Raw genomic sequence first — 115,343 nt, forward strand, 5'->3', positions numbered from 1 at the left:
AGATAATCGCGGCAATCTCGTCGAACGCGTCAAGGCGACACTCGCCGAGGTGATCGTGCGCGCCGAAACCATCGGCTGCGAGATCGTCATCGAGAACATCGAGGACAAGGATCCGCGCGATCGCGTGCGTCTCGCCAAGGCGCTCGAAAGCAGCAAGGTGCGCGTCTCCCTCGACACCGGCCACGCCAACTACGCGCACATCTCCACCGGCGCGCCGCCGGTCGACTACTATGTCGAGACCGCCGGCGACATGCTGGCGCATGTGCATCTCCAGGATACCGACGGCTTTGCTGACCGGCATTGGGCGCCGGGCGAGGGCAACATCCCGTGGATCGCCGTGTTCCGCGCGCTGGGCCGGCTGACCTCAAACCCCCGACTGATCCTCGAACTTCGCAACCACGACGACGTCCGCGCTGGCGCAGCCCATCTGGCCGCGCTCGGTCTCGCCGAATAGCCGACAAAAAAACCGGCAGGGGTTATCATCATGAGCAAGCTCACGCGCCGTACCATCCTGAAGTCCGGCAGCATTGCCGCAGGCACGCTGCTGCTGCCGCGCTTTGCGATCGGGCAGGCCGACAACCGTCCCTCGGTCACCATCGCGGTGCAGAAGGTGACGAATTCGAACGTGCTCGACGTGCTGCGCGAGCAGTCCAATGTCGGCGAGCGGGTGTTCTTCTCCTCGATCTGGGAAGGACTGATCTCCAAGAACTGGCGCGGCAGCCTTGAGGCCGTGCCGGGGCTTGCCACCGAGTGGCGCCGTATCGACGACCAGACTGTCGAGGTGAAGCTGCGCCAGGGCGTCAAATTCCACAATGGCGACGAGCTGACGGCGGAGGACGTCGTCTTCACGTTCAGCCGCGAGCGCATGTTCGGTGAGACCGAGGCCAAGAGCCGCAGCACCATCCAGGCCTTTGAGAAAATTCCGACGCCGCGGCCGGGCAAGGAACTGCCGCCGGACGTTCCGGCGGTTGCACGCCGGATCTGGCCGGATCTCGTCCGTGTCGATGCCGTCGATAAATACACCGTGCGCTTCTACAACGCGACGCCCGACGTCACGATCGAGGGTCGGCTGTCGCGCTACGGCTCAGATATCGCGAACCGCCGCGCCTGGGCTGAATCCGCGAGCTATCTCGACTGGGCGCGCAAGCCTGTTACCACCGGGCCCTACAAGGTTGTCGAACTCAAGCCCGACGTGTCGCTGACGCTGGAAGCCCACGACGAATATTGGGGCGGCCGTCCACCGCTCAAGCGCATTCGCTTCCTCGAGGTCCCGGAGGTCGCGAGCCGCATCAACGGGCTGCTGTCGGGCGAGTACCAGTTCGCCTGCGACATCCCGCCGGACCAGATCGCGGGCATCGAGAAGAACGCGACCTTCGAAGTGCAGGGCGGCACCATCCTCAATCATCGTCTGACCGTATTCGACAAGAACCACGCCCAGCTCGCCAATCCGCTTGTAAGGCGCGCCTTCACCCATGCGATCGACCGCCAGGCGATCGTCGACAGCCTGTGGGCCGGTCGCACCCGCGTCCCGAAGGGCCTGCAGTGGGAGTTCTACGGCGACATGTTCAATGCCGATTGGAACGTGCCGGCCTACGATCCCAAGCTGGCGCAGGAGCTGCTGAAGCAGGCCAACTACAAGGGCGACCCTATTCCGTATCGCCTGCTCAACAATTACTACACCAACCAGGTCGCGACCGCGCAAGTGCTGGTCGAGATGTGGAAGTCGGTCGGTCTCAACGTCCAGATCGAAACCAAGGAGAACTGGTCGCAGATCATGGAACGTGCGCCGACGCGCGCGGTCCGCGACTGGTCGAACTCGGCCGCCTTCAACGATCCCGTATCGTCGCTGGTTGCCCAGCACGGCCCCAACGGCCAGCAGCAGCAGATCGGCGAGTGGACAAATGCCGAGCTGAACACGCTCTCGGAGTTCCTGGAAACCTCGATCGATCGTGCCGCCCGCAAGAAGGCGTTCCGCCGCATGCTGGAGATCGCCGAGCGCGAAGACCCGGCCTATACGGTGCTGCACCAGAACGCGACCTTCACGGCCAAGCCGAAGTCGATCAAGTGGAAGGCGTCGCCCGCCTTCGCGATGGATTTCCGCGCCGGCAATTTCGAGGCCTGATCGGTGGCGCCGCTGATCAGCATCAAGGACCTCAGCGTCGCCTTCCACGGCGTGCCAGTCCTGCGCGGTGTCGATCTCGCCTTGCACAAGGGCGAGGCGCTTGGCCTCGTCGGCGAGTCCGGATCGGGCAAGTCGGTGACGTGGCTTGCGGCCCTCGGCCTGTTGCCGCGGAATGCCCGCGTCTCGGGCTCCGTTCGTCTCGACAGTCGCGAGATCCTCGGTGCGCCCCCCGCCGAGCTCGACCGTATCAGGGGCGGGCGCGTCGCCATGATCTTCCAGGATCCCGCGAGCGCACTCAATCCCGTGCTGACCATCCGCAAGCAGCTCTGCGAGTCCTTGGCGCTGCATCGCGATATCTCGGGTGGCGCGGTGAAAGCGGAAGCGCGGCGGCTGCTCGATCTGGTCGGCATTCCCGACGCGACGCGCAGGCTCGAAGCCTATCCGCACGAATTTTCCGGCGGCCAGGTCCAGCGCATCATGATCGCGATGGCGCTCGCCGGAAATCCAGACCTGCTGATCGCGGATGAGCCGACTACGGCGCTCGACGCCACGATTCAGGCGCAGATTTTAGAACTGCTCTCGACTATCCGCCGCGAGATGGGCATGGCGATGGTCCTGATCAGCCACGATCTCGGCGTGGTCGCGGAAAACTGCGACCGCGTGGCCGTGATGTATGCGGGCCGCATTGTCGAGGAGGCGCCGGCGAACCAGCTCTTCGCCGATCCCGTCCATCCCTATGCGCAGGGCCTGATCGGTGCGCTGCCGCCGCTCGACGGACCGAGGCGCCGCCTGACCGCCATTCCCGGAACGGTGCCCGATCCCGCGAGCATGCCTGATGGCTGTGCCTTCGCGCCGCGTTGTGCGCTGGCAGAAGCGCCGTGCGGCATTGTGGCTCCAAGCCTCGCGCCGATCGCGGAGGATCGCGCCGTGGCCTGCATCCGCGCCGAGGCTTCGCGTCGCGCACTGCTCGGGATCGCCGCCGAATGAGCCGTCCGCTCGTCGAAGTGTCCTCGATTTCGCGCAGTTATAGCATGCGCTCCGGGATGTTCGGCCGAAGTGCCGCCATTCATGCAGTCGATGGCGTGTCGCTGACGATTCCCAGGGGCGAGACGCTGGGCCTCGTCGGCGAGTCCGGCTCGGGAAAGTCGACCACCGGCCGCATCGTGCTCGGCCTCGAGCCGCCGGATCACGGCGAGGTGCGGTTCGACGACAAGCCGATGGCAACGCCCGGAACGACCGCATGGCGTGCGCAACGCGCGCACATGCAGATGATCTTCCAGGATCCGCTGGGGGCGCTGGACCGGCGGTTGCCGGTCGCCGCCCAAATCCGTGAGCCTCTGGACATTCACGGTCTCGGGACGCCCCTCGAGCGCGAGGAGCGGGTCCGCGAATTGCTGCGCGCGGTCGAACTGACACCCGCACATGGTGCGCGCTATCCGGGTGCGCTCTCCGGCGGACAGCGCCAGCGCATCGTGCTGGCGCGGGCGCTGGCGACAAAGCCGGATTTCCTGGTCTGTGACGAGCCGGTCAGCGCGCTCGACGTCTCGATCCAGGCGCAGGTGGTGAATCTGCTCGCCGATCTCCAGGCGCAGCTTGCGCTGACCTTGCTCTTCATCAGCCACGATTTGCGGGTCGTCCGGCAGATCAGCAATGTGGTGGCCGTGATGTATCTCGGCCGCATCGTCGAGATCGGCAGCGCCGATGATCTATTCGCGCGGCCGGAGCACCCGTACACGCAAGCACTGGTCTCGGCATCGCCCGCGCCGGGCCGCCGCAGCGCAGGCCGCATTGTGCTGGCAGGCGATCCGCCGAACCCGGCGGCCCGTCCTCAAGGCTGCGCCTTCCATCCGCGCTGCCCGCGCACGATCACGCGTTGTGCAAGCGAGGTACCAGCGCTGTCCAACGTCGGCGGCAACAGGCAGGTCGCCTGTCATCTCGTGACCGGGCCGCAAGTCGAGACGCGGGACGCGGCCTGATGGGACGCTATTTCGCCATTCGGATCGGACGCGCAGCGTTGACGATCGTGCTCGTCGTCACCTTCGCCTTCGTGGTGCTGCGTCTCTCGGGCGATCCCGCTTTGATGATTTTGGGACCGGAAGCGCCGCCGGAAGTCCTCGCCGCCTTCCGCAAGGCGTGGGGGCTCGATGATCCCATCTGGTTTCAGTATCTCGACTATTTTGGCGCGATCGCCAAAGGCGAGCTCGGCCGTTCCATGCGTGACGGCCGGCCTGCGATCGAGCTTGTGCTGGAGCGGATTCCGGCAACCCTGGCGCTGACGCTGCCGGCCTTCGCATTCAAGGTCGCGCTCGGCATTCCCGCCGGAATCTACGCGGCGCTGCACCGTGGCTCGGGAATCGACCGCGCGGTGATGATGACGGCGGTCGCCGGCTTCACCGTGCCGAGCTTCGTGCTGGCGCTGCTGCTCGTGCTGGTTTTTGCCGTGCAGCTCGGCTGGCTGCCCTCGGGCGGGCAGGACAGCTGGCGTCACGCCGTCCTGCCGATCGTGACACTCAACCTTGGCGGCGCCGCGGTGCTGGCGCGATTCACCCGCAGCGCCATGCTGGAGGTGCTGGGCCAGCCCTATATCCGCACCGCCTCGGCGAAGGGCGTGCCGTGGCGAAAAGTCGTGACGTCGCATGCGCTGCCGAACGCGGCGATCCCGACCGTCACCATACTGGGCTTCATGGTGGGCACGCTGATCGCGGGCGCGGTCGTGGTCGAGAGCGTGTTTTCGTGGCCGGGAGTAGGGCGCCTGCTCGTCGTCGCCGTCGCCAACCGCGACCTCGCCGTCGTGCAGTGCATCCTGTTGCTGGTGGCGATGACCATGGTCACCTCGAACCTGATCGTCGACTTCCTCTACGGCTTCCTCGACCCGCGGCTGCGCGCCAAGGGGGCGCACGCATGAAGGGAGCGCATGCATGACCGACGCCACGCTGAAGGACACGTCGGCCCGCCGCCGCATCAGCCTCCCGGCGATCCCGGTCTCGGTCGCCATCGCGATCGGCTGGATCGTCGCGATGCTGGTGATCGCGGCCTACGCCGAGAAGATCGCCCCCTACGGCTATACCCAGCTCGACCTGCGCAATCGTCTCGCTAGCCCCGGCAATGTCGCGCACTGGCTCGGTACCGACGAGCTCGGCCGCGACGTGCTGTCGCGGCTGCTCGTCTCGATCCGCATCTCGCTCCTGATCGCGTTTGGCGCCACGGCGATCTCGGCCATCGTCGGCACCACGCTCGGTTTCCTCGCCGCGCATTTCCGCGGGCCCGTCGAGCAGCTGGTGCTGATGTTGTCCGACTTCCAGGCCAGCATGCCCTTCCTGATCATGGCGCTCGCGGTGCTGGCCTTCTTCGGCAATTCGCTGCCGCTCCTGATCGGCTTGATGGGATTTTTCGGCTGGGAGCGCTACGCCCGGATCGCGCGCGGCCTTGCCATTTCCGCCAATGCCCAAGGCTATGCGGCGGCGGTCCGGCAGCTCGGCGCGACGCCGGCGCGGATTTACCTCCGGCATATCCTGCCCAACATCGCCTCGACCCTGATCGTGTCGACCACGCTGGTCTTTCCCGAGGTGATCCTGATGGAGTCGGGCCTGTCGTTTCTCGGCCTCGGCGTGCAGCCGCCGATGACCAGCCTCGGCAACATGGTCGGCTACGGCCGCGAGTACCTGACCCGGGCACCCTGGATCATGCTGGCGCCGGCCACCACCATCGTGGTGACCACGCTGGCGGTCTCGGTGATCGGCGATTGGCTGCGAGACCGGCTCGATCCCGAGCTGCAATAGGACTTCAGCTCTCGTGTCCCGGACGCGCGAGGCGCGAGCCGGGACCCAGGAAGCCATAGCACGCGCTGCCAGATGGGCCCCGGCTCTGCAGCGCACCGTCGAAGAGACGCTGCGCTGCGTCCGGGGCAGGTGAGAGAGCCCGCGCCGGGAGCAGGGGAGCCCTGTCCGGCCCAAGTTCCCGTTGCGCGCGTTCCCCCCGTGCGCTATCCGGCCGGAAAGGCCTGAGGCGGCTTCGAAAATTTGCCCCGCCCGGCCAGCCAAACCCGAGGACGGAAACCGCCGTGCCAGCCTATCGCTCCCGCACCACCACCCACGGCCGCAACATGGCGGGCGCCCGCGGCCTCTGGCGCGCGACCGGCATGAAGGACGGCGATTTCGGCAAGCCGATCATCGCGGTGGTCAATTCCTTCACCCAGTTCGTGCCCGGCCACGTCCATCTCAAGGACCTCGGCCAGCTCGTCGCCCGCGAGATCGAGCAGGCCGGCGGCGTGGCGAAAGAGTTCAACACCATCGCGGTCGACGACGGCATCGCGATGGGCCATGACGGCATGCTCTACAGCCTGCCGTCGCGCGAACTGATCGCCGACAGCGTCGAGTACATGGTCAACGCCCATTGCGCCGACGGCATGGTCTGCATCTCCAATTGCGACAAGATCACGCCCGGCATGCTGATGGCGGCGCTGCGGCTCAACATCCCCGCGGTGTTCGTCTCGGGCGGACCGATGGAGGCCGGCAAGGTGACGCTGCAGGGCAAGACCAAGGCGGTCGACCTGATCGATGCCATGGTCGCAGCCGCCGACTCCAAGGTCAGCGACGAGGACGTCAAGGTGATCGAGCGCTCGGCATGCCCGACCTGCGGCTCGTGCTCGGGCATGTTCACCGCCAATTCGATGAACTGCCTCACGGAAGCCCTCGGCCTTGCGCTCCCCGGCAACGGCACGGTGGTCGCGACCCATGCCGATCGCAAGCGCCTGTTCGTCGAGGCCGGCCACACCATCGTCGACATCGTGCGCCGCCACTACGAGCAGGACGACGCCTCGGTGCTGCCGCGCAATGTCGCGAACTTCAAGGCGTTCGAGAACGCGATGACGCTCGACATCGCGATGGGCGGCTCGACCAACACGGTGCTGCATCTGCTCGCCGCGGCCCATGAAGGCGAGGTCGCGTTCACCATGCAGGACATCGACCGTCTCTCGCGGCGCGTGCCCGTGCTGTGCAAGGTCGCACCGTCGGTCGCCGACGTGCATGTCGAGGACGTGCATCGTGCCGGCGGCATCATGGGCATCCTGGGCGAGCTCGACCGCGCCGGTCTGATCGACACCTCGGTCTCGACCGTGCACGCGCCGACCATGAGCGATGCGCTGGAGCGCTGGGACATCAAGCGCTCGAAGAGCGAGTCCGTCCGCACCTTCTTCCGGGCTTCGCCAGGCGGCATCCCGACCCAAATCGCCTTCAGCCAGGAGCGTCGCTACGACGAGCTCGATACCGACCGCGAGAAGGGCGTCGTCCGCAACCTCGAGCACGCCTTCAGCAAGGACGGCGGTCTTGCGGTGCTCTACGGCAACCTCGCGCAGGACGGCTGCATCGTGAAGACCGCCGGCGTCGACGCCTCGATCCTGAAATTCTCCGGCCCCGCCCGCGTGTTCGAGAGCCAGGATGCGGCGGTGGAAGGCATTCTGGGCGGCAAGGTCGTTGCCGGCGAAGTCGTGGTCATCATCTATGAAGGCCCGCGCGGCGGCCCCGGCATGCAGGAGATGCTGTATCCGACCAGCTATCTGAAATCGATGGGGCTCGGCAAAGCCTGCGCGCTCGTCACCGACGGACGCTTCTCGGGCGGCTCGTCGGGCCTGTCGATCGGCCATCTGTCGCCGGAAGCGGCCGAAGGCGGCAACATCGGTCTGGTCAGGACCGGCGATCGCATCGCCATCGACATCCCGAACCGCAGCATCACGCTGGAGGTCTCCGACGAGGAGCTCGCCAGCCGCCGCGCCGCGGAAGAGGCGAAGGGCGATGCCGCCTGGCAGGCGATCGGCCGCAAGCGCAACGTCTCGACCGCGCTTCAGGCCTACGCCGCGCTCACCACCAGCGCCGCGCGCGGCGCGGTGCGCGAGGTGAAGCGTCGTCCGAAGTAGGAGCGTCTCGTGCGAGCGTGACCGCAAGCAGCACGCATGGTCAACAAGTTCTGAACGGCCGGCGAAAGCCGGCCGTTTGCATTAAGGATGCCCCGACGAACTTCGGCAACGCAAGGTTTTGCCGCGTATACTGATGCGACCTTCGCAAATCCATTTCGGGCAATTGGGGCACCACACTAATGTCTCGCACTCTCGCTGTCGTTTTCTCGACCGTCGTCGCTGCGATTTCCATGACCGGCGCGGCTTCCGCCGGCTGTTACAATTGCTACACACCCCCGCCGTGCACGACCTGTTACCAGCAGCAATACGTGCAGCCGCAATACCGCACCGTCGACGAGACCGTGATGGTGTCGCCCGGCGCCGTCGTGGCGCACCGCGCGCCGGCGCAGTACCGCACCGTGATGGTGCCGCAGACTGTGATGGTGGCGCCGCCGAGCGTCCAGTACGAGCGCATCCCGCCCCAATACGCCACGCGCCAGCGCGTCGAGATGGTCCAGCCGGGTTATTCTTATTACGCGCCAGTGCAGATGGGCTGCGCGTCCTGCGGGTACTGAGCCAACGCGGAGACGAAGAATTCAACGGCGCTCCTCAGAGGGCGCCGTTTTTCTTTGCAGCCGGCAAACCAGGTCCGGAAAGGGAGGCGACTCCAAACCGGACCTCAACCAGAGACGTCTTGGGAGATGCCGCCAGTGTCCGGGATTGCTGAGAAGCGCATACTAAGGGAACAGACTGACGCCGCCTGACAGGTTGGGTGTTTGGGGCAGGGCACCAACTTCGCGTTGCCACGCCCCGCCGACTACGTTAAGCGACAGCAATTCCGGGTTTGGAAGGGTGGCCGAGTGGTTTAAGGCACCGGTCTTGAAAACCGGCGTGCCCGCAAGGGTACCGTGGGTTCGAATCCCACCCCTTCCGCCAGTCAAGCCAAAAACTCAAATAAAATCAGACTTTGGCGGTTTTGGCTCACCAAAAGCTACTAACCAATACCGTAGCTTGCGCTTGGGGGAGCCAAGGGCTAATTACCTGGACGGAACAAATAGAGAACAATATGGTGCGTGTCGAATCTGCGGAGTAACGTGCATGCTGGCAACGAATCCACCCGAGGTTGTGCAAGGAACGACTCCATTGGCAGGTGCAAAATTTTTTGACGAAAGATCGGATCAATCGGAAACTAAAGCGAGGATTATTCAGAAATACTTTTACGCCTGGGCCAACGTGATCATACCGAGTGCAAAACTGCATGGAGGCAAGATTGCCTACATCGATCTTTATGCTGGACCCGGACGCTATAAGGACGGCGCTGCGTCAACGCCGCTCCTCGTGTTGGAGCACGCTATCGAAGATAAGAACATGTGCGACATGTTGGTGACTATCTTCAACGACGCGGATGGAAACCATACAGCGACGTTGCAAGGAGAAATCGACGCGCTGCCCGGCATAGAGAAGCTCAAATACAAGCCGACCGTGAATTGTGGCGAGATTGGTGCCGACGCCGAAAAGGAACTTTCCGAAACTCGATTGGTACCTTCCTTCACGTTCGTTGATCCGTTTGGCTATAAGGGGCTGTCGCTCAAAATCGTAAATGGCGTCATTAAAGATTGGGGATGCGATTGCGTCTTTTTCTTCAACTATGGACGCATCAATGCTGGTCTTTCGAACGACTTGGTCAAGAAACACATGGACGCTCTGTTCGGTGTCGAACGTGCAGATGATCTGCGCAAGAAGATCGAAGGAAAATCGCCTGACGAGCGTGAGACGCTAATCCTTGAAGAGCTATCACAGGCTATCAAAGGCATGGGTGGAAAATTCGTGCTGCCGTTTCGTTTCAAGCGTGGTGCGCGAACCTCGCATAGTTTGATCTTCGTATCGAAGCACTTTAAAGGCTACGAGATCATGAAAGGGATCATGGCAAGCGAAAGCTCGACTGATGATCAGGGCGTTGCTTCATTCACATACTCCCCGGCAGACGCTTCCACTCCTCTGTTGTTCTCGCTATTGCAACCGTTCGACAAGCTACTAGCGGATTTGCCCAAGGTGTTTGCAGGCGAGACGCTAACGATGCGCCAGATTTACGAAGATCATTCCGTTGATACCCCGTACACGGACAAGAACTACAAAGAGGCTCTTAGACAACTTGAAGCGTCAGGAGTGATCACGGCTGATCCACCAGCAGCGCAGCGACCCAAACGGGCGGGCTCCGTCACCTTCGCGGACCGCGTAAAGGTTACGTTCAACTAGGGATGTCGCAATGGCCACCAACTCACCAATCGAATGGACAGAAGCAACGTGGAATCCGGTGGCAGGGTGCACAATCCTGTCGCCGGGTTGCACCAATTGCTATGCGATGCGACTTGCTAGGCGATTGGAGGCCATGGGGCAACCAAAGTACGCGGGCACAACGCGCGTATCAGGTGGACGCGCCAAATGGAACGGCAAGATCGTTCTAGACGAAGCTGCCTTGAACATACCGCTGAAGTGGAAGACAACCAAAGTTATCTTCGTCAATTCAATGTCGGACTTGTTCCACGAGAACGTGCCGCTGGAATTCATCGGCAAGGTTTTTGATGTGATGCAACGTGCTCGACACCACACATTTCAAATTTTGACCAAACGAGCAGGACGGCTCGCTAGCATTGCGAACCAGCTGCCCTGGCCGAATAACGTCTGGATGGGCGTAAGCGTCGAAAACGACGAATATACCGATCGAATTGACCATCTGCGTTCGACACCGGCATTCATCAAGTTCTTGAGCCTCGAACCGTTGCTTGGCCCACTTGAGAACTTGGATCTTGAGGGCATCGACTGGGCTATTGCGGGCGGCGAAAGCGGTCCTGCCGCGCGCCCGATGGACCCTGATTGGGTACGATCGATTCGGGATCAATGCGTAGATGCGGGCGTTGCCTTTCACTTTAAGCAGTGGGGTGGAGTGCAAAAGAAGCAAACCGGCCGGGTGTTGGACGGGCGAACGTGGGATCAACTTCCAACTACGAAGGCATCCGTGATTTTGGCTTAAAGCTAAGTTTTCACGCCAAATGGTCAGTAGTGCTGGTGAGCGGTGAAAAATGTCGAACGGCTTCAGCGCAGATTACGGATGATGTTTCCGCCAGTCTACCCGGCGGCCGTCCATGGGTCGGACTTTCCCAATCAGGTAATCAGTGAACCAGACCTCCACTCCGCCCGCGCTCGACAAGCTGAAGCTCCGCATTCAGGCGTTGCGTTCCAAGACCATTGCCAATGGCTGCACTGAGGACGAGGCGCTGTCTGCGGCCGCCAAGGTCGCCGAGCTGCTCGATCGCCATGATCTGTCGCTCTCCGATGTCGAACTGCGCGCGTCGCCGTGCGAGCGGAGGGTCTACGAGACCCATCGCAAGAAGCGAATTCCGCTGGACGACTGCATCGGCGCGATCGCTCTTTTCTGCGATTGTCGGGTCTGGCGCGAGAAGAACGCGGCCGGCGAGAACAGTTATGTGTTCTTTGGCCTCGGCGCCGATATCGAGGTCGCGCATTATCTGGCTGAATTGATCGACGGCGCTGTGCGCGCCGAACTTGGACGCTTCAAGACTTCGCTCGACTACAGCAGGTTCCGGCACCAGCAGCGGCATCTCGCCAATGCCTCCTTCGCGCTCGGGATGGTGGCCTCAATCGCGGACAAGCTGGTAGCGATCAAGGCCGGTCGCGATCAGGTCAACGAAAGCACCGGCCGCGGGCTGGTGGTTCTCAAGACCTCGGTGGTCGATGCGGAGTTCGACAAGCTCGACCTGAAGATGCGGACCCAGCGCAGCACCAGCCGGATGGTATCGATGACAGCCTATGAAGCCGGCGGCGCCGCCGGTGCGTCGCTCGCCATCAATCCCGGGCTTGGCAAGTCCCTTGGCGGGTCGCAGTCAAGGACCGCTCCTAAAGGGAGCTGAACGCGTCGGGGGAGGGCGTGCAGCCTCACCATCATTGCAGTTCAGTCGATGGACTTCTCGAGCTTCTGGGCTGCGCGGAAGTCGTCCATATGCTGCAGGTTCGGCCCGTAGGCAGCCTCTTTGGTCAGCAGGTGGTAGATCCGGGCCACGACGGTTTGGAGATGTTTCATTCGTCCGCGCGGCATCGCCCGGGCCTTGCAAAGGGCTCGGACCGCATGCGCTCGGAAATAATCAAAAGCGTCTGACATCGCGGACTCAACGTCCCGCGCAATGATTGGTTCTTGGATTGGTTCTTGGATTGGTTCTTGTTCGCGCGTCCCAAAACGCCGCCAGGGACGCCCGCGCGTTCAGGAACCTGGCCCTCGCTGGCCTGTTGTTCGCACTCTGGTCCAGCCACGGAGGGCGCCCTTGGAAAGTACGATCATCGGAGAATTCGACACGCGCCGCGGCGCCGAGCTTGCGGTTGAGCATGTCGTGCAGGAATGCGGCGTGCCGCGAAGCGACGTCTTCGTCCAGGCCGCCGGTGGCGCGAACACGTCGGGGACACGCACCGCCGGTCCTGACGCCAAGGCCGCGCCTGCGCCGGAGGGGCACCAGAAGCTGGAAGGTCCAATCGAGGTCTCCGTGGACTTTCACGGCGATGCGCCCGAGAAGATTGCGGACGCCTTGAAAGGCGCAGGTGCAAAGACTGTCCGAACCAAGTAGCGGCGAGGGGAGACTGTGGCGCCGGAATCCGCACACGCCGAACGGTCAGCCTGGTTCTGGTTGGGGAACCCCTTCCGCGTTCAGCGCGTTTCAACGCGAACGCAAATTGCGAGGCCTCCCTGCTTCAGAGCTCATCGACCCTGATCCCCGGCGACACCGTCTGGCGGCGGTGCGAGGCGCGGCGTGTGGCGGTTCTCAACGATGCTGCCGCTTATTTCGCGGCCCTGCGGGAGGCCCTGCTGCAGGCGCAGGACCTCGTTTATATCGTCGGTTGGGATATCCATAGTGAGACCATGCTGGTCGGCGAGTCCGGGCGAGCGGACGACGGCTTGCCGGAACAGCTCGGCCCGTTCCTGCGCGCGCTGGTCCAGCGACGTCCCACCTTGCGCATCAACATTCTCATCTGGGACTTTGTCTCGTTCTACGCTTCCGAGAGGGAATGGAATTCCGCGGCGAAATTCACCGCCGAGACCGATGGCCGCGTCCGGTTTTATCTTGATTCCACACTTCCATTTGGGTCGGCCCAACACCAGAAGATCGTCTGTGTCGACGGTTCGCTGGCGTTCGTCGGCGGGCTCGATCTGACGATCAGGCGCTGGGACACGAGTGACCATCGCGCCGATCACGCGTCGCGCTGTGATCCCCAGGGCAAGCCATACCTGCCGTTTCATGATGTTCAATGCCTGGTCGACGGGGATGCGGCGGCGTGGCTGTTCGACCTCGCGGAGGAACGCTGGCGCGCGGCAGGCCAACAGATTGACGACCGGCGCCCGCTGAAAAGCTTGCGCTGGCCGGCGAATGTTCCGGTCGAGGCTGAGCATATGCCGGTGGGCATTGCCAGGACCGAGGTGGTTTGTCCGACAGGTTCGACGCTCCGGGAGGTCGAACGCTCGTTGATCGCAGCGATCCGGTCCGCGACGAACTTCGTGTACATCGAGAACCAGTTCACCAGCGCCACCAAGATCGCGCGCGAATTGGTGGAGCAGATGCAGCGCGTGCCTTCGCTTCGGATTCTGGTCGTCACTCCGAAACTGCATTCCTCGTGGCTGGAATCCCAGGCCATGCAGAACGGCCGCGGCGCCTTCATCGACTGCTTCAGTTCGGCCGGCGTCGCCGATCGCATCCGCTTCGTCTACCCGGTGTCGGGGAACGGGGATACGGAAGCGGCCGTGATGGTGCACAGCAAGCTCATGATCGTCGACGATCGGATCTTGAGGATCGGTTCGGCCAATCTAAACAATCGATCGATGGGCGCCGACAGCGAATGTGACCTGATCTTTGAAGCCGCCTCAGACGAGCATCGGAATTTCATCGGCTCGGTCCGCCGTCGCCTGATCGCCCATTTCTGCGGTCTCGATGAACAGACCGTCGCGCAAAACGACGATCGTCTTTTTGCGCTCCTGGACGACGTCTCAAGAGAAAGTGCGACGAAGGCGCTGCGGGACGTGGAATCTTCGGTGCTGACCAGCGCTCTGGCGACGATGGTTCAGCCCGTGGCGGACCCCGAGCGGCCTCTACATCTGGAGCGCGCGGCATCGCGCATGTGGAGCACGAAGACAATCATCGGGATCGTCTCGATAGCCGTGGCGCTTTTTGGACTGGCGATGGCCTGGTCGTACACGTCGTTGAGCGATTTCGCCGACGCGGGTCGGATGTCGACGCTTCTGTCTGCCTATTCGCAGTCCGTCTGGGGGCCGCCATTCGCGATAGCGGCTTTCGTCGTCGGCGGGTTGGTCGTGTTTCCGGTTCTCGTGCTCATCGCGGCAACTGCAGCCGCACTCGGACCATGGCTCGGCTTCGTCACCGCCATGACGGGCGTCGTGCTCAGCGCCTTTGTCCTGTTTGCGATCGGGCGGGCACTCGGCCGCGAGCGCCTCCAGCGTTTGCTCGGACGACGTACCGCGCGCATCCAGGAGCGTGTTGTCGGCAAGGGCATTCTGGCCGTCGTCGTCATCCGGATGATTCCGATCGCACCGTTCTCGGTGGTGAATGTCGTGGCTGGCGCCAGCACGCTGCCTCTGCGTGACTTCCTGGTCGGAACGCTGCTCGGAATGACGCCCGGCATTCTCGCCATGGCAGTTTTGGGGGCTCAGATCGCTGATCTCGCCAGGAATGCGTCCTGGACCAACATATTGCTGCTCGCACTGGCGTTCCTGGGCTGGCTCGCGATCTGCGCAGGCGCGCAATTCGTCGCGACGTGGCTCGCCGGGAGGCGCTGATGCGCTTCATGACGTGGAATGTGCATGGCACCTTCAATCTCAATCCGAAATTCGATCTCGAGGGGATCTGTTCCATCATTCGCAAATGGGCTCCCGATGTCGTCGCGCTTCAGGAGGTGGATTCGCGATCGCGATCTGACGATCCGTTTGCGAAGCTGGCGAGTGTCGTCGGCGATCACCGTGTTCACGCCAAGTCGATCGTCACGGCGGATGGCGAATACGGCCAGACGCTCCTGAGCCGCTTCCCATTCTCCGGCCCGCCCGAGATCGTCGACGTGTCGTATCGTGAGCGCGAGCCGCGCCGGGCGATCGCGGCGGGACTGCTGACGCCGGTCGGCGATGTCCGCGTGGTGGCCACGCATCTCGGCTTGAGCATCCACGAGCGCCATGCGCAGGCTCACGCGCTGGTGAGCCTGATGAAGCCCGGAAGGACCGTCGTCCTCGGGGATTTCAACGATTGGTTCTGGATCAAATCGGTGCGGCGCGTGCTCGCGCAGGCCTGCCCGAACCGTACGCGGCTGCGAACTTTCCCGTCGCATTTGCCCCTGCTGCGGCTTGACCGGATCTATGCGACCTCCGACAGCCCGATCGGGAAGGTTTGGACCGACCAAGGGGCGCGGGCTTACTCAGACCATTTGCCCGTTATTGCAGACATCGAGATCGCCGGCGGGTCAAACGCGTCTTAAGCGCGATAAAAAAGTTCTTTCTGCAGAAGGACTTGGCTACTGTGCATGGGGTTGTTTTCGCACATTTATGCAGTCGGCCCACGCTGCCGCCCGGCGGGACCAAGGGGAACCCTTTCCCGACCCCTGCGTTATCTGGCCATGACGGAAGACATTTCCTACCGGCGCAAGCCCTTGACCCCCGAACAGCGGCAGGCGCGCGATGCGACACGCCGTATCGAAGCCGAAAAAGCCATGCGCGATCATGAAGCGGCGCAGAAGGCGTTTTATGCCAACAAGGAGCGGCTGAGGGCCGAACGGTTGGCACGTGAACAGACGGAAGCCAAGGGCTGAGCGCACGCGGTCGCCCCGTCGAAAATGTCTTTGCCCGCGAGCGCCGGCCTCAGTGCCGGTGAGGGACGCGCGTCACGCTCAACGCCTGCTTGAGCGCCTGAACGGCGGTTGCGAAAGATCTGCGAGGCGATTGCGCCTCGATCGCTTCGGCTGCGACGCGACAATCGTCGGCGACCTTGAGCAACCCGCTTCGCGCCAGGTCCATGGTGGAGAGGGCTGCCTGCTCAAGGCAGACCCGTTCAAGCCGTCGAAACTCCCGCAGTTCTTTGTTCATGCGTCAGCTCTCGATGTCTCCGGGCCATGGGGCGCTGAGTCTGCTTAATCAATGGTAAACATCTCTGCCTAGCCGGGTTGGCTGGCGTAGAGCTGGTGGGTGACCTGCACACCCCCGGTCTGGGCACGCCCAGCGGGCTTGACGGCGTTTGGCTTCCGCCGGAAGCTTCCAACGATCCAGATTTGAACCACGGAGACGTTCGCTTCCAGCCAGTCCGACCCCGATCAGCGAAAACCGAAATGGAGCTGACCATGACCACGTTCGACAAGCGCGAGCAGGGCTTCGAGGCCCAATTCGTCCACGACGAGGAACTCATGTTCAAGGCCACGGCCCGGTCCAACAAGCTGCTCGGGCTCTGGGCCGCCACTCAGCTCGGCCTCAGCGGCGATGCCGCGGCCAGCTACGCGACGGCGTTGGTGACGGACCATCTGGAGAACCAGTCGATGGACGACGTCGTGGGCAAAGTCTCGGCCGATCTTGCCGCCAGGGGCGTATCGCGCGAACAGGTCGCAGCCAAGCTTCAGGAATGCTTGCACCAGGCGTTGCAGCAACTCGAAGCGGACAAGTAAAAGCAAGGCGGCCGTCGACGGCCAGGATCGGGAGGCGGGTGGTGGCTTGCGGACTATCTTGCGGAGTATCTAGCAGCAGCTTCGGCAAATGGCCCGGCGCGATCGCGCTCGCTGCTGCAATCCTGGTCGGCTGCGGCGGCGCTGAGGTATCGGCCACACCGCTGACGCCATTTCGCTACGAGGCGCAGGCGCAGCGTCATTGCCCGCACGACCGGGTCGTCTGGCTCGATTTCAGCAAAGGTGTCTACTACGGCAAAAGCCAGAAGCGGTACGGCCAGGGTTTTACCGGCAGCTTCGTCTGCTTGAGCGAAGCCCGCGACAGCCTCTATCGGCGTTCGCTGCTTGGACTGCGGTAAGCGTATTTTTCGTGCTGGGTGCTCAGGCGAAGGCCAATGCCACGAGGCTGGAGCACAGCAAGACCAAACCGCCGGCGGTCAATGCCAGGAAGCCATCGGATACGAGGTCATGGTTGCGCATGGGACACCTGCCGCTCTCGTCTGCGATGCTCGATCGGATCGACTAAAAATGTCCGAACGCGCCGTCTTGAAAGGGTGATGCTTGCCGTCCGCGCGAGTGCCTCAGGCCCTCGTGCGGTAACCTTCAAACGCATGGGCCAGGAAGATCCCCGCGCTTACCAAACCCATCAGTGCCGAAACCGTCTCGATCATCGTCTCATTCCATTCCGCCCTGCACGCGAGAAAACGCGGGCGGCCTTGCACAGTCAAAAGAATTCCAGTGAGCGGCGCGACAATGGGGGTGGAGTGAGGATTTGGCGCAACAGAATGTCCATGCCGGGCACAGAGCAGGGCGCCCGCGCCCCGTAGTTCAACGGGGCGAAAGCAAACGCCCCGTTTACCATCCCGGCGGGATCGCTGTGGGCTCCCCATTTCCGCCGTGTTCGGGTTGCGTTATCGTTACCACTTCCGACGCGGTGGTGGGCCGCCTCGGAGCAAAGGACCGGACAGCGCTGCCCGTAGTCAAAGCGGGTTAGGTACGCCTCCGGCAAAGTGGTATTTGGGGCGAATGGGGATCCGACGGTCAGATTCGGTTTTGCGGGCCGCGCGCGCTGTTGCGGCGGTCGCGACCTGCCTTGCGCTCGCCAATTGCGCATCCTCCAACAAATTCGCCAGCCGGGTCGATCCGAAATACGGCGTGTCCTCGAGCCCCCGGGTCGTGGCTTTGGGTGATCCTGTCCCGAAGGGCGGCGGCGCCTACCGCGTCGGCAAGCCCTATGTGGTGGGTGGCCGGACCTATGTGCCCGAAGAGGACGTCAACTACCGCGCCGAGGGAATGGCGTCCTGGTACGGCGACGATTTCCACGGCCGCCTGACCGCCAATGGCGAAGTGTTCGACATGGGGTCGCTGACCGCGGCGCATCCGACCCTGCCGATGCCGTCCTATGCGCGGGTGACCAACGTCTCGAACGGCAAGTCGCTGATCGTCCGCGTCAATGACCGCGGGCCCTATCACGGCAACCGGCTCATCGACGTCTCGAACAAGGCCGCCGAACTGCTTGAATTCAAAGGCAATGGCATCGCCAAGGTCCGCGTCGAATATGTCGGCCGGGCGCCGCTGGAAGGCTCCGACGACCGCCAGCTGATGGCGACCTTGCGCACCGGAACCCCGGCGCCGTCGCCCTCGATGATCCGTGTCGCCTCGGCGAGGCCGTTCGTGCCGGAGCTGCCATCGTCGAACCGCGGTGCCATGCGCGGCGAAGTTCCGACGCCGGAGGGACGGCCCTACAATCTCGGCAACACCTCCGCCGACATGGCTTCACTCAATGCGACCTCGGAAATGTCGGCCTCGAGCCGCAACCGGGGCCGGGCGCTCCAGAACGCGCGCGCCGTGTCCTATGACGGGGACGGCCGCTACGCGACCGAGAGCGCTCCGTCCGGCGCCTACGCCTCCGACGGCGCTGCCGAGGCCCGCGGCATCCTGAGCGGCCGCGGCCTCTACTAGGCCGCGCTTTCCTTCAAGAACCCCACCAGCGCCGCATTCACCTCGTCGGGCCGCTCCTGCTGGACCCAATGGCCGGCGCCCTCGATGATCAGCTTTCGCTTCAGATTGGGCAGCACGCGCTCGAGCTCGTTGACGCGCTTGGCTCCGATCAGGCCGGTGATGACGGCGTCTTTCGAACCGGCGATGAAGAGCGAGGGCTGGTGGATCTGCGCATCCTGCCAGGGCGCCGTCAGCTCCCAATTGCGGTCGAGGTTGCGATACCAGTTCAACCCGCCACGAAAACCGGACTTGCGGAAGGTTTCGGTGAAATAGGCAAGGTCAGTCTCGCTGAGCCACGCCGGCAGAGGCTCCTCCGGGTTGCCGTGGCCGAGGAATCCCTTGCCCTCCTGCACGAACATGGCTGCGGAGGGATCGGCAAGGCCGCGCCCGCCGAGCACGATGCGCATGGTGCGCGCGACGTCACGCTCGAACTCGGCTTCGGCAACGCCGGGCGCCTCGAAATACTGCCAATAGAAATTGGTGATGCCGCCCTGGCGCAGGAGGTCAAGCGGCTTGCCGCGGCCGCGGAACGGCGGCGGCACGCTCAGGCCGGCGACCGCCGTGAAGATGTCGGGCCGGAACAGCGCCGCGTGCCAGGCCACCGGTGCCCCCCAGTCGTGGCCGACCACCATGGCCTTGGTCTCGCCAAGCGCCTGCACGAGGCCGACGATATCGCCGACCGTGTCGAAGATCGAATAGGCCGTCGCGTCCGGCGGCGCTGAGCTCTGGCCATAGCCGCGCATGTCGGGAGCGACGACGCGAAATCCGGCCTGCGCCAGCGCCGGGATCTGGTGGCGCCAGGAATAGGAGAGTTCCGGCCAGCCGTGGCACAGCACCACCAGCGGACCCTGACCGGCTTCACGGATGAACAGATCGATGCCGTTGGCCTTGATCACGCGGGTGGAGGACATCGCTTTTCCGCCTTGTTTCAGGGGTTTGGTCAGAAAATCTGAGGTGCCACGATAGGGGCGGGACGAGAATCGTGCAATCTCGGGACAAGCGGCCACCCCGTGTTGTTCGCACCGGTCCCAACTGTTAGAACGCCGCTCTCAGGGCTTGGCCATGGAATTTCGTCTTTCCTCGTTTGGGCGCACCCGGTTCACCGCCGGAGCGCTGGCGCGTGGGTTGATCGCGACGGCGGTGGTCGCGACCATCGGCTGGGGCGGGGCGCTCTACGCGGCCAACCAGAGCGTCCAGGGCGCCAAGAAAACAGATGATTCCGGCTTCGACGGCGACGCCCCGACTGCGATCCTGATCGAGGCCTCCAGCGGCAGCGTGCTGTTCGAGAAGAACGCCGACGAACTGCGCGCGCCCTCCAGCATGATGAAGCTGATGACCGCGGAGGTCGTCTTCAACGCCATCAAGAAGGGCGACATCAAGCTGACCGACGAATACCGGATTAGCGAGAACGCCTGGCGCAGGGGCGGCGCACCCTCCGGCGGCTCGACCATGTTCGCCGCGATCAATAGCAAGGTCACGGTCGACGATCTCCTGCACGGGGCGATCATCCAGAGCGGCAACGACGCCTGCATTGCGCTGGCCGAAGCCATGGCGGGCAACGAACGGATTTTCGCCGCCGACTTCATGACCAAGCGCGCCCGTGAGCTTGGCCTGACGAAATCGACCTTCGGCAATTCCAACGGCCTGCCGGACCCCGCCAACAAGATGACGGTGCGCGAGCTCGGCGTCCTCGCCCGGCACATCATTCTCGACTTCCCCGAATTCTACAAACTGTTCGGCGAGAAGGAATACACCTGGAACAAGATCCGCCAGCCCAACCGCAATCCGCTGCTCAATTCCATGGAAGGCGCCGACGGTCTGAAGACCGGTTACACCAAGGAAGGTGGCTACGGCATGGTCGGCTCGGCGGTGCAGAACGGCACGCGGCTGATCGTCGTCGTCAACGGGCTGGAAGACCCCGAAGATCGCGCCACCGAAGCCAAGAAGATGCTGGAATGGGGTTTTCGCAATTTCGAGACCCGCACCCTGATCGCGGCCGATCAGCCCGTCGGCTACGCCAAGGTGTTCGGCGGCGAGAGCCGCTCGGTGAAACTGGTCGCCAAGACGCCCGTGAAGGTGATGGTGCACAAGAACGGCACCGACAAGCTGATTGCGCGCGTCGTCTATAGCGGTCCCGTGCGCGCGCCGGTCGAGGCGGGGCAGAAGGTCGGGCTGGTCAGGGTCTGGCGCAGCGGCAACATCGCGGTGGAGACGCCGGTCTATGCCGCTGACGCGATCGGCACCGGCTCGACCGTACGGCGTGCAATCGACGGCGCCAGCGAGCTCGTGATCGGCATGTTCCGTGCGGGCGCCGAGAAGCTCTGATCATGACTGAAAGCGCGGTCAAGTGGCCGTCCGGACGCGGGCGTTTCGTCACCTTTGAAGGCGGCGAGGGCACGGGCAAGTCGACCCAGATCAAGAAGCTCGCCGACCGTCTCAAGGCGGCCAGGATGCGCATCCTTGTCACGCGCGAGCCGGGCGGCTCGCCGGGCGCCGAGATCATGCGGCATCTGGTGCTGTCAGGCATGGGCAAGCTGCTCGGACCCGAGGCCGAGACGCTGCTGTTCGCGGCGGCCCGCGACGACCATGTCCGCACCGTGATCCAGCCTGCGCTCAACCAGGGCACCTGGGTGCTCTGCGACCGCTTCGCCGATTCGACGCGGGCCTATCAGGGCAGCCTCGGCCAGGTGCCGGCGGCGCTGATCAACGCGATGCAGCGGGTCACGATCGGCGATCTCAAACCGGACCTCACCATCATTCTGGACCTGCCGGTCGAGATCGGCTTGCAGCGCGCGGCCGCTCGCCGCGGCAGCGGCACGCCAGACAGGTTCGAGGCCGAGAAGCTCGGTTTCCATCAGGGCCTGCGCGAGGCCTATCGCAAGATCGCAGCGGACGATCCTGCGCGCTGCGTGCTGATCGACGCCAATTCTGACCCCGACACGGTTGCCGGGCGCGTCTGGACCGCGCTGCGCGATCGCCTGCTTCCGACGCCGGCATCGGTGGTGTCCATATGAGCCCGCGTCAGACCGAGCGCGAAACTGCCATGTCTCATCCGCGCGAGACGAGCGTTCTGTTCGGCCATCGCGAGGCCGAGGCCGCGCTGCTCGCCGCCTATCGCAGCGGGCGCATCCCGCATGCCTGGCTGATTGGCGGGCCGCAAGGCATCGGCAAGGCGACGCTGGCATATCGGATGGCGCGCTTCGTGCTCGCTCACGGCCAGCCGCTGGCGCCCTCCGTGCAACGCGCCGAAGACATCGCCATCAATCCTGACGACGCCGTGGCGCGGCAGGTTGCGGCAAGCTCGCATGGTGGCCTGCTGACGCTGGAGCGCACCGCCAATGATCGCGGCGTGATGCGCACCGTGATCACCGTGGACGAGACGCGCGAGACGATCGGATTCTTCGGCTCGACCGCAGCGGCCGAAGGCTGGCGTGTCTGCATCGTCGACACCGTCGACGAGCTCAATCCGAATGCCGCCAACGCGCTGCTGAAAATTCTCGAGGAGCCGCCGCAGCAATCGCTGTTCCTGCTGGTGAGCCACGCGCCGGCGCGTGTGCTCGCCACAATCCAGTCGCGCTGCCGCAAGCTGCGCCTGCGCGCGCTCGCAACCGACGACGTGATTGCTGCAGCCGCAACAGCTGCCGATCTCGACCCGAATGATCCGGCGTTGCGCGAGGCGGCGGAGGCGTCCGAGGGCAGCGTCGCGCGGGCGCTGACGCTGCTCGGCGGTGACGCCCTGAAGCTCCAGCAGCGCACGGCCGCGCTGCTGGCGCGACTGCCGCAGGTCGATCCGCGCGAATTGCACACGCTCGGCGAATCGCTCGGCACCAGTGACCGCGTTGCGCTTGCCGCCTTCATCGATGGCATCGATCGCTGGATCGCGGAACGCCTGCACGCCGACGAGGCCAATGCCAACCAGAATCTGCCGCGCCTTGCGCGCCTAGCTGAGGTATGGGAAAAGATCGTCCGCGCCGCGCGTGACACCGAAACCTACAATCTGGAGCGAAAGCCCTTGGTTTTCTCGGTGTTCGGCTGGCTGGCGGACGCAACGCGCTAGAGCATGATCCGGGAAAGTGTGCAGCGGTTTTCCGATGGGATCATGCTCAAGACAATAAACTAACGCAGGTTGGTTTCCAGATTTCGAGAAGCCGGTAAAGGAATTCGTCGTGGCAGCGCGAGCTAAGAAAACCGCTAAGGGCAAGAGCAGCAAGAGGAAGGCTGCGAAGAAGGCCGACAAGAGAGCCGCGAAGAAGGCTGTGAAGGCGCGCGCGCGCAAAGCTGCCAAGAAGGTCAAGAAAGCTACGAAAACCAAAAAGACGGCCGCCAAGAAAACCGGGAAGAAGAGCGCCGCGAAGACGGCAAAGAAGGCAGCGAAGAAGCAGGTCGTTGCCAAGAAGACGGTGAAGACAGCGACCAAAAAGCCAGCCAAGGCTTCGGCGAAGAAAGCGGTCAAGAACGCAAGGGTGGCTGCGCCCGCCGTGACATCCACACCAGCTCCTGTCGCCATGCCGGCGAAGGCTGTGAAGGCCGATGTATCGAAGGCCAAAGCCCCGCGCGCACCGAAGTCCGTCGCAGCCCCGCAGGCCACCACGCCCGTGGCCGTCCCCGCGCGCGACAACGTCTTCTACATCACGACCGCGATCGCCTATCCCAATGGCAGCCCGCATATCGGCCACGCCTACGAGGCGATCGCGACCGATACGTTGGCGCGGTTCGCGCGACTCGACGGCAAGGATGTGTTCTTCCTCACCGGCACCGACGAGCACGGCCAGAAGATGGTTCAGACCGCGGCCAGCGAAAAAATGTCCGTCTCGGAGCTCGCGGCCCGCAATGCCGGCCGTTTCAAGCAAATGGACGAGCGCCTGAACGTCTCGTTCGACCGCTTCATCCGCACCACCGAGGAGCAGCATCACCGCTCCAGTCAGGAGATATGGCGGCGCATGGAAGCGAACGGGGATATCTATGCCGACATCTATGCCGGCTGGTATTCCGTGCGCGATGAAGCCTATTACGCGGAGGACGAGACGCGCCTGAACGACGACGGCGTGCGGCTCGGGCCGCAGGGCACGCCGGTCGAATGGGTCGAGGAGAAGAGCTACTTCTTCCGCCTGTCGGCCTATCAGGACAGGCTGCTCAAGCTGTACGAGACGCAGCCCAATTTCATCGGCCCCGACTCCCGCAAGAACGAGGTGGTGAGCTTCGTCAAGGGCGGCCTGCGCGATCTGTCGATCTCGCGCACGACGTTCGACTGGGGCGTCAAGGTGCCCGGCGACGAAGAGCACGTGATGTATGTCTGGGTCGACGCGCTCACCAACTACATCACTGGCGTCGGTTTCCCCGACGAGAGCGACAAGAACTGGCGTTATTGGCCTGCCGACGTGCACATCATCGGCAAGGACATCATCCGCTTCCATGCGGTGTACTGGCCGGCTTTCCTGCTGTCGGCCGGGATCCCGCTTCCGAAGCGGGTCTATGCCCACGGCTTCCTGTTCAGCAGGGGCGAGAAGATGTCGAAGTCCGTCGGCAACGTGGTCGATCCCTTCAACCTCGCCGACCAGTACGGCGTCGACCAGATGCGCTATTTCTTTCTGCGTGAGGTGCCGTTCGGCCAGGACGGCAACTACAATCACGAGGCCATCGTCGCGCGCATCAATGCGGATCTCGCCAACGATCTCGGCAACCTCGCGCAGCGCTCGCTGTCGATGATCGCCAAGCAGCTCGGCGGCGTGCTGCCGGAGCCCGGCGAACTCAGCGACAACGACAAGGCGATCCTGTCACAAGCTGACGGCATGCTCGCGGCGTCTCGCGAAGCGATGGCGACGCAGCAAATCCATCACTGGCTCAATGCTGTGTGGGCCGTGGTCGCCGAAGCCAACCGCTATTTCGCGGGCGAAGCGCCGTGGGCGCTCGCCAAGACCGATCCTGTCAGGCAGAGGACGGTGCTCTATGTCACCGCCGAAGTCGTGCGCCAGATCGCAATCCTGGCCCAGCCGGCGATGCCGACGGCCTCGGGATTGCTGCTGAACAGCCTTGGTATCCCCGAAGGGGAGCGCAACTTCGCCGCGCTCGGCGGTGCAACGCGCATCGCGCCCGGTACGACGCTGCCCGCGCCGACGCCGGCCTTCCCGCGCTACATCGAGCCCGCGGCGTAAGGCGCTCACACCATGCTGGTCGACAGCCACTGCCACCTGGATTTTCCGGACTTTGCGGAAGATCTCGACGGGATCGTGTCGCGCGCGCGAGCGGCCGGCATCGGCCGCATGGTTACGATCTCGACGCGGGTGAAAAAATTGAACCAGCTTTTGGCCATCGCCGAGCGCTATGACGACGTCTATTGCTCGGTCGGCACCCATCCGCATAACGCGGATGAGGAAGACGGCATCGCGCCGGACGAGCTGATCGCACTGACGCAGCACCCCAAGGTCGTCGCGCTCGGCGAAGCCGGGCTCGATTATTTCTACGACAACGGCTCGCCGGAGGCGCAGGCGAGGGGCTTTCGTGCCCACATCGCCGCCGCCCGCGCCACCGGCCTGCCGTTGGTGATCCACACCCGCGAGGCGGACCAGGATTGCGGCCGGATCCTGGAAGAGGAGACGGCAAAGGGATCGTTTCGCGCCGTGTTGCATTGTTACACCGGCGGGCGCGAACTGGCGCTGAAGGCGGTCTCGCTCGGGCTCTATATCGGCTTCACGGGCATCCTGACCTTCAAGAAGTCCGAAGCCTTGCGCGCGCTTGCGGCCGAACTGCCGTCCGACCGTATTCTGGTTGAAACGGACTCGCCCTACCTTGCGCCGGGCAAGTTCCGGGGCAAGCGCAACGAACCGGCCTATGTGGTCGAAGTCGCAAAAGTGCTGGCCGAAACACGTGGCGTGTCGTTTGACGAGATCTCGCGCCAGACAAGCGATAACTTCTTTCGCCTGTTCTCCAGGGTGAAAGTTTAGAACTGGGGGCCGCATGACGCTGACGCTGACGATCCTGGGCTGCGGCTCTTCCGCCGGTGTACCGCGCCCGGCACTCGGCTGGGGTGCCTGCGATCCCAACAACACCAAGAACCGCCGCCGCCGCTGTTCGCTGCTGGTCGAGCAGACGTCGGGCGAGGGCACCACGCGTATCGTGATCGACACCTCGCCGGACCTGCGCGAGCAATTGCTCTCGACCAATGTCGACCACATCGATGCAGTGTTCCTGACCCACGAGCACGCCGATCAGACCCATGGCATGGACGATCTGCGTTCGGTGGTGATGCACATGCGCCGGCGGATTCCGACGTATCTCAACCAGACGACTGCGAACGACATCATGTCGCGGTTCTCCTATTGCTTCGTCTCGCCGGCGGGCAGCGATTACCCGCCGATCCTGACGGCGCAGTCGATCGAGGCTGGTGAAAGCCAGACCATCCAGGGGAAGGGCGGCCCGGTGACGATGACCGCCTTCCTGGTGCAGCATGGCAACATTCCTGCGCTGGGCTATCGCATCGGCGATGCCGCCTACACACCCGACCTCAACGACATCCCGCGCGAGAGCTGGGGCGCCCTGGAAAATCTGGATCTCTGGATCGTCGATGGCCTGCGCTACACCAGCCATGTCAGCCATTTCAGCATCAACGACGCGTTGTCCTGGATCGAGCGCTTCAAGCCGAAGCGCGCCGTCATCACCAACATGACGGCCGACGTCGATTATGAGGTGATCCGGCAGTCGCTGCCGGCGGGAGTGGTGCCCGCGTATGACGGGCTGCGGCTCGAGACCCGCTGAACCTGCGGTGGAAATTCCGGCGAGAGCCGGCATACTCCTTGCTTGCGCTGGCCCCATCATGTTGATCTAACGTCTGAAAGACAGGGCGCTGGGCAGGGGCGATATTCATGCAGGACCGGCGCGCGACGTGCGATCGCCGGGACCGTCTGAATCGCCTCGTGTGAGGATGGGGATCGCGTTGGCAGGGGACGATGTCACGAGCCGGGGACCGGTGCGACGCGCGCTGGATCTCCTTTATCTCGGTGCGGGCTACGCCGCCGGCGCCTTCATGGTTGCGATCTTTGCAATCATGATGATCATGTCGATCGGGCGCCAGTTTGCGGTCAACATTCCCGCCGGCGATGATTTCGCCTCCTGGTGCATGGCCGCGATGGCATTCCTCGGCCTCGCTCACACCTTCAAGCGCGGCGAGATGATCCGGGTCGGCCTGCTGCTGGAGCGTTTGCATGGGCGCTCCAAACAGGTTGCGGAGGTCGTGGCCCTCGGCATTGCCGCTGCTTTCATCCTCTATTTCACCCGGCATGCCGTGCAGATGACCTACGATTCCTGGCGCTTCAACGACGTGGCGCAGGGCGTCGTCGCGCTTCCGCTCTGGATTCCGCAGCTCGGGTTTTCCGGCGGACTCGTGATCCTGTCGATCGCGCTCATTGATGAAATGGTCAGTGTCGTCAGCGGCAACCGGCCGAGCTACGAGAAGGGCTCGCCGGACGAGACCCCGGACGAATTCATCGAACGGATCTCGCAGGGCGGCGGAGGTTGACGATGGCCAATCTCGGCATGATCGAACTGTCGTTTATTCTGCTCGGCGTCATGATCGTGCTGCTGGGAAGCGGGATCTGGATCGCGGTCTCGCTCGGGCTCGTAGGCTTCGTAGCGATGGCGCTGACCACGAGCCTGCCGCTCGGCTCGGTGCTTGCGACCACGACATGGAGCGCAAGCTCGTCATGGACGCTCGCCGCGCTGCCGCTGTTCATCTGGATGGGCGAGATCCTCTTCCGCACTAAATTATCCGAGGAGATGTTTCGAGGCCTGTCGCCCTGGGTGCAGTGGCTGCCGGGGCGTCTGACCCATGTCAACGTGATCGGCTGCGGCATCTTCGCGGCGGTGTCGGGCTCATCGGCGGCGACCTGTGCAACCATCGGCAAGATCGCGCTGCCCGAACTGGACAAGCGCGGTTACGACAAGGGCCTCAGTCTCGGCTCGCTCGCTGGCTCCGGCACGCTCGGCCTGCTGATCCCGCCGTCGATCCCGATGGTGGTCTATGCGGTCACGGCGAATGTCTCCGTGCTTCAGGTCTTCCTCGGCGGCTTTCTGCCCGGCGTGCTCGTGATGGTGCTCTATTCCGGCTACATCATCATCTGGTCGCTGCTGAATCCGAAGAAGATTCCGCCGCGCGATCCCCCGATGCCGTTCCGCCAGAAGCTGCAAGAATCCGCCAAGCTCGCCCCATGTCTGCTTCTGATCCTGGCGGTCTTCCTCTCGCTCGTGCTCGGCTTTGCGACGGCGACCGAATGCGCCGCCTGGGGCGTTTCGGGCGCGCTGCTGCTGGCGTGGTGGAGCCGCACGCTCACGCGCAAGAACTTCCTCGAGAGCATCATGAGCGCGACGCGCCTGACCTGCATGATCATGCTGATCCTTGCGGGCGCTGCCTACACGACCGCAGCGATGGCCTATACGGGCATTCCCGCAGCGCTCGCCACCTGGGTCCAGGGCCAGCAGCTCACGCCGGGCATGCTCGCGCTGTATCTGAGCATCATGTACATCATCCTGGGATGCCTGATCGACGGCATCTCGATGATCGTTCTGACCGCCGTGATCGTGTTGCCGATGGTCAAGCAGGCCGGTCTCGACCTGGTCTGGTTCGGCGTCTATCTCATCATCCACGTCGAGATGGCGCAGATCACGCCGCCGGTCGGTTTCAATCTGTTCGTGCTCCAGAACATGAGCGGGCGTGATACCTTGACCGTCGCGCGGGCGGCGTTCCCGTTCTTCGTGCTGCTGCTCGCGGCCGTGTTCATCATCACGGAATATCCGCAGATCGTGATGTTCTTGCCCAAGCTCGCTTTCCCAGACTGAGCGTACCGTTTGAATTGACTGTGAGGAGAAGCCCGATGATGTCTCGTTTATTCCGCGCATCCCTGATCGCCGGCGCCGTGCTGGCCGCGACACCCGCTTTGGCTCAGACCAAATGGAATCTGCCGGCGGCATATCCGGCCGACAATCCGCACTCCGAGAATCTCGTTGCTTTCGCCAAGGACGTCGAAGCCGCCACGTCCGGCAAGCTCCAGATCACGGTTCATCCGGGCGCCTCACTGTTCAAGGCGCCCGACATCAAGCGCGCGGTGATGACCGGGCAGGCGCAGATGGGCGAAGTCTTGCTGTCGATCCACGAGAACGAGGATCCGGTATTCGGGGTCGACGTCGTGCCGTTTCTGGCGACCAGCTTCCCGGATGCCATGAAGCTGTACCAGGCGTCGAAGCCCCTGATTACCAAGAAGCTGGAGGCGCAGGGGCTCAAGCTCCTGTTTGTCGTGCCGTGGGCGCCGCAGGGCGTCTATGTCAACAAGCCGCTTGCGACCATCGAAGACATGAAGGGCCTGAAATGGCGGGCTTATAACGTTGGAACTGCGCGCATCGGCGAGCTGGTCGGCGCGCAGTCCGTCACCATCCAGGCCGCCGAGCTGCCGCAGGCACTTGCGACCGGCGTCGTGAACTCCTTCATGTCGTCAGGCGGCACGGGCTACGATGCGAAGGCATGGGAGTCGCTGAAGTACTTCTATGACGTGCAAGCCTGGATCCCGAAGGACTACACCTTCGTCAACAAGGCTGCGTTCGAGGCGCTCGACAAACCCACCCAGGAGGCCATCCTCAAGGCCGCCGCGACCGCGGAAACCCGCGGCTGGAAGGCTTGGCAGGACAAGAGCACCTGGTACATCGATCAGCTCAAGGCCAAGGGCATGACGGTCGAGCCGCCGAGCCCGGCCCTGAAGGCCGGCTTCCAGAAGATCGGCGAACAGCTCACCGCCGACTGGCTCAAGAAGGCGGGAGCCGACGGCCAGGCCTTGGTTGACGCCTACAAGAAGATGTGAGGGCAGGAATATCTTCCGTTCGCTTTCGTGACGCGAGCGGAAGGCCTCTCCCGTATCAGCGGCCATTGACCACCAGGCAAGATCACCAGCCGTAACGCAGCACGGCCTTGCTGGTGGGAGCGCACCGGGGAGCCGAGCCGAAAACCTCGCACCGGCGACACGGCCGCTGCGTTCCTGGATATGGTCATCCGGGATTAAGCTTTGCGGACCAGTCGCCAGCGTCCTGGCGTGGCACCCGTTGCTGCTGAGAACGCTCTGGTAAAATGGCTCTGATCCGCGAAGCCGCATTTGATGGCGATTTCCGTGAGCGATAGCGGCGAGCTTGCCAGCAGGCTCTTGCTTTGCTCGATACGCTGATTCATCAACCATCGATGCGGCGGTGTTCCCGTGCTGACTCTGAATGCTCGGGCGAAGTGGGCGGCTGACACGCCACACTCAGCGGCAATTCGGGCCAACGCGATCTCGCCATCGAGATTTGCGCGAAGGAGTGCCTTCGCCGTCCGAAGTTGCCATGGCGCCAATCCGCTGCGGTGAGAGCGATTGCGAGGTTGGCCGACGGCATAGGTCTTGAGAAAATGCGTGTTGAGCGCCATCGCGACGTGGCCCACGAAAAGCTCGTTGGCCTCATGCGGTCTTTCGAGCGCCGGCAGAAGGCAAGCACCCAGATGAGCCATGACTGGATCCAGAAAGTTCGCGCCCGCGACAACGTCATATTCGACGCGACCAAGATCAAGCTGGCTCGCCAATTCATTTAGCGTGCCGTGCGGTAGATACAGGTAGAGAAAGTCAAAGGGATCGCGGAAGTGAACGACCGTTTCACATCGCAGATCGTAGATGCTCGTCTCGTCTTTCAAGGCGCCCTTGAGCGCATATCGGCCATCCAGCCACGACTCCGCTCTCTGATGCTGCAGCCGAAGGCAAAGTGCGAAGGCCTCGTCCGGAGGCGAGGGCAGCGTCGGATCGCCGACCGGTCCGGAATACGCCATCCGCACCGCGGCGAACGTTCCTTTTTGTAGCGACTTGACGAGGCCCGAGCTCGGCTCGCTGATCATTGGAAATAGCTTCGCAAGCCGGTCGCCGTAGAGGCCATCATCGGTCATGATGTGTCTCCACTGCGCGGCCGAACACGACCGACCCACTCTGCGTTCGGTTTTGAGGCCCTTGCCTGATTTCCTTCCAGGCCGGTTTCGATCAATCGTGGCTCAGGACGTTCAAGCACCTCGGGTCGGATGACCTTAGATCTAGGCAACACTTCAACTTTCACGTTGGTTGCCTCCGGGAGCATTGATGTATTTTAAAACGATCAAACCGCACGTCGTGTCGGGGTCGGCGCAGACCAATCTGTCTTTCCTGGAAGATATCGTCCGCGCGGCCCGTTCTCGGTTCGCCGCGCTTGTGGACAAACTCGCCGGATTGCAGGCCAGGCCATTATCGAGGGCCTCGATCGAGCGGAGTTCACATGACGACAATCCGGGCAGCCGCGCGCTCGGTCTGGCGACCGTGACCGATGATCTGCTCGCGATCGTCACAGTGATGGATCGGATGGCAGGCGAGCTCCTGCTGGAATCCGAGCAATTATGGGCCTCGGTCGGATATGTTTCCGGGAACGTCCACAAGATCGCCTTTGGACGATGGCGATTGCTCGGTAGCCGGAAGCGGAACGATCTGTTCGCCGCCGCGATCGACGACAGGCTGAGGCGCACGCCGCGCTTGGTGATCTCGCTGCTGGAGGTTGCTACCATCCTGGAGGAAGCGGTTGCAGACCTGCATCCAGTCCAGACTGGCGAAGGGGCTCGCAGCAGGTAGCGATATCGCCACCGATCATCGCGACGTCGTATCTGGGTAGCATGCGCGTTCGACCGAACGCGCATGCCAAGAGTATTGCGGGGCCGCCGCCCACATGGCGATGGATCCGCAACTTCGAACGTCATTCGCCCGCCCCGACAATGACGGAAACCGGCCTTTGCTCCTTCGAGAGGGCTCGGTAGATCAGTCCGCCGGCAGTGGCTCCGATGAGCCAACCCCAGTCGCCGACGTTGAAAATCAGTCCATAGGCGCCTGCCAGCGAGAGTCCGATCGACAGAGTGCCGGACACCGCAAGTGCAATCAGCGCCTTGTAGTTCCAGCCGCCGTCGTAATGGAATTCACCGGCTGGTGACATTGTATAGAGGTCCTCCAGCACGACGATTTCCTTTTTCACGAGATAGTAGTCGGCGATCATGATGCCGAACATGGGCCCGAGCGCAGAGCCGAAGATGCTGACGAACAGCGTGATGGCCGACGGGCTGGCCACGAACAGCCAGGGGCAGACGAGTACCGACAGGATCGACGTGATGAGGCCTCCCAGCCTGAAATTGATGCGCTGGGGATTCAGGTTGGAGATGTCGTAAGCCGGCGAAACGAAGTTCGCGACGATGTTGATGCCCATCGTCGCGACGATGAACGTGATCGATCCGATAACGACGACGAACGGATTGCCGATCTTCTCCACGATCAGCACTGGATCCATGATCGCCTCGCCAAACACCTTCAGCGTACCGGCCGTCACGATCACTGTGATGATCGAGAAGACCAGGAAATTGACGGGAAGCCCGAGCAGATTGCCGGTTTTCATGGCTCGCTCATCCTTGCCGAACCGGGCGAAGTCGCCGAAATTGAGCAGGAGCGCCGAGAAGTAGGCCACGATCAGCATCGCGGCATTCGCCATCACGCCAATCGTCGCCGCGGTTGTGGCGGCCGGCGGGCTGAGTTGAAGAGACAGGCTTGAGAAACCGGCCTGCCATAACATCCAGATCGCCAACGCGAACATGACGACGTAGACCACGGGTCCGCAGAAATCGATGAAGCGGCGGATGCGCTCCATCCCGCTGAGGAAGATGAGAAGTTGGAACAGCCACATGAAAAGGAAGCTGAACCATGCGAGCGTCGACAGGCCGGCGATGCTGTTGTGCGTGAGATCGGCGGCCGACGGCATCAGAGTGACGATCAGGACTTGCACCGCCTTCGAGGCGAAGTAGGTCTGCACGCCGTACCAGACAATGCCGACGACGCCCCGCACCATGGCGGCGAGATTGGCGCCCATCACCCCGAACGAGTGCGGGCCACGACCGGGAACGGAATGCCGTAGCGCAGCGAGGGCCGTCCGATCAGGTTCATCAGGAAGTAGACCGCCGTGATACCCACCAGCATCGAGATCAGCACCTGCCAGCCTGTCAGGCCGAGAAAGAACAGGCTCGCCGCGAATGTGTAGCCGCCCACGGAATGGACGTCCGACATCCACATCGCAAACAGGCTGAAGACACCCCAGGTTCGGCCCTCAGGTGCGGTTGGAGCAAGGTCGTGATTGTAAAGCTTTGGATGGGCGCCGGTGATGATCAGCGTGGGAACGTCGCCGCTGTTGGATGACATGTCCTCTACCTCGGATTTGCTGGCGCAGGGCAACGGCGTTGGAAGCCGCAGTCCCTGCTATGGGTGCTCGCACTTTGCGGAAGATCGGGTCGAAGCAAGCGACATGCCATTTTATAACGATCGATAAAATCATTTTACGATCGATAAAATATTTTTACAAACACGAATTTCGGATCTGGCGCCGGCTACCGGCGCAAAACGCCTCGCTGCAACCGGAAATCCAGTGCGGTTCTGGCTAGGATGTCCCGCACGTGAGCGTAATGGCGGAGAGGGGGAAACAGGGCCGCTGGCGAAAAACGAACGGCCGAACAAAGGGCTAGGCGCCAGCCTCGGCAGGGCCCGAAAGACCAAGTCCGCCGAGAACGAGCTGGACGATCGTCGCCTTGGCCGCGGTGTAGTCGGCCTCTTCGAGCTGTCGCTTACCTTTCATGATGATCATCTGGCTGGAATAATCGGCATAGGCCTGGGTCATCGCCCAGATGCAGAAGAAAAGGTCGACGGCGCTGATCGGCCGAATCGCCCCGCTGGCGGTCCATTGGTCGAGCGTCTTGACCTTGTCGAGCAGCAACGGGGTCGAGACTTTTTCAATGAAGCTGCCGATGAATTGAGCGCCGCTGATGATTTCGTTGGCATAGATGCGCGACAGATGCGGGTGATCTCGCGAGAAATCGATCTTCCTGCTGATGTAGCGCACGAGGATGGTCTCGACATCGGACGTCATGTCGAGACTGTCCATGTCTCGTGCCCACATGTTCATCGCACGTTCCAGCACCGCGCGATACAGATCCTCCTTGTCTTCGAAATAATAGTAAATGTGGGGTTTCGCGATCGATGCTTTTTTAGCGATCAGTGCCGTCGTCGCTCCGCGAAAGCCGAAATGCCCAAAGACGAACTCTGCCGCATCGAGGATTTTTCCCTCGATGTCCGGGCCCGGCGCTGCCTTGCGGCCACCTTTTGGCGCGCGGCGGATGCGAAAGAGCTTCAACTTGTCGGCGGGGATGGCTGCCATAAAGCCTCGATAGGGAGCTTTGCCTTCACCGGCGAAGGCTGAGCGGGATCGGTCGCCGAATTGATGTCGGCGATTCCGGCTGGACGTTGCCTTGCCTGTCCAGCTTTATCAAGCAATTAGGACGGCAGGGACCTCTCAATGCGTTGGCAGACTCATGGAATCGGCTCAGGCCGAGATCGCCTTCGCCGATCCCGCTTCGTTGCGCAGCAGGAATTTCTGGATCTTTCCCGTCGACGTTTTCGGGATCGGCCCGAACACCACGGCCTTCGGCGTCTTGAAGCCGCTCATATGCGAGCGGCAGAAGGCGATGATGTCGGCTTCGCTCGCGCTCGCGCCGTCCTTCAACTCGACGAAGGCGCAAGGCACTTCGCCCCATTTCGGATCGGGCTTTGCGACCACGGCGGCGAACAGCACGGCGGGATGCTTGTAGAGGATGTCCTCGACCTCGACGGAGGAAATGTTCTCGCCGCCGGAGATGATGATGTCCTTGGAGCGATCCTTGATGATGACGTAACCATGCGCATCGAGCACGCCGAGATCGCCGGTGTGAAACCAGCCGCCCTCGAAGGCTTCCTTGGTCGCCTTGTCGTTCTTGAGATAGCCTTTCATCACGATGTTGCCGCGGAACATGACCTCGCCGATGGTCTCGCCGTCGCGCGGCACTTGCCTCATGGTCTGGGGATCGATGACGGTGACGGCTTCCTCGAGCGGGTAGGGCACGCCCTGCCGTCGCTTCAGGCTGGCGCGCTCGGCGGCGGGCAGATCATCCCAGCCAGGCTGCTCGGCGCAGACGGAGGCGGGGCCGTAGACCTCGGTCAGGCCATAGACGTGCGTCAGCTTGATGCCGATGCTCTCGGCGCCCTCGAGCACCGCGACCGGCGGCGCCGCACCGGCGATCAGGCCGACGACGTGGCGGGCGGCGCCGCCCTTCGGGGCATCGGGCGCGTTGATCAGGGTGTTGTAGACGATCGGCGCGCCGCACATGTGGGTGACGCCGTGCTGCTTGATCAGCTCGAAGATCTTCGTCGGCTCGACCTTGCGCAGGCAGACATTGATGCCGGCAGCCGCCGCAATGGTCCAGGGGAAACACCAGCCGTTGCAGTGGAACATCGGCAGTGTCCAGAGATAGACCGGATGCTGGCCAAGTTGGCCTGCGAGGATGTTGCTGACGGCATTCAGATAGGCGCCGCGATGATGGGTGACGACGCCCTTGGGATTTCCCGTGGTGCCCGAGGTGTAGCTCAGTGCGATCGCGTCCCATTCATCGCCCGGCAGGATCGCTGCGAAGTCAGGATCGCCCTGCACGAGCGCGGCCTCATACTCGATCTCGCCGATGCGCCCGCCGCCCTTGAAGGCAGCATCGTCGACGTCGATCACGAACGGTTTTGGGCCACTCATCTGTGACAGCGCATCGGTGATGACGCCGGAAAACTCGGGGTCGACCAGAATGATCTTTGCGCCGCCATGGTCGAGCTGAAATGCAATCGAAGGCGCATCGAGCCGAATGTTCAGCGCGTTGAGCACGGCACCCGTCATGGGGACGGCGAAATGCACCTCGTTCATCGCCGGAATGTTCGGCAGCATCGCCGCGACGGTGTCGCCGACGCCGATGCCCTGGCCGGCAAGGTACGAAGCAAAGCGCTTGCAGCGCTCATGCGTCTCGCGCCAGGTGAAGCTGCGCCCCTCGTAGACCGTGCTGACATGATCGGGATAGACCGCGGCGCTGCGTGCGAGGAAGCTCAACGGGCTCAGCGGCACGTAGTTGGCGGGCGTCTTGTCGAGGCCGATATTGTACTGGTTCTGCCGCTCGCTCATCGACACCTCCCTCATGCGCCGGCCTACAGGAATCCGATGGAGATCCACGGAAAGACGGCGACGACGATCAATCCTACCAGCAGCGCCAGCAGATAGCCCCAGATCGGCCTGATGCCTTCGGCCGGATCGACGCGTCCAATGGCGCAGGCGGCATAATAGCCGACACCGAAGGGCGGGGCGAATAGCCCGATACCCATGGCGAGAATGATCACCATGGCATAGTGCACCTCGTGCACGCCGACCGCACGCGCAATCGGAAACAACAGCGGCCCGAACAGCACGATCGCGGGGATGCCCTCCAGCACACTGCCGAGGATGGTGAAGGCCAGGATCGAGACGGCGATGAAGGTCGCCGCGCCGCCCGGCAATCCGGTCATGGCGGACGCCAGCGAGCGCGAGAAGCCTGATTGCGTCAGGCCCCAGGCCATGCCGGTGGCCGTGCCGATGATCAGCAGGATCGCGCCCGACAGCGCAGCGGTCTCGACCAGCATCGGAAACAGCCGCCGCCAGTCGAAGCGGCGGTAGACGAGCAGGCCGACCAGGGCGCCATAGACGATGCCGATGGTGGAGACTTCGGTGGCGGTCGCGATGCCTTCGACCACGGCGTAGCGGATCACGAAGGGCAGCGCGAGCGCGGGCAGGGCGATGACGAAGGTCTTGCCGATCTCGCCGCCTGTGGCGCGGCGGACATGGCTCATGTCCTCGTGGCGGTAGCGCCACCACACCAGCATGCACAGCGTGATCGCGAGCACCACGCCGGGCAAGAGGCCGCCGGTGAACAAAGCGGCGATCGAGACGCCGGTGACCGAACCGATCGTGATCAGCACGAGGCTCGGCGGAATGGTCTCGGTCTGCGCGCCGGTCGCCGCCAGAAGCGCGACGAGATCGCCGGGCTTGGCGCCGCGCTGTTTCATCTCCGGGAACAGCACGGGCGCGACCGCGGCCATGTCGGCCGCCTTGGCGCCGGAGATGCCGGAGACCAGGTACATCGCGCCGACCAGGACGTAATGCAGTCCGCCGCGGACATGGCCGAGCAGGCTGGCTAGGAACGCCACCATGGCCCGTGCCATGCCGGTCATTTCAATCAGGAGCCCCAGGAATACGAACAGCGGCACCGAGAGCAAAATGAGGTGGCTCATGCCCTCGTCCATCCGTCCGACCAGCACCATGACCGGCGTGCGCGTGGTCAGTGCCAGATAGCCGAAGATGGCGAGCCCGAAGCCGAACGCGATGGGAACGCCGGCAAAGACGCAGAAGCCGGCGACGCCCACGAAGAAGATGACGAGGTTGAGATTGCCGAGCGGTCGCAGATAAGGCTGCGCCAGCCAGAACAAGCTGACGACGATGGCAACGGCGACCGCGGCCGTCAGCACCATGCGGTAGTCGGCTGCGCGCAGCAGCCGCAACAGCGCGAACGCCGCCATCAGGCAGATACCGGCCGGAAGCGCCGCGGCGCGCCACATATTGGAGATCTGCAGCGCCGGCGTGGTGATGAAGCTTTCCTCGTAGGCGTAGTCCCAGGACGGCCAGACGATCAGCGCCAGAAAGGCCAGCGCCGCGCAGGTCGCGACGAGATCGAGCCAGGCCCGCGTGGCCGGCGTGGCGCTGCCGACGACCGCGGTCATGCGCATGTGCTCGGAACGGCGGAACGCGACCGCCGCGCCCAGCATGGCGAGCCACAGGAACAGGATCGAGGCGAGCTCGTCCGACCAGATCAGCGGCCGGTGCAGGCCGTAGCGCGCGACCACGCCGGCAAACAGGATCGCGATCTCGGCGACCACCAAAATGGCCGCAGGGATTTCGACGAGGAGGCCGAGTGCGCGCTCCGTCGAGGCCAGCAAGGGAGATCGGCGAGGGGACCGAACAGTCGCCTCGCCCGCCACTCCGCTCACTTCGACCTCAACATGAGCCATGACGGCTCCAACGCGTTACGACAGCTTGCCGACGGCCTTTTCCAGCAGGTCCCAGGCCTGGTCGCCATATTTGCCTTTCCACTCGGCATAGAAGCCGGCGGACCGCAGCTTGTCGCGGAACGGCGCAACGGCGGGCTGGTTGAAGGTCAGGCCCTTGCCCGCGAGCTCCTGCTGCAGATTGGCATTGAGCTTGGCGGTGTCCTCACGCTCCTTGACCGCGGCCGCATTGATGTTCTTGGCGACGACCGTGCGAATATCCTCCGGCAGCGCGCTCCAGGCCTTGCGATTGGCCAGGAACCAGAATCCGTCCCACATGTGGTTGGTCAGCGAGCAGTATTTCTGGACTTCGTAGAGCTTGGCGGTCGAGATGATCGCCAGCGGGTTCTCCTGGCCCTCGACGATCCTGGTCTGCAGCGCGGAATAGACCTCGGCGAAATTGATCGAGGCGGGCGCCGCATCGAACGCCTTGAACATCGAGGTCCACAACGGCGACACCGGCACGCGGATCTTGAAGCCCTTGAGATCGTCCGGACCGGTGATCGGCTTGCTCGACGACGTGGTCTGGCGGAAGCCGTTGTCCCAGATCTTGTCCATGACCTCGAGCCCGGCCTTCTTGATCTCGCCGCGGACAAAGGCGCCGAGATCGCCGTCCATGGCCTTCCAGACCGTGCCGTAGTCCGGGAACGCGAAGCCGATGCCGTTGACGGACGCCGCCGGCACCAGGGTCGACAAGATCAGCCCCGACAGCGTGAAGAACTCGACGCCGCCGGACCGGATCTGGCTCAGCATGTCGGTGTCGGACCCGAGCTGGTTGTTCGGAAAGATCTGGAGGTCGAACTTGCCACTGGTCTCGGCCTTGATCGCCGCCGCCATCTCCTTGGCGCGCACGTTCAGCGGATGGGTGTCCGGCAGGTTGTTGGCGTATTTGTAGGTGAACTCGGCGCTCTGGGCGCGGGCCACATGGGGCGCACTGAGGCCGCCCAGGACCGCGGTCGCGGCGGAGGCCTTGAGAAGCGTGCGGCGGGAAAAGCTCATGGGTCTGCTTCCTCGGAAAGTTTGTTGTTGTTCTGAGATGCAAACCTATACGGACGGACGGTCAGAAGGTCATCTGCGATCTCACGAAGCTTCGCTTATTGCAGCCGGACATCCTCACGGCAATATCGGCTTTCGGAGGCATGGGCCGGATTCAAAAACGCGAAAACAACCCCATGCACAGTAGCGGTCGAAAGTCGGGGCGAGGTGCGACGGCCGACCTGGAAGAGACGAGGAACGAAGGTCCGATGCGAGGAATTCTAGCTAAACAACTGATCTGATTATCTATAAAGATATTCCATAATATACCTTATGCGAATCATGCATATAGCTGTGCAGGTCAGGCCAGTTGTGCCCTCAAGCAGAATCGAGTCGATTTAAGCGAGCTTCGAGTCAGGCCGCGCACTTCCCCCGGCAGTCCATTTGCTAGTGCGGCGCCGGGTTCGCCAGCGCAGCCTTTCATGCCGGAACCTACCGAGGTCAGCGCCGCCAAAATCCTGCGCAGAGCGGCAGAGACGCCGCGCAAGCCAGCAACAAGGACTCTCAATGCCCTCCTCACAGGGCTGTGCCGGCCTTCGGCGCGCGCAGCAGCAGCACGACCGGGATGATCGCAATCAGGCAGATGCCGAGCAGCCAGAAACAATCATCGTAGGTCATCACCTGCGCCTGCTTCTCGATCAAGCCCGAGAGCTGCGCGATGGCGCGCAGCCGCGCAGTCACTGCATCGATGCCTTGGGCGAGGCCGTCCGACGCAAGCCGTGCCTGCCCCAGCAGCGAATTGGCGGTGATGGCCTCACGGATGGTGACGGAATGCAACGCGCTGCGCTGGTCGATGAAAACGCCGCATAGCGCCAGCCCGATCGAGCCGCCGAGATTGCGGGCCATGTTGTAGATACCGGCGCCGTCAGCCGCGTTCTCGCGCCCGATCGCCGCCATCGAAGCTTGGTTGAGCGGCATCATGGTCAGTATCTGGCCGACACCGCGCATCAGCTGCGACAGCGTGAAATCGCTGCCATCGCTGTCCGGGCCGAGATGGATATCGGTGAAGCAGCTTGCGGCGAAGCATGCCAGGCCAAGCGCCACCATCAGACGGGTATTCTGCCGGCCCAGGATGCGTGGCAGAACCGGTATCAGCACGAAGACCGGGATCGCCGCCAGCGCCATGATGCCCCCGGCCTGGCGCGGATTGTAGCCGGCGATGCTGGCGAGGAACTGCGGCACGACGAACGTCGTGCCGTACACAGCCGCGCCAACCACCAGCGTGATGAAGGTGGCGCTGGCGAAGGCGCTGCTCCGCAGCAGGGCCAGCTTGATGACCGGATCGGGGCTGGTCTTTTGCGCAGCCGCCATAGCGATGAAGCCGGCCAGCGCCACGAGGCTGAGATCGATGATCATGGACGATTCGAACCAGCGCTCGCGCTGCCCCTCCTCCAGCACAACAGTCAGGCAGCCGAAGGCGATCGCCATGCCGATGATGCCGAGCCAATCGGCCTTCGCCACAAGGCTAAGATCTGCCTTTTGCGCCGGAAGCCCGAGGGTCAGCAGCGTGACCAGCGCGATGCCGACGGGCAGGTTGAGGAAGAAGCACCAGCGCCAGGATATCTCTTCGGCGAGATAGCCGCCGATCACGGGACCGATCACCGGGCCGAGCAGCACAATGACGCCGAAGATGCTCATGCCGATCGGCGTCTGCCGCGGCGGCAGCCGGGTGCGAACGATGACCTGCGCCGTCGGTATCAGCGCGCCGCCGAAGAAGCCCTGGCCGGCGCGGCCAAGGATCATCGCGAGCAGCCCGTGGCTGAGCCCGCACAGCATCGAGAAGAGCACGAAGGCGATCGTAGTGGTGAGCAGCAGGCGCCGCAGGCCGAGCACGCGTGTCAGCCACGCCGTCAGCGGGATCATGACGACCTCGGCCACCAGATAGCCGGTGCCAATCCATGTGCCTTCGGTGCCGCTGGCGCCGACCTCACCCTGTATCTGCGGCAGCGCCGTGTTGGTGATGGAAATGTCGAGGGTCGCCATTAGGGCGCCGAGGGCGCCGGCGACCACTGCGACCCAGTCGACCAGGGCTGCGCTGTCGTCGACCGGCTTCGCTCCGGCGACGCTGCCACCCGGATCCCAGCTGTCCCCGGCTGCGCTCATCGGGCGACCTCGGCGGAACGCAGCACCGGCGCGGCCTTTGTGTCGACGGAAACCTCGATCGACAGGCCCGGCACGAACGCCGGCGCGGCATGTTCCGGCGCGTTCACGAGGATGCGGACCGGCACGCGTTGCACGATCTTGGTGAAGTTGCCGGTGGCATTCTCGGGCGGCAGCAGCGCGAACTGGGCGCCGGTGCCGGGCGCAAAGCTCTCGACCGTCCCGGTCAGCGCGAGGTCCGGATAGGCATCGATGCTGATGTGCGCCGGCTGGCCAGGACGCATGCGCTGCACTTGGGTCTCCTTGAAATTGGCCACCAGGTACATCTGCTGCGTCGGAACGACGGTGAGCAGCCGCGTGCCCGGCTGCGCAAACTGGCCGAGCTGGACGGTGCGGTCGCCGACCCGGCCGGCAATCGGGCTGCGCAGCAGGGTATCCTTGAGCTCGATTTCGGCCTGGCTGAGACTCTCCTTTGCCGCGTCGAGTTGCGCCCTGGCCTGCGCCAGTTGCGCCTTCAACGTCGCGACCTTCTGGCGAGCGGCATCGAGAACGGCCTGCTTGAGGCTCACGGTCGACCGCGCCTGCGTCAGCGCGCTCTCGGTCTGCTCGCTCTTCTGCTGGGTGGCGAACCCCCGAACCGCCAGCGCGGCCGCGCGCTCGAACTCCTTGTCGGCGAGATTGGAGTTCGCCTGCGCCGCCGTCACGTCGGCCTGCGCCTGTGCGATCACGGCGTCCTGCTGGCGCAGATCGGCCTCGCTCTTGGCGACATCGGCCTCGCGCGCATCGACCGTCGCCTCGGCCTGCCGCACCATCATCTCGTAGCGGCGCGCATCGATCTTCAGGAGCGGCTGCCCGACCGCGACGTCCTCATTGTCCTTCACATAGATCTCGGCGACCTGGCCGGACACGCGGGGCGCCATCGCGACCTGGTCGGCTCGCAGATAGGCGTTGTTGGTGCTCTCGATATAGCGCCCGACCGTGTACCAATAACGCCCGTAAGCGCCGCCACTGGCCACTGCCACGGCCGCGAGCACGCTCAACAGGATGCGCGAGCGGCTGCGCTTGCGCGGCGCTGCCGGGGTTTCGACGCCACCCCGCTGCCCGCTGTCGGCGTTCTTCAGGACCGCCACGCTCATGCGTTCATCTCCAATTTATTCCACTTGTAATATTTATTCCATTTGGTAAAAATATGTCAACTGGAATATTTTTACTGCCGTGCTATGAGGGAGAAGCTTGGAGAGAGGGGCAATGACAGGCGCCAGACGGAAGACGGAAAGCGGCTACGCACGCGGCGAGGAAACGCGGACGCGGATCATCCAGGTCGCATTGGCGCTGTTCGGGGAGCACGGCTTCGACGGTGTCTCGACCCGCGACATTGCAGCCCAGGCCGGCGTGCCCGCGCCGTCGTTGCAGTATTATTTCGTTAACAAGGAAGGCCTCTACGCGGCTTGCATCGCCGACATCCAGGCCTCGGCCATGAACGCCGTGGGCCCCGCGCTGGACAACCTCGAATGGCTGCTCGAGTCCAAGGCGAGCGACAGTCAACTAATCGACGGCTATTGCGCGGTGCTGGAGAGTTTTGCCGACTTCCTATTCGCCTCCCCCGACGCGGCCCGGCGCGCACTTTTCATCAAGCGCCGAATCATGCCAATGAAATCCGCGCTGATGCCCAAGGAGCAATGGGCGAAGGGCCCGGGAGCCCGCCTGCACAATTGCTGCATCGGCGTCATCGCCCGCCTGTCCGGCGGGTCGACGTCGGACGAAGAAAGCCGGATGACGGCAGTGGCCATCAACGGCCAATTGCTGACTTTCCATTTCTCACGCGACCACCTGGACTATATCCTGGGCTACAACGAGATCACGGGTGACCGGCTCGCCATGCTCAAACGGATCGTTCGCCGACAGACCACGCTGGTATTCAAGGGGCTCAAGCGGCCCTCCAAGCCTCAACGGTAGGCCCAGGCAGACAAAAGCTCGTCCGGCGGTGGGATGGAAGAGACTGCGGTCAACAATCGCCCCAGCATCCGCACCAAGCCGGCTAGAACGGGCGAGCAGACTCAAAATTCATTTGAGGGCACAGCCAGCCCAATCCAGGGCTAGCCGGAACCCTGCTCCGGGCGCACAATCAACGGCAGACAACGGACGCGGCCGCTTGAGCCGCGCCGCCATTGGGAGGTTTCGTCATGCAGGAGAACGCCACTCGCGCGAGCGCCGCGCGTGCCATTCCATTCGACGCCGCCAAGCTCGACCGCCTGATGGAGGCGGCCGGCCTCGACATCCTGATCGCGACCTCCAAGCACAATGTGCAGTACTTGCTAGGGGCCGAGCGCGCGATTTTCTTCGACTACATGGATGCCCTGGGCGTGAGCCGATATCTGCCGGTCCTAGCCTATCCCAAGGGCGCGCCGGAGAAGGCCGTCTATATCGGCCATCGGCTGGAGACCCATCAGCGCGCCGTGGCGCCGCCATGGGTGCCGCAGGTCCGGACCGAGTCCAATGGCTCGGTGGACGCGGTGACGCGGGCCGTGAGCGCCTTGAAGGACGCCGGCGTGCCGTTGAAGCGGATTGGCGTCGAGATGGCGTTCCTGCCGATGGATGCGGGCCGGGCGCTGGCCGACGCCCTGCCCGGTGCCGAGCTCAAGGACGCGCTGCTGGTGCTGGAGCGGCTGCGTGCGGTCAAGTCGGCGGAGGAGCTGGCAAAACTCAAGACGGCGTCCGAACTGGTGATCGCCTCGATGCTGGCGGTGATCGCCGGGCACGGGCCGGGCACGACCAAGCAGCAATTGTCGGACGCCCTGCGGATCGCCGAAGCCAATCGAGGGCTGACCTTCGAATACTGCCTGCTCGCCTGCGGCAACAGCCACAACCGGGCGCCGTCGGCGCAGCGCTGGGACCAAGGTGACGTGCTGTCGCTCGATTCCGGCGGTAATTATCACGGCTATATCGGCGACCTCGCGCGCATGGCCGTGCTCGGTGATCCCGATACCGAGCTGAAGGACTGTCTGGCCGAGATCGAAGCGGTCCAGCGCGCGGCCTTCGCCGCGGTGCGGCCCGGCGCCATGGGCGGCGACATCTACGTCGCGGCCGAGCGGCAGCTGGCGAAAATCACCCAGCGCGACTGCACGGAGTTTCTGGCCCACGGCATGGGCCTCGTCAGCCACGAGGCCCCTCGCCTGACCGCCAAGGGTCCGGTTCCCTACGACGACACCGACGCCCGGCTGCCGCTCGAAACAGGCATGGTGGTGTCGATCGAGACCACGATGAAGCATCCGAAGCGTGGGTTCATCAAGCTCGAGGACACGGTCGCGGTGACGGCGACGGGATATGAGATTTTTGGCGAGGGTGGCCGCGGCTGGAATTTGGGTGGAAGCACACGTTGATCTGAGACCCTCATGGTGAGGAGCGCGGAACGCGCGTCTCGAACCATGAATGGCCCAGCTCTCGCCAGTGGCCATCCTTCGAGACGCCCGCGTTGCGGGCTCCTCAGGATGAGGTGCGGAGTATCCTGAAGCTGCGCAGCTACCGCGCCATCAGCAGCTCCAACTGGCTCTGCGCCTTCTTCACGGCCGTCGCGTACCAGCCCTGGCTCGGTGCTTCCTTGGCGAAGCACGCCGTGTACGCGGACATCGCATTGTCTTCGCGGGTGATGTCGCCGCGCGGGTCCTTCTTGTCGATGGGCCTCGCCATCATTTGCTTCCAGACTTTCTCGCAGGCCGGCATCTCAGCGGTCTTCACCGCGTCGCTGACGGCGAGAAAGAAGACCTTGTCGCCCTGGATCGCGACGACGTCGATTTCATGCGGCGGTCCCTTCAAATCGCCATTGCCGCGCACGCCCAGTACAGCAACCGCCGCGCTTGCGCCCGCGGGCTTCGTGATCGGCAGCTCGGCATATTTGGCGAAGGCGGAGTCCTGGATCGCCTGATAGTAGAAGCGGTCCGACTTGAACGCGGCGCCAATCTCCTGCGGCATGCCGTCCTCGCGGTGCTCGCGAAGCCAGTGCTTGAGTAAGCCGGACGTGGTCGCCACCGCTTGCATCTTGTCGCCTTCGGAGGCGAAGCCGAGCCCGTCGAGATGGCCGAATCCTGAGTCACCCTTGAAGAGCGTGTCGGCGTTCGACGTGCCGTCCGCCGGCAGCCCTTTGATGACGACCGGTCCCACCAGGCCGCGCAGGACGCCCGTCAACTCCTTGAGCGCCGCGTCATGCTGCTTGGTGGTCTCGTCGTTTTCCTCAGCCTTCGAGAATTTCACGATGTAGCGATCGCGCAGGTCGAGATAGTGCTGCTCGGGCGTCGCCGCATGAGCGGGCGTCGCCAGGACGAGCAGGCAGAGCAAGGCAAGCGATCTCATTCGAAGTCCGAAAGGCTGGGGGTGATCTCCTGTCTTTGTGCCGATGCCGGACGGGAAGGTTCATCCGGCAAGCCGGGTGCCCTACTCCGCCGGTGTGAGCTGTCGGTTCAGCCGCATCGCAGCCGTTTCCCGCACGCGCACACGCGCGCGGCGCTTGCGCCACCAGATCACGATTCCGGTGACCGAGAGTGCCGCCACCACCAGCCCCATTATCGAGATCAGGATGCGGCCGAACAGCCCGACGATGCGGCCCGAATGCAGCGGGAATTGCGCCTGCACGAAGATGTCGGCGGCGGTGCCGACCCAGGGCAGCCGTTCGCCGATCGGACGGCCGTCCTCGCTGTCGTAATAGAGCTGCGCCGGACCGACGCCGCCGGCGCCGTGATCGTCGCCCGGATGGAAGAAGGCCGCGGCATAGACACCATGAGCCGGGCCGTAATTCACCGAGCCGACCGGAACGGTCCACCCTCGCCCCTTGCCGTCGGCCGCCGCGCGCGCGGCGATGTCGGCGAAGCCGACCTTGGGCTCGATGGGATCGTCGAGATCGCGATACGGCCGCTGCTCATAGGGCGTCGGCGTGTAGTTCGACACCATCTTCATCAGCGGCGAGAACACCTCGAAATAGAGGTTCAGCGAGAACGCCGTGAAGGCGATGACGAACAGCACGCCCCAGGTCCACAGGCTGAAAGCGCGATGGATGTCGAAATTGATCCGGTAGGCGCTGCCTGACGTCTTGATGGTCCACGCCGGCGCCCAGCGCGCCCAGAAGCCGCGTTCGAGCTGGCGCGTGACCTGGGGCGCCCGTGCAGCCCTGGCGCGCCGCCGCGAGGGCAGCGTCAGGTAGAAGCCGACGAAGCAGTCGATGGTCCAGATGATCGCGATGATCCCGAGCAGGCGCATACCCCAGCGGTCGCTGCCCCAGAATTCCGGGATGTGCATGGTGTAGTGCAGCTTGTAGAGGAACGAGACGAAGTTTTCGCGCGTCACCGGCCACACTGCGCCCCAGTAGCGGCGGCCGAGCTCGACGCCGGTGTTGGGATCGAGGAAGATCTGATTGTAGTCGAGCGCGTAGCGCTTGCCGGTCGCGGGATCGATCCGCGGCATGACAAAGAACCACAGCGAGCCGCCCTCCTCCGGTGTCATGAACAGGTAGACGACGCGCGCACGGGGATCGCGCTGCTCGATCATCTTCGCGAGATCGATCGAGGGAATGGCTGGGCCCTTGCTGCTGACGTCGAACAGATGACTGTTCAGGACCTCGTCGATCTCATGATCCCAGGAGATGATCGCCCCGGTGATGCCGGAGAAGAACAGGAATCCGGCCATGAGCAGTCCCGCCCAGCGATGCAGCTTGCCGAATATCGCTCTCATCGTTCACCCTCGTCCCAACTCACCAGCGGTAGGTCAGCTTGCCGATGGCCTTGCGACCCTCCGCGTAGAAGCAGCCGGACAGGCTGTAGCAGGCGGCGACATAGCGCGTGTCCGCGAGGTTCGTGACGTTCAGCGAGAGGCGCCAATTGTCCCTTGTGTAGGCGAGCAGCGCGTCCAGCACGGTCGAGGATCCGACCTTGAACGTGTTGGCGTCATCGCCCCAGGTCGCGCCGACATAGCGGAGGCCGCCACCGAACTGCAGGCCCGCGAGCGGCCCGGTCTGAAGCGTGTAGTCGTTCCACAGCGAGGCGCGGTTGAGCGGCACGGTGACCGGCGCCTTGCCGACATTGACGGGATCCTGCGTGACCGTGGCATCGATATAGGCGTAGGCCGCGCGCAGGTTCCAGCCGTCGGCGAGCGACATCGAGCCTTCGAGCTCGAGGCCGCGCGATTTTACCTGGCCGGTCTGTTCGGCAATGTTGAGCGGAGGCGCAAAGGTGACGACGTTGTCGCGCGTCAGGTCGAAGGCGGCGAAGGTGAACAGCGCGTTCCAGCCGGGCGGCTGGTATTTGACGCCCACTTCGTACTGCACGCCGGTCTCGGGATTGAGCAGCTGTCCGCTCGGGCCGGTCGCAAGGACCGGCAGGAACGATTCCGAATAGCTGAAATAGGGCGCGATGCCGTTGTCGAAATTGTACATCAATGCGGCACGGCCGGTGAAGGCCGACGCATCCTTCGAGACCGACGTATTGAAGATTCCGCTGGCGACCTGCGTCGTCACGAAATCCTGGCGGCCACCGAGCTGGAACGAGAGCCGGCCGAGCTTGATCTGGTCCTGCGCATAGAGACCGACCTGCGACTGCTTGACGCCGGTGTCGTCGCTCATGGCGCCCATGGTCCAGTCGTAGCTGTACACCGGGTTGAAGACGTTGATCTCCGGCAACGACGTCGAGACGGCAAAGGCGGTGTCGCGGAACGCAGTATTGCGATAGTCGATGCCGACCAGCGTGGTGTGACTGAGGAAGCCCGTGGTGAACTTGCCCTGCAGCTGATTGTCCACCGCGAATGAGTTGATGTACGAATTGCTGTAGCTGCCGAAACGCGCGAGCCGCCCAGCGGCCTCGTCGGTATAGCCTCCGCCAAAAAACACCTTCTCCTCATTGTGCTGATAGGCGTAACGCAAATTCTGCCGGAACGTGATGTTGTCGGTGAAATTGTGCGAGAGCTGGTAGCCGGCGGTCGCGATTTCGGTGTTGAAGGCGTTGAAGCTCGGTACGCCCGCGAAGAACGAGACAGGGATGGTGCGGCCGTTGTTCGGCCACACCGTGCCCGAGGCCGGCAGGAACTGAAGGCCCCACCCTGCCCGGTCGCGCTGGTAGTTGGCGAGGATCGTGATGGTGGTGTCCTCGTTCGGCTTGAACGTGACAGCAGGCGCGATGAAGACGCGGTTGTCCTTGGTGAAGTCGACCTGGGTCTCGCCGTCGCGCACCACGCCGGTCAGGCGCCACAGCACGGTGCCGTCCTTGTTGGCGGGGCCGCCCACGTCGAACTGGCCCTGGTAGCGGTTGAAGCTGCCGCCGGAGATCGAGACTTCGCCGAACTGCTGCGCCGTCGGCAGCTTGGTCACGTAGTTGAGGATGCCGCCGGTGCCGCTGCCGCCATACATCGCCGATGACGGGCCCTTGAGGATCTCGAGACGCTCGGCGCCGTAGGGATCGAGGCCGTTGAAATGCACGTAATTGCTGGAGGGGATCCGCAATCCGTCGACATAGAGGCCCGACATGGTGGTGTCGAAGCCGCGGATCTGGAGGGCGCCGAAGCGGGTGTCGGAGCCGCCATTGACGTCGCCGCTGACGCCGGCGGTGTAGCGCAACGCCTCGCCGATCGAGACCGCACCCTGATTCCTGACCTGGTCGGTCGTGACGACGGAGACGGACTGCGGAGTTTCGATCAGCGGCGTATCCGTCTTGGTCGCGGTGCCGCTGCGCGTCGCAACGAAACCGCGCACCGGACCGTTGGCGCGTTCACCCGTGACGCCGTTCGAGGATGCCGATTGGGTTGGCGCGGCTTGCTGCGCGGGAGAGCGACGATCGGCGCGCGCGGTGCGTGTCGCGCCTGACCTTCGCGATGAAGCGACCGCCGCAGGCCGGGCGCGCTGAGCCGGAGCGTCGACGGTGACGGCGGGGATCTGCGTCTGCGCCTCCACGGCACCGAAGGGAATGACGAGAGCAAATGTGCTGGCCGCTCCGAGGAAGAGAATCTGTATCTGTCGACGACGCGTGTCAGAACGCGAAACAAGTTGGAAGTCGGTCACGTCGAGGCCCCACGCACTGCCGGCTTCGCCGGTACCGTTTTTGATGCCTCGCCCTAACGCAGGCGATTTCGGAGTGCGATAGGAACTGCGTTAGAATTTCTCCAGACGCGTGCGCAACGCGTGCGACGAATGCGCTCAGTCGTGTCTCGAAGTTTGGAATGCTTCCAGACCGACAAGAACCTGCTTGTTCGAAATGTCTAAAACGGCGTCAGTGATGTCGCAGACGGCGATTGACCCGGCGCGCGAGATAATCGCCGGCGCTCTGCACGAGCTGCACCAGCGCGATCAGCACCACGACGACGGCCAGCATCATCTCCGGCATGAAGCGCTGATAGCCGTAGCGGATGCCGAGATCGCCCAGGCCCCCGCCTCCGACGGCGCCGACCATGGCGGAATAGCCGAGCAGGCTGACCACCGCGAGCGTCAGCGCCAGCAGAAGACCTGGCAGCGCTTCGGGGATCAGCACCTTGAACACGATCTGCATCGGCGAGGCCCCGAACGAGGATGCCGTCTCGATCAGGCCGCCATCGACCTCGCGGATCGCGGCCTCGACCAGGCGCGCGATGAACGGCGCCGATGCGATCGTCAACGGCACGATCGCGGCCGTCGATCCGATCGAGGTGCCGGCCACCAGCCGCGTGAACGGGATGATGGCGACGACCAGGATGATGAAAGGCGTGGACCGCGTCGCGTTGACGACGATGCCGAGTACGCGATTGACGACGGGCGCCGCGAACAGCTCGCCTTTCCGGCTGGTCGCGAGAAAGACGCCGAGCGGCAGGCCGAAGGCGGTGCCGATCAGCGCCGCGAGCCCGACCATGTACAGGCTCTCGCCGGTCGCCTGGACGATCAGGTTGATGAGTTCAGGCGACATAGCCGAGACGCTCCGCGGGAAATTGAAATTGTGAGAGCCAGGCCAGCGTGCGCGTCGTCGCGTCCTCGCCGCTGGACATGCCGAGAGGGATACCAAGCGTCAGCGAGCCCACATGCTGGCCGCCGATCTCGTCGATGCGGGCCGACAGCAGCGACACGTCGAGGCCGAGTTCGCGCGCGAGCCGCGCCACCAGCGTGTCGCCGGCCCCTGCCCCGCGCACCTGGACGCGGATCACGGCCTGTCCGCCCGCAGGCGGCTCCGAAACGATCCGGCTCGCCAGCGACACCGGCAGGCTGTCGCCGATCGCTTCGGCCAGGAAGGATTGCGTGATCGGATGCCTGGGATGGGTAAAGATGTCGGCGACATGGCCGCTCTCGACGACGCGGCCGGCATCGAGCACCACGACATTCCCCGCGAGCTGGCGCACCACGGACATCTCGTGGGTGATCAGCACGATGGTCACGCCCAGCTCGCGATTGATGTTAACGAGCAGATCGAGGATCGCCCGCGTGGTCTGCGGATCGAGCGCCGAGGTCGCCTCGTCCGACAGCAGCACGCTCGGCCGCGTCGCGAGCGCGCGGGCAATGCCGACGCGCTGCTTCTGGCCGCCGGAGAGTTCGGACGGGTAGCGGTCGTGCTTGTCGGCGATGCCGACCAGCGCGAGCAGCTCGGCCACGCGCGCGCGGATATCGGCCTTGGCCCAGCCGGCGATCTCCAGCGGCAGCGCGATGTTGGCGGCTGCGGTACGTGAGGACAGCAGGTTGAAGTGCTGGAAGATCATGCCGATCGAGCGCTGCGCCAGTCGCAAGTCGCGGCCCGTGAGCGCCGAGATGTCTCTGTTATCGACGACGACGCGGCCGGTGGTCGGCCTCTCCAAGCCGTTGATGAGCCGGACCAGGCTCGATTTGCCGGCGCCGGAGCGACCGATAACGCCGGTGATCGAACCGCGCGGGATTGCGAAGTCGATGTTTTGCAGGGCATTGACGCCGGGCTTGCCGCGATAGGCCGGATAGGTTTTCGAGATGCCTTCGAAGCGGACCATCGCGTCGGGCGCAGTCGCGGCAAGTGAAATCGCGGGACGTGAGATCGCGCGACCTGAGATCGCATCAAGCTGTTCGATCGGCTGTCCGATCGCGAGCGACGGGTGGACGTTCATGGAGGCGGCCTTCATGCACAATAGTTCCGCTTGCCCCTAGGGCATCCGGGAACCGGTCGCATCAAGCGACGGAGAGTGAAACTGCGACGAGGACTCGGCTGGAGCGCGCTGCACCGCAGCAGGCACCATCGCCCTTTCAGGTCACTCTTGCAATGTCAGATATTTGTGGGGAGTTGGACGAAGTTTTCCAAATGTCTCCCCGCTGAAGAAAATTCATCTGCCGCCGTATTGGCCTCGCGCCCGGCTCAGTGGACCCGCAGCCAGGGCCATACGATCAGCAGGAGCCCTGCGAAATAGAGCATCCCGAAGATCAGCCCATAGCCCCAGAACTGACCCTTGCCGATATAACCGCTACCGAAATACATCGGCGCCGGCCCCGTGGCGTAAGGCGAGATCACGCCCATCAGGCCGAGCGAATACATGCAGAGCATGGCGAGCGTCGTGACCGGCAGGTCGGGGATGCCGGATCCGACCGCGAGCACCACGGGCAGCACGGCGGCGGCATGCGAGGTGATGCTCGAGAAGAAGTAGTGGATCCAGAAGAACAGCGCGACCAGCAGGAGCATCGCGGTCGACGGCGACAGCCCGGCGAGCGGCTTTGCATATTCGGTGGCGAACCATTTGATGAAGCCGATCTCGTTGAGACCCGAGGCCAGCGTCAGCAGCGAGGTGAAGTAGAAGAACACCTCCCAGGCGCTCTTCTCCGCGACGATGTCGGCAAACTCGATCACGCCCGTCACCAGCATCAGCGAGATCACGATGAACACGACGGTGGTGGCGTTGACGAAATTCGAGCCCAGAAGCGGCACGCGGATGTCCGGGCTCGAGCCCGCGATCCACAGGAACATCGCGAGCAAGATCAGCGTCAGCATGATCCATTCGTTGCGCGACATCGGGCCCATCTCCGCGAGCTCCTTCGATGCCCATTCGGAAATTTCCGGGCTGCTCTTCACCTCGGGGCGGCAGACCGCGTAGCTGAGCAGTGGGACCAGCGCCATCAGGAGGAGGCCGAGCGGCGCAAAGCCCAAGAACCATTGCGCCCAGCTGACGTCGATTCCGACGGTCTTCTTGGCGATGGCCAGCGCCGCCGCATTGGGTGCGAGCGCGGTGAAAAACAATGAGCTGGTGACGGCAGTCGACGCGAACGCGGTCCACATCACGTAGGTGCCGATCTTGCCGGCGGTCGGTCCAGGCTCGGAGCCGTAGATGCGCGGGATGTTGCTGATGATGGGATAGACGATGCCGCCGCTGCGCGCGGTGTTGGACGGTGTCGCCGGCGCCAGCAAGAAGTCCGATATCGCCACCGCATAGCCGAGGCCGAGCGTGTTGCTGCCGAGCTTTTGCACCAGCACGAGTGCAATACGCCGGCCCAGCTGGCTTTTGCGATAGCCGATCGAGAACACGAAGGCGCCGACGATCAGCCACACCGTGCTCTCGGCAAAGCCCGCCAGCATCCAGCGCAGCGACTTGGTCGGATCGGGATCGATATAACCGCCGACGCCGGCAACCGTCAGCCCGATCAGGCCGACCGCGCCCACCGGCATCGATTCCAGGATGAGCCCGGTGATGACGGCCGCGAAGACGGCAAAATAGTGCCACTGATTGACGTTGAGCCCTGCCGGCACCGGAAACAGATAGATCACCAGCCACACCGCGAGCGGCGCGACCAGCTTCCAGCGAAACCCTTTCGCCTCAGGCGCCTGCGAGCTAGTGGTCATTGGCCCTCCCCCTCGATCGTCATTGTCGTTTGCCGGCCCGTTGATCGGGCCTATTTTGTCCCAGCGCCGCGTATACGGATAGTCCGCGGCGCAATCAATGGCCCCAGCCTGTTTCTACCGCCCTCTGAACTTCGGTTTGCGTCGCGTCAGGAACGCCTCGACGCCCTCCTTGTGGTCCTCGCTGAGGCTTGCCAGGGCGAACTGGTCGACGTCCATGTGGCTGGCGAGATTATCCAGCGCGTGCGCCAGCCGGTTGACCGTGAGTTTCGTCATGGCAACGGAGAGCGGCGGCTGCGCTGCCACCTTGCGCGCAAGCTCCATCGCGGCATCGAACGCATGGCCGGGATCGACCACCTGCTCGACCAGGCCCCACTCATAGGCCTCATCCGCGCTGATGCGCTGATCGGCCAGGATCACCGCCTGCTTGGTGCGAGCCGGGCCGATCAGATGCAGCATGCGCGGAATGCTTTGCCAGCTCATGTTCATGCCGAGCCCGATCTCGGGCACGCGCAGATGGGCATCGCGTCCCATGACGCGAAAGTCGAGCGCGACGGCCAGCGCCACGCCACCGCCGACGCAAAAGCCCTCGATGGCGGCGATCGTGATCTGCTCCATCTCCTGCCAGGCGTGGGTCAGGCGCGGTCCGAGCTTGAGATGCCGCCGCAGCGTGCCGAGATCCATGTCCTTGCGCGAGCGGCCTTCAGCATCCTTGAGGTCGAAGCCGGCGCTGAACGCGTCCGCGCTGCCTGTCAGCACCACGACGGAGGTCGCGGCGTCATCCTCAAAACTGCGCGCGGCCGCGGTGAGCTGGCGCAGCGCCTCCGGCGACAGCGCGTTGATGCCGTCGCCGCGGTCGAACCGCACCACCGCAATCCGCCCCTCCGGCCCGAGGCCCTTCTCGATCTTGACATAGTCAGGCAACGCAAACTCCCCTGGTCTTGGTCTTCCTGGCGCTCACAGATGCCCGGTACGCCGATGTTCGGGTTCGCTTCCATGGACCGGAAACCGGATCGTGGTGCCGATGGTGATCCAGTTGGCATTTTCGCCGGTGATGTTGCGGCCGTAGATCACATCGACGGAGAATATCTCGTTCGGTCGGTAGCGGACACCGGTCTGGAAACGCGGCTGCACGGCGCTTGCGACCTCGGAGGCGCCGGCTTGCCCGTAAGCCTCGATCGTCCATTGCAAGGTGTCGGTGAATTTCCAGTCGAAGCCGATGCCGTAGGTCAGGTAGTGGCGATCCACCGTGCGATCCCAGAGCCAGCCGCCATTGACGTTGATGCGCATGGTCTCCGACAGGCGGAAGGTCGCGGGGACGACGGCAAAGGCGGATAGCGCATCGCCGGTCGCCGCGTCGAACGATCCGCCGCCATAGGCCGACAATCCCCACCGGCCAATTCCGGTCGGGACGAAATTCGTCTTGGCTTTCGGAGCAATTGTCGTGCTCCAGTCGCCATCGCTGCGGGCCCGGATGGTCTGCAGGCTCAGCTCGACCGGCCTGAAGGGATCGACGACACAGGAGGGATTGGCGACCGCCGAGAAATCCGTGTTGGAAGCCGTCGACATCCAGCTCTCCACCTTGCAGGAGCCGACCTCGGAAATGTCGGCGGCATCGACCGCATAGGCGCCATTCGCGGCGCGCGCATCCTGCGCCGCGAATGCACCAAGAGCCGCGATTGCGGCGGTTATCCCAGTTCTTGCAGCCCAGCCCATGCCGCGATGTTAGCAGAGTCTTCGCCTCGACAACGCCCGGATTCTGGGACTATCTTCGGCCTATGAGCGACCATCATCATCACCACGATCACGACCATTCCGAGCTGTCGGAGACCGAGCTGCGCGTGCGCGCGCTCGAGACGATCCTGACCGAAAAAGGCTATGTCGAGCCGGCCGCGCTCGATGCCATCATCCAGGCCTATGAGACCCGGATCGGCCCCCATAACGGCGCGCGCGTCGTCGCCAAGGCCTGGAGCGATCCGGCGTTCAAGACGGCACTGCTGGAGGACGGCTCGAAGGCGATCGGCACGCTCGGCCATGTCAGCCGCGTCGGCGACCACCTCGTCGTGGTCGAGAACACGCCGCAGCGTCACAACATGGTCGTGTGCACGCTGTGCTCCTGCTACCCCTGGGAAATGCTGGGGCTGCCGCCGGTCTGGTACAAGGCCGCGCCCTATCGCTCACGCGCGGTGAAGGACCCGCGCGGCGTGCTCGCCGATTTCGGCGTGCAGGTCGCCAAGGACGTTGAAATCCGGGTGTGGGATTCGACCGCCGAAACGCGCTTTCTTGTGTTGCCGATGCGCCCCGCGGGCACAGACGGCTGGAGCGAGGAGCAGCTCGCCGAGCTGGTCACGCGCGATTCCATGATCGGCACCGGTTTTCCCAAGGCGCCCGGGGCGCCGTCATGAACGGCGTGCACGACATGGGCGGCATGGATGGGTTCGGCAAGGTCGAGCCCGAGCCGAACGAGCCGGTGTTCCACGAGGAATGGGAGTCGCGTGTTCTCGCCATGGTGCGTGCGATGGGCGCGGCCGGCGCCTTCAACATCGACACCTCGCGCTTCTATCGCGAGACGATCCCGCCGCATGTCTATCTCTCGAGCTCCTATTACAAGAAATGGTTTCTCGGGCTCGAGGAGATGCTGATCGAGAAAGGCTATCTCACCCGGGAGGAAGTCGCCGCCGGCCATGCGGTGCAGCCGGCCAAGGCGCTCAAGCACGGCAAGTTCGATCTCGGCCAGGTCGAGCGCATCATGGTGCGCGGCAAGTTCGCCCGCCCTGCTCCGGCGCCGGCGAAATTCAAGATCGGCGACAAGGTTCGTACGAAGAACATTCATCCCGCAACCCACACCCGCCTGCCGCGCTATGTGCGTGGCCATGTCGGAATCGTCGAGCTGAACCATGGCTGCCACGTGTTTCCGGACTCGGCGGCGATGGAGCTTGGCGAGAATCCGCAATGGCTCTACACGGTCGTGTTCGAGGGCCGCGATCTCTGGGGTGCGGATGGCGATCCAACCTCGAAAGTCTCGATCGATGCGTTCGAGCCGTATCTGGACCCAGCCTGATGAGCAGCACCGCTGCTGCTGCCGCGACGGCAGCGATCCCGAGCATTCCGCGCGATGATGACGGTCCGGTGTTCCGCGCACCGTGGGAGGCGCACGCCTTCGCGATGGCGCTGACGCTGCACGAGCGCGGCGTGTTCACCTGGCCCGAATGGGCGGCAGCCCTGGCGTCCGAGATCAAGCGCGCGCAGGCGGCCGGCGATCCCGATACGGGCGAGACCTACTATCTCCATTGGCTCGCCACGCTGGAAGGTCTCGTCGCGCGCAAGGGCGTTGCGTCTGCCGAGACGTTGCATCGCTACCGCGACGCGTGGGATCACGCGGCGGATCGTACGCCGCACGGCAAGCCGATCGAGCTGAAGGCGGAGGATTTTGCGCAATAGTCGCTTTGCGCGTTGCCGGGGTAGGCTCTCACCCCAACCAACACTGTCATTCCCCGCGAAGGCGGGGAATCCAGTACGCCGCGGCCTCGCGATTATCACTATCGTCTCGGAGTACTGGATCACCCGCTTTCGCGGGGAATGACACCGAGTCTATGGCGTCACCGCCCCGCAACATACTCCCGCCACCCCTTCGCCCGCAGGCTGCAGGCCGGGCACTCGCCGCAACCGTAGCCCCAATCATGCTGCGCGCCGCGTTCGCCGAGATAGCAGGTGTGCGACTGCTCGCGGATGAGGTCCACCAGCCCGTCGCCGCCGAGGTCATGGGCGAGCCTCCACGTCGCGGCCTTGTCGATCCACATCAGCGGGGTATGCAGCTCGAACTTGCGGGCCATGCCGAGCGACAGCGCGGCCTGCATGGCGCGGATGGTGTCGTCGCGGCAATCGGGATAGCCGGAATAGTCGGTCTCGCACATGCCGCCGACGATGTGACTGATGCCGCGCCGGTAAGCCAGCGCCGCGGCGAATGTCAAGAACACCAGGTTGCGCCCGGGCACGAACGTGTTCGGCAGGCCGTCGGCGCCCATCGCAATCGCGACGTCGCGCGTCAGCGCCGTCTCGGACACGACCGCCAGCGTCGGGATCGACAGCGTGTGGCTCTCGCCGAGCCTGGAAGCCCAATCCGCGCGCAGGCCCTTGAGGCCGTCGAACAGCCGGTCGCGGCAGGCCAGCTCGATGGCGTGGCGCTGGCCGTAATCGAACCCCAGCGTCTCCACGCGCGCAAAACGATTCAGCGCCCAGGCGAGGCAGGTGGTGGAATCCTGGCCGCCGGAGAACAGCACCAGCGCGGTTTCGGATGAAGATGCGTCACTCATGGCCCGCGCTTTAGCATTGCCCACGCGGCTCGCCAATCCGGCCCGCCAACCGGTGGAAATCACCCTGTTCCGCCGCGCTACGCTGGGAACGGGGGCTCGCTTTTGGCATAAGGCTTGAGAGCCAGGAGACTGCCCCGCAATGACCCCTTCCCGCGACATTTCCCGCCTGATCGAGATCATGGCGGCGCTGCGCACGCCGGTGACCGGCTGCCCCTGGGACCTCGAGCAGAATTTTGCGACCATCGCGCCCTATACGATTGAGGAAGCCTATGAGGTAGTCGAGGCCATCAGCCGCGGCGATCTCGACGATCTCTGCGAGGAGCTCGGCGACCTGCTGCTCCAGGTCGTCTTCCACGCCCAGATGGCGTCGGAGCAGAACGCCTTTGCTTTTGGCGATGTCGTCGAGGCCATCACGCGAAAAATGATCCGGCGCCATCCTCACGTTTTCGCCGACAAGGACGGCAACCTCGCCTCCTCCCACGTCAAGGAAGTCTGGGATCGCATCAAGGCCGAGGAGAAAGCCGAGCGCGCCGCGCGCCGGCCGCCGGAACAAATGCCGCCGCACAAATCATTGCTCTCGGGCGTCAAGGCCGGCCAGCCCGCCCTGACGCGCGCCATGGAGCTGCAGCGCAAGGCCTCCACCGTCGGCTTCGACTGGAACGATCCGCGCGCGGTGCTGGCAAAAATCCGCGAGGAAGCCGATGAGATCGAGGCAGCACTCGACCGCAACGACAGCGAGGGCTTGGCGGAAGAGACCGGCGACCTGATGTTCGCGCTGGTCAATCTCGCCCGCCATGTCGATGCAGATCCGGAAGCCGCGCTCCGCGCGACCAACGCGAAGTTCGAGCGGCGTTTTGCCTATATCGAGCGGGCGCTGGAGGCGCAGGGGCGGACGCTGGAGCAGGCATCGCTCGCGGAGATGGACGCGCTGTGGAATGAGGCGAAAGGTGAGGCGAAAAGCGCTGCGCCGGCGGAGAAAAGCAACCAAGCCCGCTCCTAGCTCGAGCGTCGTCCTGGCGAAAGCCAGGACCCATTACCCCGAATGCACATTGTTGAACCACGCTGGAGCTACCAGCGTGCCAATTCCAGCCGCTTGTGGTTATGGGTCCCGGATCTGCGCTTACGCTTGTCCGGGACGACAGCGTTGCTTGAGGCAGCAGTTAGCTCAACTCACTGGCGGGCGACGGCGTCTACGCGGACAGTCGCGGCACGGCGTCGAACCTGTTCACCACGATGTCCCGCTTGGTCTCGTCCACCCGTACCGTCATGTCGAAGCGGCCGTCGTGCAGCTCTTTCGCCAGCACCTCGGAATTCCGATGCAGCCAGCTGATGCCGGCGCCGTCGGAGGCATCGATCGAGAGATCGAGCGTGATGCGCTTGGCCGCCAAGCGCTCCTCGATTGCGGCGAGCAGTGCGTCGACCCCCTCGCCCGACACAGCGGACACCAGCATCGCCGGATGATCCTCCGGCCTGCGCGCGGCGATGTTCAAAAGTTCTTCGCGCTGTTCGGGACCATAACGGTCGATCTTGTTCCAGACCTCGATGATGCGGCCTGAATCATCGGGATTGATGCCGAGCTGGCGCAGCACGGCGTCGACGTCGCTCTGCTGCGCCTCGGCGTCGTCGTGCGAGATGTCGCGCACGTGCAGGATGACGTCGGCTTCCAGCACCTCCTCCAGCGTGGCGCGGAAGGCGGCGACGAGCTGCGTCGGCAAATTGGAGATGAAACCGACGGTGTCCGACAGCATCGCCTTGCCGCCATGCGGCAGGGTGAGCGCGCGCAGGGTCGGATCGAGCGTGGCGAACAGCATGTCGGCGGCCTGCACGTCGGCGCGGGTCAGGCGGTTGAACAGCGTCGACTTGCCGGCGTTGGTGTAGCCGACCAGTGCGACCACGCGATACGGGACGCGCTGGCGGCCTGCGCGATGCAGGCGGCGTGTGGCCTGCACCTTCTTCAGTTCGCCCTCGAGCTTGGAGATGCGCTCCTGGATCAGGCGGCGGTCGGCTTCGATCTGGGTCTCGCCGGGACCCCCCATGAATCCAAAGCCGCCGCGCTGGCGTTCGAGATGGGTCCATGAGCGCACCAGGCGCGAACGTTGGTAGTTGAGGTGCGCGAGCTCGACCTGGAGCGAGCCTTCCTTGGTCTTGGCGCGGCGGCCGAAGATTTCCAGGATGAGGCCGGTGCGGTCGAGCACCTTTGCCTGCAGCTCCTTCTCGAGATTGCGCTGCTGGATTGGCGCAAGCGCGCAATCCATCACCACGAGCTCGACATCGAGGCCCTTGGCGAGCGCGGCGATCTCCTCGACCTTGCCCTTGCCGATATAGGTCGCGGGGCGGATCTGGCTGATCGGCGCGATGATTGCGTCGGCAACGACGAGATCAATCGCGCGTGCGAGGCCGGCGGCTTCGTCGAGCCGGGCTTCCGCGTCACGCAGGACATGAGCTTCCGATTGCGCGTCGGCATTGCCTGCGCGCACCCGCAAATAGGGACCGATGACAAGCACCCGCCCCGTCTGCTTATCCCCTGCCGACCGCGGACGGTCGACATCCCCGTCGAAATTCCGGGGTTCCAATCAGATCACTCTCAAGCCGGCTGGTCCTCGCCGCCTTCGAACAACTGGATCGGAGCGCCCGGCATGATGGTCGAGATCGCATGCTTGTAGACGAGCTGCGAGTGACCGTCGCGCCGAAGCAGCAAACAGAAATTGTCGAACCAGGTCACGATGCCCTGGAGCTTCACTCCGTTGACCAGAAAGATCGTCAGTGGCGTTTTGGTTTTGCGAACGTGATTAAGGAAGGTGTCCTGCAGGTTTTGTGCGCGGTCTGCCGCCATTGTTTTTTTCTCGCTTTGAGTTTCTTTTTATTGCGCCGGTTGCGGCCCTCTTTTGATAATTCGGGGTCCTCGTCCGGTTGCCGTCCCTCATGAGATCCCCCTCGGAGGGACAGCGGTTCAATTAGAGGACAGGTAGGCTTATTAGGCAAGCCGCTTCACGCGGCAGCCCACGCCGTATGGCCCCGAAAAACTACGGAAATCGATGATTTTCCTCGCCTATTCCAATGACGTTGCAGCGTTAGCCGACACCGAGCGCCTTCAACTTCCGGTGCAGTGCCGAGCGTTCCATGCCAACAAACTCGGCCGTGCGAGAAATATTTCCTGAAAAACGGCTGATCTGTGCAATCAAATAGTCGCGCTCGAACACTTCGCGCGCTTCGCGCAGCGGCAGGCCCATGATGTGCTCGCCATTGTTGCTGGTCGGCATCGCCGGCACCATGGAGCCGACGTCCTGCGGCAGCATGTCGGCGGTGATGATGACCTCCGGCCCGCCCGCGGCCAGAATCATGACTCTCTCAACGTTGTTGCGGAGCTGGCGCACATTGCCCGGCCAGACATGCGACTGCAGCACCGCCATCGCGTCCTGGCCGATCTGCCGCTTGGGCAGGCCGCTGCCTGCCGAGATCTGCTCCATGAAGTAGTCGATCAATTCCGGAATGTCCTCACGCCGCTCCGACAGCGCGGGCACGCGGATCGGCACCACCGAGAGCCGGTGATAGAGGTCTTCGCGGAAATGCCCGGCCGCGATTTCCTCTTCGAGGTTGCGCGCGGTGGAGGAAATGATGCGGACGTCGACCTGCACCTTGCCGTTGCCGCCGACGCGCTGGAACGACTGCTCGACCAGCACGCGCAAGATCTTGTTCTGGGTCTCGCGCGGCATGTCCGCGATCTCGTCGATGAACAGCGTGCCGCCGTGGGCCTCTTCGAGCGCGCCGGGCTTGCGCGCGTGCTCGCCGTTGGACTGCTCGATGCCGAACAGCTCGTGCTCCATCCGCTCGGGCGTGATCGCAGCGGCGTTGATGACGACGAAGGGGCCGTCGGCGCGGCCCGAGGCCGTGTGCAACGTGCGGGCGGTTAGTTCCTTGCCGGCGCCGGCGGGGCCAACGATCAGGATGCGGCTGTTGGCCTTGGCCGCACGCTCGATGGTCTGGCGCAGCTGGTTCATGCTGGGCGAGCGGCCGACCAGCGAGCTTGCGCTCGGCGCGAGCTGCTTCAGCTCCTTGACCTCGCGCTTGAGCCGCGAGTTCTCAAGTGCACGGTTGGCGACCAGGATCAGCCGGTCGGTCTTGAACGGCTTCTCGATGAAGTCGTAGGCGCCACGCTTGATCGCGGCGACCGCGGTCTCGATGTTGCCGTGGCCGGAAATCATCACGACCGGCAGATCGGGGTTGTCCTTCTTGACCTGCTCCAAGAGCTGCAAGCCGTCGAGCTTGGAGCCCTGCAGCCAGATGTCGAGGAACACCAGATGCGGCCTGCGGTTGGCGATCTCGGCGAGCGCCGTATCGCTGTCGCGCGCGGTCCGGGTCACGAAGCCCTCGTCTTCGAGGATGCCCGCAACGAGATCCCGAATATCGGCCTCATCATCGACAATCAGAATTTCACTTGCCATGTGTCGCCTGTTTTCTCAGCTGCCTGTTGAGGCTTCGATCTTCGTTGAATCATTGGTCTTTTCAGCCGGCTCTTTGGTTTCGGCGGCCGCCTGTTTTGTTTCCGGATCCTTGACGGATTGCGTGGCCGTTTCGCCGATGTCCGGCTTGGCCGTTGCCTCGGCTGCCGGTTCGGCCCCCTCGCTTTTCGCGGGAGCGCCGGAGATCGCAAAACGCATCCGCATCCAGGCGCCACGCTGGCCCTCGCGGAAATCCGAGGCATCCTTCAGCTCGATGCGGCCGCCATGGTCTTCCAGCACGCGCCCGACGATCGCGAGCCCAAGGCCGGTGCCCTTGGCGCGTGTCGTCACATAGGGCTCGAGCAGGCGCGAGCGCGCCACCTTGGGCAGGCCAATACCGTTGTCGACGACGTCGATCAGAACGTCCTCGCCCTCGCGCGAGACTACGACGTCGATCCGGCCTTTGCCGAGCTCCTCCAGGGGGACCTGCTCGATCGCCTCGGTGGCGTTCTTGACAATGTTGGTGACCGCCTGCGAGATCAGCCGCCGGTCGAACTGGGCGCGCAGCGGATCTTCCTTGAACTCGGCCTCGATATCGATCTCGGGGTGGGCGACCTTCATCAGGAACACCGCCTGCCGCACTGCGTCGGCGACATCCTCACCCTCCATCACCGGCTTCGGCATCCGCGCAAAGCGCGAGAACTCGTCGACCATGCGGCGGATATCGTCGACCTGACGCACGATGGTGTCGGTGCACTGTTCGAAGATCTGCTTGTCCTTGCCCTCGGTGATGTCCTTGCCGAATTTGCGGCGAATGCGCTCGGCGGAGAGCTGGATCGGGGTCAGCGGGTTCTTGATCTCGTGCGCGATGCGGCGCGCGACGTCGCCCCAGGCCGAGGTGCGTTGCGCCGAGACCAGCTCGGTGATGTCGTCGAGCGTGATGATGTAGCTGTCGTGCGGCTGGCTGGTCTTCTCGGCGCTGACGCGAACCGACAGATTGCGTTCCTGCCCGTCCCGCGTGATCGTGATCTGCCCCTGCACCAGGCGCTGGGTCCCTTCCCGCGCGCTCTTCATCATCTCTTCGAGCTCGGGCAGCACGTCGGAGAGCGGATGGCCGAGCGTCTCGGCTTCGGAGTGCCCGATCAGCTTTTCGGCGGAACGGTTGAGAATGCCGACGCTGCCTGAATTATCTACGCCGATGATGCCGGCGCTCGCGGACGACAGCACCGCCTCGATGAAGCGGCGGCGGCTGTCGATGAGGTCGCTGGCGTTGACGAGCTCGTCGCGCTGGCTGCGCAACTCCTCCGTCATCTTGTTGAAGGTCTCACCCAGCTGGGCGAGGTCGCCTTCCGACTGGTGCACCGGCACTTTCACGTGGAGATCGCCCGTCGACACCGTCTGGGCCGCGTTCATCAGCCGCCGGATCGGCGAGACCAGCGAGTTGGCGAAGTTGAGGCCGATCAGCACCGAGGCCATCAGGATGGTCAGCGCGATCACCGCGAACATCAGTGCGAACGCGACCTGGATGCCGAGCCGGCGCGACTCGATCTGGGCGTATTCGGCGACGCTGACCTCGGTCTGCTTGAGCTGGTTGACGACATTCGGATCGAGCGGCCGCGCGACGTAGAGGAAGGTGTCGCTGAAGGCGCGCAAGCGGACCACCGCGGCGACGAAGCTCGCATCGGGCAGCACCGCGATTTCGGGCTCGGATTCGTTGACGTTGCTGAGGAAGTCCGGTGCCGGCGGCGAATAGGCCAGCCGCATGCCGGTGTCGGCGGATTCGAGAATGTTGGTGTTCTTGTCGATGATCATCGCGCCCGGCAGGTTGCGCGAGGCGGCGCTGGACGTCAGCAATTCGCGAAACGAGCGGCGATCCTGGTCGTAGAGCGGCCGGGCGTGGGCGATGTCGTTGGCCATGCCGAGAATGTCGCCCCGGATCAGCTGCGCGTGGTCCTGCATGTAGGCGCGCGCGATCGTCAGCGAATTCTGGATCACCTCCTTGGTCGGGCCGGAGAACAGGCGGTCGAGGCCGCGCTCGATGGTGACGTTGGCGACGACGGCGACCAGCACCGCCGGCAGCACCGCCACGATCGAGAACAGGCTGACGATCTGGACATGGAGGCGCGCCGCCGCCCTACCCCGCCGTCGCGCCAGGATCAGCTGCCAGAGTTCGCGGATGATGATGCCGACCAGCAGCAGGATCGTGGCCGCATTGATCAGATAGAACGAGCGGACAACCGCAGGGGTCGGTTCGATCGACGTGAGGCCGGTCAGGACCAGGAACGTCAGGCAGGCCGACAGCAGGGCCAACGCCACGGCGAACGGCGCCAGCCAGCGTCGCGCCGACCAACGCCGGGGCTCTTCCGCTGGGGCCGTGTCAAAGGATGCGGCCGAGGTGTCTGCGCTGGTCATTCCGGCAATGGGTGCTGAAAACGGGGTCCGCGGCGGGCGGATACTGATGTATTCGTACCACATTGTTGCCGAATTGCGACAATTCCGCGGCGCCCACGCCGCGACTGACCCGCGCATCCACAGCGACATGCCGGAGGGCGGGAACGCATCCCGGCCCCAGCGGCTTGACGGGGATGCACAGGTTCTTTCTCGCAATGATGGTGTCGGCCGTGCTGCTGCTGATCGTGGCGGCCGACCTGCTGGTCAATGGTGTCGGGGTGCAGGAGCCCAATGCGAACGTCGCCAGCGCGATACAGGTATCAGGCCGATTTGTCAGATAGGTGTGAGGCCGCGTCCCGCGGCTGAATGACCATTTGAATGTTCCGGCGGAACATTTCAGTCCGATCAGGACTTCTGCTCACCGCGTCAGCCACAACGGCCAGCGCGATCCGGACAGGCTCAGCTCCGCTTGGTAGGGGGAGCTGAGCCACCGTCCGTTGCGGAAAGGCTAGCCCCCGCTCCGATACACCTGGATATCGAGATCCCGAATCTTCTTCCGCAGCGTGTTGCGGTTGAGGCCGAGCAGATCGGCGGCGCGGATCTGGTTGCCGCGGGTCGCCGCGAGCGCGGCCGTGAGCAGCGGCACCTCGATCTCTTTCAAGATGCGGTGATACAGGCCCGGCGGCGGCACGCCGTTCGGGAAGCCCTGGAAGTGCGAGGAGAGATACGCTTCCACGGCGCCGCCGAGATTGTCGACGCCATGCTGGACTGCGGCACCCGGGCTGACCGTAGGTGGCGCCAGCTCGCCGTCGATGACGGAGCCCGTGATCACGTCCTGCGGATAGAGCGCCGCAAGGCGACGGGCGAGGTTCTCGAGCTCGCGTACGTTGCCCGGCCAGCGGTGCTGCTTCATCCGCTCCAGCGCCAGCGCGTCGAGCTTCTTCGGCGGCAGTCCGTCCTTCTCGGCCAGCGCGAAGAAATGACGGATGAGATCGGGCAGATCCTCGATGCGTTCGCGCAACGGCGGCAGCCGCAGCGGCACGACGTTGAGGCGGAAGAACAGATCTTCGCGGAACAGGCCCTGCTGGATCAGGACGCGCAGATCCTTGTTGGAGGCCGCGACGATGCGCACGTCGGTCTTGATCGGGGTGCGGCCGCCGACCGTGGTGTATTCGCCCTGCTGAAGCACGCGCAGCAGGCGGGTCTGCGCCTCCATCGGCATGTCGCCGATCTCGTCCAGGAACAGCGTGCCGCCCTCGGCCTGCTCGAAGCGGCCGGAGGCGCGGGTGTTGGCGCCGGTGAAGGCGCCGCGCTCGTGGCCGAACAGTTCGGACTCGATCAGGTCGCGCGGGATTGCCGCCATGTTGACCGCGACGAACGGGCCGTTGCGGCGTTTGCCGTAGTCGTGCAGCGCGCGCGCCACCAGTTCCTTGCCGGTACCGGACTCGCCCGTGATCATCACCGTGAGGTCGGTCTGCATCAACCGCGCCAGCACGCGATAGATTTCCTGCATCGCCGGCGAGCGGCCGACCAGCGGGATCGCCTCCATCTCGGCGTCTTCGTTCGGCGTCGAGACCCGTTCCTTCGGCTCGGCCAGCGCGCGGCCGACGATGGCGATCAGCTCCTTCAGGTCGAAGGGCTTCGGCAGATATTCATAGGCGCCGCGCTCGGAGGCCCGGATCGCCGTCATGAAGGTATTTTGCGCGCTCATGACGATGACCGGCAAATTCGGCCGCATCTTCTTGATCCGCGGCAGCAGGTCGAACGCGTTCTCGTCGGGCATCACCACGTCGGTGATGACGAGATCGCCCTCCCCCTGGCTGACCCAGCGCCACAGCGTCGCGGCATTGCCGGTCAGCCGCACTTCGTAGCCGGCGCGGGATAGTGCCTGATTGAGAACGGTGCGGATGGCGGTGTCGTCATCAGCAACGAGAATACTACCTGCGGGCATCGTTAATCCTCATTTTGCCCCCTGTGACGCAGACGACGACTTCCCGGCAGAGCCGTCGCGACTGCTTTGATCGGCATGTTTCACCGATGTGGAATACATCGGCATCAGCACGCGGAAGGTGGTCTTCCGCGGCTGAGATTCGCATTCGATGATGCCCCCGTGGTCCCCGATGATCTTTGCGACCAGCGCGAGGCCCAGACCCGAGCCGGTCTGCTTGGTGGTGACGAAGGGATCGAACAGATTTGGCAGGAGATCGTCCGGCACGCCTGGTCCGTTGTCCTTCACGCAGAATTCGAGCGGCAGGGATACACGGGATTTTTGACCGGGGACTGACAGGCGCACGCCGGGACGAAACGCGGTGGTGAGCTGGATTTCGCCGTCGGGAACGTCGATCAGCGCTTCGGCGGCGTTCTTCACGAGGTTGAGGAACACCTGGATGAGCTGGTCCTGGTTCGCCAGCACCGGCGGCAGCGAGGGATCGTAGTCCTCGACGAAGCGGATGTTGCGGGCAAAGCCGGACTGCGCCAGCCGTTTGACGTGATCGAGCACCGAATGAATGTTGACGGGGCCGCGCACCACGGGGCGCTCGTCGCCGAACACCTCCATGCGGTCGACCAGAGTCACGATACGGTCGGCCTCGTCGCAGATCAGCCGCGTCAGCATGCGGTCTTCCGAGGAGGCCTGCTGCTCCAGGAGCTGCGCGGCGCCGCGGATGCCGGAGAGCGGGTTCTTGATTTCATGCGCCAGCATCGCGGCGAGCGCGATCACCGAGCGCGCGGCGCTGCGATGCGTGAGCTGGCGGTCCATCTTGTCGGCGATGGAGCGCTCCTGGAGCATCACCACGATATGGCCGGGTCGTTCCGTGACCGGGGCGACGTGCAGATCGACCTGGCGGTCTCCGCCCATGCGCGGCGTACCCAGATCGACCTTGTATTCGTTGACCGGTGCGTTCGACGAACGCACCTGGTCGATCAGCGCCAGCAAGGGGCTGCCGAACGGCACCAGCTCTTTCAGCGATTGCCGCTTCAAGAACTGCGTCGAGATATCGAAGAAGGCTTCGGTTGCGATGTTGGCGGCGACGATCTTGCCGTCCGGCCCGATCATCAGCATCGGATTGGGCAGTGCGTCCAGGATGGCATCGCTGTCGGACGGAAACGGCCGACGATGTTCAGCGGCTGAGCTCATGCAGCGGCGCTCCATGCGAAGTCGTCGAAGGCATCTTGCAGTGACCGATGGACAAGGCGCGGATCCTCCGAGGTGAGGATTTTCTGGCGCCAGGATTTCAGCTTCTCGGCCGGCGCACGGCTCACATCGGCCGCGACGTCGAGGGCCCAGCCGAGATGTTTTCGTGCGTGCCGCAGACCGACGCGCAGGCCGTAGAGCGCGCAGACGCCTTCATAGAGCGTGCGGACATAATGCAGCTGCGTCTCGAGCGACGGCGTGGCTTCCGCCGCCCCGCCCTTCAGGCGCCGGCCGATCTCACCGGGCAGCCAGGGCTGTCCCTGCGCACCGCGGCCGATCATCACGGCATCGGCGCCGGAGGCCTCTAACGCCGCGAGCGCCTTCTCGTAAGTCGTGATATCGCCATTGACGACGAGCGGAATGGAGATGGCGTCGCGCACGGCACGGATCGCATCCCAATCGGCCTCGCCCTTGTAGAACTGGCAGCGGGTGCGGCCGTGCACGGTGACGAGCTTGACGCCTGATGCCTGTGCGCGCCGCGCCAGTTCCGGTGCGTTGCGGGTGCGGTCGTCCCAGCCGAGCCGCATCTTCAACGTCACCGGCACCTTCACCGCCGTGATCGTCGCTTCGATCAGGCTCACGGCGTGGTCGAGGTCGCGCATCAAGGCGGAACCGGACTGGCCGCCGGTGACGTGACGGGCCGGACAGCCCATGTTGATGTCGATGATGTCGGCGCCTTCGGCTTCAGCGATGCGGGCGCCCTCCGCCATCCAATGCGTCTCGCAACCGGCAAGCTGGACCACGTGCGGACCGATCCCGGTGGCTTCGCAGCGCAACCGGGACATATGATGGCCATTGGCGAGTTCGTCGCTGGCCGTCATTTCGGAGACGACGAGACCGGCGCCGAGCTCCGCGGCTAGCCGGCGGACGGGCGAGTCAGTCACCCCCGACATCGGCGCCAGGAAGACCGGGGTGGCGACATCAATATCGCCTATCTTCAATGGCTTAAAGCCAGATACTGCCGAGCCGGTCACAGGGGTCTCGTTGCGTTGGCAGCGCCTCATCGCGCCTGCCATGACCTATCTTGCGCACAATTCTTGTGCAGTCAAGCGTCATGCCTACAGTTTAGACAGTTCTGCCGATCTTTCAAGTGCAGTGCAGCAAAATGCTGTTTCCCACAATCCGGGGAAACCCCCTTTTTTTGCGGGCCTGCCGTGCTAGAGGCATGCGGCAATCACCCCACCCCCGACTCTCTTCATCATCAAATGAGTATTTGAGTCCTATGGCGAAATCACAGCGCACCGCGGTCGTTCTCGTCGCGGCCGGACGCGGCCTGCGCGCAGGCGCCGGTGGCCCCAAGCAATATCGCGAGATCGGCGGCGTACCGGTGATCTATCGCGCCATGGAGGCCTTCAGCCGTCATGCGGACGTGTTTGCGGTTCAGCCGGTCGTGAACCCCGACGACAGCGCCATGTTCACGGCAGCGGTCGCAGGGCTCAGCCACGAGGCGCCGGTCAATGGCGGCGCGACCCGGCAAGCCTCGGTGCTCGCCGGGCTCGAAGCGCTCGCCAGGCACAAGCCCGACATCGTCCTGATCCACGACGCCGCCCGCCCCTTCGTTTCGGAAGGCGTGATCACCCGCGCGATCGATGCGGCCAGCCGCACCGGCGCCGCGATCCCCGTCGTTCCCGTCACCGACACCATCAAGGTCACCGGCGAGAACGGCAATGTCGAGGACACGCCGGACCGGGCGCGGTTGCGGATCGCGCAGACGCCGCAATCCTTTCGTTTCGACGTCATCCTCGAAGCGCATCGTCGCGCGGCCAAGGACGGCCGCAGCGATTTCACCGATGATGCCGCGATTGCCGAATGGGCGGGATTGACGGTTGCAACCTTTGAAGGCGATGTTGCCAATATGAAGCTCACCACTCCCGAGGATTTCGTGCGCGAGGAAGCGCGGCTGGCCAGCCTGCTCGGCGACATCAGGACCGGCACGGGCTATGACGTGCACGCCTTCGGCGAGGGCGACCATCTCATGATCTGCGGCGTGCGCGTGCCGCACACCAAGGGCTTCCTGGCCCATTCCGACGGCGATGTCGGCCTGCATGCGCTGGTCGACGCCATCCTCGGCGCGCTCGCTGACGGCGACATCGGATCGCACTTTCCGCCCAGCGACGCGAAGTGGAAAGGCGCCTCCTCCGACCAGTTTTTGCAATACGCCATCGAGCGCGTCACCCAGCGCGGCGGCCGCATCGCCAATCTCGAGGTCACCATGATCTGCGAGCGGCCGAAGATCGGGCCCTTGCGCGACACCATGCGCGCGCGCATCGCCGAGATTTCCGGCGTCGACATCTCCCGCGTCGCGGTCAAGGCGACCACCAGCGAGCGGCTCGGCTTCACCGGTCGCGAGGAAGGCATCGCGGCCACCGCGAGCGCCACCATCCGTCTGCCCTGGAGTGTCTAGGCCATGGCCGGCAGCGACGCACGCGCCCTCTCCCGCTCGCTGCTCGATTTGTGCCGGATGCGCAAGCTGACGATCGCGACCGCGGAGTCCTGCACCGGCGGTCTCGTCGCGGGCGCGCTGACCGACATCCCAGGTTCGTCCGACGTCATCGATCGCGGCTTCGTCACCTATTCCAACGACGCCAAGCGCGCGATGCTCGGGGTCGAGGCGAGCACGCTCACAAATTTCGGCGCCGTCAGCAAGGAGACCGCAACAGCTATGGCGGTCGGCGCGCTGGAGCGTGCCGGCGTCGATCTTGCGGTCGCCATCACCGGCATTGCCGGACCCGGCGGCGCCACGCCTGGCAAGCCGGTTGGCCTCGTCCACTTCGCCGCCGCCGCGCGCGACGGACGCATCGTTCACCGCGAGCATCGCTTTGGCGCCATCGGCCGTTCCGCCGTGCGCCAGCGCTCGGTGGTCGAGGCGCTGCGCATGCTGATGGATCTCGCCCGCGGCCCGGCGCAGGCCAAGCCGAAACGCGCCGCCGCCGCAACGCGCCTCCGTCCCCGCGTCACCCGCTCGCCACGCCGGCACGCCGTGAAGCGCAGGACTCCGCGGTCGCCGCGAGGGTGAGCCAGGCAACTGCCGCCGTCAGTCAGCCGGAATGAAGCGGAGAGTGCCGGCCCGCCGCGTCGGCTGACCAGTGTCGTTAGTGTGATTGATGCGATCCATGACCAGCACCTCGGTGAAATCGAACGGGCTTACCCCGTCCAGGCAGGCGAGTTGACGGCATAGAGAGATTGGTCGGATCGTCGCTGATGCTTCCGAGGGCGTTCGTGCGGCTTGGGTCCCGACTCTGCGGAGCATCGCTACGCGCCGCACCGCGTCCGGGACACTGGAGTAACGACCCTTACGACGACGCCAGCTTCCGCCGTCCGTAGATCGCATCCGCTCGCTTCTCGAACGCGATGGAAAATCGCGCGAACGCGGCGTCGAACATCGAGCCCATCAGGAGCGCCAGCATGCGGCTCTTGAACTCGTAGGCAAGGAAGAAGCCGACATCGCAAACGCTCTCGCCTTTGGGCTCGAACGTCCAACGGTTTTCCAGATTGCTGAAGGGACCTTGCAGATATTCGACCAGGATCTTCAGATTGGCACGGTCGAGCGTCACGCGGCTGGTGAAGGATTCCCTGACCAGCTTGAACGACACTGTCATGTCCGCGACCAGCACCTCGGTGCCGTCGGGTTTCGCCATACGCTGACGGACCTTCAGCGCGCTGCACAGCGGCACGAATTCCGGGTAGCGCTCGACGTCGGCGACCAGATCAAACATCTCGGACGCGCTGTGATCGACACGGCGCTTGCTCGAAAAATTGGGCATGGCGATTCAGCGGGCGCTTGCTGCCCGCGCGGCCTTCAGTTTCGCAAAATCCTCGCCGGCATGATGCGACGAGCGGGTGAGCGGGCTCGCCGACACCATCAGGAAGCCCTTGGTGTAGGCGACCTTCTCGTAGGACGAAAACTCGTCCGGCGGCACGTAGCGCATCACGGCGTGATGCTTGCGGGTCGGCTGGAGATATTGCCCGATGGTCAGGAAATCGACGTCGGCCGAACGCAGATCGTCCATCACCTGCTGCACCTCGTGGCGCTCCTCGCCGAGGCCGACCATGATGCCGGACTTGGTGAAGATGGTGGGATCGAGCTCCTTGACCCGCTGCAGCAGCCGGATCGAATGGAAATAGCGCGCGCCCGGCCGCACCGTGAGATAGCACGACGGCACGGTCTCGAGATTGTGGTTGAACACGTCGGGCTTCGCCGCGACGACAACCTCCAGCGCCCCCTCCTTGCGCAGGAAATCGGGCGTCAGGATCTCGATCGTGGTCGAGGGGCACGCGGCGCGGATCGCGCGGATGGTCTGGGCGAAATGCTCGGCGCCGCCGTCGGTGAGATCGTCGCGGTCGACGGAGGTGATGACGACATGGGCAAGCCCGAGCTTGGCCACGGCCTCGCCGACGTTCTGCGGCTCGGCCGCGTCGAGCGCGTTCGGCATGCCGGTCTTGACGTTGCAGAATGCACAGGCGCGGGTGCAGGTGTCGCCCATGATCATGAAGGTCGCGTGCTTCTTGTCCCAGCACTCGCCGATATTCGGGCAGCCTGCCTCCTCGCACACCGTATGCAGGCCGTTGGCGCGCACGATGTTGCGGGTGTCGGCATAGCCGCGGGTGTTGGGCGCGCGTACGCGGATCCAGTCCGGCTTCGGCGGCGAAGCGGAATCGGGCCGATTCACCTTTTCGGGGTGACGTGGGCGCAGCGGGTTCGAGATGGTATCGACAATAACGACCATGGGGTGTCCGGTCTGACCAAGTCCTACCTAGTCGGTCTCGCCGGGCATCGCAACCCGGCTCGCCCCGCTTCAGGGAACATGGCAGATATGGGCAATATCCTGCTCTGTTCTCTGGCGATTCTCACCTCGAATGGCTCCAGTCTCGAAACCTTCCACACCCCGGCTCGGCAAAGCGCTGAAGCGTGCCTTTTTCGCACGCAGCGTGCACGAGGTCGCGCCCGACTTGATCGGTGCAACCATGCTGGTCGACGGCGTCGGCGGGATCATCGTCGAGGTCGAGGCCTATCATCATACCGACCCGGCGGCGCACTCCTACAATGGCCTCACGCCGCGGAACCAGGTGATGTTCGGCCCGCCCGGCTTTGCCTATGTCTACCGCTCGTACGGCATCCACTGGTGCGTGAACTTCGTCTGCGAGGAAGAAGGCTCGGCCAGCGCCGTGCTGATCCGCGCGTTGGAGCCGACCCATGGTATCGCCGCGATGCGTCGGCGGCGCCATCTCCAGGATTTGCACGCGTTGTGCTCGGGCCCGGGCAAGCTGACCGAAGCGCTCGGCATCACCATCGCGCACAATGCCTTGCCGCTGGACCGTCCGCCGATCGCGCTGCATGCGCGGACGGAGGACGTCGAGGTGGTGGCCGGCATCCGGATCGGCATCACAAAGGCGGCCGAGCTGCCCTGGCGCTATGGCGTCACGGGTTCGAAGTTTTTGAGCAAGCCGTTTCCGAAATAAGCCTACGACGCCTGCTTGAGCCGCTCCAGCGCCTCAAGCAGCTTGGCTTTGCGGGCCAGCGCGGCCTCGCGCTTCTCGCGCTCCTCCTCGACGACCTCCTCGGCTGCGTTGGCGACGAATTTCTCATTGGCCAGCTTGGACTCGGCGCGCTTGATGTCGGAATCGGCCTTCCCGATCTCCTTGTCGAGACGCGTGCGCTCGGCGGCGACGTCGATCACGCCCTTCAGCGGCAGCGCGGCCACCTCGCCGCGCACCAGGAGCTGGACCGCGCCGTCGGGCGCACGGTCGGCGAAGGAGATATCCGACAGCCGCGCCATGCGCTTGATGACGTCGCTCCAGCGCGGCGCGCGCTCCTTCGTCTCGGCCGAGGCGCCTGCGAGCACCAGCGCCGTGAGGGTCGCCGGCGGGATGTTCATCTCGGCGCGCACCGAACGGATCTGCGTGACGAGATCGATGACCCAGCCGATCTCGGCCTCGGCCGCGGGATCGGTGAAGTCGGCATGATCGAAAATCGGCAGCACCCAAACCGGCGAGACGAGCGCATCGGTCGGCCCCGTCGTCGCCGCGAGCATCGCAAGCTGCTCCGGCGTCGGCCCGGCCGGCTTCAGCGGCCACGGCGCCAGCGCGAGCAGACCGTCGCGCTTGGCCGTCACCTCCCACAGCTCCTCGGTGATGAAGGGCATGAAGGGGTGCAGCAGTTTCAGGATCTCGTCGCGCGCCCATGCCACCATGGCGCGGGTCTCGGCCTTGGCAGGGCTATCGGGACCGAGCAGCACGGGTTTTGCGAGCTCGAGATACCAATCGCAATAGACGTTCCAGACGAAGCGGTAGATGCTGCCGGCGGCGTCATTGAAGCGATAGGCCTCGATCGCCTCGGTCACCTCGCGCGTGGTGTGCGCGCTCTCATGCGCGATCCAGCGGTTCAGCGTCTCCTTGACCTTGGCCGGCTCGAAACCCTCGGGCACGGCGCAATGGTTCATTTCGGCGAAGCGCGACGCATTCCAGAGCTTGGTCGCGAAATTGCGATAGCCCTCGACGCGGCTGGTGGCGAGCTTGATGTCGCGCCCCTGCGCGGCCATCGCCGCAAGCGTGAAGCGCAGCGCATCCGCACCATATTGATCGATCAAGCTGAGCGGATCGATAACGTTGCCCTTCGACTTCGACATCTTGGCGCCCTTCTCGTCGCGGACGAGGGCGTGGATGTAGATCGTCGAGAACGGCACCTCCTTCATGAAGTGAAGGCCCATCATCATCATGCGGGCGACCCAGAAGAAGATGATGTCGAAGCCGGTCACCAGCGCGTTGGTGGGGTAGTAACGCTGCACTTCCGGCGCGTCCGCGGGCCAGCCGAGGGTCGAGAACGGCCACAGCGCCGAGGAGAACCAGGTGTCGAGCACATCCTCGTCGCGCGTGATGAAGCCATCACGCTTGTTGCGGTCGAGCGCCATCTCGCGGCCCTGCTCGACCGTGATGACTTCCTGCTCGACGTAATAGCCAAGCGCGTGGCTGACGGCCTCCTCCTCGGTCTCGGCGACAAACACCTTGCCGTCGGGACCGTACCAGGCCGGGATCTGGTGACCCCACCAGAGCTGGCGCGAGATGCACCACGGCTGGATGTTCTCCATCCACTCGAAATAGGTTTTTTCCCAGTTCTTCGGCACGAACGTGGTTTCGCCGGAACGCACTGCCGCCATCGCGGGCTTCGCCAGCGTCTTGGCGTCGACATACCATTGGTCGGTCAGATAGGGCTCGATCACCGTGCCGGAGCGGTCGCCATGCGGCACCATGTGGGTGTGGGGCTCGATCCGCTCGACGAAGCCGAACGATTCCAACCGCTCGACAATGCGCTTGCGCGCAGCAAAGCGATCGAGCTTGTTGAACTCCTCGGCGAACTGCGAGGCACCTTCCGGCAGGTCGCGCAGATAATCCTCGTTGTCGAGGAGATCGAGGCAACCTTCCTTGTCGATGACACTGATCCGGGCGAGGCCATGGCGATTGCCGACTTCGAAATCGTTGAAGTCGTGCGCCGGTGTCACCTTGACCGCGCCCGAGCCCTTCTCCGGATCGGAATAATCGTCGGCGACAATCTGGATCTTGCGGCCGACCAGCGGCAGGATCACGTTCTTGCCGACCAGCTTCTGATAGCGCTCGTCGTCGGGATGCACGGCGACGCCGCTATCGCCGAGCATGGTCTCCGGGCGCGTGGTGGCAACGACGATGAAGCTCGAGGGATCCTCGGGGCTGAAAGACTTGCCCTCGATCGGATAGCGCAGGTACCAGAGGCTGCCCTTGACCTCGGTCTGCTGCACTTCGAGATCGGAGATCGCGGTAAGCAGCTTGGTGTCCCAGTTGACCAGCCGCTTGTCCTTGTAGATCAGGCCGTCGCGGTGCAGCTCGACGAAGACCTTGACCACGGCCTTGGAGAGGCCCTCGTCCATGGTGAAGCGTTCGCGCGACCAATCGCAGGAGGCGCCGAGCCGCTTGAGTTGGTTGATGATGGTGTCGCCGCTCTCGGCCTTCCACTGCCAGACCCGCTCCAGAAACTTCTCGCGGCCCATCTCGCGACGGCTGGGCTGCTGGCGCTCCATCAGTTGCCGCTCGACAACCATCTGGGTGGCGATGCCGGCATGGTCGGTGCCGGGCTGCCACAGCACGTCGCGGCCGCGCATGCGCTCGAAGCGGCACAGGATGTCCTGGAGGGTGTTGTTGAGGGCGTGGCCCATGTGCAGCGAGCCCGTCACGTTCGGCGGCGGAATCACGATGGTAAAGGGCACTGCGTCGCGGCGGTCCGGGCGGCCGGCCTTGAACGCAAGGCTGTCCTCCCACACGACGGACATGCGGGCTTCGATATCGGCGGGCTGGTAATTTTTCTCGATCATGGCGCTGTTAGAAAGCCGCGCACGGGGTCCAAGTCAACGGACAAGTCAACGGAAAGGTCAAAGGAAAGAAAGGCGGCAACAGGGCTTTCCGGTCCGGTCGGGAAGCAGAATATGACCCACAAGCAGGGCTTTATGAGGGCTCTGCGGCCCGTTCTACCGGCCGCCGCGGGATACCCGCTCGATTTCGGCCTTCACGATGCGTTCGACGAGGCCCGGCAAATTGTCGTCGAGCCAGGATTTCAGCATCGGACGCAGCATCTCCTTGACCAGATCCTCCAGCGTTCGCGCATTGCTGCTGAGCACCGTGTGGGCCAGGGAATTGAAGGCGGATTCGACCGCGGAGACCGTCGATTGCGCCAGGATCGGCTGTTGGGGCGGTAGTGGCGGCGCATCGAAGTCCACGGGCGCATAGGATGCCGGGGCCGGCGTCGGACGCGGCGGCGGCGATTCGGCGAATTCGAGATCGTCGCGCGGCTCGACCTTGCGGAAGCTCGGCGGCGGCGGAGGCGGTGTCGGCTCCATCGCCAGCGCCATATCGTCGGTCAATTCCAGCACGTCGGGCTCAGGTTCGGGCTCCGGCTCCGGAGCACGGATTTCCGGCGCAGCCGTGGCCGTGTCGAGGCCCGCCAGCAGCGCGTCGATATCGTCCTGATTGTTGGACGCATCCGCCTCGGGTGCGGGGGCCGGCGCCGGTGCCGGCTTTGCGGCCGGAGCAGGTGCAGGCTTCTCGGCGGCCGGTTTGGGCGGCGCGACCTTGGATGGCGGAATATCGCTGATCGGCTGCGGCTTCGCTGGCGCGGCGGGGGCGGCAGCCTTCTCGGGCTTGGCAGCATCCGCCGGCGGCGGCTTGGCCTCATCGTCGGCAATGATGCGCCGGATCGAGGCCAGAATCTCCTCCATCGAGGGTTCTGTGACCTTTGCAGGCTGCGTCATCTCCGACTCCACATCATCAACGCCCTCGCATGCGTTGTTTTACACCAAGCACGACAGGATTGGCCGGTTCCGGATGGCTGGCCCGACATTTTCGTCACGGCAGCCCGACTTGTCCCCAGATGACGGCTCAACGTGCAGCGGTGCGCCCCTGCCCTCGGCACCTCATGCTTTACGCACACGGCATCGGATGCAGAGCGAATCGACCCGCATCTTCTTGGCAAGGCTATGTCAGGGATTTTGATGATTGCAAGCAAAGCACCGGTCGGCTTCGGCTATTCGCGAGGCCGACCGGATGACTACGGGACTCTAGCGTCCGTCTGGCGTGCGTACGCCGGCCCAGCTGTCGCGGACCTGCTGGTAGTGCACGCTGGGATCGTAGACCGTGGTGTTGAGACCAAGCACCTGCGGCGCCAGACGACCGACCGCGTTGAGCACCGAATAGGACGCCACCACGCGGTCATGCTGGGCAGTGACGAGCGCAACGCGCGCGTTCACCAGCGCTTGCTGCGCATTGAGCACGTCGAGGGTGGTGCGCTGCCCGGCCTTGGCCTCTTCGCGCACGCCGTTCAGCGCGATCTCGGACGCAGTGACCTGCGCCTGCGCGGACTGCACCTGCGCCTTGCCGGCTTCCAACTGGCCCCAGGCCTGCACGACGTTGGCGCGGGTCTGATCGCGGGTGGTTTCGAGATTCAGGCGCTGCTGCGCCAGGTTCTCTTTCGATTGGCGGATCAGCGCATATTCTGTGCCACCCTGATAGATCGGCACAGCGACTGTCGCGAGGGCGGACGCGGAACTCGTTCGGAAGATCGTCAGCTGCTGCTGGTAGGCTGTGCTGGCAGTAGCCGCGACCGTGACCGTCGGCAGCAAAGCGCCTTCGTTGATCTTGACCTGGAGGTAGTTGACGTCGATGCCATACATGGCAGCCGTAACGTTGGGATTCTCGACTAGGCTGAGACCAACGGCGGAGGCGATCGTGGCAGGAAGGAAGCGATCGACCGGCGAGCCGGGGGCGAGGGCCGCCGGCTCGTTGCCGATGATCCGGCGGAAGTTCGCGCGCGTCGTCGTGAGATTCGATTCGGCGGTCAGGGCCTGGGTCCTGCCGGCAGCCAGCTGCGCTTCGGATTGCGCGACGTCCGTGCGCGTCACCTCGCCGACATTGAAGCGATCGCGCGTTTGCTTGAGCGTCTGTTCGAGCACGCGCACGTTGCTGCGCTGAACCTCGAGCGTGGCCGAGTCGCGCAGAAAATCCATATAGGCCGTGGCAGCCTGCAGCAGGACCGTCTGCTCGAGCACACGCAATGCCTCGCGGGAACCCGACACCTGGCTCTCCGCAACGCGCGTCCTGTTGGCGGTCTGATTGCCGTTGTAGAGTGTCTGACTGACGCTCACGCTGGCGCTGTTGGGCTGAAGCAAGCCGGAGATCGACTTGGGGGTGCGGGGGACGACATTCTGCGTCGCCTGGACGTCCTGATATTGATACCCGCTGCCGAGGGTCACATTGACCTTGGGCCGATAGCCCGACAGCGCCTGCGGCACGTTCTCGTCGGTCGAGCGCACCTGGGCGCGCTGCGCGTTCAGCTGCGGATTGTTCTGATAGGCGCGCACCAGCGCAGCCTCGATCGTATCCGCCAAGGCAGGCGTCGGCCCGGCAAGCGCCAGCAGCAGGACCGAAACCGCTGCTCCGGTGAAGAACTTCACCCCATGCATCCAAAAATTCCGTTCATTCTAACGCCCGGCTCGTGCCCGCGAGCTGGGTTACCGTCTACGAGTGGAGTCGTTGCCCCGCCGCAACATAGGACGCGGTCAAGCGCGACGGAACTACCTGAGGGTGGTTCTCGGTGGAAACTCTTCACGTGCAGCATCCCGGCCACACTTCTGATTCAGAACGGGATTTTAAGGGCCAAAGCCGCTATCGGGCCGTCAGAACACGAAGGCGGCGGCTCGTTCCAGCCCAGGAAGGACCGGGGCCGCGGCATCGAACAGCGCCCGATGGCCGAATTCGCCGTGAGTATGGGTGACGATCATGGCTCGCGGCGGCCTGGATTCGGCCGAGACCCCCAACAGGCGCCCACCCTCCTTGAGCTGCCCGAGCAGCCCTGCCGGCGTCACCTCGGTGGCGCCGTTGAGGACGATCACATCATAGGGGCCGGCAGCGGCATCACCCTCGGTGCAGGCCGCGGCCTTGCAGGCCACGTTGGCGAGCCCGAGGGCGGCGAAGGCGTCCTTGGCCTTCGCGGCCAAGGCCGGATCGCATTCCGTCGCGGTGACCTGACGCGCAAGCTTGGCGGTCAGCGCAGCGAGATAGCCCGTGGCGCAGCCGACGACGAGCACGTTGTCATCCTCGCCGATCTCGGCGGCCTGGAGCAACTTGCCGGTCAGTTGCGGCTTGATCAGGAACCGCTTGGCGCCGCCCTCGCTGACGTCGAGATCGAGGTCGAGATACGCCAATGCCTGCCGGCTGGCCGGCACGAAGGCCTCGCGCGGAACCGTGAGCATGGCATCAAGAACACGACGGTCGGTGACGTCACTGGTGCGCACCTGGCCATCGACCATTTTTAGGCGCGCCGTCGAGAAAACGGACATTTGCGGACCCTGCAAGGCGGACGATGCCGCGGACGAAAGTTGGCGGCATCTTTGGAACAGGCCCTGCGAAAACGCAACATGGCTTTGGCCCGCGAAACGGGCCCTTCCGCAACTCGCAACGTCGAGGGTGAGCCGCCTATTCGATCGTGACTGCGAGGCGGCCGATCAATGCGGCGACTTCATCCAGCCGTGCCGAATCGTGGGTCTCGACCGCCCGCGCGAGACAGGCGAGGCATTCGTCATCGCTGAGTTCGGGGATGTCCGCCGGCAGAATGGAGGGAGCCAGCGGGGAACGGTCGACCTGGATGTCTCGCATGGGAATCAGCTCCGTAAAGGACCGGCGCCTGGAAGCTCGATTTCAATTGAGTCGTTTTGGCGTCGCGGCGGAGGATGCGGGCCCGCCACGGTACACATCTAATTGAGAATTTGCCGCAACGAGATCGCATCCCAGATCAGAGTCTGGACGCAAACCATTGACGATGAAGCGGAATTTGGCTCCCCGGGCTGGATTCGAACCAGCGACCATCCGATTAACAGTCGGATGCTCTACCGCTGAGCTACCGAGGAAAAGGGCGAACCCGTCGTTCGCGCGCGGCTGCGTATAACAAAGCCGCTTGCGCTTGCAAAGGACGAATTCGCCATCTCGCACATTGCGGCGAGGAAGGGCGCGTGGCCCCTCCTCCGCCTGGCCTCAGGCCAAGTTACTCGGCGACGAACGAGGTGGTCTTGGTGCCGGAATCGTAGCGCAGCCGAAGGGCGGTGAACTTGCAGAGGTTGACGTTCTTCCAGAGCACGGTCTCGTCATAGTTCTGCCAGTCGACGCGGACGTTCCAGACGCATCCTTCGTCGTCATCGTCGAACTCGACATAGGTGCTCGCCTGGTTCTGCAAAACCTTGTCCAGCTCGTTGTCCCATTCGTCCACGCCATCGTCCGGGGCGTTGAAGCCCAGGAATTTGATGGCATAGCCGGTCTCGTTGACGACAGTGACGTTGCGCGCGTCAGCCGCGAACGACGGCGCGGCGGCAATCGATAGACCGATCGCGATCAGTGCAGACAGAAAATACTTCATATGAAATTCCCCCGATCGAAACGGGCTTTCGGTGCCTGACGTCGATCGGCGCAGGCGCCGCGGCAACCAATGGTGTTGCCTTGGAGGATTCGTCGGAGGCGCAATCGAAAGGTTCAAGACGCGATCGATCCGCCTCCGGCTCTCTGCGCGACGCGAGACGCGCAGCGAGCCAATTCTTATCGATTCGAATTCTCCGCAGCAATGAACCGGCATTCATAGATCGGCGCGGCTTGTGGTCTCCGGCGCGGGCGCCGGCACCGTGCGGAATGTGATTTTTGTCGCAGGCACAACTTCGCGTCCTCGCGACGTATCTCGCCCGAGTTTGCTTTGTCTCATCGCCCTCCTCCGTCAGAGGGCGCAGGGAACACCGGGTGCCGGCTGGCACCCACGGTCCACTGTGCGAAGGTTGCGCTACGAGAGGCTGCACAGCGGCATACAGGTGAAGCCCAACACACGGCCTTCCCTGCGCAGTGGTTTGACGGCTTATGCCGTGCTCTCCCCGGGGAGCGATGCATTATTGCCCCCGTCGCCTTGCGGATGGCTGATGCGGATGCCCGGTCGGGCCGCCCACATCACCACAAGACTTGACGCACAGACCCCGGGCGTCAGGACGACACGGTTTTGCCGTACGCTGTCAGCACCGGTCGTGTGCGCGACGCCTTCGCTCACGGTTTTGCCGCCCTGCGAAGCCCTTCGCGCCGATGCTGCCCGCGTCCACCGCAGCTCACCCCACGTTTCGTGACGATCGCGATACGCCCCTCTGACCGGGGGATGAGGTGGCGGCTGAATACGCCAAAGCCGAATTTCGGTAAAGCGGAATATTTTTGCGCGAGCGGATTGACCCGTCGTTTGGGTGTTTTGCCCGTCGGGCAACGCAAGGGATTGAAGCCCGGATTGCTTCGCGAATCCGGGCTATCGGCTGTCGCCTCACGGCCGCCGACACACCGGGTCGATCTCGATCAGTGCGTCCTAGCAGCCGGCTGCCAAAAACTGCTCGTGAGGAACCCTCGCGGCATCAATTTCCGAATTCGGAGAAACAACATGATCTTGCGCGACGCAGCGATCTGCCCGATTAGGGAATCATTCGGTGAGGTCATTTGACACAGATATGACAATCGAAGGACGCATCTGCGGCCGGCATCCGAAGCACATCACCCCCGCCCACAGTCTTTCCGCAGCATACCCACAGGCATATCCACAGGCCGACTATGCCGGATTCGCGAGCCCGCGCGAGCCACTTGCTGCGCACAAACCCACAGGCCCGGTATGTCAGCCGCCGCCCTGATCGAACACAGTGCGGCAAGCCTCACTCAAGCTTGACCTGTTACGGCGCAGGCACGCCGTGATGGCCCGGACGTTGGGGATCTCGCCGGCGCAGAGCCGGTAGACGTCGGGGGTGCAGGCCCGGCGCTGCTCGGGCGTTCCCTGCTGCGCATGGGCGGCGGAGGCAAACAGCGTGAGGAACAGCCCGACCGTCGAGGCGCGACGCGCCCGGCTTTTCACACCCGCAAACCGCAAGAACCTCGCCTTCATGACCAGTCTCCCGTCTGCCTTGCCCGCCGGCCTGTGTTGGCCGGTGTGCGAAGGGGTAGGAGAAATAAACAGCGGAAGATGTGACCTCCTTCACACTGCGGGCACCGGCAGGAACCTAAGTTTCCCAACGGGATTTCATCAATCGCTAACCAATCGGGACCCGATTGGCCGATCGTTAAAATACGAACGATCGGCTCAACCGGGAAGCAAACCGGCTTTGCGACATTGCGCCATCCGCGGGCCGGAGGGTGTGATGAGCGAAGCCGAATTCAACTTGCTGCTGGACGCCGTCCAGGACGCCATGGTCCATGAAGATCTGGCGTTCGTGCCGGGGGAGGATTTCGTGCCGCGCTCGTGGACCTATTACGCGAAGCCCAAAGCTGCCAATGACAACGAGGGCGCGTGGCCCCTGCTACCTTTCCCGGACGGCTGGTACGCGGCCTGCTGAAGCCAATTTCATCGTGAGCCGATGCGCCCGCGCTCTGCGGGCATTTTGCTGTGGCGACTACGCTGCGAATCCCGCGTGACCGCGATCAGGTCTTGACGCGCTCCCCGTCGTCCTGCGGCGCCTGGTCGGGTACGGCCGGCGGAAAGATGCTGTCGTAGATCGCGCGGGCCTCGCGAATGAGGCGAGCCCGCTCCAGCTCGGATTTGGGGACAAATCGGACGATTTCGCTCACGTGCTCTCCAGCGCTCGATCGTTGGGATGCATCACTTCGCAGATGCGAAGACTATGCCAGCGGGCTGAATGGCGGGTTTCCGCGGGCCCCCAGGCAAACCCGGTGTGCGCAGCCGGCACGTATCGCCCCCGCAGGCTGATGGCAGCCGCGACACGATCGGATATTCGCTGAGATATCAGGAGGTTGTGATGGAGGCCACGTCGGGACTCGAACCCGAGTAAACGGTTTTGCAGACCGGCGCGTAACCACTCCGCCACGTGGCCCCAACGAGGGCGGAGCAATATAGGGGATCACGGGTTTAGGCAACCCCGACCGGGCAGCTACGCCTTCGCGCCGCCGAGATATTGGCCGAGAATCTCATCGGTCGCACCGGCCGCCACGATCCGCCCCTCCTCCAGCAGGATCGCGCGGTTGCAGGTGCTCTTGATCAGCTCGACGTCGTGCGAGGCGAGCACCAGAATGCCGGCGCGCACGACGATCTCGTCGAGCCGCTGCCGCGCCTTCTTGCGGAACTGCTGGTCGCCGACGCCGATCCATTCGTCGAGCAGCACGATCTCGCCCTCGACGGCGGTTGCGACCGCAAAGATCAGGCGCAGCATCATGCCGCTGGAATAGGTGCGCAGCGGCAAGTCGAGCCGTTCGCCGAGCTCGGTGAATGCGGCGATCTCCGCGCGCCGGGCGTCGATCTCGGAGCGCCGCGCGCCGATCACGAGCCCGCGCCGCATGATGTTCTCGTAGCCGGTCGCTTCCTCGTCGAATCCGGCCGAGAGATCGAACAGCGGCTGGCAGCGGCCCAGCACGTCCACGCTGCCGGACGTCGGATGGTAGATGCCGGCGAGCACCCGCAGCAGCGTGGTCTTGCCGGCGCCATTGGCGCCGATGATGGCGACGCGGTCGCCGGCACGGATGTCGAGACTGACATCGTTCAACGCGGAGACGATGTGCGGGGTCGCCATGGTCTGCCGCAGTGTCACCGCGTTGACGAACCGGCTGCGCAGCGAGCGGTCGCGGAACGACAACACCGGAAATCTCACCGAGACGTTGCGAAGCGCGATATGAGCTGCGGGGGTCATATCTCGCGCCTCACAGCCAATACGCCACGCGATGGCGGTATTTCGCGTAGCAGCCGAGGCCGATGACGGCCACGACGGTCGCATAGATGACCCCGAGCAGCCATTGCTCCGCATCGGTCGGCTGTGAGAGCAGTGGCCTGCGCACCAGATCGAGCAGCGTCGCGAACGGATTGGCGCGGATCAGCCAATAAAACGCGGTGCCGCGCACGGTGTCCTCGGTCCAGATGATCGGCGTCAGGAAGAACACGAATTGCAGGCCGCTGACGATCGCCGAGCCGATGTCACGAAACCGCGCGCAGAGCATGCCGAGCGCGACCGAGCCGCCCAGCAGCACGACGAGCAGGATCGCAAAGCCCGGCACCGCGAGCAGCATGCTCCCATGCAGCGGCCACGGCATTACCAGATAGAGCAGTACGACGATCACCAGATGATGCGCGAAGATGAGGACGTTGCGCGCCATCATCTGGAGAACATGCACGATCAGCGGCGCCGGCACCGCCTTGATCAAATGGTTTGATGCCACGAAGATGTTGGAACCTTCCTGGAGCGTCGTCGCGATCAGCGTCCAGACGATCAGGCCAATGGCAAAGGGCGGCAGAAAGCTCGCAATGTCCTGCTTGAACAGTGCCGCATAGACCGTGCCGACGCTGGCAATCGTCGCGGCGAGCGTCAGCGTGATCCAGAGCGGGCCGATCACGGTGCGCCGGTAGCGCAGCGAAATGTCCATCAGGGCGAGCGTGCCCCAACGATCGAACCGCGCCGCCTGGGCAAGGATCTCCTTGGCTGCAAGCTGAATGCGACGGTCCCTTCCGTTTCCGGCGTTCCGATGATCAGGATAGCAGATCGCGGCCTGTTGGCCGATGGTCTCTATCCGCCCGCCTCTCGCGGGACAATCGGCCGTACGGATGATCCGGACCGGACTCAGGCTCGCTTGCCCCGCCGGACACCGCGCCGGCGGTCCTTCACCGGCGGCTTCGGCGCCAATTCGGGCATCTCGGTCTGGACCTCGCGGTAGCGGGTTAACATCCGTTCAAAGCTGGCATTCAGCGTCTCGGCGATGTCCGGGCGCTTCTCCAGAACGGAGAGGATCGTCGCTGCCGCTTCGATGGTCGACAGGCCGTCCTTCCGAGGCTCCTTGCGCAGGCGGCCGTAACGCGATGGCGCGGCCGGGTTGAGGATGACGCGCTGGCATTTCAGCATCCAGGGGTTGCGCCACCACAGGGCCTTGGCCTGGCTCCAGGTGCCGTCGAGCAGCACCACACCTTCGAGCTTGCCGAGGCGAGCGCGCTGGTTGTCCGCGACCTCGCCCTTGCGGTTGAGCGCCAGGATTTCGTCCTCGGCCTCGAGATCGGCGGCGTGGGCTGAGCCGAGATAGAGCACGGCCCAGTGCGAGGCGTTCTCGATTGGTTGCCCCAGCGCCTTCGACAGGCTCGGCCAGGACAGGCCGACCCGCAGCGTGGCACCGGCAAAATGCTTCGCAAGCAGCCGGGCGGTGCCGAGCGCCCTGTCCTGCTCCTGCGGATGCTGAAGGACCAGGAGCGAGAGCCGGTTCTTGATGGGCGTGACGCTGTCGCAGATGCACAGCGGCATCGGCTTCTGGCAGTGCGGGCATTCGGGGATCGGATCGGCCGGCGCGGCGGCGGTGGGGTTCGACATGGTCGCCGCTATACGCTTTGCAGGGCTGTTCAACAACCCGCCTATTCCGCCGGCGCAGGCACCGGGCGCGGCTCGCGGCGCCGGCGCAGGCGGTCGATCAGCAGGTAGATCACGGGCGTGGTGTAGAGCGTCAGGATCTGCGAGACGAACAGCCCGCCGATGATGGTGATGCCGAGCGGGCGGCGCAGTTCCGTGCCGGGCCCGGTCGCGACCACCAGCGGAATGCCGGCGAACAATGCCGCCATGGTCGTCATCAGGATCGGACGGAAGCGTGCCTGGCATGCCTCGAAGATCGCCTCCGCCGAAGACAGGCCGCGCTGGCGCTCGGCATCGAGCGCGAAATCCACCATCATGATGCCGTTCTTCTTGACGATGCCGATCAACAGGATGATGCCGACGAAGGCGATCACCGTCAGCGGCGTGTTGGTGATCTGCAAGGCCAGCAGCGCGCCGAGGCCCGCCGAGGGCAGCGTCGAGATGATCGTGAGCGGATGCGCGAGACTCTCATAGAGCACGCCGAGCACGATATACATCGCCACCAGCGCGCCGAGGATCAGGAGCGGCTGGCGGCCGCTGGTCTTGGCGAAATCGCCGGCGTTGCCGTCAAAACTGCCGCGGATGCCTTCCGGCATGTGCAATTCCTCGACCGCGCGCTGGATGTTCTGCGTTGCGGCCTGGATCTGCACGTCCGGCAATAGGTTGAACGACACCGTGGTCGATGGGAACGATTGCGAATGATAGACCGCGAGGGCGGCGAGCCCGCGCGTCGCATGTACCACGGCCGACAGCGGCACCTGCGCGTCGCCCGCGCCGGCGACATAGATGCGATCGAGGTTGGACGGATCGACCTGGAATTTCGGGTCGATCTCCAGCACGGTCATGTACTGGTTGCGTTGGGTGTAGATGATCCCGATCTGCCGCTGCGAGAACGCGTTGTTAAGTGCGTTGTCGATGTCCTGGACGCGCACGCCGAGCGCCGAGGCCTTCTGACGGTCGATCGACAAGGTCAGTTGAAGCCCGCCGGGATCGCGGTCGCTGGAGATGTCGGTGATACCCTCGACGCTCTCCATGCGCTTGGCCACGATCGGCGCCCACTTTTGGAGCAAACCGAGATCGGTGCTGGTCAGCGTGTACTGGTAGTCGGAATCGCTCTGCCGTCCGCCGGCGCGCACGTCCTGGGCGGCGAACATGAACAGGCGGATGCCGGGCACCGGGTATAACGCCCGCCTGAGACGGTCGATCACCACCTGGGTTGAGACGTGGTCGCGCTCCTCCGGCGGCTTCAGGCTGATGAACATGGTGCCGCGATTGGAGGTCGCGCCACCCGGCCCGCCGCCGCTGCCGACGGTGGAGCCGATGCCGGCCACGGCCGGATCCTGCATCACGATGTCGGCGAGCCGCTGCTGCAGGCTGAGCATGGACTGGAACGAGATGTCGGCCGAGGCGCGTGTCGCCCCGATGACGAAGCCGGAATCGTCGGTCGGGAAATAGCCCTTGGGAATCTTGATGTAGAGCGTAATTGTGAGGCCGATGGTGGCGAAAAACACCAGCAGCGTCAGCAGCGGATATTCCAGCACGGTGCGCAAGGTGCGGGTGTAGAAGGCGACGATGCGCGACAGCGAGCCCTCGATGATCCGGTCGAACAGCGTCGCCGTGCCGGACGTGGTCTGCCGGATGTAATGGGCGCAGATCATCGGCGTCACCGTGAGCGACACCAGGGTCGAGACCAGGATCGCGAAGGTCAGCGTCAGCGAGAACTCGCGCAGCAGCCGGCCGACGATGCCGTCCATGAAGATCAGCGGCGTGAAGGCCGCGATCAGCGACAGGCTGATCGACACCACGGTGAAGCCGATCTGCCGGGCGCCGTCCAATGCCGCCTGGAGCGGCCGCATGCCGTGCTCAAGATTGCGGTACATGTTCTCGATCATGACGATGGCGTCGTCGACCACGAAGCCGACGGAGATCGCCAACGCCATCAGCGACAGATTGTCGATCGAGAAGCCCGCGACCCACATGCCGGCGCAGGTTCCGGCCAACGCCAGTGGCACGGAGATTCCGGCCGCGATCGTCGGCGTGAGCCGTCGCAGGAATACGAATACGACGACCATCACGAGAATGGCGGTCGCGAACAAGGTCCACTGCATGTCGAGTACGCTGGCGCGGATCGTACTGGTGCGATCGACCAAGGTGGAGACGTCGACGCCGGCCGGGATCCACTGCTTCAGCGCGGGGATCAGCTCCTTCACCCGGTCGACGGTCTCGATGACGTTGGCGTCGCCCTGCTTGGTGATCTGGATCAGCACCGCCGGCTGCTTGTTGAACCAGGCGATGGAACGGGCGTTACGGACGGAGTCCTCGATGTCGGCAACATCGGAGAGCCGGACGAAATTGCCGTTCGCGCTTTTGATGACGATGTCGCGGAACTCTTTCGCCGTCCGCATCTGCCTGTTGAGCGACAGCGTTTCGCTCTGGCGCTCGCCGTTGAAGATGCCGACCGGACCGAGCGGGTTGGCGTTGATAATCGCAGTTCGCACGTCATCGGTGGCGATGCCGGCGTTCGACAGCGCGACGGGATTGAGCTGAATCCTGACCGCCGGCTGGTCGGCACCCGAGATCGTCACATTGCCCACCCCCGGCACCTGCGAGATGCGCTGCGCCAGCACGGTATCGGCGACGTCGTAGACCGCGCTGGCGGACAGCGTCTTCGAGGTCAGCGCCAGCACGAACACGGGCGCGCCTGCGGTATTGGCCTTGCGGAAGCGCGGCAGCGTCGGCAGATCGCTGGGCAGGTCGACCAGCGCGGCGTTGATCGCGGCCTGCACGTCGCGCGCGGCCTTGTCGATGTTGCGGCCGATGTCGAACTGGAGCTGGATGCTGGTCGTGCCGAGTGACGAGGTCGAGGTGATCTGGTTGATGCCCGCGATCTCGCCGAGCCGCCGCTCCAGCGGCGAAGCAACGGTCGCGGCCATCACGGACGGATCGGCGCCGGGACGGCTGGCGGAAACGAAGATGGCGGGGAAATCGATGTTCGGAACCGAGGCGACGGGGAGGAACTCGTAAGCCACGATACCCAGCAAGAACAACCCGATCGACAGCAGCGTGGTCGCGACCGGGCGGCGGATGAAGGGCTCCGAGATCGATGCCATCACTGCATCCCCTCGGTCGCGCCCGCGACGGGCGGCCCGCCGGACTCCGCCGGCGGCAGCGCCTGCTCGAGGCGGCGGTTGATGCGGTCGAGGGCGAGGTAGATCACCGGCGTGGTGTAGAGCGTGAGCAATTGGCTGAGCAGCAGGCCGCCGATGATGGAGATGCCGAGCGGAAAGCGCAGCTCGGCGCCGGTGCCGCTCTCGATCGCCAGCGGCAGCGCGCCGAACAACGCGGCCAGCGTCGTCATCATGATGGGACGGAAGCGCAGCAGACAAGCCTGCACGATCGCCTCGTTGGGCGACATCCCCTGCCTGCGCTCGGCCTCGAGCGCGAAGTCGATCATCATGATCGCGTTCTTCTTGACGATGCCCATCAACAGGATGATGCCGATCAGCCCGATCACGGAGAGATCCTGCCCGCACAGCATCAGCGCCAGGATCGCGCCGACGCCGGCCGACGGCAGCGTCGAGAGGATCGTGATCGGATGGATGTAGCTCTCGTAGAGCACGCCGAGCACGATATAGATCGTGATCACCGCGGCCAGCAGCAGCCAGGGCTGGCCGGCGAGTGCCTTGGCGAATTCGGCGGCGTCGCCGGCATAGACGCCGACGATGCTGTTGGGCATCTCAATCCGGGTCTCGATGGTCTTCACGGCCTCGACGGCATCGCCGAGCGCAGCGCCCGGGGCGAGGTTGAAGCTGAGCGAGATCGACGGGAACTGGGCCTGGTGCGAAATCGCGAGCGGCGCGGTGGTGCGGGTCAGCGTCGCCACGGCGGAGAGCGGCACCTGTGCGTTGGGCGCGCCGGCGGTCGCGCTCGCCCCGCCCGGCAGATGGAGCTTCGACAGGATCGAGGGATCGCGCTGGTACATCGGCAGCGCTTCCAGCACCACGCGGTACTGGTTGGCCTGGCCGTAGATGGTCGAGATCTGGCGCTGCGCGAAGGCGTCGTTGAGCGTGTCGGTGATGCCCTGGAGGCTGACGCCGAGCTGGCCGGCGCGGGTGCGGTCGACCGTGAGCTGCGCCCGCAGACCGCCTTCCTGCGCCTCCGAGGAGACGTCGCGGAACAGCGGATCGCGCCGCATCTCGGCAACCAGCTTGCGCGCCCATTCCGACACCAGCGCGGCGTCGGTGCCGGTCAGCGTGTACTGGTATTGCGAGCGGCTCGACTGGGTCGAGATTTGCACATCCTGCACCGGCTGGAAGTAGACGGTCATGCCGGGGATGGCTGCCACCCGCTCCTTCAGCCGCGTGATGACGACGCTGACATCGTCGCGCCGCTCGCCGCGGGGTTTCAGCGTCATGACCAGACGGCCGACATTGGTGGTCGGATTGACCGAGCCTGCCCCGATCACCGAGACCACGCCTGTTACATCGGGGTCGGCCTTGATGGCGTCGGCCGCGTCGGCCTGCCGCTTCTGCATCTCTGCGAACGACACGTCGGGACCCGCTTCCGTCACCGCCGTGATCGAGGCGGTGTCCTGCAGCGGCAGGAAGCCCTTTGGTGCGACGACATAAAGCGCCAGGGTCGCGATCAGCGTGGCGAAGGTCACGACCAGCGTCGCGCGCTGGCGCTCCAGCACCCAGAGCAGCGTGCGGTGATAGAACTCGACGGTGCGGTCGATGAAGCGGCTGACCGCGGCAAGACCCGGCACTGCCAGCTCTTCATGGGCATGCTTCAGCAGGCGCGAGCACATCATCGGCGTCAGCGTCAGCGAGACCACGGCGGACGTGACGACCGCGATCGTCAGCGTCAGCGCGAATTCGCGGAACATGCGGCCGACAAGGCCCGACATGAACAACAGCGGGATAAACACCGCGATCAGCGACACCGTCAGCGAGATCACGGTGAAGCCGATCTCGCTGGCGCCCTTCAGCGAAGCCTCCATCGCGCTGTCGCCGTTTTCCATGTGGCGGACGATGTTCTCGATCATCACGATGGCGTCGTCGACGACAAAGCCGGTGCCGATGGTGAGCGCCATCAGCGACAGATTGTCGAGGCTGAAGCCGGCGAAATACATGATGCCGAAGCTGGTGATCAGCGAGAGTGGTAGCGCCACCCCGGCGATCAGCGTGGCCCTGAGCGAACGCAGGAACAGCAGCACCACCAGCGTCACCAGCACCACGCTGAGGATCAGCGTGAACTGCACGTCGCGGACCGAGGCACGGATGGTGACGGTACGGTCGGAGACGATGGTGAGATTCACGCCGGCCGGAATAGCGCGCTGGACCTTTGGGATTTCCGCGCGGATCTGGCTGACGACGTCGATCACATTGGCGCCGGGCTGACGCTGGATGTCGATGATGACGGCGGGCGAGCCTTGATACCAGCCGCCGGTGCGGTCGTTCTCGAGGCCATCGACGATCTGAGCGACGTCGGCAATCGTGACCGGCGAGCCGTTGCGGTAGGCGATGATGACAGGCTTGTAGGCGTCGGCGGCGGCGATCTGGTCATTGGCGGCGATGATGTAGGATTGCTGCGCGCCGTCGAGCGAGCCTTTCGGCCCGGAGACGTTGGCATTGGCAATCGCGGTGCGCAGGTCTTCCATGGCGATGCCATAGGCAGCTAACCGCGCCAAATCCGCCTGGATGCGGACGGCCGGCTTCAACCCGCCCAGGACCGAGACGCGTCCGACGCCGGAAATCTGGCTCAGCCGCTGCGCGAGAAGCGTGTCGGCGATGTCGCTCATCGCCCGCAACGAGATGGTGTCGGAGCGCAGCGCCAACGTCATCACCGGCGCATCGGCCGGGTTCACCTTGGCGTAGGTCGGCGGATAAGGCAGCGTCTTGGGCAGCACGCCGGCCGCGGCATTGATCGCGGCCTGGACGTCCTGGGTCGCGCCGTCGATATCGCGGTTGAGATCGAACTGGAGCGAGATCTGGCTGACGCCGAACGAGCTCGTCGAGTTCATCGCCGACAGCGACGGGATCTGGCCGAGTTGCCGCTCCAGCGGCGCGGTAATCAGCGAGGCGATCACGTCGGGGCTCGCGCCGGGCAATTGCGTCGTCACCTGCACGGTCGGGAAATCGACCTGCGGCAGCGCAGACACCGGCAGCGCGAAATAGCCGAGCAGCCCGCCGATCAGAAGCGCGATGCCGAGCAACGAGGTCGCGATCGGCCGTCGGATGAAGGGTTCGGAGACGCCCATGGGATGCGCCTGCCGCTCAGGCGGCTGTCGTCGGGATCATGGCTGCTTGGCTCCACTTCCCGATGCACCCGGCCCTGGTGCCGGTCCGGTCTGGCCCTTCTGGTCGCCCTCGCTGCTCTTGCGCTTGGTGCGGAACTCGCCGTCCTTATCTTGTCCGTCCCTCTGGCCGTCTTTGGCGCCGTCCTTCTTCTGACCATCCGGTCCGCGCGAGCGCTTGCGTGGCGCGAGATCGGCCGACGGGGTCTGGTCGTCGCGGCCGATGACCACCTTGGAGCCATCGGACAGATTGGCAAAGCCTGTGGTGACGACCTTGTCTGTCGCCGACAGGCCGCTGGCGATGACGGCGTCATGCTCGTTCTGCTGCGTCACCGTCACGGGCTTGGCCGCAACCAAATTGTCCTCGCCGATGACATAGCTGAACGTGCCGATCGGTCCGCGCTGCACGGCCGAGGTCGGCACCACCAGTGCCTGCGTCAAGGTCTCGATCTTGAGGCGGACATTGACGAACTGGCCGGGCCAGAGCTGGTAATTGGCGTTCGGGAATTCGGCCTTGAGCCTGAGCGTGCCGGTGGTCTGGTCGACCTGGTTGTCGATGCCGGTGAGCTTGCCGGTGTCGATCACGGTGAGGCCGTCATTGCCGAACACGTCGACGGCGAGCGCGCCCTTCGACGCGGCGGCGTTGACCCGCATGATCTGCTGCTGGGGCAGGCTGAACCACACCGCGATCGGCTGCAATTGCGTGATCACCACGAGGCCGGTGGTGTCGGAGGCATGGATGATGTTGCCCTGGTCGACCTGGCGCAGGCCAGCGCGGCCCGAGATCGGCGCCACGATCTTGGTGTAGCTCAGCGTCGCCGCCGCATTGTCGATCGCGGCCTGGTCGGCCTTGACCAGCGCCTCGGTCTGCGCGACCAGCGCGCGCTGGGTGTCGGCCTGCTGCTTGGAGCCGGCATTGGACGCCGCGAGCTGCTCGTAGCGTGTGAGGTCGATACGCTGGTTGGCGAGCTGGGCCTGGTCCTGCGCCTTCTTGGCGACAGCCTGATCGTACGTCGCCTGGTAGAGCGCCGGGTCGATCTCGCCGACCACGTCGCCTTTCTTGACGTCCTGTCCCTCGGTGAAATTGACCGCGATCAGCTTGCCGTCGACCTGAGAGCGGACGGTCACGGTGTTGAGTGCGCGGATCGCGCCGACGCCGTCGAGATAGACGGGAACGTCCTGGATGCGGGGCGTCGCCGCCAGCACCGGTACCGGCAGATCCGGCCGTTGATTGCGGCCGTTCGCCTGCTGCGGCTGCTGATGCCAGGTGGTCCAGCCGTAGTAGCCGAGCCCGCCGAGGATCGCCAGCGTGATCAGGGTCATGACGAATCCGCGCCGGCGCGACTTCTTCGCCGTTCCCTCCTTCGCGCCCTGCTTCGTATCCGGCTTAAAGAGCATTGACCGGTTTCTCCATCCTCGGCTCCCAGCCGCCGCCGAGCGCCTGATACAGGCTGACGATAGCAAGAAGGCGGGCAAGTTGCGCCTGCGACAGCGCGTCTTCCGCCTGGAACAGGGTCAGTTGGGTGTTGAGCACGGTGACGATGTCGGCGGTGCCGGCGCGCAATTGCTGCTCGGAGAGATCGAAGGCGCGGCGGGAGGCGTCGAGGACGTCACGCTGCAATTGCAGCCTGATCGTGGTCTGCTTGATCGAGAACAGCGCATTGTCGACATCGGCAAAAGACTGGATGATGGTCTTGCGGTAGGTCTGGAGCAGTTCGTCCTGCCGCGCCTTGGCAAACTCGAAATTGCCGAGGATCTTGCCGCCGTCGAAGATCGGTTGCGTCGCGCTGCCGACGAGCTGGAAGAACGCCGCATGCGGCTGGAATAGCGAGACCAGGGCCGAGCTCTGATAGCCGCCATTGCCGGTGAGCTGGATGGTCGGAAAGAACTGCGCGCGGGCATTGCCGACGTTCGCGGTCGCCGAGGCAAGTTGCGCCTCCTGCCGGCGAATGTCGGGCCGCTGCGTCAGGAGCTCCGACGGCAGTCCCGGCGTCACGCGGGGAATCGCGATCCGGTTCAGCGAGCCGCCGAGCACGCGCACGCTCTCCGGCGGCCGCGACACCAGGACTGCAAGCGCATTGACGTTCTGGTCGAGCGTCTGGCGCAGCGGCGGCACCAGGGCCTTCTGGTTTGCGAGCACGCTCTCCTGCTGGGCGACGTCGAGATCGGTGCCGGTGCCGGCTTTGCGCCGTTCCCTGACGGCATCGAGGATGCGCTGCGCGCTCGCGATGTTGCGCTGTGAGGTCCGGATGCGATCCTGCGAGGCCAGCACCTGGAAATAGGCGTTAGCCACACCCGCAAGCGTCGTCAGCGCAACGACGTCGCGATCGAAACGGTTGGCATGCGCCGTTTCTTCCGCGGTCTGGAGTGCGTCCCGATTCTGACCCCAGAAATCGAGCTGGTAGCTCGCGCTCAGCGAAGCCTGGTAGTTGACGACCTCACGGCCGCCATTGGTGAGCCCCGAGGCGGAGGAGCCGGAGGTGCGCGAATAGGCCTCCTGCCCGGTGCCGGAAAGGCTCGGCAGCAGCGCCGCACCCGCTTGCCGCGCCTGCGCGTCGGCCTCGACGATGCGCGAAACGGCGGCGGCAATGTCGAGGTTGACGGTCTGCGCCTCTTCCATCAGCTGTGTCAGCTCCGCCGAGCGGAAGCTGCGCCACCAGTCCAGAGACGGCGGCGCATCGCCCTTGCCGGCGTATTTGTACTGCGTGGGAACGTCGAGCGCGGGATCGGGAAGATCCTGCGTCAGCACGCAAGCGCCCGAACCGGCGGCGAGGCAAGCGACCGCAAGCCAGCGCGCCGCACGTCGTGTCCGGGACGCGGAACCTAGAGACCGCCGCACCGCGATCGCAGGATCATCCTGTGTCAAATCCACCCCCCGCCGGGCAGATCGAGCCGCCGCCGCGAAGCCGGATTAACCGATTCGCGGCTGGACAGTCGGCGGGCGTTGGATAACTCGTTCACAGCGATGATGCTTTCTGCGGAACCGGACACCCATACTAGCCGGGTGCGGAACAGCGGGACAGTCCCGCAGGTGCGAAATGACCGCCAAAGCGCACCGCCATCAACACGAAGAAAGCACGAAATAGTGCTGTGTTGCAGCGCTTTTTCGCATTCCTATGCGGCCGTGGAGCCTGCTCAAGCTTACCAAGATTTCATGTGATAATGCCGCCACACCGACGCCAGTCCCTTCAATCCGCCTGCACCGCTCGCGATGCGGCTTCAGTCCGGTCTCGAAACCGAGGTGGGCCACTCTCGCGAGGCCGTCCATTGTCGAAACGAATGGGCATTCGTCGTGCCGATATGCGGACCGCCTCCCGCGTACCAGCCGCACTCTTCGAGGGCGACGCCTCAGATCCAATGGCGAAGGTGTGCTGGCGACGACCCTTATCTTCCATGTTTTGGCAGGTGCCGGCCACATCCTCCTACCGATATCCCGCGGCGTAGCACAGCAGCAGCATCGGCGATCTCTCCTCCCAAAAATTCACTGCTTCCGGGCACTTCCGCCGGTTTCGCCGCAGCGCAAAAGCCTTCCCCTTTGACCGCCCAAGCACTAGGTTCTGGCCAACCTGATCAACCCTTTGCCAGTGATTTCCCCTGACATGACCATCAAAAATGACGTTGTCGAAGCCATCGGCAACACCCCGCTGATCAAGCTCAAGCGCGCTTCCGAACTGACCGGCTGCACCATTCTGGGCAAGGCCGAGTTCATGAATCCCGGCCAGTCGGTGAAGGATCGCGCCGGCAAATGGATGATCCTCGAGGCCGAGAAGCGCGGCGAGCTCAAGCCCGGCGGTCTCGTCGTGGAATCGACCGCCGGCAATACCGGCATCGGCCTTGCGGTCGTGGCCAGCGCGCGCGGCTACCGCACGCTGATCGTGATCCCGGAAACGCAGAGCCAGGAGAAGAAGGATTTTCTGAAGCTGTGCGGCGCCGAGCTGCTGGAATCACCGGCACTGCCCTATTCCAATCCGAACAGCTACCAGCATGTCGGCCGTCGTCTTGCCGACGAGCTGCGCAAGACGGAGCCGAACGGCGTGCTGTTCGCCGACCAGTGGAACAACCTCGACAATGCGAAGGCGCATTACGAGTCCACAGGTCCTGAGATCTGGGAGCAGACCGGCGGCAAGGTCGACGGTTTCGTCTGCTCCGTCGGCAGCGGCGGCACGCTGGCCGGCACCAGCCGCTTCCTGAAAGAGAAGAGCAAGGACGTCAGGATCGCCTGCGCCGACCCGCACGGCGCCGGCATGTATGAATATTTCAGAACGGGCGACGCCAAGGCGACGCCGGGCGGCTCGATCACCGAGGGCATCGGCCTCAACCGGGCGACCGCAATCGTCGAGAGCGCAAAGGTCGACGACGCCTATCTCATTCCCGATGCCGAAGCGGTGACGGTGATCTACGAACTCCTCCAGCACGAAGGCCTGTGCCTCGGCGGCTCGACCGGCATCAACGTCGCCGGCGCGATGCGTCTCGCAAAACAGCTCGGGCCCGGCAAGACGATCGTCACCGTGCTCTGCGATTCCGGCAGCCGTTACCAGTCGAAGCTGTTCAACGCCGACTTCATGCGCGCCAAGAACCTGCCGGTGCCGGAATGGCTGGAGAAGCGCAGCAATATCAAGCTGCCCTTCGTCTAGAACGTTCCGGAAGCCGGCCGTCTAACTCCAGGTCGGCCGCGACGATCCCTGCGACACCCGCGTGAGGCGCTCGTTCGATAGCGAAGGCTTGATCGCGCGCGTGCGCGGCGGGAGGGGAGTGCCGTAGGAGCCTTCGCTGTCGCCGCTCGGCCAGAACACGAGCGCGAGCATCAGCGCGAGGTTGACGAGCGCGCCGACCGCCGTTGCCTGATGCTCCTGCCCGATCGCCCAGGCCGGAAACCGGCCCGCGACGAAATGGTCGACGATCACCAGCGCGAACCAGGCAGGCACCACGCAGACCGGATCCCAGCCGATGTCGCGGATGCGCATCGATTGCAGCGTGAAGGTGGCAACTCCGAAGAAGACGATCGCAGCGATCATCGCCCAGCTGCTGGTGAGATCTTCAGGCCGGTTCGCGCCGGGCGAGGTGTTGCGCAGCACGGCCATTGCGATTGCAAAGCAGATCGCCGTCATCACGATCGCAAGCGCGACCGTGGCGAGGACGAAATGCAATCGCCCGAGCCGGGCGTTCAAGCCGAAGACGAAACCGAGCATTGGCGTACCCTTTTGGCGCCATATGCCCAGAAATAGCTTTCGGAGCCATGAACCGGCACTATCGCGCGCCGGCGCATGGTTTCCGGACGACTAAGCTGGCCAGCGCAATTCGAGGCTTCGCCCCACTCGAGAGGGTCAGGCGCCCTCGCTGCCTTCGGCAGCCGCGGCACAATAGTCGCGCCAGAACTGGCGGTAAGCCGCCTCGACCCTGGCCGTGTAGATTTCGACATTGCCGGCCGGGGACGCTGCGATCCGAGCCGGCAAGTCCGCCCGCAATTTCGCCAGATGCGCCGGCTGCGCCGCATATTTGCAGGCGATCGCGGCATAGCCCTCGTCATTCTCGGCGACCCAGTCGTCGAGACCGACCGCAACCACGATCGAACCGCCGGCACGCGAGGAGGCGCCGTTGCCGAGCTTGGCCACGACCGGAACGCCCGCATAGAGCGATTCCCAGGTGCTGACGCCGCCGTTTTGCGGGAACGTGTCGAGCGATATGTCGACGTTTGCAAACGCCCGCAGGTGCTCGTGGCGCGGCGTCGAACCCAGGCAGGTGACATTCTCCTCGGCAACGCCCTGTGCCACGAACCGCGCGATCAGATTATCGCGCAGCATGGGATCGTCGAGCAGGGTATGCTTGATGACGATCTTCGATCCCGTCACCTCCCGCATCACTTTCGACCACACCCGGATGGCCTCGTCCGAGATCTTGTAGATGCGGTTGAACACGCCGAAGGTGACATGACCGTTGCGGAGCATGGGCGGCTCCGATGCAGGTACATCCAAAATGGGATCGATCGTGATCAGGCACGGCAGGTCGTAGACCTTTTCAGCCAGCAGATGGCGCGCCGATTGCGGAATGAAGATGGGATCCGCGAGCACGTAGTCCATGGTCTGCAGGCCCGTGCCCGTGGCGTGACCAAACCCGGTGACTTGGATCGGAGCCGGCTTGCGGGCGAAGACGTGGAGCCTGTTGCCGGTGGTGTGCCCGGACACGTCGATCAGGATATCGACCTTGTCCGCCTGGATGCGATCGGCCAACTCGTCATCCGACATCTGCCAGGCGTCGACCCAGATGTCCGCCGAGGACCTGAATGCGGCGGTCATCTCATCTCTTACCGGCGAACACGAATAGCAGACGATCTCGAACCTGGCGTGGTCATGGTGGCGCAGCACCGGCAACAGAGCGAACGCTGCCGAGTGGTTCCTGAATTCGGACGCGACATATCCGATCAAGATCCGCTTGTCCGGATCGCGCTTGCGGGGGGACAACGCCCTTTGCGGCAATTTGGCGCCGATCGCATCCCACCACTGCTTTCGTGCGGCCTGCTGGACCGCAAAATCCGCGTCGGGGAGATAGTCCAGCAAGAATATCTTTGCGCCCGATCAAGTCCGCATAATCAGGCGCGATTGCCAGCCCCGCATCGAGATGTTCGAGCGCCGTCGCGATGTCTCCCTGGCTCGCATAGCAGGAAGCCAGGAGCGCAATTCCGATGTCGGATCGCGGATTTTCCTCCAGCAACGTCTTGACCGCCGCAATCGCCCCGGCCGTGTTGCCCTTGAGAATGTTGACTTGCGCCTTTCCCTGCAAGGCGACTTCGAGCCTTGGCGAAAGCGCCAGCGCCGCATCGAAGTCCGCGGTCGCCTGCTCCAACCGCAACAGATCGAGATTGAGCCGTCCGCGCTGCGCCAGAATCTTCGGCGAATCCGGCTTGATCGCGAGCCCTGCCGCGATCGCCGCGGCCGCCTCTTCGTAGTGCCGGAGCTCGATGCACACCATGCCCTTGCCCGCGATCGCTTCCGCGTGACGTGGCTGAAACGCGAGGGCGCGATCGAAACTCTCCTTGGCGCGCTGGAACTGGCCTTCGATCAGCTCCGCCATGCCACGATTGCAAAATGCATCGGCATAGTCCGGCTTCAGCCTGATAGCGCGATCGTGCAGCTCGATAGCCTGCTCGGCGAGGCCCATGTGCAGCAGCGTATTGCCGAGATTGGTCAAGGCGATCGGAGAATTCGGCTTCAGCGCAATGGCCCTCTCCTGGCATGCGCGAGCGTCCTGAAATTTCTGGAGATTGAAATACACTGCCCCCAGATTACCATGGGCATCGGGCGAACGCGGATCGAGCACGGTCGCGCGCTCGAGCAATTGTTGCGCCTCCTCGAGCCGCCCGCCATCATACGCGCGCAGGCCGAGCAGGTGCGCGGCGTCGAAATGATCCGGAACCTCCGTCAAAATCCGACGGCAGAGTGTCTCGACCTCCGCGTATCTGCCCTGCCCGAGTGCCTGAACCGCGGCGGACATGAGCGCGTCCGCCTGCTTCTTCAATTTCTTTTGCAATCGCGCGTTCTGGAATGCGCGCGCGCCGGCGCTGCTCTGCAAAGTCTCTCTCCGGAGTATGGCCCGAAAAGACGATGGCCGATTCGCATGGTGCCAAGCTGGCGGATCGGTTAGACCAGCGACGCCACCGGATTGCAGGTGCTCAGCGCAGGATCTGGCTCAGGAACAGTTTTGTGCGGGCGTGCTGCGGGGCCGCGAAGAACTCGTTGGGCGTGTTGGCTTCGATGATCTGGCCCGCGTCCATGAACACCACGCGGTTGGCGACCTCGCGGGCAAAGCCCATCTCGTGGGTGACGACCAGCATGGTCATGCCCTCCTCGGCAAGGTCGACCATGGTGTCCAGCACCTCCTTGACCATTTCGGGGTCGAGCGCCGAGGTCGGCTCGTCGAACAGCATCACCTTCGGGTTCATCGTCAGCGCGCGGGCGATCGCAACGCGCTGCTGCTGACCGCCGGACATCTGCCCCGGAAACTTGTTGGCCTGGTGCGGGATCTTGACCCGCTCCAGAAACTTCATCGCCGCCGCCTCGGCGTCCTTCTTGGGGATGTTGCGCACCCAGATCGGCGCCAGCGTGCAATTGTCCAGCACGGACAGGTGAGGAAACAGGTTGAAGCTCTGGAACACCATGCCGACTTCGCGCCGCACCGCATCGACATGCTTCAGATTCGGCCCGAGCTCGATGCCGTCAACCACGATCTCGCCTTCCTGGAATTCCTCCAGCGCATTAATGCAGCGGATCAGCGTCGACTTGCCCGAGCCGGAGGGGCCGCAGATCACGATGCGCTCGCCCTTCTCGACCGCAAGGTCGATGTCGCGCAGCACGTGAAATTCGCCGTACCATTTGTTCAGGCCGGATATTTTAACGATGGGGTCGGACATGATGACCTCGATCAGTTGCGGCGGTGAGCGTTGAGGCGGTGCTCGACGAAGAGCGAGTAGCGTGACATTCCAAAGCAGAAGATGAAGTAGATGATCCCGGCGAAGGCGAACCCGGTGAACGCGGTCGACGGCGACGACCATTTCGGATCCGAGAACGACGCCCGCAGCGAGCCCAGCAGATCGAACAGCGCCACGATCGAGACCAGCGACGTGTCCTTGAACAGGGAGATGAAGCTGTTGACGAGGTTCGGAATGACGTGGCGCAGCGCCTGCGGCAGCACGATCAGCGAGGTCGTCTTCCACCAGGACAGCCCCAATGCCGCGGCCGCCTCGCCCTGCCCGCGCGGGATAGCAGCCAGCCCGCCACGGACGTTCTCAGCCTGATAGGCGCCCGTGAACAGCGAAATTCCAATCAGCGCACGCACCAACCCGTCGACTGTGAAATTGCCCGGCAGAAACAGCGGCAGCATGTAGGTGGCGAAGAACAGCACGGTGATCAGCGGCACGCCGCGCCAGAACTCGATGAAGGCGATCGAGAAGATCCGGATCAGCGGAATGGTCGAGCGGCGGCCAAGCGCCAGCGCAATGCCGATCGGCAGCGAGGTGACGATGCCCGTGACGGAGACCACCAGCGTCACCAGAAGTCCGCCCCACAGGTTCGTCTGCACGATCGGCAGTCCGCCGTGATCGAGCCCCATCAGCTTGATCACGATTGCGATGGCGGCGAAGGTGACGACGCTGGACGTCAGGGCCCGCCCCCCGGTGCGGAGGCCGCCGCCGAGAACGAAGGCGATCAGCGAGACGATCGCGGCGGTGATGGCGAAATCGGCCCAGACCGACTGGCCCGTCCCCTGCATCTGGTCACGCAGCCAGGTCAGCGGAAAGATCAGCCAGTAGATCGCGGTCCCCACGAGCATGATGACATTGCCGACGACCCACAACAGCGGTGCGGCAGAGGATGTCTTGCCGAGACCGAGCAGAGCCTTGCCGGCGCCGATGATGCTGTCGTCGAACAGTTGCAGCAGGTCAGCGGTCCAGCTCAGGCCAAATCCCTTGATGCCGCCGCCATGCAGCAGAAAGAATGCGACCACTGGAAACGCAAAGAAGAACAGGCCTGCGTTCAATCCTTTCGACGGCAGTCGCGGAATGAGCAACGGCACCAACAGGACCACCGACAGGACGAGCGTGAGGTTGACCCGCCAGCGTTCGGCTTCGGGGTAGAAGCCGTAGATCAGTTGCGGCAGCTTGGCCTGGATGTAGGGCCAGCAGGCGCCGACCGTAAAGCCGGCGTTCTCGGCGAGGCAGGCCGTGCGATCCTTACCGGTCCAGACTGCATCGACCATCAGGAATCTGACGGAAGGAATGATGGTGAACCATAGCAGCAAGGCGCCGACGATCGTGAGCAGGATGTTGGTCGGCGAGTTGAACAGGCGCGTCCGCACCAGGCCGACGAAGCCCGTGGTCTTCACCGGCGCGGGACGTTCATCGAGAAGATCCTGGCGGACGAAGCTGGACGAGGTGATATCGCTCATGCGCCGAGACTCCGGCTGATGCGCCAACCGTAGACGCTCATGACGGCGCTGGTGATCAGCGAGATCAGGAGATAGACGCCCATCGTCATAGCGATGATCTCGATGGCCTGCCCGGTCTGGCTCAGCGACGTGCCGGCGAACACGGAGACAAGGTCAGGATAGCCGATCGCGACGGCCAGCGACGAATTCTTGGTGAGATTGAGGTACTGGTTGGTCAGCGGCGGAACGATGACGCGCATCGCCTGCGGCACGACCACCAGGCGGAGCGTGGTGCCGCGGCTCAGGCCCAGCGACGATCCCGCCTCCATCTGCCCGCTGTGGACGGAGAGGATGCCCGCGCGCACGATCTCGGCGATGAAGGCAGCCGTATAGGTCGACAAGGCCAATGTGAGCGCCACGAACTCCGGGATGATCCGCGAGCCGCCGGCGAAATTGAAGCCCTTGAGCTGCGGCAGCTCGAAGCTGAAGGGCAGACCCGCTACCAGAATGGTGACGAGCGGCAGTCCGAACAGCAGGCCCAGCACATAGGGCCAGATCCGGATCATCTGCCCCCGCTGGAACAGCGCCCGGCGCGCGTGGATGCGCAGCACCGCCGAAGCCACGATGCCGAGCGCCAGCACCACAAGAAACGCCTCGAAGCCGCTCTCGCCGATCGGCCGGGGAATGACGAGACCGCGATTGCTGACGAAAGCGATGCCGAGCAGCGAAATGCTCTGTCGTGGATTAGGCAAGGCAGCAAGCACCGCCAGGTACCAGAACAGGATCTGGAACAGCACCGGCAGGTTGCGGATGATCTCGACATAGATTTCGCCAATGCGCGCGAGCAACCAGTTGGGTGACAGCCGGCACAGCGCGACAATGAAGCCGATCACGGTGGCAAACACGATGCCCACCACCGAGACCACGAGCGTATTGAGGAGCCCGACCAGGAACACGCGCAGGAACGTGTCCGAGCCGGTATACGAGATTAGCGTCTGATTGACGTCGAAACCGGCGTTGTTCGCGAGGAAGCCGAAGCCGGCCGCAATGTGCTGGTTCTCGAGGTTGGCGCGGGCGTTGGAGACGATTTCATAGGCAATCCAGCCCAGGACCGCAGCGAAGGCAAACTGGACGGCGATGCCGTTCCAGCCTGTCTTGCCCCCCAGGACGCGCCTGATCTTCAGCGCGATCTGGGGCGGGGGTTTGCGGGCCTCGATGCTCATCGCCGCGAGCGCGGGTCAGGCGGGGTCAGCGGATCGGCGGCGCGTATTGGAGACCGCCCTTATTCCAGAGATTGTTGAGTCCCCGATTGATACCAAGCGGCGAGCCTGCGCCGACGTTGCGGTCGAACACTTCGCCGTAATTGCCGACGGCTTTCACGATGCGCACCACCCAATCCTTGCTCAGGCCGAGCTGTTCACCGAAATTGCCGTCGGTGCCGAGGACGCGCTTCAGCTCCGGATTTTCCTGCTTCGCCTTCTCGTCGACGTTCTTCGCGGTCACGCCGAGCTCTTCGGCGGTGATCATGGCAAACAGCGTCCATTTCACGATGTCGAACCACTGGTCGTCGCCGTGGCGCACCATCGGTCCGAGCGGCTCCTTCGAGATGATTTCCGGGAGCACCATGTGATCGCCGGGATTGGCAAGCTTCAGGCGGTTGGCGTAAAGGCCCGACTGGTCGGTGGTGAAGACGTCGCAGCGCCCGGCCTCGTAGGCCTTGACCGTTTCGTCGTTGGTGCCGAACGCGATCACCTCGTACTTCATGTTGTTGGCCTTGAAGTAGTCGGCGAGATTCTGCTCCGTGGTGGTGCCGGTCTGGACGCAGACCGAGGCGCTGTTGAGCTCGAGCGCCGAGTTCACCTTGAGCGACTTCTTCACCATGAAGCCCTGCCCGTCATAATAGGTCACGCCGGTGAAGTTTGCGCCGAGCGAGGTGTCGCGCGAGATGGTCCAGGTGGTGTTGCGCGACAGCACGTCGACTTCGCCGGATTGCAGCGCCGTGAAGCGGTCCTTGGCGGAGAGCGGCACGTACTTGACCTTGGTCGGATCGTTGAAGATCGCCCCGGCGATCGCGCGGCAGACGTCGACATCAAGCCCGGTCCAGTTGCCCTTGTCGTCCGGCGAGGAGAAGCCGGGCAGGCCCTGACTGACGCCGCAGGACAGCATGCCGCGGTCCTTGACGGTCTTGAGCGTTTGCGCCTCGGCGGCTTGGGCCGTCAGGCCGGCGGCGAGGGCGAGAGTGAGAGCCAGGATTACGCGTTTCATGGGCTTGGGGCCTTTCAAAGTCGTCTCAAGGTCAGGAACGTTGTCTTTGCGATCGTCTCTGCCAGGGCTAGCCGTATCAGGACCAGCCCTGCAAGAGTCATGCTGGAAAACCTTGCCGATCACCCGCCGATCCCGGGAGGCCCTACCTTAATCCCCGCCGAAAGGCGCCCGCCGTTACGGCTGTGGCGCGTGGTCCGGTCAGGCGATGGATCGAAGGTCGCGGCAGGCCCCTCAACATGCGGCGACTGAATAGCACCTGCGATAACAGAACGGCTGGCGTGCCGGGTCAAGGGGTTGACGGGACTCTTCTGTGTTCTGTTATTAACGACAGCGGCCTTTCGGCCTGCCCGCGGGCGCAGCGCGCCTGGTGGAAACGCGCTTTTGAAAGCAGACGCATGGATTCCTCACACCCCTCCGAACAGCACGCCGAGACCCGGCTGGTCACCTCCGGCCGCGACACCAAGGCGCAGAAGGGGTTTGTCAATCCTCCGGTGTTCCACGGCTCGACCGTGCTCTATCCGACCGCCGAGGACCTGCACGCCCATCGCGGCGAGTTCACCTATGGTCGCCATGGTTCCCCCACCACCAAGGCGTTCCAGGAGACGCTGATGGCGCTGGAGGGGCCACAATGCGCCGGCGTCGGCATCGTGCCGTCGGGCCTGTCGGCGATCTCCACCACCCTGCTCTCGGTGCTGAACGCCGGCGACCACATCCTGGTCTGCGACAACGTCTACCGGCCCTCGCGCAATTTCTGCAATGGCATGCTCACCCGCTACGGCATCGAGACCACCTACTTCGATCCGATGATCGGCGCCGGCATCGACAAGCTGTTCAGATCCAACACAAGCGCCGTCCTGGTCGAGGCGCCCGGCTCGCAGTCGTTCGAGATGCCCGACATCCGCGCCATCGCCGATGTCGCACATGCACGCGGCGCGCTCGTCATCGACGACAACACCTGGGCGACGCCGCTGTATCACCGCTCGCTCGAACAGGGCGTCGACATCAGCATGCAGGCCGCCACCAAATATATCGGCGGCCATTCCGACATCATGTTCGGCACCATCTCGGCCAATGCCAGGGCATGGCCGCAGATCGCCGAAGGCATCCGCCTGCTCGGCGTCTGCGCCGGTCCCGATGACGTCTTCCTGGCGCTGCGCGGCCTGCGTACGCTGTCGGTGCGGCTGGCGCAGCATCATCGCTCCGGCCTCGACATGGCGCGCTGGCTCGCCAACCGGCCAGAGGTCGCGCGCGTGTTGCATCCGGCACTCGAGACCGATCCGGGCCATGCGATCTGGAAGCGCGACTTCACGGGCGCGTCGGGCCTATTCAGCATCGTGCTGAAGCCGGCGCCGCAGAAGGCGGTCGACACAATGCTCAACACGCTCAAGCTGTTCGGCATGGGCTTTTCCTGGGGCGGCTTCGAGAGCCTTGCGATTCCTTTCGACTGCGACGGCTATCGCACGGCGACCAAGTGGGCGCCGGGCGGCCCTACCCTGCGTCTGCACATCGGGCTGGAGAGCACTGACGACCTCAAGGCCGACCTCGATCGCGGCTTCGCTGCCCTCAAAGCAGCAATGTGAGCCTGTTCACAAGGCACTGCGCCTGCGGACGCGCCAACGCGCGCCGCAGGAACGTGTAGCCGCTGCAAACGTTGACGCCCCCTGCGCCAACAAATGGTTTGAACCTCAAGCATTTGGCGCTAGCCTCACCAATCGACTCCAATCCGGACTCGGAGCATGGGAACGTTGGTACTGCTCGATCTGATGGGCGGCGTGGCGCTGTTGCTGTGGGGCCTGCACATGGTCCACAGCGGGATTCTGCGTGCCTTTGGCCCGGACCTGCGACGGCTGCTCGGCAAGGCTCTTGGTAACCGCTTCAACGCGTTTGCTGCCGGTCTCGGGCTGACGGCGCTGCTCCAGAGCAGCACCGCGACTGCGCTGCTCACGAGCTCGTTCGCAGCCGAGGGCCTGCTCAGCCTTGTCACCGCGCTTGCCATCATGCTCGGCGCCAATGTCGGCACGACGTTGATCGTGCAGGTGCTGTCGTTCAACATCGCGGCCGTCGCGCCGGTCCTGTTCGTGCTCGGACTGGTCGCCTTCCGCGTGGGTCCGCGCTCGCGGATCAAGGATGTCGGCCGTGTCTCGATCGGTCTCGGACTGATGCTGCTGTCGCTGCACATCCTGCTCGACACGCTGGCCCCGGCCGAGAACGCACCGGGCGTCCGCGTCATGATGTCCTCCATCACGGGCGATCCCGTTCTGTGCATCGTGACCGCGGCGCTCGCCACCTGGGCGGTGCATTCGAGCGTCGCAAGCGTGCTGCTGATCATGTCACTGGCCTATTCGCAGTTCATCTCGCCTTACGCCGCGCTCGCACTGGTGCTTGGCGCCAATCTCGGCAGCGCCATCAATCCCGTATTCGAAGGCGCCAAGCGTGACGATCCCGCCAGCTATCGCCTGCCAGTGGGCAATCTCGTCAACCGGGTGATCGGGATCGCGCTCGTCCTGCCCTTCCTGGGCCCGATCGCCGAGCACTTCCACGCTTGGCAGCCTGATCTTGCCAGGATGACGGCGGCGTTTCATATCGCCTTCAACGTCGGCACGGCCATGATCTTCATCGGCCTGCTCGATACCATGTCGCGCCTGTTGACCCGGCTCCTGCCCGATCGTGTTCAGGAGGCCGATCCGGCCCGGCCGCGCTATCTCGACGAGACCGCGCTGGAATCGCCGTCGCTGGCGCTGGCCGATGCCGGCCGCGAAACCCTGCGCATGGGCGATCTCGTGGAAGTCATGCTGCGCAAGGTGATGGCGGCGATGATGAGCGGCGACCGCGCATTGGTCGACCAGGTCTCGAAGATGGACAACATCGTCGACGGCCTCGACGAAGCCATCAAGCTCTACGTGACGAAACTCATGCGCGGCAGCCTCGACGAGAGCGAGGGCCGGCGCGCCATGGAGATCATCTCCTTCGCCATCAATCTGGAACATATCGGCGACATCATCGACAAGAGCCTGAGCGAGCTGGCGACCAAGAAGATCAAGCGCCGCTTCCAGTTCTCGCCCGAGGGCGCCGAGGAGCTCGCCGCCTTCCACAAGCGCACGATGGATTCGCTGCGCATCGCCTTCGGTGTCTTCATGTCGGGCGACGCCAACGAGGCGCGCAAGCTGCTGGTGGAGAAGACGGCGCTGCGCAACACCGAGCTTGCCGCCGTCGAGCGCCACCTCGATCGCCTGCGCGAGGGCCGTCCCGAGACCATCGAAACCACGTCGCTGCATCTCGACGTGCTGCGGGACTTGCGCCGCATCCACTCGCACATCTGCTCGGTCGCCTATCCCGTGCTCGACGCAGCCGGCGAGCCCCATCGCAGGACCGAGACGGAGACAGCCGCCCTGCCCGCAACGGGCGCGGCGTCGGCCTTGCCGCGCTAGTCGCGTCGGATCAGCGCTCCAGCGTCTTTGACGCGCGGCCGCGGTTCTTCACGATCAGCATGATGTTGCGGATATAGATGATGGTCGCGAGCGCCTGGCCGAGGATAATGACGGGCTCGCGCTTGACGACGCCGTAGACCAGCGTCATCAGCCCGCCGCCCATGGAGCAGAACCAGAACGCCATCGGCACCACGCTGTTGCCGGCGCGCTCGCTCGCGATCCACTGCACCAGGAAGCGTGCCGTGAAGAACAGTTGCGCGACGAGGCCGAACGCGAGCCAGAAGTCGAACTTGGCCACGAAGACGTCGTAGAAATAATTGCTCAGCGCCTGACCGTATTGGATGATCATGCCGTCACCTCAGTCACATCCGGCGTCGGCTTCTTGCGGCGGATCAGCCACCACACGCCCCCGAGATCCATGATGCCGATCCACAGCCGGTCGAAGAAACCGTAGTTCGAAACGCCGGAGCGGCGCGGCCGGTCGATCACGTCGACATAGGCGATCTCGTAGCCCTCGCGGCGCACCAGCGCCGGCAGGAAGCGATGCAGCCCGTCGAAATAGGGCATCATCAGGAACACCTCGCGCCGGAACGCCTTCAGGCCGCAGCCGGTATCGCGCGTCCCGTCCTTCAGGATCGCGTTGCGGACGCCGTTGGCGATGCGCGACTGGAATTTCTTGAAGCCGGTATCCTTGCGGCCGACGCGTTGTCCGGCGGCAAGTCCAACCTTGCTTCCGTTCTCGACCGCCGCGATCAGGTCGGGCAGGAAAGCCGGATTGTTCTGGCCGTCGCCGTCGAGCGTCGCCACGATCGCTCCGCGTGCCGCACGCACGCCGCTGCGCACGGCCGCGGACTGGCCGCCTGATCTGGCATGGCGCAGCTGGCGCAGATTGTCCCGCTGCTTCATGACCGCGCCGAGCCGTTCGCCGGTCGCGTCGCTCGAACCGTCGTTGACGTAGATGATCTCATAGGCCCAGCGGCCGTCGAGCGCCGCGCCGATCTCCTCGATCAGCGGCACGATGTTGTCGGCTTCGTTGCGCACGGGAACGACGATGGAAACCGAGGGCTGGAAAACCGAAGGCTGGGACGACAAATCGAAGCTCGTGGTTGGAATTGGCTTGGCTCGGGAACCGGCGGTCCCGGCAGGCAGCCGCTTTTATGGGGCGGATGCCCCGTGGGCAACCCTTTTGAAGCGGCCCGAGACCGCCCCTGAAAGAGGCACAATGGTGCCGTCGGCCCGGATGGCAAAGCCGAGCCTGCGCGCCGCGAACCAGTAGCGCACCGCCATGGCGCCGACCATGCCGACCAGGGCGCCGGCCACCACGTCACTCGGGTGGTGCGCGAGCAGCACCAGACGCGTCAGCAGGATCACGATCGCGTAAGTGAACATGAACACGCGCAGGCGCGGCCATAGCGCCGAGACCGCAAACGCCAGCGCGAACGCCGTCACCGCATGCCCCGACGGCAGGCTGGCATAGGAGCCCGTCCCATCGAACGGCACGAAGTTGAACGGATTGGCCTTGCCGCCGACGAACGGACGTCCTCGACCGATGAGATATTTCAGGATCTCGGCGACGAATACGGACACGGCAACAGACAGGAACATGAACTGCAGCCGCGTGCCGAGGCCGAGCAGCAACGCGCGGCTTGTGCCGTGCAATCCCGCCGCAACCAGCGCCAGCACCACCAGCAGGCCCCCGAGCACCGAGAGCACATACTCGTCCTTGCCGAAATCGGTGAGGATGCGGATCGGCCACAGGCCCGGCGTGCCACGCGCCGGCATCAGCTGGATCTCGGTCAGGTCGAAAACGACCATCAGCGCGATGACCAGGGCTGCACCTGCCGCACTCAGCCACAGCGAATGCCGCGCCAGCTTTCGCGCGGCCTCGGCGCGGCGCGAATGCGAGGGCGTGCGCACGAGCTGTGCCAGGGCGCGCCCCGAGAGCGTGAGCAATTGCGCGGGATAGCTCGCGCGCGGCGCGATGTCGGTTGGTGCCGACACCCTACTCGGTGCCTTCCGAGCGGAAGATCGAGATCGAGATCGCACGCCCTTGCGAGAAATTGTAGCCGTCGATGCGCGTGCCGACCTTATAGCGCAACCCGATCGCCTCGGCGCGCTGCACGAAGCCGCGCTCCGAACGCTGCTCGATCAGCGCGAAACGGCAGCTTCCTTGCCGCAGGAAATCCGCCGCGCCCGAACCGTCGGTGAGCAGCGTCTGCGTACCGGTCAGGAAGACGAGGCTCGGCTCGTGATAGCCGGCCGCGGCCGCCTTCGGGCCGACGCAGGTGACGTTGCGAAGCGCGCGTGCGATCTCGATGCTCGGAAACAGCGGCGTCAGCGACGGCAGCACGATGCCGTAGACTGTTACCGCGAGCATCAGGGCTGCGACCAGCGCGTTGAGCAGCGAGCGCTCGGCGTGATTGTTGTCGTGAAGCCACCAGGCGAACAGGCCGAAGATCAGCGAGGCCGCGATGAACGGCCAGGCCACGAAAGCAGGCTGTCGAGTCAGCATCACCGCGCCGACGACCGCGATGATCGAGCCGCCAACAGGGATCGCGAACCACCAGGCCGAGCCGCGCATCAGCCAGGACCAGGACAGCACGCGCCGCTCGAGCGCGCCCGCGGTGAGGATCGCGATTGCAGGATACAGCGGCAGCACGTAATGGGGCAGCTTGGTCAGCACCACCTCGAACACGATCCAGGATGGGATCAGCCAGGCCAGCAGGAACTGCGCGCCGGGCTCGCGCCGCGCGCGCCAGACCGCGGGCGCCGCCATCGCCGCGAGCGGCGCGCCGGGCCAGAACGTGATCCAGAACAGCGCCAGATACAGTCCGGGCGGAGCGCCGTGAGATTCCTGAGCGCCCAACTTGCTCAGCATGTCGCCGCCGACGGAATCGGCGAAGAAGGCATCGCCCGCGCGCCAGAAGATCGCGACGAACCAGGGCAGCACCAGCACCAGCATCCACATCAGGCCCCAGAGCGGGCGCAACTTCCATAGCCAGGAGGCGTCGCGGTCCTGGATCGCGAGCGCGACGATGGTCAGGCCCGCGAACATCAGGATCAGCGGACCCTTGATCAGGATGCCGACAGCGAGCGCGGTCCAGAAGATTGCGGGCCAGCTCCAGGGCGGACGCGTCTCGTCCTCGGCGCGCTGCCACGACAGATAGGCCCGCCCCATCGCGCCCATCGCGGCGACCACGCAGAACAGCAGCATGGCGTCGGTCTTCGCAAGCCGCGCCTCGACCCCGAGCAGCACGGAGGCGCACATTAGAAGGGCTGCAAGCACCGCGGCGCGTCGCGTGACGAAGCCGAGCGCCGTCCAGTAGGTCATCAGCACGGCACCGATCGCGCCGATCAGCGACGGCAGCCGGTAGACCCAGATCCGCAACTCGGCCTTCGGCAGACCGAGCGCCGACGCCGTCTCGACCGCAGCCGATTGCAGCCAGTAGATCCCGACCGGCTTCTTGTAGCGGACGTCCTCCTGGAAGCGGATATCGACATAATCGCCACTCTCGACCATCTGCTTGGTCGCCTGCGCAAAGCGCGCCTCGTCGCGGTCAACCGGCGGAATCGTGAAGAAGCCTGGCAGGAACAGCAGCAGCGCGCACAGCAGCAGGAAGGCGACCGCGCGGACGTGGCTGGCGGTGGCGATGTCGAACATGAACACGAGCCGGCTGCCCGGATTCACCGGGGATTTCGGCCCGCGGGGAGCTCCAAAACGGGGTGCTGGGTAGGTTTCAGCCATCGGTTCCGCTTACGCTGAAACCGCCATCGCCACAACCGCTTGAGGCAGGGTCATTGAATTCGAATGACAACTGTGTCCGCGGCGCCCGCGGCATCGATGACGGTCAGCCGCGCAAAGCCCGGACCAGGCGGATCGATCAGCCGCTGGCGCCGTCCGTCGATCTCGCCCTGCGCCGTTCCGTTAACCATGACGGTCATAGGCAGAACGCCTCCGGCGACCTTGACCGGCATGGCTGCGCCCCCCTCGCCACCTGAGCGATCGACGTCGATCCGCGAACCGTTCAGCGGAAACTGGATGTGCAGAGCCTGCTCGCCCCCGGTCCGCACCAGATCCCCGACCGGACGGAACCGCCTCAAGGGCAACGGCAGCTTGGCGTTGCTGGCAACGAGAGTTCCTTTCGGTGGCTTCGGCAACGGCAGGAGCGTCTTGCCGGTTCGGGCGAAGGCGTCGAATAGGATCGGCGCGGCGGCGACGCGCCCGATCAGGCCCGGAACCGGCGCGCCGTCGGGCCGGCCGACCCACACGCCGATGGTCATGCGCCCGTCGAAGCCCATCGACCAGGCGTCGCGGTAGCCGTAGGAGGTGCCGGTCTTGAAGGCGATGCGGTTGTGAGCCGCGTTCTCCGGCGGCGGGGTGCCGAGCAGCACATTGCCGACTTGCCAGGCCGCGACCTGATCGAGCAGTCGCAGCGGCTCGCGCACGTCCCTGTCGCTCATGATCTCGCGCAGCGGCTTGGTGGTGCCGAGCCGGGCGAAGCCCGCATAGAGCTGGGCGAGGTCCTGCAGCGTCACACCGACGCCGCCAAGGCCCATGGCAAGTCCCGGCGCCTCGTCTTTGGGCAGCACCAGATTGCCGCCCGCCTGATGCAGCCGCGAGGCCAGCCGGCTCGCGCCGACGCGGTCGAGCAGGACGATCGCGGGCACGTTCAGCGACAGCTGCAGCGCCTTCTTCACCGGCACGGTGCCCTGGAACGTCATGTCGAAATTTTCCGGCGCGTAGGAGCCGAAGCGCACGGGCCGATCGTCGATCAGACTGTCGGGGTGAACAAAACCGTCCTCGAAAGCGAGCCCATAGATGAACGGCTTCAGCGTCGAGCCCGGCGAGCGGACCGCGCGGGTCATGTCGACCTGCCCTGCCCGGCGCTCGTCGAAATAATCCGCCGAGCCGACGCGTGCGAGCACGTCGCCGCTCTCATTGTCGACGACGATGATGCCGACCGAGATGTTCGGTCCCAGCGCAATGGCACGGTCGCGCGCCAGCGGCTCAAGCACCTTTTGCAGGTTGGCATCCAGCGTCAGCTTGATGACGGGCGCGTCCTTGACCGTCGCAAGCGCCGCATCGGAGGCATGCGGCGCCAGGATCGGCATTGGCCTGCGCAGCTTCGGCACGGGAACGGCCTTGGCCTGCTTGGCATCGTCGAGGCTGATCTGTTGCTCCTCGACCATGCGGTCGAGCACGCGGTCACGCGCTTTGCGCGCCGCATCGGGATAGCGGTCGAGCCGGCGCGTCTCCGGCGATTGCGGCAGCGCGACCAGCAATGCCGCTTCAGCCAGCGACAGCCGCTTCGGTTCCTTGCCGAGATAGGCGGTCGAGGCAGCGCGGATGCCTTCGAGATTGCCGCCGTAGGGCGCGAGCGCGAGATAGAGGTCGAGGATCTGCTGCTTGCTCAAGCTGCGCTCGATCTCGATCGCACGCACCATCTGCCGCAGCTTTGCATGGAGCGAACGCTGCCGCCGCGGCTCCATCAGCCGCGCGAGCTGCATCGAGATGGTCGAGCCGCCCGAGACGATGTGGCCGCGGGTCGCAAGCTGAAACGCAGCGCGCCCTAGTGCCAGCGGGTCGATACCGTCATGCGCGTAAAAGCGCTGGTCCTCATAGGCGAGCAGCAGCTTCAGATAGGTCGGATCGACGTTCGTATTTGTCTCAACCGGCAGTCGCCAGCGCCCGTCCGCCATCGCATAGGCGCGCAGCAGCTTGCCGTTGCGATCGACAATGGTGGTGGAAACTTGGCGGGCTTCGTCGAAAGGCAGCGGACCGAGGGCGTAGACCCAGGCGACGAAACCGACGATGGTGAGAATGAGCGAGAATGCCAGCGCGGAGAGGACATGCAGGTCCCAGCTCCGCGCTCGGTCATGGCCGGGCTCGTCCCGGCCATCCACGTCCTTGCCCCTCGCACAAAAGTCCGTGGATGCCCGGGACAAGCCCGGGCATGACGGCGGAGCATGTGGCTCCTTGTCGCTCATCCCCTCACCACTCACTTCGCCGCCCGCACCTCGACGGTGCCCGTCCCGGTGCGGCCGTAGCGCGAGGGATTGTACATGTCCTCGACATAGGCCTGCGGCAGCACGTATTTGCCGGGCGAGACCACACGGACGACATAGGCCACCGTGAAGACCGCCTTGGAATCCGAGGCCCGGTCGACGGCCGCCGTGAAGCGGTCGTCGCGGAACTCGGTATCCTTGGGCTCCTGGCCGTCCTCGATCCAGCCCAGCGTGCCGCTGTCGCCCGACGACACCAGTTTCGGATTGTCGATCTCGAGGCCGGCCGGAAGATAATCGGACACCATGATGTGGCCGTATTCGGGCTTGGCCTCGGTGATCTTCAGCACCACGGCGAAGCGGTCGTTCTGCTTCACCTTGCTGATATCGGCGGGCTTGCCGTCGAGCGTGAAGAAACTGCGCTCGATCTTGAAGCCGTTCGATGCCGCGGGCTCCGGCGTCACCGGCGAACCCGACACAGAGACCACGGCCTGCACCGGCGCATCGCCGGTGTTGGTGATCTTCAGCGGCTTGCCCTCCAGGGTCGCCGCCTTGTAGCTGCGGTACAGCGCGGTCTTGACCGGCTGGCCGTCGACCTCCATCGACAGGTTCTCCTTGGCGAGCGCGCGTGCCGCCAGCACCAGCCACGCATTCTCCTGCGTGGAGGTATAGGGTGTCAGCCCGCGCGCAGTCTCGACTCGCGACACTGCCTGCGTCAGCGTCGCCTTCGGGGCATTGCCTTCACTGGCAAGCGACACCAGCGCTGCGGCATCGCGAAGCTGCGAGCCGTAGTCGGTGCGGCCGAACTCCAGCACGGGTTTTGGCGCGAGACTGTCGAGCGCGGCTCCGTAAACGCGCTCCGCGCGGTTGCGGTCACCGACCAGCGCGAGTGCCGCGGCGAGCTGCGATTTCGCGATGGGAGTTGCGAGGTTGGAGAGCTTGGTGTCGGCGAGATAGCGGAGGTCGCCGATCGGCGCCGCGCCGTTCCGCGCGAGCACATAGAGGCCGTAAGCGAGATCGCGGCCGCCGTCCTTCTCCGGCTCGTTGCCGTTGACGACCGAGTTGCGGATACGATCCAGCGCGGTCTTGAACAGCACATCCGGGACCACAAAGCCCTTTTCGCGGGCGCGGGTCAGGAAGTCGGTCACGTACGCGTCGAGCCACGCATCGTCGCCGCCCGCCGACCACAGTCCGAACGAGCCATTGGAGCCCTGGCGGGCCAAAAGCCGCTCGATCGCGTCGCGGATGCGCTGGTCGACTTCGGTGTCCATGGCGAGATGCGCGCCCGCGGCGAGATCGTTGACATAGAGCAACGGCATCGCACGGCTCGTGATCTGCTCCGAGCAGCCATAGGGATAGCGGTCGAGCGCTTTCAGGATCGTCGCCGCATCGAGCGCGGTCGACAGGCTCGCCGAGACCGAGACGCTGCCGGTGCCCGGCACGAGGTCGGCGAACATATCAGACGTCAGCGTCAGGCTCTCGCCCTTCGCCAGCGTCCGGATCGAGCGCCGCGCCAGCACCTGCGTCGCCGCCTTGACGTCGAGCGCATAGTGGCGCGCGAGTGCAAGCCCGTTCGGCCCCTTGATGTCGACGTCGAGCGTCGCCTGCCCCGCCGCCGTCGCGTCGATGGCGAGCGAGAAGGAGTTCCGCTGCTTGGCGGCGAGCTTCACCGTGGTTGCGGGATTGCCGGTCATCTTCACCGGTCCGCCCGTCTTCACGTTGATGACGTAATCGCCGGCCTGCCCTTCAACATTGTCGATCTCGAGATTGACCGTACCGTGGTCGCCGTTGAGCAGGAAGCGCGGCAGGGTCGTGGTGAGCACGACAGGATCGCGGATCACCACGTCCGTGTTGGCGCGACCGAGCTTGGTCGCGGTCCACGCCACCGCCATGACGCGCGCGGTGCCGGCGAACTCCGGAATGTCGAAGCTGATTTCCGCGGTGCCGTCAGCGGCAACCGTGACGATGCCCGAATAGAGCGCGAGCGGCTTCTGCGCAGGCGGCGAGCCCTGCAATTCGGCCGCGCCGGCGTCACCGCCGGACTTAATCTGACCGCGCGTGCCCGACATGCCGTCGATCAGTTGCCCATAGAGATCGCGGATCTCCGCGCTCAGGCGGCGCTGGCCGAGATAATAGTCGTCCGGCGCCGGCGGTTTGTAATTGGTGAGGTTGAGGATGCCGACGTCGACCGCGGCGATGACGATCTTGGCGTCCTCGCCCGGATTGAGCCCGTCGAGCTTGAGGGGGATCTTCAGCAACCCATTCGGCCGGATCAGCGCCGGCGGGGTCAGCTTCACCTGGAGCGTGCGGGTCTGTTTGTCGATACCGAACCATTTGAGTCCGATCGCCCGGCCTGGCATGCGTTGCGCGGCTGCATCGAGCGGACGGCGCAGCGTCGCCACCACATAGGCGCCAGTGCCCCAGTCCTTTCCGACCGGGAGCTTCACCTGGGCGGTGCCTTCCTTGACGTCGATGGTCTGCGCCGTCAGCAGCCGATCGCCGAGCACGTTGACCGTCAGCTTGCCGGCGCTGCGGACGTTGA

General features: G+C 64.4%; 95 protein-coding genes, 3 tRNA genes and 4 pseudogenes (2 of these 102 cut by a window edge). 43 read left to right on the forward strand and 59 right to left on the reverse strand.

All coding sequences use genetic code 11. From position 1 onward, the window contains the following. The 12 genes from ABIB90_RS09570 to ABIB90_RS09625 all read left to right on the forward strand — a co-directional run. Positions 1–454, forward strand: the 3' portion of a protein-coding gene (locus tag ABIB90_RS09570; protein WP_007590953.1) for a sugar phosphate isomerase/epimerase family protein. It extends 362 nt beyond the left edge of the window; the window shows 454 of its 816 coding nt (coding positions 363–816); its start codon lies beyond the left edge, outside the window; it ends in the stop codon at positions 452–454. Positions 455–484: 30 nt separating this feature from the next. Continuing rightward, on the forward strand, positions 485–2,122 hold the full coding sequence (locus tag ABIB90_RS09575) for an ABC transporter substrate-binding protein (protein ID WP_007590955.1): 1,638 nt from the start codon (positions 485–487) through the stop codon (positions 2,120–2,122). A gap of 3 nt (positions 2,123–2,125) precedes the next feature. Continuing rightward, positions 2,126–3,109, forward strand: coding sequence for an ABC transporter ATP-binding protein (locus ABIB90_RS09580; RefSeq protein ID WP_354160774.1), 984 nt, complete (start codon positions 2,126–2,128; stop codon positions 3,107–3,109). After that, positions 3,106–4,098, forward strand: coding sequence for an ABC transporter ATP-binding protein (locus ABIB90_RS09585; protein ID WP_354160772.1), 993 nt, complete (start codon positions 3,106–3,108; stop codon positions 4,096–4,098). The genes ABIB90_RS09580 and ABIB90_RS09585 overlap by 4 nt, the downstream gene beginning before the upstream one ends. Next, positions 4,098–5,027 (forward strand): ABC transporter permease, encoded by a 930-nt coding sequence (locus ABIB90_RS09590; RefSeq protein WP_354200660.1) that lies wholly within the window; start codon positions 4,098–4,100, stop codon positions 5,025–5,027. Before ABIB90_RS09585 ends, ABIB90_RS09590 begins: the two co-directional genes overlap by 1 nt. Positions 5,028–5,040: 13 nt before the next feature. Next, complete coding sequence (locus ABIB90_RS09595) at positions 5,041–5,901, forward strand: ABC transporter permease (RefSeq protein ID WP_354160768.1); 861 nt, start codon at positions 5,041–5,043, stop codon at positions 5,899–5,901. A 281-nt stretch (positions 5,902–6,182) separates the two neighbouring features. Continuing rightward, a complete protein-coding gene (ilvD, locus tag ABIB90_RS09600; protein ID WP_354160766.1) occupies positions 6,183–8,033 on the forward strand; it encodes a dihydroxy-acid dehydratase in 1,851 nt (616 codons plus the stop codon). A 230-nt stretch (positions 8,034–8,263) separates the two neighbouring features. Beyond that, positions 8,264–8,587: a hypothetical protein gene (locus ABIB90_RS09605; RefSeq protein WP_354160959.1), complete on the forward strand. Its 324-nt coding sequence runs from the start codon at positions 8,264–8,266 to the stop codon at positions 8,585–8,587. Positions 8,588–8,858: 271 nt separating this feature from the next. Then, positions 8,859–8,948 (forward strand) — tRNA-Ser (locus tag ABIB90_RS09610). A gap of 162 nt (positions 8,949–9,110) precedes the next feature. Continuing rightward, positions 9,111–10,268 (forward strand): three-Cys-motif partner protein TcmP, encoded by a 1,158-nt coding sequence (locus ABIB90_RS09615; RefSeq protein ID WP_354160764.1) that lies wholly within the window; start codon positions 9,111–9,113, stop codon positions 10,266–10,268. A 10-nt stretch (positions 10,269–10,278) separates the two neighbouring features. Next, complete coding sequence (locus ABIB90_RS09620; RefSeq protein ID WP_354200661.1) at positions 10,279–11,043, forward strand: DUF5131 family protein; 765 nt, start codon at positions 10,279–10,281, stop codon at positions 11,041–11,043. Positions 11,044–11,185: 142 nt separating this feature from the next. Further along, the gene (locus ABIB90_RS09625) at positions 11,186–11,941 is read left to right on the forward strand and encodes a DUF7168 domain-containing protein (RefSeq protein WP_354160760.1); all 756 of its coding nucleotides are present in this window, start codon (positions 11,186–11,188) and stop codon (positions 11,939–11,941) included. Positions 11,942–11,982: 41 nt separating this feature from the next. On the opposite strand, the gene ABIB90_RS09630 is transcribed toward ABIB90_RS09625, so the two are convergent. Next, positions 11,983–12,189 (reverse strand): hypothetical protein, encoded by a 207-nt coding sequence (locus tag ABIB90_RS09630; protein ID WP_007591053.1) that lies wholly within the window; start codon positions 12,187–12,189, stop codon positions 11,983–11,985. 160 nt (positions 12,190–12,349) lie between these two features. Between ABIB90_RS09630 and ABIB90_RS09635 the strand changes: the two genes are divergently transcribed. From ABIB90_RS09635 to ABIB90_RS09650, 4 genes are all read left to right on the forward strand, one after another. Further along, positions 12,350–12,646: a hypothetical protein gene (locus tag ABIB90_RS09635; protein WP_354160758.1), complete on the forward strand. Its 297-nt coding sequence runs from the start codon at positions 12,350–12,352 to the stop codon at positions 12,644–12,646. A 185-nt stretch (positions 12,647–12,831) separates the two neighbouring features. Beyond that, on the forward strand, positions 12,832–14,865 hold the full coding sequence (locus ABIB90_RS09640) for a VTT domain-containing protein (RefSeq protein WP_354160756.1): 2,034 nt from the start codon (positions 12,832–12,834) through the stop codon (positions 14,863–14,865). Beyond that, positions 14,865–15,551: an endonuclease/exonuclease/phosphatase family protein gene (locus ABIB90_RS09645; RefSeq protein ID WP_354160754.1), complete on the forward strand. Its 687-nt coding sequence runs from the start codon at positions 14,865–14,867 to the stop codon at positions 15,549–15,551. Before ABIB90_RS09640 ends, ABIB90_RS09645 begins: the two co-directional genes overlap by 1 nt. Positions 15,552–15,689: 138 nt before the next feature. Beyond that, positions 15,690–15,881 (forward strand): hypothetical protein, encoded by a 192-nt coding sequence (locus ABIB90_RS09650; protein ID WP_007591059.1) that lies wholly within the window; start codon positions 15,690–15,692, stop codon positions 15,879–15,881. 49 nt (positions 15,882–15,930) lie between these two features. On the opposite strand, the gene ABIB90_RS09655 is transcribed toward ABIB90_RS09650, so the two are convergent. Continuing rightward, positions 15,931–16,155 carry a hypothetical protein gene (locus ABIB90_RS09655; protein WP_007591061.1) on the reverse strand — a complete coding sequence of 75 codons (225 nt, stop codon included), beginning with the start codon at positions 16,153–16,155 and terminating at the stop codon, positions 15,931–15,933. A 251-nt stretch (positions 16,156–16,406) separates the two neighbouring features. Between ABIB90_RS09655 and ABIB90_RS09660 the strand changes: the two genes are divergently transcribed. The 3 genes from ABIB90_RS09660 (at position 16,407) to ABIB90_RS09670 (ending at position 18,683) form a co-directional block, all read left to right on the forward strand. Beyond that, complete coding sequence (locus ABIB90_RS09660; protein ID WP_354160751.1) at positions 16,407–16,724, forward strand: DUF1476 domain-containing protein; 318 nt, start codon at positions 16,407–16,409, stop codon at positions 16,722–16,724. 41 nt (positions 16,725–16,765) lie between these two features. Beyond that, positions 16,766–17,080, forward strand: coding sequence for a hypothetical protein (locus ABIB90_RS09665; RefSeq protein WP_219684317.1), 315 nt, complete (start codon positions 16,766–16,768; stop codon positions 17,078–17,080). Between the two features lie 667 nt (positions 17,081–17,747). Beyond that, on the forward strand, positions 17,748–18,683 hold the full coding sequence (locus ABIB90_RS09670; RefSeq protein ID WP_354160749.1) for a septal ring lytic transglycosylase RlpA family protein: 936 nt from the start codon (positions 17,748–17,750) through the stop codon (positions 18,681–18,683). Here the strand turns inward: ABIB90_RS09670 and ABIB90_RS09675 are convergent. Next, complete coding sequence (locus tag ABIB90_RS09675; RefSeq protein ID WP_354160747.1) at positions 18,680–19,633, reverse strand: alpha/beta fold hydrolase; 954 nt, start codon at positions 19,631–19,633, stop codon at positions 18,680–18,682. The two genes, ABIB90_RS09670 and ABIB90_RS09675, sit on opposite strands and share 4 nt — an antisense overlap. 151 nt (positions 19,634–19,784) lie before the next feature. Here ABIB90_RS09675 and ABIB90_RS09680 point away from each other — a divergent pair, with 151 nt between their 5' ends. The 9 genes from ABIB90_RS09680 to ABIB90_RS09720 all read left to right on the forward strand — a co-directional run bounded on the left by ABIB90_RS09680 (position 19,785) and on the right by ABIB90_RS09720 (position 29,563). Continuing rightward, positions 19,785–21,047: a D-alanyl-D-alanine carboxypeptidase family protein gene (locus ABIB90_RS09680; protein ID WP_354160745.1), complete on the forward strand. Its 1,263-nt coding sequence runs from the start codon at positions 19,785–19,787 to the stop codon at positions 21,045–21,047. A gap of 2 nt (positions 21,048–21,049) precedes the next feature. Next, the gene (gene tmk / locus ABIB90_RS09685) at positions 21,050–21,736 is read left to right on the forward strand and encodes a dTMP kinase (RefSeq protein WP_354160743.1); all 687 of its coding nucleotides are present in this window, start codon (positions 21,050–21,052) and stop codon (positions 21,734–21,736) included. After that, the gene (locus tag ABIB90_RS09690) at positions 21,733–22,779 is read left to right on the forward strand and encodes a DNA polymerase III subunit delta' (RefSeq protein WP_354160741.1); all 1,047 of its coding nucleotides are present in this window, start codon (positions 21,733–21,735) and stop codon (positions 22,777–22,779) included. The genes tmk and ABIB90_RS09690 overlap by 4 nt, the downstream gene beginning before the upstream one ends. Before the next feature lie 109 nt (positions 22,780–22,888). Beyond that, a complete protein-coding gene (gene metG, locus ABIB90_RS09695; RefSeq protein ID WP_354160739.1) occupies positions 22,889–24,874 on the forward strand; it encodes a methionine--tRNA ligase in 1,986 nt (661 codons plus the stop codon). 12 nt (positions 24,875–24,886) lie between these two features. Beyond that, the gene (locus ABIB90_RS09700) at positions 24,887–25,663 is read left to right on the forward strand and encodes a TatD family hydrolase (protein WP_354160737.1); all 777 of its coding nucleotides are present in this window, start codon (positions 24,887–24,889) and stop codon (positions 25,661–25,663) included. A 13-nt stretch (positions 25,664–25,676) separates the two neighbouring features. Next, on the forward strand, positions 25,677–26,474 hold the full coding sequence (locus tag ABIB90_RS09705; protein WP_354160735.1) for an MBL fold metallo-hydrolase: 798 nt from the start codon (positions 25,677–25,679) through the stop codon (positions 26,472–26,474). 166 nt (positions 26,475–26,640) lie between these two features. After that, positions 26,641–27,234 carry a TRAP transporter small permease gene (locus tag ABIB90_RS09710; protein WP_007591089.1) on the forward strand — a complete coding sequence of 198 codons (594 nt, stop codon included), beginning with the start codon at positions 26,641–26,643 and terminating at the stop codon, positions 27,232–27,234. Between the two features lie 2 nt (positions 27,235–27,236). After that, positions 27,237–28,550 carry a TRAP transporter large permease gene (locus ABIB90_RS09715; protein WP_354160733.1) on the forward strand — a complete coding sequence of 438 codons (1,314 nt, stop codon included), beginning with the start codon at positions 27,237–27,239 and terminating at the stop codon, positions 28,548–28,550. Positions 28,551–28,585: 35 nt separating this feature from the next. Further along, positions 28,586–29,563 (forward strand): TRAP transporter substrate-binding protein, encoded by a 978-nt coding sequence (locus ABIB90_RS09720; RefSeq protein ID WP_354160732.1) that lies wholly within the window; start codon positions 28,586–28,588, stop codon positions 29,561–29,563. Positions 29,564–29,757: 194 nt separating this feature from the next. On the opposite strand, the gene ABIB90_RS09725 is transcribed toward ABIB90_RS09720, so the two are convergent. Next, a complete protein-coding gene (locus ABIB90_RS09725) occupies positions 29,758–30,663 on the reverse strand; it encodes an AraC family transcriptional regulator (RefSeq protein WP_354128237.1) in 906 nt (301 codons plus the stop codon). Positions 30,664–30,850: 187 nt separating this feature from the next. On the opposite strand from ABIB90_RS09725, the gene ABIB90_RS09730 reads away from it, so the two are divergent. Further along, a complete protein-coding gene (locus tag ABIB90_RS09730) occupies positions 30,851–31,369 on the forward strand; it encodes a hypothetical protein (protein ID WP_354200662.1) in 519 nt (172 codons plus the stop codon). 121 nt (positions 31,370–31,490) lie between these two features. On the opposite strand, the pseudogene ABIB90_RS09735 reads toward ABIB90_RS09730, so the two are convergent. From ABIB90_RS09735 to ABIB90_RS09765, 7 genes and pseudogenes are all read right to left on the reverse strand, one after another. Then, positions 31,491–32,971, reverse strand: a pseudogene (locus ABIB90_RS09735) (NCS1 family nucleobase:cation symporter-1). A gap of 316 nt (positions 32,972–33,287) precedes the next feature. Continuing rightward, positions 33,288–33,980 (reverse strand): TetR/AcrR family transcriptional regulator, encoded by a 693-nt coding sequence (locus ABIB90_RS09740; RefSeq protein WP_007591097.1) that lies wholly within the window; start codon positions 33,978–33,980, stop codon positions 33,288–33,290. A 165-nt stretch (positions 33,981–34,145) separates the two neighbouring features. Beyond that, positions 34,146–35,795 (reverse strand): acyl-CoA synthetase, encoded by a 1,650-nt coding sequence (locus ABIB90_RS09745; RefSeq protein WP_354160727.1) that lies wholly within the window; start codon positions 35,793–35,795, stop codon positions 34,146–34,148. A 23-nt stretch (positions 35,796–35,818) separates the two neighbouring features. After that, positions 35,819–37,708 (reverse strand): TRAP transporter large permease, encoded by a 1,890-nt coding sequence (locus ABIB90_RS09750; protein ID WP_354160726.1) that lies wholly within the window; start codon positions 37,706–37,708, stop codon positions 35,819–35,821. A gap of 15 nt (positions 37,709–37,723) precedes the next feature. Then, a complete protein-coding gene (locus tag ABIB90_RS09755) occupies positions 37,724–38,743 on the reverse strand; it encodes a TRAP transporter substrate-binding protein (protein WP_354160724.1) in 1,020 nt (339 codons plus the stop codon). A 552-nt stretch (positions 38,744–39,295) separates the two neighbouring features. Continuing rightward, a complete protein-coding gene (locus ABIB90_RS09760) occupies positions 39,296–40,882 on the reverse strand; it encodes a DHA2 family efflux MFS transporter permease subunit (RefSeq protein WP_354160722.1) in 1,587 nt (528 codons plus the stop codon). Then, complete coding sequence (locus ABIB90_RS09765; protein WP_354200663.1) at positions 40,879–42,015, reverse strand: HlyD family secretion protein; 1,137 nt, start codon at positions 42,013–42,015, stop codon at positions 40,879–40,881. Before ABIB90_RS09765 ends, ABIB90_RS09760 begins: the two co-directional genes overlap by 4 nt. 112 nt (positions 42,016–42,127) lie before the next feature. Here ABIB90_RS09765 and ABIB90_RS09770 point away from each other — a divergent pair, with 112 nt between their 5' ends. Beyond that, entirely contained in the window at positions 42,128–42,835 is a 708-nt protein-coding gene (locus tag ABIB90_RS09770) for a CerR family C-terminal domain-containing protein (protein ID WP_354200664.1), read from the forward strand. 227 nt (positions 42,836–43,062) lie between these two features. After that, entirely contained in the window at positions 43,063–44,259 is a 1,197-nt protein-coding gene (locus ABIB90_RS09775) for a M24 family metallopeptidase (RefSeq protein WP_354200665.1), read from the forward strand. Between the two features lie 139 nt (positions 44,260–44,398). Here ABIB90_RS09775 and ABIB90_RS09780 read toward each other — a convergent pair whose 3' ends face one another. The 8 genes from ABIB90_RS09780 to ABIB90_RS09815 all read right to left on the reverse strand — a co-directional run bounded on the left by ABIB90_RS09780 (position 44,399) and on the right by ABIB90_RS09815 (position 54,372). Beyond that, the gene (locus ABIB90_RS09780; protein ID WP_354200666.1) at positions 44,399–45,226 is read right to left on the reverse strand and encodes a hypothetical protein; all 828 of its coding nucleotides are present in this window, start codon (positions 45,224–45,226) and stop codon (positions 44,399–44,401) included. 81 nt (positions 45,227–45,307) lie between these two features. Then, positions 45,308–46,597: a siderophore utilization protein FsrB gene (gene fsrB, locus ABIB90_RS09785; protein ID WP_354200667.1), complete on the reverse strand. Its 1,290-nt coding sequence runs from the start codon at positions 46,595–46,597 to the stop codon at positions 45,308–45,310. Between the two features lie 19 nt (positions 46,598–46,616). Beyond that, positions 46,617–48,605, reverse strand: a complete 1,989-nt coding sequence (locus ABIB90_RS09790; protein ID WP_354200680.1) for a TonB-dependent siderophore receptor — start codon at positions 48,603–48,605, stop codon at positions 46,617–46,619. Between the two features lie 514 nt (positions 48,606–49,119). Then, positions 49,120–49,785: a methionine ABC transporter permease gene (locus ABIB90_RS09795; protein WP_219684292.1), complete on the reverse strand. Its 666-nt coding sequence runs from the start codon at positions 49,783–49,785 to the stop codon at positions 49,120–49,122. Next, a complete protein-coding gene (locus ABIB90_RS09800) occupies positions 49,775–50,956 on the reverse strand; it encodes a methionine ABC transporter ATP-binding protein (RefSeq protein ID WP_354200668.1) in 1,182 nt (393 codons plus the stop codon). The genes ABIB90_RS09795 and ABIB90_RS09800 overlap by 11 nt, the downstream gene beginning before the upstream one ends. A 230-nt stretch (positions 50,957–51,186) precedes the next feature. Next, positions 51,187–52,659 carry a DASS family sodium-coupled anion symporter gene (locus ABIB90_RS09805; protein WP_354200669.1) on the reverse strand — a complete coding sequence of 491 codons (1,473 nt, stop codon included), beginning with the start codon at positions 52,657–52,659 and terminating at the stop codon, positions 51,187–51,189. Between the two features lie 114 nt (positions 52,660–52,773). Continuing rightward, a complete protein-coding gene (locus tag ABIB90_RS09810) occupies positions 52,774–53,580 on the reverse strand; it encodes an enoyl-CoA hydratase/isomerase family protein (protein WP_354200670.1) in 807 nt (268 codons plus the stop codon). Positions 53,581–53,613: 33 nt separating this feature from the next. After that, complete coding sequence (locus ABIB90_RS09815; RefSeq protein ID WP_354160704.1) at positions 53,614–54,372, reverse strand: PA4824 family protein; 759 nt, start codon at positions 54,370–54,372, stop codon at positions 53,614–53,616. Between the two features lie 62 nt (positions 54,373–54,434). On the opposite strand from ABIB90_RS09815, the gene nthA reads away from it, so the two are divergent. The 3 genes from nthA to ABIB90_RS09830 are packed head-to-tail and all read left to right on the forward strand — an operon-like array spanning position 54,435 to position 56,097. Then, entirely contained in the window at positions 54,435–55,061 is a 627-nt protein-coding gene (nthA, locus tag ABIB90_RS09820) for a nitrile hydratase subunit alpha (RefSeq protein ID WP_007591118.1), read from the forward strand. Further along, a complete protein-coding gene (nthB, locus tag ABIB90_RS09825) occupies positions 55,058–55,717 on the forward strand; it encodes a nitrile hydratase subunit beta (protein WP_354200671.1) in 660 nt (219 codons plus the stop codon). Before nthA ends, nthB begins: the two co-directional genes overlap by 4 nt. Next, a complete protein-coding gene (locus ABIB90_RS09830) occupies positions 55,717–56,097 on the forward strand; it encodes a nitrile hydratase accessory protein (protein ID WP_007591121.1) in 381 nt (126 codons plus the stop codon). Before nthB ends, ABIB90_RS09830 begins: the two co-directional genes overlap by 1 nt. 158 nt (positions 56,098–56,255) lie before the next feature. Here ABIB90_RS09830 and queC read toward each other — a convergent pair whose 3' ends face one another. Next, the gene (gene queC / locus ABIB90_RS09835; RefSeq protein ID WP_354200672.1) at positions 56,256–56,969 is read right to left on the reverse strand and encodes a 7-cyano-7-deazaguanine synthase QueC; all 714 of its coding nucleotides are present in this window, start codon (positions 56,967–56,969) and stop codon (positions 56,256–56,258) included. Between the two features lie 139 nt (positions 56,970–57,108). On the opposite strand from queC, the gene mazG reads away from it, so the two are divergent. Continuing rightward, entirely contained in the window at positions 57,109–57,969 is an 861-nt protein-coding gene (gene mazG, locus ABIB90_RS09840) for a nucleoside triphosphate pyrophosphohydrolase (RefSeq protein WP_007591123.1), read from the forward strand. A 190-nt stretch (positions 57,970–58,159) separates the two neighbouring features. Here the strand turns inward: mazG and hflX are convergent, their stop codons facing one another. The 4 genes from hflX to ABIB90_RS09860 all read right to left on the reverse strand — a co-directional run bounded on the left by hflX (position 58,160) and on the right by ABIB90_RS09860 (position 63,820). After that, on the reverse strand, positions 58,160–59,542 hold the full coding sequence (hflX, locus tag ABIB90_RS09845) for a GTPase HflX (RefSeq protein ID WP_007591124.1): 1,383 nt from the start codon (positions 59,540–59,542) through the stop codon (positions 58,160–58,162). Between the two features lie 11 nt (positions 59,543–59,553). Next, positions 59,554–59,802 (reverse strand): RNA chaperone Hfq, encoded by a 249-nt coding sequence (gene hfq / locus ABIB90_RS09850; protein WP_007591126.1) that lies wholly within the window; start codon positions 59,800–59,802, stop codon positions 59,554–59,556. 238 nt (positions 59,803–60,040) lie between these two features. Then, positions 60,041–61,411 (reverse strand): nitrogen assimilation response regulator NtrX, encoded by a 1,371-nt coding sequence (gene ntrX, locus ABIB90_RS09855; protein ID WP_007591127.1) that lies wholly within the window; start codon positions 61,409–61,411, stop codon positions 60,041–60,043. A gap of 15 nt (positions 61,412–61,426) precedes the next feature. Then, positions 61,427–63,820, reverse strand: a complete 2,394-nt coding sequence (locus tag ABIB90_RS09860; protein WP_035992680.1) for a sensor histidine kinase — start codon at positions 63,818–63,820, stop codon at positions 61,427–61,429. Between the two features lie 173 nt (positions 63,821–63,993). On the opposite strand from ABIB90_RS09860, the gene ABIB90_RS09865 reads away from it, so the two are divergent. Further along, positions 63,994–64,140: a hypothetical protein gene (locus ABIB90_RS09865; RefSeq protein WP_219684372.1), complete on the forward strand. Its 147-nt coding sequence runs from the start codon at positions 63,994–63,996 to the stop codon at positions 64,138–64,140. 167 nt (positions 64,141–64,307) lie between these two features. Here the strand turns inward: ABIB90_RS09865 and ntrC are convergent, their stop codons facing one another. Genes ntrC through dusB form a run of 3 tightly spaced genes read right to left on the reverse strand, consistent with a single transcriptional unit; the run spans position 64,308 to position 67,933 of the window. Continuing rightward, complete coding sequence (ntrC, locus tag ABIB90_RS09870) at positions 64,308–65,750, reverse strand: nitrogen regulation protein NR(I) (protein WP_027566921.1); 1,443 nt, start codon at positions 65,748–65,750, stop codon at positions 64,308–64,310. 9 nt (positions 65,751–65,759) lie between these two features. Beyond that, entirely contained in the window at positions 65,760–66,935 is a 1,176-nt protein-coding gene (locus ABIB90_RS09875) for a two-component system sensor histidine kinase NtrB (RefSeq protein WP_275172578.1), read from the reverse strand. Further along, complete coding sequence (gene dusB, locus ABIB90_RS09880; protein WP_354160690.1) at positions 66,932–67,933, reverse strand: tRNA dihydrouridine synthase DusB; 1,002 nt, start codon at positions 67,931–67,933, stop codon at positions 66,932–66,934. Before dusB ends, ABIB90_RS09875 begins: the two co-directional genes overlap by 4 nt. A 281-nt stretch (positions 67,934–68,214) precedes the next feature. On the opposite strand from dusB, the gene ABIB90_RS09885 reads away from it, so the two are divergent. Both ABIB90_RS09885 and ABIB90_RS09890 read left to right on the forward strand, forming a co-directional pair. Next, complete coding sequence (locus ABIB90_RS09885) at positions 68,215–69,396, forward strand: bifunctional 2-C-methyl-D-erythritol 4-phosphate cytidylyltransferase/2-C-methyl-D-erythritol 2,4-cyclodiphosphate synthase (RefSeq protein WP_354160688.1); 1,182 nt, start codon at positions 68,215–68,217, stop codon at positions 69,394–69,396. 3 nt (positions 69,397–69,399) lie between these two features. Next, positions 69,400–70,008, forward strand: coding sequence for a CinA family protein (locus ABIB90_RS09890; protein WP_354160686.1), 609 nt, complete (start codon positions 69,400–69,402; stop codon positions 70,006–70,008). A gap of 18 nt (positions 70,009–70,026) precedes the next feature. Here the strand turns inward: ABIB90_RS09890 and ABIB90_RS09895 are convergent. From ABIB90_RS09895 to lipA, 3 genes and pseudogenes are all read right to left on the reverse strand, one after another. After that, positions 70,027–70,196: pseudogene (locus ABIB90_RS09895) on the reverse strand (GFA family protein); the annotation flags it as partial. Positions 70,197–70,285: 89 nt separating this feature from the next. Continuing rightward, on the reverse strand, positions 70,286–70,756 hold the full coding sequence (locus tag ABIB90_RS09900; protein WP_007591145.1) for a type II toxin-antitoxin system RatA family toxin: 471 nt from the start codon (positions 70,754–70,756) through the stop codon (positions 70,286–70,288). A gap of 6 nt (positions 70,757–70,762) precedes the next feature. Continuing rightward, the gene (lipA, locus tag ABIB90_RS09905) at positions 70,763–71,719 is read right to left on the reverse strand and encodes a lipoyl synthase (RefSeq protein WP_007591147.1); all 957 of its coding nucleotides are present in this window, start codon (positions 71,717–71,719) and stop codon (positions 70,763–70,765) included. Positions 71,720–71,849: 130 nt separating this feature from the next. Here lipA and ABIB90_RS09910 point away from each other — a divergent pair, with 130 nt between their 5' ends. Beyond that, positions 71,850–72,452 (forward strand): DNA-3-methyladenine glycosylase, encoded by a 603-nt coding sequence (locus ABIB90_RS09910; RefSeq protein WP_354200673.1) that lies wholly within the window; start codon positions 71,850–71,852, stop codon positions 72,450–72,452. Between the two features lie 2 nt (positions 72,453–72,454). Here ABIB90_RS09910 and ABIB90_RS09915 read toward each other — a convergent pair whose 3' ends face one another. The 8 genes from ABIB90_RS09915 to ABIB90_RS09950 form a co-directional block, all read right to left on the reverse strand. Further along, a complete protein-coding gene (locus ABIB90_RS09915) occupies positions 72,455–75,331 on the reverse strand; it encodes a valine--tRNA ligase (RefSeq protein WP_354160681.1) in 2,877 nt (958 codons plus the stop codon). 153 nt (positions 75,332–75,484) lie between these two features. Continuing rightward, positions 75,485–76,264 (reverse strand): PopZ family protein, encoded by a 780-nt coding sequence (locus ABIB90_RS09920; protein WP_354160679.1) that lies wholly within the window; start codon positions 76,262–76,264, stop codon positions 75,485–75,487. 306 nt (positions 76,265–76,570) lie between these two features. Continuing rightward, positions 76,571–77,971, reverse strand: coding sequence for a TolC family outer membrane protein (locus tag ABIB90_RS09925; RefSeq protein WP_354160677.1), 1,401 nt, complete (start codon positions 77,969–77,971; stop codon positions 76,571–76,573). A 213-nt stretch (positions 77,972–78,184) separates the two neighbouring features. Next, entirely contained in the window at positions 78,185–78,847 is a 663-nt protein-coding gene (locus ABIB90_RS09930) for a protein-L-isoaspartate O-methyltransferase family protein (protein WP_354160675.1), read from the reverse strand. A gap of 136 nt (positions 78,848–78,983) precedes the next feature. After that, positions 78,984–79,163, reverse strand: a complete 180-nt coding sequence (locus tag ABIB90_RS09935; RefSeq protein WP_007591158.1) for a hypothetical protein — start codon at positions 79,161–79,163, stop codon at positions 78,984–78,986. A 176-nt stretch (positions 79,164–79,339) separates the two neighbouring features. Next, positions 79,340–79,414: transfer RNA gene (locus tag ABIB90_RS09940), tRNA-Asn, on the reverse strand. 134 nt (positions 79,415–79,548) lie between these two features. Then, positions 79,549–79,917 carry a hypothetical protein gene (locus ABIB90_RS09945; RefSeq protein WP_354160673.1) on the reverse strand — a complete coding sequence of 123 codons (369 nt, stop codon included), beginning with the start codon at positions 79,915–79,917 and terminating at the stop codon, positions 79,549–79,551. Between the two features lie 1,269 nt (positions 79,918–81,186). Further along, complete coding sequence (locus ABIB90_RS09950) at positions 81,187–81,450, reverse strand: hypothetical protein (RefSeq protein ID WP_007591186.1); 264 nt, start codon at positions 81,448–81,450, stop codon at positions 81,187–81,189. 253 nt (positions 81,451–81,703) lie between these two features. Between ABIB90_RS09950 and ABIB90_RS09955 the strand changes: the two genes are divergently transcribed. Then, positions 81,704–81,898 (forward strand): hypothetical protein, encoded by a 195-nt coding sequence (locus ABIB90_RS09955; RefSeq protein ID WP_007591187.1) that lies wholly within the window; start codon positions 81,704–81,706, stop codon positions 81,896–81,898. A gap of 85 nt (positions 81,899–81,983) precedes the next feature. Here the strand turns inward: ABIB90_RS09955 and ABIB90_RS09960 are convergent, their stop codons facing one another. From ABIB90_RS09960 to ABIB90_RS10000, 9 genes and pseudogenes are all read right to left on the reverse strand, one after another. Further along, positions 81,984–82,130: a hypothetical protein gene (locus ABIB90_RS09960; protein ID WP_007591188.1), complete on the reverse strand. Its 147-nt coding sequence runs from the start codon at positions 82,128–82,130 to the stop codon at positions 81,984–81,986. A 189-nt stretch (positions 82,131–82,319) separates the two neighbouring features. After that, positions 82,320–82,393, reverse strand: a tRNA-Cys gene (locus ABIB90_RS09965). A gap of 57 nt (positions 82,394–82,450) precedes the next feature. Continuing rightward, positions 82,451–83,047: pseudogene (locus ABIB90_RS09970) on the reverse strand (ABC transporter ATP-binding protein); the annotation flags it as partial. A gap of 166 nt (positions 83,048–83,213) precedes the next feature. Beyond that, a complete protein-coding gene (locus tag ABIB90_RS09975) occupies positions 83,214–83,930 on the reverse strand; it encodes an ABC transporter permease (protein WP_354128227.1) in 717 nt (238 codons plus the stop codon). 194 nt (positions 83,931–84,124) lie between these two features. Continuing rightward, the gene (locus ABIB90_RS09980) at positions 84,125–84,859 is read right to left on the reverse strand and encodes a tRNA-uridine aminocarboxypropyltransferase (protein WP_354160667.1); all 735 of its coding nucleotides are present in this window, start codon (positions 84,857–84,859) and stop codon (positions 84,125–84,127) included. Between the two features lie 41 nt (positions 84,860–84,900). Next, positions 84,901–88,005, reverse strand: a complete 3,105-nt coding sequence (locus ABIB90_RS09985; protein ID WP_354160665.1) for an efflux RND transporter permease subunit — start codon at positions 88,003–88,005, stop codon at positions 84,901–84,903. Further along, on the reverse strand, positions 88,005–91,154 hold the full coding sequence (locus ABIB90_RS09990; RefSeq protein ID WP_354160663.1) for an efflux RND transporter permease subunit: 3,150 nt from the start codon (positions 91,152–91,154) through the stop codon (positions 88,005–88,007). The genes ABIB90_RS09985 and ABIB90_RS09990 overlap by 1 nt, the downstream gene beginning before the upstream one ends. Positions 91,155–91,190: 36 nt before the next feature. After that, entirely contained in the window at positions 91,191–92,588 is a 1,398-nt protein-coding gene (locus ABIB90_RS09995) for an efflux RND transporter periplasmic adaptor subunit (protein WP_354160661.1), read from the reverse strand. Beyond that, positions 92,578–94,029: an efflux transporter outer membrane subunit gene (locus tag ABIB90_RS10000; RefSeq protein ID WP_502916957.1), complete on the reverse strand. Its 1,452-nt coding sequence runs from the start codon at positions 94,027–94,029 to the stop codon at positions 92,578–92,580. The genes ABIB90_RS09995 and ABIB90_RS10000 overlap by 11 nt, the downstream gene beginning before the upstream one ends. Positions 94,030–94,789: 760 nt before the next feature. Here ABIB90_RS10000 and ABIB90_RS10005 point away from each other — a divergent pair. Further along, positions 94,790–95,824: a cysteine synthase A gene (locus ABIB90_RS10005; RefSeq protein WP_354160657.1), complete on the forward strand. Its 1,035-nt coding sequence runs from the start codon at positions 94,790–94,792 to the stop codon at positions 95,822–95,824. A 21-nt stretch (positions 95,825–95,845) separates the two neighbouring features. Here the strand turns inward: ABIB90_RS10005 and ABIB90_RS10010 are convergent, their stop codons facing one another. The 6 genes and pseudogenes from ABIB90_RS10010 to ABIB90_RS10035 all read right to left on the reverse strand — a co-directional run bounded on the left by ABIB90_RS10010 (position 95,846) and on the right by ABIB90_RS10035 (position 103,370). Next, the gene (locus ABIB90_RS10010) at positions 95,846–96,379 is read right to left on the reverse strand and encodes a DUF805 domain-containing protein (RefSeq protein ID WP_354160655.1); all 534 of its coding nucleotides are present in this window, start codon (positions 96,377–96,379) and stop codon (positions 95,846–95,848) included. Between the two features lie 135 nt (positions 96,380–96,514). Continuing rightward, positions 96,515–98,756 (reverse strand): annotated as a pseudogene (locus ABIB90_RS10015) (tetratricopeptide repeat protein). A 100-nt stretch (positions 98,757–98,856) separates the two neighbouring features. Further along, positions 98,857–99,594: an amino acid ABC transporter ATP-binding protein gene (locus ABIB90_RS10020; protein ID WP_007591212.1), complete on the reverse strand. Its 738-nt coding sequence runs from the start codon at positions 99,592–99,594 to the stop codon at positions 98,857–98,859. A gap of 11 nt (positions 99,595–99,605) precedes the next feature. After that, complete coding sequence (locus ABIB90_RS10025; protein ID WP_354160653.1) at positions 99,606–101,126, reverse strand: amino acid ABC transporter permease; 1,521 nt, start codon at positions 101,124–101,126, stop codon at positions 99,606–99,608. Next, positions 101,123–102,328: an amino acid ABC transporter permease gene (locus ABIB90_RS10030; protein WP_354160651.1), complete on the reverse strand. Its 1,206-nt coding sequence runs from the start codon at positions 102,326–102,328 to the stop codon at positions 101,123–101,125. The genes ABIB90_RS10025 and ABIB90_RS10030 overlap by 4 nt, the downstream gene beginning before the upstream one ends. A gap of 25 nt (positions 102,329–102,353) precedes the next feature. Then, positions 102,354–103,370, reverse strand: a complete 1,017-nt coding sequence (locus tag ABIB90_RS10035) for an amino acid ABC transporter substrate-binding protein (protein ID WP_007591217.1) — start codon at positions 103,368–103,370, stop codon at positions 102,354–102,356. Between the two features lie 395 nt (positions 103,371–103,765). Here ABIB90_RS10035 and metC point away from each other — a divergent pair, with 395 nt between their 5' ends. Continuing rightward, positions 103,766–104,950: a cystathionine beta-lyase gene (metC, locus tag ABIB90_RS10040; protein ID WP_354160648.1), complete on the forward strand. Its 1,185-nt coding sequence runs from the start codon at positions 103,766–103,768 to the stop codon at positions 104,948–104,950. Between the two features lie 156 nt (positions 104,951–105,106). Beyond that, positions 105,107–106,798, forward strand: coding sequence for a Na/Pi cotransporter family protein (locus tag ABIB90_RS10045; protein WP_354160646.1), 1,692 nt, complete (start codon positions 105,107–105,109; stop codon positions 106,796–106,798). Between the two features lie 10 nt (positions 106,799–106,808). Here the strand turns inward: ABIB90_RS10045 and ABIB90_RS10050 are convergent, their stop codons facing one another. The 6 genes from ABIB90_RS10050 to ABIB90_RS10075 form a co-directional block, all read right to left on the reverse strand. Then, positions 106,809–107,147, reverse strand: a complete 339-nt coding sequence (locus ABIB90_RS10050) for a lipid-A-disaccharide synthase N-terminal domain-containing protein (protein ID WP_007591223.1) — start codon at positions 107,145–107,147, stop codon at positions 106,809–106,811. Continuing rightward, positions 107,144–107,890 carry a glycosyltransferase family 2 protein gene (locus tag ABIB90_RS10055; RefSeq protein ID WP_354160644.1) on the reverse strand — a complete coding sequence of 249 codons (747 nt, stop codon included), beginning with the start codon at positions 107,888–107,890 and terminating at the stop codon, positions 107,144–107,146. The genes ABIB90_RS10050 and ABIB90_RS10055 overlap by 4 nt, the downstream gene beginning before the upstream one ends. A gap of 63 nt (positions 107,891–107,953) precedes the next feature. After that, positions 107,954–108,799, reverse strand: coding sequence for a phosphatase PAP2 family protein (locus ABIB90_RS10060; protein ID WP_354160642.1), 846 nt, complete (start codon positions 108,797–108,799; stop codon positions 107,954–107,956). A gap of 1 nt (position 108,800) precedes the next feature. Beyond that, on the reverse strand, positions 108,801–110,543 hold the full coding sequence (locus ABIB90_RS10065) for an ArnT family glycosyltransferase (RefSeq protein ID WP_354160640.1): 1,743 nt from the start codon (positions 110,541–110,543) through the stop codon (positions 108,801–108,803). Between the two features lie 50 nt (positions 110,544–110,593). Then, complete coding sequence (pbpC, locus tag ABIB90_RS10070) at positions 110,594–112,702, reverse strand: penicillin-binding protein 1C (RefSeq protein WP_354160638.1); 2,109 nt, start codon at positions 112,700–112,702, stop codon at positions 110,594–110,596. 95 nt (positions 112,703–112,797) lie between these two features. Continuing rightward, positions 112,798–115,343: the 3' portion of an alpha-2-macroglobulin family protein gene (locus tag ABIB90_RS10075; RefSeq protein ID WP_354160636.1), read on the reverse strand. Its footprint extends 2,659 nt past the window's final position; only the last 2,546 of its 5,205 coding nucleotides appear in the window; its start codon lies off the right edge, out of view — the gene reads right to left on this strand; the stop codon is at positions 112,798–112,800.

The sequence above is a fragment of the Bradyrhizobium sp. JR4.1 genome (assembly GCF_040548605.1).
Classification (GTDB): Bacteria; Pseudomonadota; Alphaproteobacteria; order Rhizobiales; family Xanthobacteraceae; genus Bradyrhizobium; species Bradyrhizobium canariense.

Coding starts and splice junctions, on each gene's coding strand:
- ABIB90_RS09575 (WP_007590955.1), top strand. CDS start 485: ATGAGCAAGCTCACGCGCCGTACCATCCTGAAGTCCGGCAGCATTGCC.
- ABIB90_RS09585 (WP_354160772.1), top strand. CDS start 3,106: ATGAGCCGTCCGCTCGTCGAAGTGTCCTCGATTTCGCGCAGTTATAGC.
- ABIB90_RS09590 (WP_354200660.1), top strand. CDS start 4,098: ATGGGACGCTATTTCGCCATTCGGATCGGACGCGCAGCGTTGACGATC.
- ABIB90_RS09595 (WP_354160768.1), top strand. CDS start 5,041: ATGACCGACGCCACGCTGAAGGACACGTCGGCCCGCCGCCGCATCAGC.
- ABIB90_RS09605 (WP_354160959.1), top strand. CDS start 8,264: ATGACCGGCGCGGCTTCCGCCGGCTGTTACAATTGCTACACACCCCCG.
- ABIB90_RS09615 (WP_354160764.1), top strand. CDS start 9,111: ATGCTGGCAACGAATCCACCCGAGGTTGTGCAAGGAACGACTCCATTG.
- ABIB90_RS09620 (WP_354200661.1), top strand. CDS start 10,279: ATGGCCACCAACTCACCAATCGAATGGACAGAAGCAACGTGGAATCCG.
- ABIB90_RS09630 (WP_007591053.1), bottom strand. CDS start 12,189: ATGTCAGACGCTTTTGATTATTTCCGAGCGCATGCGGTCCGAGCCCTT.
- ABIB90_RS09645 (WP_354160754.1), top strand. CDS start 14,865: ATGCGCTTCATGACGTGGAATGTGCATGGCACCTTCAATCTCAATCCG.
- ABIB90_RS09650 (WP_007591059.1), top strand. CDS start 15,690: ATGACGGAAGACATTTCCTACCGGCGCAAGCCCTTGACCCCCGAACAG.
- ABIB90_RS09655 (WP_007591061.1), bottom strand. CDS start 16,155: ATGAACAAAGAACTGCGGGAGTTTCGACGGCTTGAACGGGTCTGCCTT.
- ABIB90_RS09660 (WP_354160751.1), top strand. CDS start 16,407: ATGACCACGTTCGACAAGCGCGAGCAGGGCTTCGAGGCCCAATTCGTC.
- ABIB90_RS09670 (WP_354160749.1), top strand. CDS start 17,748: ATGGGGATCCGACGGTCAGATTCGGTTTTGCGGGCCGCGCGCGCTGTT.
- ABIB90_RS09675 (WP_354160747.1), bottom strand. CDS start 19,633: ATGTCCTCCACCCGCGTGATCAAGGCCAACGGCATCGATCTGTTCATC.
- ABIB90_RS09680 (WP_354160745.1), top strand. CDS start 19,785: ATGGAATTTCGTCTTTCCTCGTTTGGGCGCACCCGGTTCACCGCCGGA.
- tmk (WP_354160743.1), top strand. CDS start 21,050: ATGACTGAAAGCGCGGTCAAGTGGCCGTCCGGACGCGGGCGTTTCGTC.
- ABIB90_RS09690 (WP_354160741.1), top strand. CDS start 21,733: ATGAGCCCGCGTCAGACCGAGCGCGAAACTGCCATGTCTCATCCGCGC.
- ABIB90_RS09700 (WP_354160737.1), top strand. CDS start 24,887: ATGCTGGTCGACAGCCACTGCCACCTGGATTTTCCGGACTTTGCGGAA.
- ABIB90_RS09705 (WP_354160735.1), top strand. CDS start 25,677: ATGACGCTGACGCTGACGATCCTGGGCTGCGGCTCTTCCGCCGGTGTA.
- ABIB90_RS09710 (WP_007591089.1), top strand. CDS start 26,641: ATGGGGATCGCGTTGGCAGGGGACGATGTCACGAGCCGGGGACCGGTG.
- ABIB90_RS09715 (WP_354160733.1), top strand. CDS start 27,237: ATGGCCAATCTCGGCATGATCGAACTGTCGTTTATTCTGCTCGGCGTC.
- ABIB90_RS09720 (WP_354160732.1), top strand. CDS start 28,586: ATGATGTCTCGTTTATTCCGCGCATCCCTGATCGCCGGCGCCGTGCTG.
- ABIB90_RS09725 (WP_354128237.1), bottom strand. CDS start 30,663: ATGACCGATGATGGCCTCTACGGCGACCGGCTTGCGAAGCTATTTCCA.
- ABIB90_RS09730 (WP_354200662.1), top strand. CDS start 30,851: ATGTATTTTAAAACGATCAAACCGCACGTCGTGTCGGGGTCGGCGCAG.
- ABIB90_RS09740 (WP_007591097.1), bottom strand. CDS start 33,980: ATGGCAGCCATCCCCGCCGACAAGTTGAAGCTCTTTCGCATCCGCCGC.
- ABIB90_RS09745 (WP_354160727.1), bottom strand. CDS start 35,795: ATGAGCGAGCGGCAGAACCAGTACAATATCGGCCTCGACAAGACGCCC.
- ABIB90_RS09750 (WP_354160726.1), bottom strand. CDS start 37,708: ATGGCTCATGTTGAGGTCGAAGTGAGCGGAGTGGCGGGCGAGGCGACT.
- ABIB90_RS09755 (WP_354160724.1), bottom strand. CDS start 38,743: ATGAGCTTTTCCCGCCGCACGCTTCTCAAGGCCTCCGCCGCGACCGCG.
- ABIB90_RS09760 (WP_354160722.1), bottom strand. CDS start 40,882: ATGAGCGCAGCCGGGGACAGCTGGGATCCGGGTGGCAGCGTCGCCGGA.
- ABIB90_RS09765 (WP_354200663.1), bottom strand. CDS start 42,015: ATGAGCGTGGCGGTCCTGAAGAACGCCGACAGCGGGCAGCGGGGTGGC.
- ABIB90_RS09770 (WP_354200664.1), top strand. CDS start 42,128: ATGACAGGCGCCAGACGGAAGACGGAAAGCGGCTACGCACGCGGCGAG.
- ABIB90_RS09775 (WP_354200665.1), top strand. CDS start 43,063: ATGCAGGAGAACGCCACTCGCGCGAGCGCCGCGCGTGCCATTCCATTC.
- ABIB90_RS09780 (WP_354200666.1), bottom strand. CDS start 45,226: ATGAGATCGCTTGCCTTGCTCTGCCTGCTCGTCCTGGCGACGCCCGCT.
- fsrB (WP_354200667.1), bottom strand. CDS start 46,597: ATGAGAGCGATATTCGGCAAGCTGCATCGCTGGGCGGGACTGCTCATG.
- ABIB90_RS09795 (WP_219684292.1), bottom strand. CDS start 49,785: ATGTCGCCTGAACTCATCAACCTGATCGTCCAGGCGACCGGCGAGAGC.
- ABIB90_RS09800 (WP_354200668.1), bottom strand. CDS start 50,956: ATGAAGGCCGCCTCCATGAACGTCCACCCGTCGCTCGCGATCGGACAG.
- ABIB90_RS09805 (WP_354200669.1), bottom strand. CDS start 52,659: ATGACCACTAGCTCGCAGGCGCCTGAGGCGAAAGGGTTTCGCTGGAAG.
- ABIB90_RS09815 (WP_354160704.1), bottom strand. CDS start 54,372: ATGGGCTGGGCTGCAAGAACTGGGATAACCGCCGCAATCGCGGCTCTT.
- nthA (WP_007591118.1), top strand. CDS start 54,435: ATGAGCGACCATCATCATCACCACGATCACGACCATTCCGAGCTGTCG.
- nthB (WP_354200671.1), top strand. CDS start 55,058: ATGAACGGCGTGCACGACATGGGCGGCATGGATGGGTTCGGCAAGGTC.
- ABIB90_RS09830 (WP_007591121.1), top strand. CDS start 55,717: ATGAGCAGCACCGCTGCTGCTGCCGCGACGGCAGCGATCCCGAGCATT.
- queC (WP_354200672.1), bottom strand. CDS start 56,969: ATGAGTGACGCATCTTCATCCGAAACCGCGCTGGTGCTGTTCTCCGGC.
- mazG (WP_007591123.1), top strand. CDS start 57,109: ATGACCCCTTCCCGCGACATTTCCCGCCTGATCGAGATCATGGCGGCG.
- hfq (WP_007591126.1), bottom strand. CDS start 59,802: ATGGCGGCAGACCGCGCACAAAACCTGCAGGACACCTTCCTTAATCAC.
- ntrX (WP_007591127.1), bottom strand. CDS start 61,411: ATGGCAAGTGAAATTCTGATTGTCGATGATGAGGCCGATATTCGGGAT.
- ABIB90_RS09860 (WP_035992680.1), bottom strand. CDS start 63,820: ATGACCAGCGCAGACACCTCGGCCGCATCCTTTGACACGGCCCCAGCG.
- ABIB90_RS09865 (WP_219684372.1), top strand. CDS start 63,994: ATGCACAGGTTCTTTCTCGCAATGATGGTGTCGGCCGTGCTGCTGCTG.
- ntrC (WP_027566921.1), bottom strand. CDS start 65,750: ATGCCCGCAGGTAGTATTCTCGTTGCTGATGACGACACCGCCATCCGC.
- ABIB90_RS09875 (WP_275172578.1), bottom strand. CDS start 66,935: ATGAGCTCAGCCGCTGAACATCGTCGGCCGTTTCCGTCCGACAGCGAT.
- ABIB90_RS09885 (WP_354160688.1), top strand. CDS start 68,215: ATGGCGAAATCACAGCGCACCGCGGTCGTTCTCGTCGCGGCCGGACGC.
- ABIB90_RS09890 (WP_354160686.1), top strand. CDS start 69,400: ATGGCCGGCAGCGACGCACGCGCCCTCTCCCGCTCGCTGCTCGATTTG.
- ABIB90_RS09900 (WP_007591145.1), bottom strand. CDS start 70,756: ATGCCCAATTTTTCGAGCAAGCGCCGTGTCGATCACAGCGCGTCCGAG.
- lipA (WP_007591147.1), bottom strand. CDS start 71,719: ATGGTCGTTATTGTCGATACCATCTCGAACCCGCTGCGCCCACGTCAC.
- ABIB90_RS09910 (WP_354200673.1), top strand. CDS start 71,850: ATGGCTCCAGTCTCGAAACCTTCCACACCCCGGCTCGGCAAAGCGCTG.
- ABIB90_RS09915 (WP_354160681.1), bottom strand. CDS start 75,331: ATGATCGAGAAAAATTACCAGCCCGCCGATATCGAAGCCCGCATGTCC.
- ABIB90_RS09920 (WP_354160679.1), bottom strand. CDS start 76,264: ATGACGCAGCCTGCAAAGGTCACAGAACCCTCGATGGAGGAGATTCTG.
- ABIB90_RS09925 (WP_354160677.1), bottom strand. CDS start 77,971: ATGCATGGGGTGAAGTTCTTCACCGGAGCAGCGGTTTCGGTCCTGCTG.
- ABIB90_RS09930 (WP_354160675.1), bottom strand. CDS start 78,847: ATGTCCGTTTTCTCGACGGCGCGCCTAAAAATGGTCGATGGCCAGGTG.
- ABIB90_RS09935 (WP_007591158.1), bottom strand. CDS start 79,163: ATGCGAGACATCCAGGTCGACCGTTCCCCGCTGGCTCCCTCCATTCTG.
- ABIB90_RS09945 (WP_354160673.1), bottom strand. CDS start 79,917: ATGAAGTATTTTCTGTCTGCACTGATCGCGATCGGTCTATCGATTGCC.
- ABIB90_RS09950 (WP_007591186.1), bottom strand. CDS start 81,450: ATGAAGGCGAGGTTCTTGCGGTTTGCGGGTGTGAAAAGCCGGGCGCGT.
- ABIB90_RS09955 (WP_007591187.1), top strand. CDS start 81,704: ATGAGCGAAGCCGAATTCAACTTGCTGCTGGACGCCGTCCAGGACGCC.
- ABIB90_RS09975 (WP_354128227.1), bottom strand. CDS start 83,930: ATGGACATTTCGCTGCGCTACCGGCGCACCGTGATCGGCCCGCTCTGG.
- ABIB90_RS09980 (WP_354160667.1), bottom strand. CDS start 84,859: ATGTCGAACCCCACCGCCGCCGCGCCGGCCGATCCGATCCCCGAATGC.
- ABIB90_RS09985 (WP_354160665.1), bottom strand. CDS start 88,005: ATGGCATCGATCTCGGAGCCCTTCATCCGCCGCCCGGTCGCGACCACG.
- ABIB90_RS09990 (WP_354160663.1), bottom strand. CDS start 91,154: ATGGGCGTCTCCGAACCCTTCATCCGACGGCCGATCGCGACCTCGTTG.
- ABIB90_RS09995 (WP_354160661.1), bottom strand. CDS start 92,588: ATGCTCTTTAAGCCGGATACGAAGCAGGGCGCGAAGGAGGGAACGGCG.
- ABIB90_RS10005 (WP_354160657.1), top strand. CDS start 94,790: ATGACCATCAAAAATGACGTTGTCGAAGCCATCGGCAACACCCCGCTG.
- ABIB90_RS10010 (WP_354160655.1), bottom strand. CDS start 96,379: ATGCTCGGTTTCGTCTTCGGCTTGAACGCCCGGCTCGGGCGATTGCAT.
- ABIB90_RS10020 (WP_007591212.1), bottom strand. CDS start 99,594: ATGTCCGACCCCATCGTTAAAATATCCGGCCTGAACAAATGGTACGGC.
- ABIB90_RS10025 (WP_354160653.1), bottom strand. CDS start 101,126: ATGAGCGATATCACCTCGTCCAGCTTCGTCCGCCAGGATCTTCTCGAT.
- ABIB90_RS10030 (WP_354160651.1), bottom strand. CDS start 102,328: ATGAGCATCGAGGCCCGCAAACCCCCGCCCCAGATCGCGCTGAAGATC.
- ABIB90_RS10035 (WP_007591217.1), bottom strand. CDS start 103,370: ATGAAACGCGTAATCCTGGCTCTCACTCTCGCCCTCGCCGCCGGCCTG.
- metC (WP_354160648.1), top strand. CDS start 103,766: ATGGATTCCTCACACCCCTCCGAACAGCACGCCGAGACCCGGCTGGTC.
- ABIB90_RS10045 (WP_354160646.1), top strand. CDS start 105,107: ATGGGAACGTTGGTACTGCTCGATCTGATGGGCGGCGTGGCGCTGTTG.
- ABIB90_RS10050 (WP_007591223.1), bottom strand. CDS start 107,147: ATGATCATCCAATACGGTCAGGCGCTGAGCAATTATTTCTACGACGTC.
- ABIB90_RS10065 (WP_354160640.1), bottom strand. CDS start 110,543: ATGGCTGAAACCTACCCAGCACCCCGTTTTGGAGCTCCCCGCGGGCCG.